This window comes from Nocardiopsis sp. JB363 (assembly GCF_900143625.1).
In the GTDB taxonomy this organism is placed as follows: domain Bacteria; phylum Actinomycetota; class Actinomycetes; order Streptosporangiales; family Streptosporangiaceae; genus Nocardiopsis.
The window spans coordinates 1-112,770 of sequence record NZ_FRFF01000201.1 but is presented as its reverse complement, the minus strand read 5'-3'; the positions used below and the strand labels follow the sequence as shown (position 1 = coordinate 112,770).

The 112,770-nt window shown below is 68.9% G+C and carries 104 protein-coding genes; 46 read left to right on the top strand and 58 right to left on the bottom strand.

All coding sequences use genetic code 11. The features are described from left to right. Positions 1 to 1,112 (bottom strand): AMP-binding protein (locus BQ8420_RS30835; RefSeq protein ID WP_235006584.1); only part of this gene is annotated, 1,112 nt, incomplete at its 3' end. A 605-nt stretch (positions 1,113 to 1,717) separates the two neighbouring features. Here BQ8420_RS30835 and BQ8420_RS30830 point away from each other — a divergent pair. From BQ8420_RS30830 to BQ8420_RS30805, 6 genes are all read left to right on the top strand, one after another. Next, positions 1,718 to 3,025: a sensor histidine kinase gene (locus BQ8420_RS30830; RefSeq protein ID WP_235006583.1), complete on the top strand. Its 1,308-nt coding sequence runs from the start codon at positions 1,718 to 1,720 to the stop codon at positions 3,023 to 3,025. Beyond that, positions 3,013 to 3,666, top strand: coding sequence for a response regulator transcription factor (locus tag BQ8420_RS30825; protein ID WP_087104005.1), 654 nt, complete (start codon positions 3,013 to 3,015; stop codon positions 3,664 to 3,666). The genes BQ8420_RS30830 and BQ8420_RS30825 overlap by 13 nt, the downstream gene beginning before the upstream one ends. 171 nt (positions 3,667 to 3,837) lie before the next feature. Further along, on the top strand, positions 3,838 to 4,074 hold the full coding sequence (locus tag BQ8420_RS30820; RefSeq protein ID WP_087104003.1) for a hypothetical protein: 237 nt from the start codon (positions 3,838 to 3,840) through the stop codon (positions 4,072 to 4,074). A 592-nt stretch (positions 4,075 to 4,666) separates the two neighbouring features. Beyond that, positions 4,667 to 6,025, top strand: coding sequence for a serine hydrolase (locus BQ8420_RS30815; RefSeq protein WP_235006582.1), 1,359 nt, complete (start codon positions 4,667 to 4,669; stop codon positions 6,023 to 6,025). 30 nt (positions 6,026 to 6,055) lie between these two features. Then, positions 6,056 to 13,864, top strand: a complete 7,809-nt coding sequence (locus tag BQ8420_RS30810) for a non-ribosomal peptide synthetase (RefSeq protein ID WP_087103999.1) — start codon at positions 6,056 to 6,058, stop codon at positions 13,862 to 13,864. A gap of 68 nt (positions 13,865 to 13,932) precedes the next feature. Further along, entirely contained in the window at positions 13,933 to 14,142 is a 210-nt protein-coding gene (locus BQ8420_RS30805; RefSeq protein WP_087103997.1) for an MbtH family protein, read from the top strand. An 84-nt stretch (positions 14,143 to 14,226) separates the two neighbouring features. Here the strand turns inward: BQ8420_RS30805 and BQ8420_RS30800 are convergent, their stop codons facing one another. The 5 genes from BQ8420_RS30800 to BQ8420_RS30780 form a co-directional block, all read right to left on the bottom strand. After that, positions 14,227 to 15,210: a helix-turn-helix transcriptional regulator gene (locus BQ8420_RS30800; protein WP_143847669.1), complete on the bottom strand. Its 984-nt coding sequence runs from the start codon at positions 15,208 to 15,210 to the stop codon at positions 14,227 to 14,229. 44 nt (positions 15,211 to 15,254) lie between these two features. Then, positions 15,255 to 16,082 carry an ABC transporter permease gene (locus tag BQ8420_RS30795; RefSeq protein ID WP_087103993.1) on the bottom strand — a complete coding sequence of 276 codons (828 nt, stop codon included), beginning with the start codon at positions 16,080 to 16,082 and terminating at the stop codon, positions 15,255 to 15,257. Then, positions 16,079 to 17,044, bottom strand: a complete 966-nt coding sequence (locus BQ8420_RS30790; protein ID WP_087103991.1) for an ATP-binding cassette domain-containing protein — start codon at positions 17,042 to 17,044, stop codon at positions 16,079 to 16,081. The genes BQ8420_RS30795 and BQ8420_RS30790 overlap by 4 nt, the downstream gene beginning before the upstream one ends. A gap of 152 nt (positions 17,045 to 17,196) precedes the next feature. Further along, entirely contained in the window at positions 17,197 to 19,743 is a 2,547-nt protein-coding gene (locus BQ8420_RS30785) for an FtsX-like permease family protein (protein ID WP_087103989.1), read from the bottom strand. Positions 19,744 to 19,745: 2 nt separating this feature from the next. Then, positions 19,746 to 20,456 carry an ABC transporter ATP-binding protein gene (locus BQ8420_RS30780; protein WP_200816157.1) on the bottom strand — a complete coding sequence of 237 codons (711 nt, stop codon included), beginning with the start codon at positions 20,454 to 20,456 and terminating at the stop codon, positions 19,746 to 19,748. Between the two features lie 548 nt (positions 20,457 to 21,004). Here BQ8420_RS30780 and BQ8420_RS30775 point away from each other — a divergent pair. Further along, the gene (locus BQ8420_RS30775) at positions 21,005 to 21,934 is read left to right on the top strand and encodes a histidine kinase (protein ID WP_087103985.1); all 930 of its coding nucleotides are present in this window, start codon (positions 21,005 to 21,007) and stop codon (positions 21,932 to 21,934) included. Beyond that, the gene (locus tag BQ8420_RS30770; RefSeq protein ID WP_087103983.1) at positions 21,922 to 22,566 is read left to right on the top strand and encodes a response regulator transcription factor; all 645 of its coding nucleotides are present in this window, start codon (positions 21,922 to 21,924) and stop codon (positions 22,564 to 22,566) included. The genes BQ8420_RS30775 and BQ8420_RS30770 overlap by 13 nt, the downstream gene beginning before the upstream one ends. Here the strand turns inward: BQ8420_RS30770 and BQ8420_RS30765 are convergent. The 3 genes from BQ8420_RS30765 to cysS form a co-directional block, all read right to left on the bottom strand. After that, positions 22,551 to 25,655: a BTAD domain-containing putative transcriptional regulator gene (locus tag BQ8420_RS30765; protein WP_087103981.1), complete on the bottom strand. Its 3,105-nt coding sequence runs from the start codon at positions 25,653 to 25,655 to the stop codon at positions 22,551 to 22,553. The genes BQ8420_RS30770 and BQ8420_RS30765 overlap by 16 nt on opposite strands. Before the next feature lie 111 nt (positions 25,656 to 25,766). Continuing rightward, on the bottom strand, positions 25,767 to 26,732 hold the full coding sequence (rlmB, locus tag BQ8420_RS30760; protein ID WP_087103979.1) for a 23S rRNA (guanosine(2251)-2'-O)-methyltransferase RlmB: 966 nt from the start codon (positions 26,730 to 26,732) through the stop codon (positions 25,767 to 25,769). 143 nt (positions 26,733 to 26,875) lie between these two features. After that, positions 26,876 to 28,276, bottom strand: a complete 1,401-nt coding sequence (cysS, locus tag BQ8420_RS30755; RefSeq protein ID WP_087103977.1) for a cysteine--tRNA ligase — start codon at positions 28,274 to 28,276, stop codon at positions 26,876 to 26,878. A 288-nt stretch (positions 28,277 to 28,564) separates the two neighbouring features. Between cysS and BQ8420_RS30750 the strand changes: the two genes are divergently transcribed. Next, positions 28,565 to 30,586 carry a DUF2637 domain-containing protein gene (locus BQ8420_RS30750; RefSeq protein ID WP_235006581.1) on the top strand — a complete coding sequence of 674 codons (2,022 nt, stop codon included), beginning with the start codon at positions 28,565 to 28,567 and terminating at the stop codon, positions 30,584 to 30,586. Between the two features lie 566 nt (positions 30,587 to 31,152). Here BQ8420_RS30750 and ispF read toward each other — a convergent pair. The 3 genes from ispF to phoU form a co-directional block, all read right to left on the bottom strand. Further along, a complete protein-coding gene (ispF, locus tag BQ8420_RS30745) occupies positions 31,153 to 31,623 on the bottom strand; it encodes a 2-C-methyl-D-erythritol 2,4-cyclodiphosphate synthase (protein WP_200816159.1) in 471 nt (156 codons plus the stop codon). Positions 31,624 to 31,654: 31 nt separating this feature from the next. Further along, positions 31,655 to 32,137, bottom strand: a complete 483-nt coding sequence (locus BQ8420_RS30740) for a CarD family transcriptional regulator (protein WP_087103973.1) — start codon at positions 32,135 to 32,137, stop codon at positions 31,655 to 31,657. Positions 32,138 to 32,543: 406 nt separating this feature from the next. Then, entirely contained in the window at positions 32,544 to 33,206 is a 663-nt protein-coding gene (gene phoU / locus BQ8420_RS30735) for a phosphate signaling complex protein PhoU (protein ID WP_087103971.1), read from the bottom strand. A 124-nt stretch (positions 33,207 to 33,330) separates the two neighbouring features. On the opposite strand from phoU, the gene BQ8420_RS30730 reads away from it, so the two are divergent. Beyond that, complete coding sequence (locus BQ8420_RS30730) at positions 33,331 to 34,521, top strand: cell wall metabolism sensor histidine kinase WalK (protein WP_087103969.1); 1,191 nt, start codon at positions 33,331 to 33,333, stop codon at positions 34,519 to 34,521. Then, the gene (locus BQ8420_RS30725; RefSeq protein WP_087103967.1) at positions 34,518 to 35,216 is read left to right on the top strand and encodes a response regulator transcription factor; all 699 of its coding nucleotides are present in this window, start codon (positions 34,518 to 34,520) and stop codon (positions 35,214 to 35,216) included. The genes BQ8420_RS30730 and BQ8420_RS30725 overlap by 4 nt, the downstream gene beginning before the upstream one ends. An 86-nt stretch (positions 35,217 to 35,302) precedes the next feature. On the opposite strand, the gene BQ8420_RS30720 is transcribed toward BQ8420_RS30725, so the two are convergent. Then, positions 35,303 to 36,715 (bottom strand): PLP-dependent aminotransferase family protein, encoded by a 1,413-nt coding sequence (locus tag BQ8420_RS30720; RefSeq protein ID WP_087103965.1) that lies wholly within the window; start codon positions 36,713 to 36,715, stop codon positions 35,303 to 35,305. 68 nt (positions 36,716 to 36,783) lie between these two features. Here BQ8420_RS30720 and BQ8420_RS30715 point away from each other — a divergent pair, with 68 nt between their 5' ends. Then, positions 36,784 to 37,482 carry a pyridoxamine 5'-phosphate oxidase family protein gene (locus BQ8420_RS30715; RefSeq protein ID WP_087103963.1) on the top strand — a complete coding sequence of 233 codons (699 nt, stop codon included), beginning with the start codon at positions 36,784 to 36,786 and terminating at the stop codon, positions 37,480 to 37,482. On the opposite strand, the gene dtd is transcribed toward BQ8420_RS30715, so the two are convergent. Both dtd and BQ8420_RS30705 read right to left on the bottom strand, forming a co-directional pair. Beyond that, entirely contained in the window at positions 37,460 to 37,885 is a 426-nt protein-coding gene (gene dtd, locus BQ8420_RS30710; RefSeq protein ID WP_087103961.1) for a D-aminoacyl-tRNA deacylase, read from the bottom strand. The two genes, BQ8420_RS30715 and dtd, sit on opposite strands and share 23 nt — an antisense overlap. A 52-nt stretch (positions 37,886 to 37,937) precedes the next feature. Then, entirely contained in the window at positions 37,938 to 39,785 is a 1,848-nt protein-coding gene (locus BQ8420_RS30705) for a DUF2207 family protein (protein WP_087103959.1), read from the bottom strand. A 141-nt stretch (positions 39,786 to 39,926) separates the two neighbouring features. Here BQ8420_RS30705 and BQ8420_RS30700 point away from each other — a divergent pair, with 141 nt between their 5' ends. The 3 genes from BQ8420_RS30700 to BQ8420_RS30690 all read left to right on the top strand — a co-directional run bounded on the left by BQ8420_RS30700 (position 39,927) and on the right by BQ8420_RS30690 (position 44,418). After that, complete coding sequence (locus tag BQ8420_RS30700) at positions 39,927 to 40,886, top strand: neutral zinc metallopeptidase (protein WP_087103957.1); 960 nt, start codon at positions 39,927 to 39,929, stop codon at positions 40,884 to 40,886. Continuing rightward, positions 40,883 to 41,899, top strand: a complete 1,017-nt coding sequence (locus tag BQ8420_RS30695) for a neutral zinc metallopeptidase (protein ID WP_369825565.1) — start codon at positions 40,883 to 40,885, stop codon at positions 41,897 to 41,899. The genes BQ8420_RS30700 and BQ8420_RS30695 overlap by 4 nt, the downstream gene beginning before the upstream one ends. 113 nt (positions 41,900 to 42,012) lie before the next feature. Next, positions 42,013 to 44,418, top strand: a complete 2,406-nt coding sequence (locus BQ8420_RS30690) for a hypothetical protein (RefSeq protein ID WP_087103954.1) — start codon at positions 42,013 to 42,015, stop codon at positions 44,416 to 44,418. Here the strand turns inward: BQ8420_RS30690 and BQ8420_RS30685 are convergent. From BQ8420_RS30685 to BQ8420_RS30675, 3 genes are all read right to left on the bottom strand, one after another. Next, complete coding sequence (locus tag BQ8420_RS30685; RefSeq protein ID WP_087103952.1) at positions 44,403 to 44,702, bottom strand: DUF2516 family protein; 300 nt, start codon at positions 44,700 to 44,702, stop codon at positions 44,403 to 44,405. The two genes, BQ8420_RS30690 and BQ8420_RS30685, sit on opposite strands and share 16 nt — an antisense overlap. A 134-nt stretch (positions 44,703 to 44,836) precedes the next feature. Further along, complete coding sequence (locus BQ8420_RS30680; RefSeq protein WP_087103951.1) at positions 44,837 to 45,781, bottom strand: M56 family metallopeptidase; 945 nt, start codon at positions 45,779 to 45,781, stop codon at positions 44,837 to 44,839. A 5-nt stretch (positions 45,782 to 45,786) separates the two neighbouring features. Further along, complete coding sequence (locus tag BQ8420_RS30675) at positions 45,787 to 46,149, bottom strand: BlaI/MecI/CopY family transcriptional regulator (RefSeq protein WP_087104024.1); 363 nt, start codon at positions 46,147 to 46,149, stop codon at positions 45,787 to 45,789. Positions 46,150 to 46,356: 207 nt separating this feature from the next. Here BQ8420_RS30675 and BQ8420_RS30670 point away from each other — a divergent pair, with 207 nt between their 5' ends. Genes BQ8420_RS30670 through BQ8420_RS33255 form a run of 3 tightly spaced genes read left to right on the top strand, consistent with a single transcriptional unit; the run spans position 46,357 to position 47,498 of the window. Then, positions 46,357 to 46,869 (top strand): O-acetyl-ADP-ribose deacetylase, encoded by a 513-nt coding sequence (locus tag BQ8420_RS30670; RefSeq protein WP_087104023.1) that lies wholly within the window; start codon positions 46,357 to 46,359, stop codon positions 46,867 to 46,869. 56 nt (positions 46,870 to 46,925) lie between these two features. After that, on the top strand, positions 46,926 to 47,357 hold the full coding sequence (locus tag BQ8420_RS30665; protein ID WP_087103948.1) for a hypothetical protein: 432 nt from the start codon (positions 46,926 to 46,928) through the stop codon (positions 47,355 to 47,357). Positions 47,358 to 47,390: 33 nt separating this feature from the next. After that, a complete protein-coding gene (locus tag BQ8420_RS33255) occupies positions 47,391 to 47,498 on the top strand; it encodes a zinc-ribbon domain-containing protein (RefSeq protein WP_358503562.1) in 108 nt (35 codons plus the stop codon). A 23-nt stretch (positions 47,499 to 47,521) separates the two neighbouring features. Here the strand turns inward: BQ8420_RS33255 and BQ8420_RS30660 are convergent, their stop codons facing one another. After that, positions 47,522 to 48,841, bottom strand: coding sequence for a deoxyribodipyrimidine photo-lyase (locus BQ8420_RS30660; protein ID WP_087103946.1), 1,320 nt, complete (start codon positions 48,839 to 48,841; stop codon positions 47,522 to 47,524). Positions 48,842 to 48,927: 86 nt separating this feature from the next. Here BQ8420_RS30660 and BQ8420_RS30655 point away from each other — a divergent pair, with 86 nt between their 5' ends. The 5 genes from BQ8420_RS30655 (at position 48,928) to BQ8420_RS30635 (ending at position 53,799) form a co-directional block, all read left to right on the top strand. Further along, positions 48,928 to 49,887, top strand: coding sequence for a DUF523 and DUF1722 domain-containing protein (locus tag BQ8420_RS30655; RefSeq protein ID WP_087103944.1), 960 nt, complete (start codon positions 48,928 to 48,930; stop codon positions 49,885 to 49,887). Positions 49,888 to 50,042: 155 nt separating this feature from the next. After that, positions 50,043 to 51,044, top strand: a complete 1,002-nt coding sequence (locus tag BQ8420_RS30650; RefSeq protein ID WP_087103942.1) for an esterase family protein — start codon at positions 50,043 to 50,045, stop codon at positions 51,042 to 51,044. Positions 51,045 to 51,147: 103 nt separating this feature from the next. Next, entirely contained in the window at positions 51,148 to 52,452 is a 1,305-nt protein-coding gene (gene mshA, locus BQ8420_RS30645; RefSeq protein ID WP_087103940.1) for a D-inositol-3-phosphate glycosyltransferase, read from the top strand. 32 nt (positions 52,453 to 52,484) lie between these two features. Further along, positions 52,485 to 53,021, top strand: coding sequence for a YbjN domain-containing protein (locus tag BQ8420_RS30640; protein WP_087103938.1), 537 nt, complete (start codon positions 52,485 to 52,487; stop codon positions 53,019 to 53,021). A gap of 31 nt (positions 53,022 to 53,052) precedes the next feature. Then, the gene (locus BQ8420_RS30635; protein WP_087103936.1) at positions 53,053 to 53,799 is read left to right on the top strand and encodes a phosphoglyceromutase; all 747 of its coding nucleotides are present in this window, start codon (positions 53,053 to 53,055) and stop codon (positions 53,797 to 53,799) included. A 74-nt stretch (positions 53,800 to 53,873) separates the two neighbouring features. Here the strand turns inward: BQ8420_RS30635 and BQ8420_RS30630 are convergent, their stop codons facing one another. Together BQ8420_RS30630 and BQ8420_RS30625 are read right to left on the bottom strand one after the other, a co-directional pair. Continuing rightward, on the bottom strand, positions 53,874 to 54,236 hold the full coding sequence (locus BQ8420_RS30630; protein ID WP_087103934.1) for a DsrE family protein: 363 nt from the start codon (positions 54,234 to 54,236) through the stop codon (positions 53,874 to 53,876). A gap of 5 nt (positions 54,237 to 54,241) precedes the next feature. Further along, positions 54,242 to 55,024 carry a GIDE domain-containing protein gene (locus tag BQ8420_RS30625; RefSeq protein ID WP_087103932.1) on the bottom strand — a complete coding sequence of 261 codons (783 nt, stop codon included), beginning with the start codon at positions 55,022 to 55,024 and terminating at the stop codon, positions 54,242 to 54,244. Positions 55,025 to 55,248: 224 nt separating this feature from the next. Here BQ8420_RS30625 and BQ8420_RS30620 point away from each other — a divergent pair, with 224 nt between their 5' ends. The 3 genes from BQ8420_RS30620 to BQ8420_RS30615 all read left to right on the top strand — a co-directional run bounded on the left by BQ8420_RS30620 (position 55,249) and on the right by BQ8420_RS30615 (position 57,163). Then, positions 55,249 to 55,812 carry an FABP family protein gene (locus BQ8420_RS30620; protein ID WP_087103930.1) on the top strand — a complete coding sequence of 188 codons (564 nt, stop codon included), beginning with the start codon at positions 55,249 to 55,251 and terminating at the stop codon, positions 55,810 to 55,812. 33 nt (positions 55,813 to 55,845) lie between these two features. Beyond that, positions 55,846 to 56,073: a hypothetical protein gene (locus tag BQ8420_RS31745; RefSeq protein ID WP_143847667.1), complete on the top strand. Its 228-nt coding sequence runs from the start codon at positions 55,846 to 55,848 to the stop codon at positions 56,071 to 56,073. Between the two features lie 73 nt (positions 56,074 to 56,146). After that, complete coding sequence (locus tag BQ8420_RS30615; RefSeq protein WP_087103929.1) at positions 56,147 to 57,163, top strand: folate-binding protein YgfZ; 1,017 nt, start codon at positions 56,147 to 56,149, stop codon at positions 57,161 to 57,163. Between the two features lie 17 nt (positions 57,164 to 57,180). Here BQ8420_RS30615 and BQ8420_RS30610 read toward each other — a convergent pair whose 3' ends face one another. The 4 genes from BQ8420_RS30610 to BQ8420_RS30595 form a co-directional block, all read right to left on the bottom strand. Beyond that, complete coding sequence (locus tag BQ8420_RS30610; RefSeq protein ID WP_235006580.1) at positions 57,181 to 57,705, bottom strand: DUF4352 domain-containing protein; 525 nt, start codon at positions 57,703 to 57,705, stop codon at positions 57,181 to 57,183. 343 nt (positions 57,706 to 58,048) lie between these two features. Further along, positions 58,049 to 58,762 (bottom strand): type 1 glutamine amidotransferase, encoded by a 714-nt coding sequence (locus tag BQ8420_RS30605; RefSeq protein ID WP_087103924.1) that lies wholly within the window; start codon positions 58,760 to 58,762, stop codon positions 58,049 to 58,051. A gap of 11 nt (positions 58,763 to 58,773) precedes the next feature. After that, positions 58,774 to 60,030: a MurT ligase domain-containing protein gene (locus tag BQ8420_RS30600; RefSeq protein WP_087103922.1), complete on the bottom strand. Its 1,257-nt coding sequence runs from the start codon at positions 60,028 to 60,030 to the stop codon at positions 58,774 to 58,776. An 85-nt stretch (positions 60,031 to 60,115) separates the two neighbouring features. Beyond that, on the bottom strand, positions 60,116 to 62,299 hold the full coding sequence (locus tag BQ8420_RS30595; protein WP_369825564.1) for a hypothetical protein: 2,184 nt from the start codon (positions 62,297 to 62,299) through the stop codon (positions 60,116 to 60,118). A 479-nt stretch (positions 62,300 to 62,778) separates the two neighbouring features. Between BQ8420_RS30595 and BQ8420_RS30590 the strand changes: the two genes are divergently transcribed. Continuing rightward, complete coding sequence (locus BQ8420_RS30590) at positions 62,779 to 63,249, top strand: hypothetical protein (RefSeq protein ID WP_087103920.1); 471 nt, start codon at positions 62,779 to 62,781, stop codon at positions 63,247 to 63,249. Positions 63,250 to 63,325: 76 nt separating this feature from the next. On the opposite strand, the gene BQ8420_RS30585 is transcribed toward BQ8420_RS30590, so the two are convergent. From BQ8420_RS30585 to BQ8420_RS30565, 7 genes are all read right to left on the bottom strand, one after another. After that, a complete protein-coding gene (locus tag BQ8420_RS30585; RefSeq protein ID WP_087103918.1) occupies positions 63,326 to 63,631 on the bottom strand; it encodes a DUF1416 domain-containing protein in 306 nt (101 codons plus the stop codon). After that, complete coding sequence (locus tag BQ8420_RS30580; RefSeq protein WP_087103915.1) at positions 63,628 to 64,473, bottom strand: sulfurtransferase; 846 nt, start codon at positions 64,471 to 64,473, stop codon at positions 63,628 to 63,630. The genes BQ8420_RS30585 and BQ8420_RS30580 overlap by 4 nt, the downstream gene beginning before the upstream one ends. A 131-nt stretch (positions 64,474 to 64,604) precedes the next feature. Then, the gene (locus tag BQ8420_RS32115) at positions 64,605 to 64,763 is read right to left on the bottom strand and encodes a hypothetical protein (protein WP_160049500.1); all 159 of its coding nucleotides are present in this window, start codon (positions 64,761 to 64,763) and stop codon (positions 64,605 to 64,607) included. A 77-nt stretch (positions 64,764 to 64,840) separates the two neighbouring features. Further along, positions 64,841 to 64,927, bottom strand: coding sequence for a putative leader peptide (locus BQ8420_RS33250; protein ID WP_355267795.1), 87 nt, complete (start codon positions 64,925 to 64,927; stop codon positions 64,841 to 64,843). Positions 64,928 to 65,092: 165 nt separating this feature from the next. Next, a complete protein-coding gene (locus BQ8420_RS30575; RefSeq protein ID WP_087103913.1) occupies positions 65,093 to 65,416 on the bottom strand; it encodes a thioredoxin family protein in 324 nt (107 codons plus the stop codon). Then, a complete protein-coding gene (locus BQ8420_RS30570; RefSeq protein ID WP_087103911.1) occupies positions 65,416 to 66,114 on the bottom strand; it encodes a DUF2993 domain-containing protein in 699 nt (232 codons plus the stop codon). The genes BQ8420_RS30575 and BQ8420_RS30570 overlap by 1 nt, the downstream gene beginning before the upstream one ends. A 322-nt stretch (positions 66,115 to 66,436) precedes the next feature. After that, positions 66,437 to 67,582, bottom strand: a complete 1,146-nt coding sequence (locus BQ8420_RS30565) for a putative quinol monooxygenase (protein WP_087104019.1) — start codon at positions 67,580 to 67,582, stop codon at positions 66,437 to 66,439. 246 nt (positions 67,583 to 67,828) lie between these two features. On the opposite strand from BQ8420_RS30565, the gene BQ8420_RS30560 reads away from it, so the two are divergent. Then, positions 67,829 to 68,635 carry an HAD family phosphatase gene (locus BQ8420_RS30560; RefSeq protein ID WP_087103909.1) on the top strand — a complete coding sequence of 269 codons (807 nt, stop codon included), beginning with the start codon at positions 67,829 to 67,831 and terminating at the stop codon, positions 68,633 to 68,635. 98 nt (positions 68,636 to 68,733) lie between these two features. Here the strand turns inward: BQ8420_RS30560 and BQ8420_RS30555 are convergent, their stop codons facing one another. Beyond that, the gene (locus BQ8420_RS30555; RefSeq protein WP_087103907.1) at positions 68,734 to 69,417 is read right to left on the bottom strand and encodes a hypothetical protein; all 684 of its coding nucleotides are present in this window, start codon (positions 69,415 to 69,417) and stop codon (positions 68,734 to 68,736) included. 122 nt (positions 69,418 to 69,539) lie between these two features. Here BQ8420_RS30555 and BQ8420_RS30550 point away from each other — a divergent pair, with 122 nt between their 5' ends. After that, positions 69,540 to 70,025: a MarR family winged helix-turn-helix transcriptional regulator gene (locus BQ8420_RS30550; RefSeq protein ID WP_235006579.1), complete on the top strand. Its 486-nt coding sequence runs from the start codon at positions 69,540 to 69,542 to the stop codon at positions 70,023 to 70,025. 48 nt (positions 70,026 to 70,073) lie between these two features. On the opposite strand, the gene BQ8420_RS30545 is transcribed toward BQ8420_RS30550, so the two are convergent. The 7 genes from BQ8420_RS30545 to BQ8420_RS30515 all read right to left on the bottom strand — a co-directional run bounded on the left by BQ8420_RS30545 (position 70,074) and on the right by BQ8420_RS30515 (position 76,461). After that, positions 70,074 to 71,033, bottom strand: a complete 960-nt coding sequence (locus BQ8420_RS30545; protein ID WP_087103903.1) for an NAD-dependent epimerase/dehydratase family protein — start codon at positions 71,031 to 71,033, stop codon at positions 70,074 to 70,076. A gap of 235 nt (positions 71,034 to 71,268) precedes the next feature. Continuing rightward, the gene (locus tag BQ8420_RS30540; protein WP_013155353.1) at positions 71,269 to 71,367 is read right to left on the bottom strand and encodes a 30S ribosomal protein bS22; all 99 of its coding nucleotides are present in this window, start codon (positions 71,365 to 71,367) and stop codon (positions 71,269 to 71,271) included. A 293-nt stretch (positions 71,368 to 71,660) separates the two neighbouring features. Further along, entirely contained in the window at positions 71,661 to 72,296 is a 636-nt protein-coding gene (locus BQ8420_RS30535) for a histidine phosphatase family protein (RefSeq protein WP_087103901.1), read from the bottom strand. Between the two features lie 31 nt (positions 72,297 to 72,327). Next, complete coding sequence (gene hemL / locus BQ8420_RS30530; protein ID WP_087103899.1) at positions 72,328 to 73,623, bottom strand: glutamate-1-semialdehyde 2,1-aminomutase; 1,296 nt, start codon at positions 73,621 to 73,623, stop codon at positions 72,328 to 72,330. A gap of 52 nt (positions 73,624 to 73,675) precedes the next feature. Then, positions 73,676 to 74,245, bottom strand: a complete 570-nt coding sequence (locus BQ8420_RS30525) for an RloB family protein (protein ID WP_087103897.1) — start codon at positions 74,243 to 74,245, stop codon at positions 73,676 to 73,678. Continuing rightward, a complete protein-coding gene (locus BQ8420_RS30520) occupies positions 74,242 to 75,633 on the bottom strand; it encodes an ATP/GTP-binding protein (protein ID WP_087103895.1) in 1,392 nt (463 codons plus the stop codon). Before BQ8420_RS30520 ends, BQ8420_RS30525 begins: the two co-directional genes overlap by 4 nt. Positions 75,634 to 75,798: 165 nt before the next feature. Next, on the bottom strand, positions 75,799 to 76,461 hold the full coding sequence (locus BQ8420_RS30515) for a phosphatase PAP2 family protein (protein ID WP_087103893.1): 663 nt from the start codon (positions 76,459 to 76,461) through the stop codon (positions 75,799 to 75,801). A gap of 277 nt (positions 76,462 to 76,738) precedes the next feature. On the opposite strand from BQ8420_RS30515, the gene rraA reads away from it, so the two are divergent. Further along, positions 76,739 to 77,221, top strand: coding sequence for a ribonuclease E activity regulator RraA (gene rraA / locus BQ8420_RS30510; protein ID WP_087103890.1), 483 nt, complete (start codon positions 76,739 to 76,741; stop codon positions 77,219 to 77,221). 63 nt (positions 77,222 to 77,284) lie between these two features. Here the strand turns inward: rraA and BQ8420_RS30505 are convergent, their stop codons facing one another. Both BQ8420_RS30505 and BQ8420_RS30500 read right to left on the bottom strand, forming a co-directional pair. After that, a complete protein-coding gene (locus BQ8420_RS30505; protein WP_087103888.1) occupies positions 77,285 to 78,052 on the bottom strand; it encodes an ABC transporter in 768 nt (255 codons plus the stop codon). Next, positions 78,049 to 78,948, bottom strand: a complete 900-nt coding sequence (locus BQ8420_RS30500) for an ABC transporter ATP-binding protein (RefSeq protein WP_235006578.1) — start codon at positions 78,946 to 78,948, stop codon at positions 78,049 to 78,051. Before BQ8420_RS30500 ends, BQ8420_RS30505 begins: the two co-directional genes overlap by 4 nt. 295 nt (positions 78,949 to 79,243) lie before the next feature. Between BQ8420_RS30500 and BQ8420_RS30495 the strand changes: the two genes are divergently transcribed. Both BQ8420_RS30495 and BQ8420_RS30490 read left to right on the top strand, forming a co-directional pair. Continuing rightward, positions 79,244 to 80,530 (top strand): sensor histidine kinase, encoded by a 1,287-nt coding sequence (locus BQ8420_RS30495; RefSeq protein ID WP_087103884.1) that lies wholly within the window; start codon positions 79,244 to 79,246, stop codon positions 80,528 to 80,530. Next, positions 80,527 to 81,174, top strand: a complete 648-nt coding sequence (locus BQ8420_RS30490) for a response regulator transcription factor (RefSeq protein WP_087103882.1) — start codon at positions 80,527 to 80,529, stop codon at positions 81,172 to 81,174. Before BQ8420_RS30495 ends, BQ8420_RS30490 begins: the two co-directional genes overlap by 4 nt. Before the next feature lie 6 nt (positions 81,175 to 81,180). Here BQ8420_RS30490 and BQ8420_RS30485 read toward each other — a convergent pair whose 3' ends face one another. The 8 genes from BQ8420_RS30485 to BQ8420_RS30450 all read right to left on the bottom strand — a co-directional run bounded on the left by BQ8420_RS30485 (position 81,181) and on the right by BQ8420_RS30450 (position 89,047). Then, a complete protein-coding gene (locus BQ8420_RS30485) occupies positions 81,181 to 81,834 on the bottom strand; it encodes a bifunctional DNA primase/polymerase (protein ID WP_235006577.1) in 654 nt (217 codons plus the stop codon). 92 nt (positions 81,835 to 81,926) lie between these two features. Beyond that, entirely contained in the window at positions 81,927 to 82,925 is a 999-nt protein-coding gene (hemB, locus tag BQ8420_RS30480) for a porphobilinogen synthase (protein ID WP_087103880.1), read from the bottom strand. Positions 82,926 to 82,976: 51 nt separating this feature from the next. After that, positions 82,977 to 84,668, bottom strand: coding sequence for a uroporphyrinogen-III synthase (locus tag BQ8420_RS30475; protein WP_087103878.1), 1,692 nt, complete (start codon positions 84,666 to 84,668; stop codon positions 82,977 to 82,979). Between the two features lie 161 nt (positions 84,669 to 84,829). Then, positions 84,830 to 85,786: a hydroxymethylbilane synthase gene (hemC, locus tag BQ8420_RS30470; protein ID WP_087103877.1), complete on the bottom strand. Its 957-nt coding sequence runs from the start codon at positions 85,784 to 85,786 to the stop codon at positions 84,830 to 84,832. Then, positions 85,783 to 87,294: a glutamyl-tRNA reductase gene (locus BQ8420_RS30465; RefSeq protein ID WP_087103875.1), complete on the bottom strand. Its 1,512-nt coding sequence runs from the start codon at positions 87,292 to 87,294 to the stop codon at positions 85,783 to 85,785. Before BQ8420_RS30465 ends, hemC begins: the two co-directional genes overlap by 4 nt. Positions 87,295 to 87,436: 142 nt before the next feature. Next, a complete protein-coding gene (locus BQ8420_RS30460; RefSeq protein WP_087103873.1) occupies positions 87,437 to 88,132 on the bottom strand; it encodes a redox-sensing transcriptional repressor Rex in 696 nt (231 codons plus the stop codon). Between the two features lie 355 nt (positions 88,133 to 88,487). Then, positions 88,488 to 88,754, bottom strand: coding sequence for a glutaredoxin family protein (locus tag BQ8420_RS30455; protein WP_087103871.1), 267 nt, complete (start codon positions 88,752 to 88,754; stop codon positions 88,488 to 88,490). A gap of 35 nt (positions 88,755 to 88,789) precedes the next feature. Then, positions 88,790 to 89,047, bottom strand: a complete 258-nt coding sequence (locus BQ8420_RS30450; protein WP_087103869.1) for a MoaD/ThiS family protein — start codon at positions 89,045 to 89,047, stop codon at positions 88,790 to 88,792. Between the two features lie 109 nt (positions 89,048 to 89,156). Between BQ8420_RS30450 and BQ8420_RS30445 the strand changes: the two genes are divergently transcribed. The 7 genes from BQ8420_RS30445 to BQ8420_RS30415 all read left to right on the top strand — a co-directional run bounded on the left by BQ8420_RS30445 (position 89,157) and on the right by BQ8420_RS30415 (position 96,566). After that, positions 89,157 to 89,939, top strand: a complete 783-nt coding sequence (locus BQ8420_RS30445; RefSeq protein ID WP_087104013.1) for a response regulator transcription factor — start codon at positions 89,157 to 89,159, stop codon at positions 89,937 to 89,939. A 324-nt stretch (positions 89,940 to 90,263) separates the two neighbouring features. After that, the gene (locus tag BQ8420_RS30440) at positions 90,264 to 91,241 is read left to right on the top strand and encodes a hypothetical protein (protein WP_087103867.1); all 978 of its coding nucleotides are present in this window, start codon (positions 90,264 to 90,266) and stop codon (positions 91,239 to 91,241) included. Between the two features lie 155 nt (positions 91,242 to 91,396). Next, positions 91,397 to 92,380 carry a mycothiol synthase gene (gene mshD / locus BQ8420_RS30435; RefSeq protein ID WP_087103865.1) on the top strand — a complete coding sequence of 328 codons (984 nt, stop codon included), beginning with the start codon at positions 91,397 to 91,399 and terminating at the stop codon, positions 92,378 to 92,380. A gap of 300 nt (positions 92,381 to 92,680) precedes the next feature. Next, positions 92,681 to 93,646, top strand: coding sequence for a phosphate ABC transporter permease subunit PstC (gene pstC / locus BQ8420_RS30430; protein WP_087103863.1), 966 nt, complete (start codon positions 92,681 to 92,683; stop codon positions 93,644 to 93,646). Then, a complete protein-coding gene (pstA, locus tag BQ8420_RS30425; RefSeq protein ID WP_087103861.1) occupies positions 93,643 to 94,731 on the top strand; it encodes a phosphate ABC transporter permease PstA in 1,089 nt (362 codons plus the stop codon). The genes pstC and pstA overlap by 4 nt, the downstream gene beginning before the upstream one ends. 15 nt (positions 94,732 to 94,746) lie before the next feature. Next, positions 94,747 to 95,526: a phosphate ABC transporter ATP-binding protein PstB gene (gene pstB / locus BQ8420_RS30420; protein WP_087103858.1), complete on the top strand. Its 780-nt coding sequence runs from the start codon at positions 94,747 to 94,749 to the stop codon at positions 95,524 to 95,526. Positions 95,527 to 95,600: 74 nt separating this feature from the next. Beyond that, entirely contained in the window at positions 95,601 to 96,566 is a 966-nt protein-coding gene (locus tag BQ8420_RS30415; RefSeq protein WP_087103856.1) for a nucleoside hydrolase, read from the top strand. 41 nt (positions 96,567 to 96,607) lie between these two features. On the opposite strand, the gene BQ8420_RS30410 is transcribed toward BQ8420_RS30415, so the two are convergent. From BQ8420_RS30410 to BQ8420_RS30400, 3 genes are all read right to left on the bottom strand, one after another. After that, a complete protein-coding gene (locus BQ8420_RS30410) occupies positions 96,608 to 97,021 on the bottom strand; it encodes a PaaI family thioesterase (protein ID WP_087103854.1) in 414 nt (137 codons plus the stop codon). Positions 97,022 to 97,258: 237 nt separating this feature from the next. After that, positions 97,259 to 97,708 carry a GreA/GreB family elongation factor gene (locus BQ8420_RS30405; RefSeq protein ID WP_087103852.1) on the bottom strand — a complete coding sequence of 150 codons (450 nt, stop codon included), beginning with the start codon at positions 97,706 to 97,708 and terminating at the stop codon, positions 97,259 to 97,261. A gap of 74 nt (positions 97,709 to 97,782) precedes the next feature. Then, complete coding sequence (locus tag BQ8420_RS30400; protein ID WP_087103850.1) at positions 97,783 to 99,051, bottom strand: FAD-binding oxidoreductase; 1,269 nt, start codon at positions 99,049 to 99,051, stop codon at positions 97,783 to 97,785. Between the two features lie 146 nt (positions 99,052 to 99,197). On the opposite strand from BQ8420_RS30400, the gene BQ8420_RS30395 reads away from it, so the two are divergent. After that, positions 99,198 to 100,763 carry a CdaR family transcriptional regulator gene (locus BQ8420_RS30395; protein ID WP_087103848.1) on the top strand — a complete coding sequence of 522 codons (1,566 nt, stop codon included), beginning with the start codon at positions 99,198 to 99,200 and terminating at the stop codon, positions 100,761 to 100,763. A gap of 45 nt (positions 100,764 to 100,808) precedes the next feature. Here the strand turns inward: BQ8420_RS30395 and BQ8420_RS30390 are convergent, their stop codons facing one another. Next, positions 100,809 to 101,426, bottom strand: coding sequence for a DUF47 domain-containing protein (locus tag BQ8420_RS30390; RefSeq protein ID WP_067600200.1), 618 nt, complete (start codon positions 101,424 to 101,426; stop codon positions 100,809 to 100,811). Positions 101,427 to 101,858: 432 nt separating this feature from the next. Between BQ8420_RS30390 and BQ8420_RS30385 the strand changes: the two genes are divergently transcribed. From BQ8420_RS30385 to purM, 3 genes are all read left to right on the top strand, one after another. After that, positions 101,859 to 102,302, top strand: coding sequence for a sterol carrier family protein (locus tag BQ8420_RS30385; protein WP_087103846.1), 444 nt, complete (start codon positions 101,859 to 101,861; stop codon positions 102,300 to 102,302). 54 nt (positions 102,303 to 102,356) lie between these two features. Then, on the top strand, positions 102,357 to 103,853 hold the full coding sequence (gene purF, locus BQ8420_RS30380) for an amidophosphoribosyltransferase (RefSeq protein ID WP_087104011.1): 1,497 nt from the start codon (positions 102,357 to 102,359) through the stop codon (positions 103,851 to 103,853). Between the two features lie 124 nt (positions 103,854 to 103,977). Continuing rightward, positions 103,978 to 105,042 carry a phosphoribosylformylglycinamidine cyclo-ligase gene (gene purM / locus BQ8420_RS30375; RefSeq protein WP_087103844.1) on the top strand — a complete coding sequence of 355 codons (1,065 nt, stop codon included), beginning with the start codon at positions 103,978 to 103,980 and terminating at the stop codon, positions 105,040 to 105,042. Positions 105,043 to 105,193: 151 nt separating this feature from the next. On the opposite strand, the gene BQ8420_RS30370 is transcribed toward purM, so the two are convergent. After that, positions 105,194 to 105,421: a DUF3073 domain-containing protein gene (locus BQ8420_RS30370; RefSeq protein WP_087103842.1), complete on the bottom strand. Its 228-nt coding sequence runs from the start codon at positions 105,419 to 105,421 to the stop codon at positions 105,194 to 105,196. 253 nt (positions 105,422 to 105,674) lie between these two features. Between BQ8420_RS30370 and BQ8420_RS30365 the strand changes: the two genes are divergently transcribed. After that, positions 105,675 to 106,508, top strand: coding sequence for a hypothetical protein (locus BQ8420_RS30365; RefSeq protein WP_087104009.1), 834 nt, complete (start codon positions 105,675 to 105,677; stop codon positions 106,506 to 106,508). Positions 106,509 to 107,214: 706 nt separating this feature from the next. Continuing rightward, positions 107,215 to 107,418 (top strand): developmental transcriptional regulator BldC, encoded by a 204-nt coding sequence (gene bldC, locus BQ8420_RS30360; protein ID WP_013155387.1) that lies wholly within the window; start codon positions 107,215 to 107,217, stop codon positions 107,416 to 107,418. Positions 107,419 to 107,706: 288 nt separating this feature from the next. Here bldC and BQ8420_RS30355 read toward each other — a convergent pair whose 3' ends face one another. Together BQ8420_RS30355 and BQ8420_RS30350 are read right to left on the bottom strand one after the other, a co-directional pair. After that, positions 107,707 to 108,933 carry a hypothetical protein gene (locus BQ8420_RS30355; protein WP_369825563.1) on the bottom strand — a complete coding sequence of 409 codons (1,227 nt, stop codon included), beginning with the start codon at positions 108,931 to 108,933 and terminating at the stop codon, positions 107,707 to 107,709. A 420-nt stretch (positions 108,934 to 109,353) separates the two neighbouring features. Next, positions 109,354 to 110,412, bottom strand: a complete 1,059-nt coding sequence (locus tag BQ8420_RS30350) for a hypothetical protein (protein ID WP_087103838.1) — start codon at positions 110,410 to 110,412, stop codon at positions 109,354 to 109,356. A gap of 555 nt (positions 110,413 to 110,967) precedes the next feature. Here BQ8420_RS30350 and BQ8420_RS30345 point away from each other — a divergent pair. Beyond that, positions 110,968 to 111,852, top strand: coding sequence for an N-acetylmuramoyl-L-alanine amidase (locus tag BQ8420_RS30345; protein ID WP_087104007.1), 885 nt, complete (start codon positions 110,968 to 110,970; stop codon positions 111,850 to 111,852). 206 nt (positions 111,853 to 112,058) lie between these two features. On the opposite strand, the gene BQ8420_RS30340 is transcribed toward BQ8420_RS30345, so the two are convergent. After that, positions 112,059 to 112,770: LPXTG cell wall anchor domain-containing protein (locus BQ8420_RS30340; protein ID WP_143847664.1), on the bottom strand; the 712-nt coding region annotated here is incomplete at its 5' end.

Below are 112,770 nucleotides of genomic sequence, written 5' to 3'. Positions count from 1 at the left end.
TACAACTCACCCACCACACCCACCGGCACCGAACGCAAGAACCCGTCCAACACCCAAGCGCTCATCCCATCCAACGGCCTACCGATCGGAACCGACCCCGAAGGCACATCCCCCGCATCCACCCGAAAATGAGCAGCGAAAGTCGTCGTCTCCGTCGGCCCATAACCATTGGCCACCACCGTGTCCGGGCACGCGGCCACCACCTTCGCCACCGCCGAAGGCGTAGCCGCCTCACCACCGGTGATCACCTCACGCAACGGCGCGAAACACGTCGGATCCTGCGCCGTGAACAAGTTGAACAACGCCGCCGTCACAAACGTCGACGTCACCCCATACTCCCGGGCCACCCGCCCGAAATCCTCCGCCGAAATCCGCCCCGCAGGCGCCACCACCACCGCACCACCCCGCAACAACGGGGTCCAGATCTCATAGGTCGCCGCATCGAAAGCATGCGAGGAATGGAACAGCACCCGCTCATCACGACCACCACCCCAACGACCATCCAAAGCCAAAGCGACCACGTCCCCATGCGTGACCGCCACACCCTTGGGCAACCCCGTCGAACCCGACGTGAACATCACATACGCGAGGGAATCAGGGCTCCTCCGCTCATCCCGCCAGGTGTCATCGACCCGTGAGAACCGTGTTTCCTCCGACCACGTTCCATCCGGGGCCATTTCGTCCAGGTCGATCACCCGGACATCCGCACCCAACCCCTCCGGCACCCGCCCACGAGAAACCGCGTCCGTCAACACGAAACGCGCACCCGTCTCCCGCACCAACCACGCCACACGCTCCGCCGGATCATCCACATGCACCGGCACATAAGCACCACCCGCACGCAACACACCCAACATCCCCGTCACCACATGCGGACCACGCTCCAACACCAGAACAACCGCACCCTCAACGACCAACCCCCCACCACACAACACCGAAGCCACACCCGCACTCCGCGCATCCAACTCCGCATACGAAACCTCACCAAAACCACCCACCACAGCAGGCGCACCCGGCACCCGCGCCACCCACTCCGCGAACACCTCCACAACCGAAGCAGACCTTGGAGTCCGGTCGACGTACTCGGGGTGGTGGCTTTCCTGAGAGGGCATCACGTGACAACTCCTGGATTCAGGTTCGACTGTGCCGTGAAAGGCATCGGAACGGTGGTTCGTCGTTCTCTTACGGAGTGGATCGCCGGGATCTGCGCATGACATAGGGCAGCCAGGTTCGACCAGAACCGATACTCACCTATACCTCTAAGTAGAGCAAGAGATACGGTCATTTCCTCATTTCGCAGGTCAGGCGCACTGGAGCCGCATACCCACCGCATACCGAGAAGAAATCGAGCAAACCCGGACACGAATAAAACGAAAAATACCCTCGACTTCCTCGGAACTCCCGAAGCGGCGGGTCGGGGCCGAATCCGGCCACCGCTCAGGCAACACGGAACCGGCCGCACTTACCCAAAAAATAGACTATTCGGCCACTCTCAATGATGTTTCCGGCGAGTAGGGTTACCTAACAGTGTTCGCTGACCAGGTCCGGCCAAAAAGGGCGCATAAATGGATCGGGAAAGCAAGTATTCTCCACTCGGGCACTTCGAACACGCAGGCCGGAGTACCCGCGCGGCCGAAAACGAGCGAAAGAGGTCACCACCATTCGCTCCGGCTTCCGCACCGGGAGCCCACCTCGACAGCAACACCAGCCTGGGGGAGTGACCGGTATCCGAGTGATCCCACCACCGGGCCAACGAACGTCCGGCGGAACGACCTCGCCTCTGCGTCGCCAGGCGGCCCAGGGCTTCAACAACGTGTTCGTCAGCCTGGAGTGGCTGGCAGGAGGGCTGATCACCGCGCTGGCCGCTCTCGTCACACTGATCGTGGTCTGTGTGGTCGGGTCGCTCTCGCTCATCGGGGTCGGGCTCCCCTTGGTCCCGTCCGTTCTGCGCATGGTCCGGTCGGTCGCCGACCGAGAACGCCAGCGACTCAACCGTTGGGGTGACCAGATGGTGCCGCCCTATGACAGGCCGGTCCCGTCCCACCCCGTGGTCGCCCTCCGCCGAGCGTTGGACGATGCCTCCACTCGACGCGACCTGGCCTGGCTGGTCTGCCACTCCACCCTGGGTCTGACCGTCGGTCTTCTGGGCGTCCTCCTACCTGTCATCGCCATACGCGATACCTTTTTCCCGCTGTGGTGGACGTTCCTCCCGGAGGGCATGGCCGGTGGATCCATCGGTATCCCCGTGAACGACTGGAACTCGGCCCTGTCCGTCTCCCTGATGGGCCTGGGATGGACCGCGCTCCTCTTCGGCCTGGGCACCTCCCTGGCCTGGATCCAGTCCTGGCCCGGAAGATCACTGCTCAACCCGAGCTGCCCCAACGAACTCTCCGAACGCGTGGCCGGCCTGATCACCTCCAGGGCCGCCATCCTGCGTGCCCACACCACCGAGTTGCGCAGGATCGAACGCTCCCTGCACGACGGCGCCCAGAGCCGGCTGGTCGGGGTCAGCATCCTGGTCGGCACGGCCCTTCGTGCTTTGGAGAACGACCCGGAGCGTGCCCGAACCCACCTCGAACAGGCACAGTCCGCGGCCGAGGTCGCGCTCACCGAACTGCGCGCGACCGCCCGTGGCATCCTTCCTCCGACCCTGCAACAGCATGGGCTCGCGGGCACACTCGCGACGATCGTGGCCGAGTGCTCCGTACCGTGCTCGCTGAACACGGAAGGGCTCGTCCCCTGCGCTTCGTCGGTCGAGGCCACCGCCTACTTCATCACCGCCGAACTATTGGCCAACGTCACCCGGCACAGTCACGCGCACAGGGCATCGGTCCGTGTCACCACGGAAGGAGGACTCGTGTTCATCGAGGTATGGGACGACGGCAGGGGAGGTGCCGACCCGGGTCGAGGGACCGGACTGACCGGCATTGGGCAGCGAACCGCCGCGCACAACGGCAACCTATCCGTGCGCAGCCCGCGAGGTGGCCCCACGACGATTCGGGTGGAGTTGCCGTGCGGATCGTGATCGCCGAGGACGACGCCCTGCTCCGTGAGGGCATCGCCTCCCTGTTGAGGGCCGAAGGCATGGACGTGGTGGCGGCGGTGGAGGATCCCGAGGAGTTCCTCGCTTCGGTGGTCGAGCACGCCCCGGATGTAGCCATCATCGACGTTCGTATGCCACCCACCTACACCGACGAGGGGATCCAGGCCGCGCTGCGGGCCCGACGCGTCCGTAAGGGGTTTCCGGTCCTGGTCCTGTCCGCCTACGTCGAGCAGTCCTTCGCCACGGAGCTGATGCGGGGCGGCTCCGAAGGCATCGGGTACCTGCTCAAGGAACGGGTCGGCCGGGTGGACGGCTTCATCGAAGCGCTACGCCGGGTCTCGGCAGGACACACCGCCATCGACCCCGAGGTAGTGGAACAGCTGTTCTCCCGACATCGTCAGGACGACGCTCTGCAACGGCTCAGCCCTCGGGAACGGGAGGTGCTGGCCCTGATGTCGGAAGGCCTGGGCAACGGAGCGATCGCCGAACGCCTGGTCGTCACCGAAGGCGCGGTGCACAAGCACATTCGGCGCATCTTCAGCAAGCTCGATCTGGCGCCCAGTGACGGGCTCGACCGCAGAGTGGAGGCCGTGCTCCGTTTCCTGAAGGCGGTGGGCCCTTGACCACCGACCGGTCGGCCGAGACGGGGCCGGTGGTACAGCCTGCACCACCCCGATCAGGGCAGTCTGCGGGATCGCCTGACCACCGCCACTCTCCTAGCCTGGAGTCGGAAGATGGGCAACGCGTGCGGAGACTCCCTCCCCCACTGAGCAACCTGATCGAGGAGCACGACCATGACCGACCCCTACCGCATCGATGACGCCGCCTCGGCGCGAGCGGTCCCGGACAAACGGCGTCCCCGGCCGGGTCGTCGCCTGCGCGCCACGCTGTGGGGGGTCATCGTCGTCGGCCTGGTGGGTAACGGTGTGACTTCGCTGAGTGGGTTCCATCCCGCGGTCAGCCTCTGCTTCGGCCTCGTGACCGTTTCGGGCATCATCGCCCTGATCGTGCACCACGTCCGGAGCCGCTGACACCGACGATTCGGAACGGCGGGGTCGTTACCGGCCCTGCCCGAACCAGATCAGCCCCTCCCCACTCCGCCATCCTCATGGCGGAGTTTTCGCATGCCCGGAAGCATTTTTATTTCGGCACTCCCATGCCTGCATTTAGCTGAATCGAGCCACAGTAGTTTCACATGCGACCGGAATCGGCCAACACTGTACCGAACGGCACGAATTAAGGTAATCGACAAATAACAGACAGCCACCAAGATCGCTTCAATAATTGCGATCCATGTCACACTCACGCATCCACTCGCCGCCTTTCGATCTCCGAGAAACCTGCGTTCACGCTGTTCAAAGGCGTTATAGCACCCTCTCGAGTGTCCAGGGTGCGCGATGAACCAAGCTTGTACCAAGCATGAACGTTAAGGCCTGAATCTCCTCATAAGTTCTTGTTACCGGCGAGTTCAAGCCACACCCGAATCCCTTGCCAGAGCGAATGGTATATGTGAGTATTCCTGACTGGTGCAGAAAACTGCCGTGACACCGCCGAACGCACCTTATATCTACCTTCAAAAGTTGAAGGTCTCCCTTCATCTCTCATCCCCTAGAAGGAGAAGCCGTGCGGCACGAAACCCTCTCGGGAATCCTCGGAGAAGCCGTCCGTAAGAACCATGTCCCGGGCGCCCAGCTGGCCCTCTACCACCACGGTGAGCTGCAACGGCTCTCCGTGGGAGTGGAGAGGACCGGCACCGGGAGAGCGGTCACCGATCACTCCAGGTTCCCCTTGGGCTCGGTGTCCAAGGTCATCACGGCCGCCCTGGTCATGCAGCTCATGGAGGACGGCGACATCGACCTCGACGCACCCGTCTCCCACCATCTCGGGGCCGGCACGGCTTCGCCAGGCCACCCCTTGGCCGACGTGACCACCCGCCAACTGCTCAGCCACACCGCGGGGCTCGTGTCCGACCGACCGCTCGACGCCCCGACCCATTCCCTGCGCCGCTACGTCGGCTCCCTCACCGGTGACGACCGTGTCAACGCGCCGTGCACCGCCTTCTCCTACTCCAACACCGGCTACGCCGTCGCGGGCCACCTCGTGGAGAACGTCACCGGCCAGGACTGGTGGGAGACCGTGGAATCCCACCTGTGCGACCCCACCGGCCTGGACCTGGCCTTCGTCACCGACCCGCGGCCCCACGCCGCCGGCCCCGGGCTGGTCGACGGCCACGCCGTCACACCGGACGGGACCGCCCACCCGGTGGACTTCCACATCGAGAACGCGCTCGCCCCGGCCGGCGGTGTCGCCGCGAGCGCGACCGCCCTGGTCGACTTCGCACGCGCGTTCCTGGAGCCCGAGGATTCCGGACTCGACGGGGACATTGCCGCACCGGCCGTCCTGCACGAGATGGGGCGGCCCGTCCCCGCGGCGGACCCCTTCGGGCTCGCCGACGGTTGGGGCGCCGGCTGGTCCCTGCACCTGGCGGGGGACCGCCTCTGGTACGGACACGACGGCACGCTCGACGGCGCCACCTGCCACCTGAGAGTCGACCCCCAGGGTGGTTCCGCCCTCGCCTTCACCACCAACGGGACCACCGGCATCCAGGCCTGGGAGGACCTTCTCGTGGGACTACGGAACGCGGGACTCGACGTCGGCCACTACCGACAGACCCACGAGGCGGGTTCGAGGGGAAACCCGACCGAACGCGCGGAGATCGCGGGGAGCTACAGCAACGGAGGCCTGATGGTGGTGGTCTCACCCTCAGGCGAGGCCTACCGGTTCGTCGTCGAAAACGGGTTCGAGGGCATCCTCAGCACCGGCCCCGGCTCCACCTTCACCGTCACCGCGGATCGATACGGAGGTGCCTCCTTCGGCGGCCGCTTCCTGACCGACCCCACCTCCCCCACACACGCGACGGCCCTTCAGTACAACGGGCGCACCCTCCGTCGCAGCGCCCAGCCCGTCCAGCCGAACGCCTGACCATCCCGCACCGGACGACAGGACGAACCCATGAGCGAAGCGCCCGTCAACGACACCACCGGTACCGGATCCGACGGTGACCGCGCACGCGCCCGCGAGGAGGTCCTGCGGCGCCTGCGTGCTCGCCGCGGACCGGACCAGGACCTGGCGAGGGTCTCTCGCGAGGAGCCCAACCCCCTCTCCTTCGCCCAGCGGCGGCTCTGGGTCCTGGACCAGATGATCCCGGGCCGAACCGACTACAACTCCGCCCTGGCTCTCGACCTGCGCGGGAACCTGGACGAGGACGCCCTACGGCGTGCCCTCACCGCGTTGGTACACCGACACGAGTCCCTGCGAACGACCCTCGTGGAGGTCGACGGTGAGGGCCACCAGGTCATCGGAGATCCCTTCGAGGTCGACTTCGTCAGGGTCCGGGTGCCCGACGCCGACGACGACCACTCGGCGCGGCTGATCGCGCGGGAGTACGCCCGCCCCTTCGACCTCACGACCGGCCCACTGCTGCGAGTGCTCCTACTGACCGCGAGCGCCGACCACAACGTCCTCGTGGTGTGTCTCCACCACGTCATCACCGACGGCTGGTCCCTCGGCATCTTCCAGGACGAACTGGATCACCTTTACCGAGCCGCCTGTGAGGCCCCCCATCAAGGCCCGGCACAACTGTCGTCCTCGCTCGGCGAACTGCCCGCACAGTACGTCGACTACGCCGCCTGGCAGCGGGAACGGCTCGACGGCACCGCTTTCGACCGCTCCGTCACCTACTGGCGCGAACGGCTGACGCAGGCACCGGTCCTGGACCTGCCCACCGACCGCCCTCGTCCCGCTACCCGCGGCACCCGAGGCGACAGCCTGCCGTTCACCCTGGACCCCGCGCTGGTGCGTCCCCTGGAACACCTGGCCGGAAGACACAACGCGAACCTCTTCATGGTGCTGATGACGGCGGTCCAGGTGACCCTGTCCCGATGGAGCCGTTCCGAGGACATCGTCCTCGGAACCGTCACCGCCGGACGCGATGACCAGCGCCTCCACCGGATCATGGGCTTCTTCGTCAACACCCTCGCCATCCGGCAGACCGTGGATGAGAGCCTCTCGTTCGGGGCCCTCTTGGAACGCACGCGCGCCGGCTTCCTCTCCGACCTCGACCACTCCGAGGTCCCCTTCGACACCGTCGTCGACGCCGTCCTCACCGAGCGCGACCCGGCGATCCCACCCCTGGTACAGGCCGCCGTGGTCTACCAGAACGCGGCCGGCGACACCCGGGACCGAGGCCGTTTGGGCGACCTGACCGCGACCCCGTTGCCCATCCGCCGTGAACAGTCGATCTTCGACCTGACCCTGGAGTTCCACCCCGGGCCGGACGGCGTCACCGGAACCGCGGAGTTCGACACCGACCTGTTCGACCGCGACACCGTCGGCCGCATCGTGGACGACCTGAGACGTGTCCTGGAATCCGCCACCGACCACCGCCCGTTGCGGGCACTGCCCCTGATCGGCCCCGACCCGCAGAAGCAGATCCAGACCGCCGGCCGCGGTCCCTCCGGCCCCGAGCCCCGTACCTTCCCGGAGATGCTCCTCGCACAGGCCGACCTGCGTCCCCACGCTCCCGCCCTCGTGGACGCCGAGCGCACGGTGACGTTCCGCGAACTCGGCGAGCGGGCCGCCCGCATCGCCGGACACCTGCGCTCGCAGGGGGTACGTCGCGGCGACCGGGTCGGTGTCTGCGTGGAGCGCGACACCCGTCAGGGCGAGGTCTTGCTCGGCATCATGTACGCGGGCGCCGTCTACCTGCCCTTGGACGCGGAGTACCCGGCCCAGAGGCTGGCCCACATGGTCCGGGACGCCGCACCGCGTGTGGTGGTGGTCGACCAGGCGACCCGCGAAGCGCCGCTGCCCGAGGGGACCCCTCTCCTCTCCCTCGCCGAGGACGTTCTCGACGTCGCGGAACCGTGGCTCGAACGGATCTCCCCCGCGGATCCCGCGTACATGATCTACACGTCCGGGTCGACCGGGCTCCCCAAGGGGGTAGTGGTCCCCCACCACGGACTGGCGGCGCTGGCCACGACCCAGGGCGAACGAATGGACGTCGGCCCGAACTCTCGGATGCTCCAGTTCGCCTCTCCGAGCTTCGACGCCGCCATAGCCGAGTTGGCCGTCGCCCTCCTCAACGGTGGCTCGTCGATCCTGCTCCCCCGCGAGTCCTTGAGGGGCGAAGGTCTGACCGACGCCCTGCACCGGTACGGGATCAGCCACGTGACCCTGCCTCCCGCCCTCTTGCCCGGCCTGGAGCCGGACGACCTCGGCCCGGTCGAGCACCTGCTCGTCGCGGGCGAGGCCTGCCCCGGAGAGCTGGTCGACCGGTTCTCCAGGAAACGCAGGATGTACAACGCCTACGGGCCGACCGAGTCCACGGTCTGCGCCACCATCAGCGCTCCTTTGTCCGGGGCCGGTACGCCACCTCTGGGCGGGACCGTCGCCGGCACCCGCCTGTACGTCCTCGACCGGTGGCTGCGACCGGTTCCGGACGGCGTCCCCGGCGAACTCCACATCGCGGGCGACGGCCTGGCACACGGTTACTGGAATCGTCCGGGGCTGACGTCAGGACGTTTCGTGGCCGACCCGTTCGCTGCCTCCGGCGGCCGTATGTACCGGTCCGGTGACGTGGTCCGACGCCACCGGGGAAGACTGGAGTTCCTGGGACGCACGGACGACCAGGTCAAGATCCGCGGCCATCGGATCGAGCTCGGCGAGATCGAAGGGGTCCTCAACTCGCTCCCGAGCGTGGAGCAGGCGGTCGTGGTGGTCGACGGGGCCGGCGGCGGACAGCGGCTGGTCGCCTACGTGGTCTCCGCACCCGGACACACCCCCACCGGCGACGACCTGGCGGACGGGGCCCGTGTCCTGCCCTCCTACATGGTCCCGGCGGCCTTCGTCGTCCTCGACCGGATCCCGCTCACCCCCAACGGCAAGACCGACCGGCGGGCGCTCCCGGCCGTCGACTGGGCAGGAGGTTCCACCGCCGAACACGTCGAACCCCGGAGCGAACAGGAACGGGCTCTCGCCGAAGCGTGGTGCGAGGTCTTGGGACTCGATCGGATCGGAGTGCACGACGACTTCTTCCGGGTCGGCGGAGACTCCGTCAGCGGCGTGCGCGTGCTCGCCAGGGCCGCGGTCCTGAGCGGCACACGCCTCCCGCTCAGGGCTCTGTTCGATCGGCCCACGGTGGCCGGACTCGCCGACCTCCTCAAGGACGGGAGCGGCGTGTCCGCCGACCCGTTGACCCGGGCCGCACACGAGGGTCCGATCCCGTTGTCCGCCGCCCAGCGACGCATGTGGTTCCTCGACCAGTACTCGCCCGAGGGGGCCGCCTACAACTCCGGTGGCGCGTTACGCCTGTCCGGCCGGCTGGACGTCCGCGCGCTGCGCACGGCACTGGACGCGCTGGTCCTGCGGCACGAGTCCCTGCGCACGGTCTTCCCCAGCGAGGACGGTCTACCTCGACAGGTCGTCCTGGAACAGGCGACCGCCCACGTCGAGGAGACCGCGTTGGACGATGTCGCGGTCCCCGAGCGCGAGGACCGTCTCGCCGAACTCGTCGCGGAGTTCGACTCCCGACCCTTCGACCTGGCCGCGGGACCACTGCTCAGGGTCCTGCTGGTGCGGGTCGGCGAGGACGACCACGTGCTGGCCATCGGCATGCACCACATCATCACGGACGCGTGGTCGATGTCCGTCATGATCCGTGAACTCGGTGCCCTCTACGGGACCTCCCGGAGCCACCCGCACACGCGGGCGGCGGACCTGCTCTCGGTCTCCGATCTCCCCGAGGTCGAGTTGACGTACACCGATTACGCGCTCTGGCAGGAGCGATTCCACCGCAGCGAAGGTTTCGAGGAACAGCTGGACTTCTGGCGCAGGACACTCGCCGGAGCGGAACCGCTGTCCCTGCCCACCGACCGGCCCCGGCCGGCGCAGCGACGCGGCCGGGGCGCCACACGGGCGTTCGAGGTCTCCGAGGACGTCCTCGCCCGCGTCCGCGTCCTCGAAGCGGAACACGGTCTCACCCTGTTCATGGTGCTCGCCGCGGCCACGGCCGTGACCCTGTCCCGGTTCACCGGGCAGCGGGACATCACCCTGGGAACGGTGACCTCCGGTCGGGGCCGCACCGAGCTGGAGGGCATCGTCGGGTTCTTCGTCAACACGATCGTCCTGCGCACCCGGGTCCGGCCCGAGGACACCGGTGTTCGTCTCCTCGCGGACGTGCGCGACACGGTCCTGTCCGCCTTCGAGCACGGTGACGTCCCCTTCGACACCGTCGTGGAGGCGACCGGGCAGGAGCGTGACCCGTCCCGCCCCACGTTGGTCCAGGCCCTGATGGTCCTACAGAACGTGCCCGGCGCCCCGTGGCGGGCCGACGGCCTGTCCGCGTCGGACTACACCCTCGCTCGGGAGCACACCCAGTTCGACCTCACGGTGGAGTTCGTCGAGGACGGCGCGCGACTACTCGGCGCGGTGGAGTACGACACCGACCTCTTCGACCCGGCCACCGCGGACCGGATCGCCCACCTGTTGGGCGCGGTCCTGGGCGCGTTGGCCGAACACGGCCGAAGCCCGGTCCACGCCCTGGAGGCGGCCCCGACCCCGACCGAGGCCGAGGCACTGGCCGACTGGAGCACCGGTCGGCCCGGTGAGGTGCTCACCTCGGTGCCGGAGCTGTTCGCCCGGCGGGTCGCCCGGTCACCACAGGCGAATGCCCTGGTGTGGGGCGATACCGAGATGACCTATGCCCGTCTGGACGAGTCGTCCTCGGCGTTGGCCGACCGGTTGCGCGAGCTGGGTGTTCGCGCGGAGACCCCCGTCCCGCTGCTGTTGGAACGCGGCCCCCATGTGGTGACCGCGATGCTCGCGGTCCTGCGGGCCGGCGGTGCCTACGTACCGATCCATCCCGACAACCCGCCCGAGCGGATCGGGCACCTCCTGAAGGAGACCTCCGCGCCCTGTGTGCTCACCGACTCGGTGATGGCCGTACGAGTACCGCGGACACAAGGCGTGACCGTTCTCGACCTGGACGCGGAACCGACGGACGCCCCCGCCCGACACCCCGATGCTCGGACACCCGAGCCGAGCACCGTCCACCCCGATCGGCTCGCCTACATCATGTACACGTCGGGTTCCACTGGAACCCCCAAGGGTGTGGCGGTCACCCACGGCGACGTGGTACGCCTGGCCACTGATCGGCGCTGGTCCGGGCGCCACGGACAGCGGATCCTGTTCCACTCCTCGCACGCCTTCGACGCGGCCACCTACGAGATCTGGGCTCCGCTGCTGACCGGTGGAACCGTGGTGGTCGCCCCACCCGAACGGCTCGACGCCGACGAGTTCGCCGACGTGGTCACCCGGTACGGAGTGACCGCCACGTTCGTCACCACCGCCCTGTTCAACCTGTACGCCGCGCAGGCCCCGGCCTGCTTCAGCGGCATGGTCCAGGTCATCACCGGAGGGGAGACGGCCGCCCCGCACGCGATGGAACTCGTACGCGCCGCGTGTCCCGACACCACGGTCGCCAACGCCTACGGTCCGACCGAGACGACCACCTTCGTCACCCACCATCCCCTCACGGAGGAGGACCGCACACCGGACCCGGTCCCCATCGGGCGACCTTTGGACGGCACCAGGCTCCACGTCCTGGACCAGTGTCTGCGTCCGGTCCCGGTCGGTGCCGTCGGTGAGCTCTACATCGCCGGTGTCGCCCGCGGGTACCATGGCCGGCCCGGTCTGACCGCCGAACGGTTCGTCGCCGACCCCTGGTCCTCGGGAGAGCGGCTCTACCGCTCCGGCGACCTCGTCCGCTGGAACAACGAAGGGAGGATGGAGTACGTGGGCCGGGCGGACGCGCAGGTCAAACTGCGTGGGTTCCGGATCGAGCCCGGGGAGATCGAGGCCACGCTCTCACGCCTGCCCGAGATCGCCCAGGCCACCGTCCAGGTCCACCACGGTGACTCGGGAGTTCGATCCCTGGTGGCCTACGCCGTCCCCGCTCCGGGGGCCCGAATCCACCCCGAGAGCGTCACCGACCGGCTCCGAGCCGACCTGCCCGACTACATGGTTCCGGCGGTGGTGATCCCGTTGGAGAGCATCCCGCTCAACGCCAACGGCAAGGTCGACCGCCGGGCCCTGCCCGAACCGACCACACCGGAGTCGGACATCGCGGTCCACACACCGCCTCGGGGCGCCACCGAGATCCGCCTGGCCCGGATCTGGGCCGAGTTGTTGGGCACCGACCGGGTCGGGCGCGACGACAACTTCTTCACCCTCGGCGGGGATTCGATCCTCAGTATCCAGATGGTCTCCCGTGTCCGACAGGCCGGCTGGGAGATCACCACCAAGGACACCTTCCTGCACCAGACCGTGTCGGACCTGGCCGCGACCCTGGACCTGCGCGCGAGGTCACAGGAGCATGCCGTGGCCGAGGCACCGGTCACCGGTCCGGTACCGCCGACCCCGGTGCAGCGATGGTTCTTCGAGACCCATCCGCGCCGCCCCGAGTACTTCGACATGTCGCTGCTGTTCGAAGCCGCGCCGAACACCGACCCGAAGCTGTGGGCCCACGCCGCCGAGGCGGTCCTCGCCCACCACGACATGCTTCGGCTTCGGGTCCGTACCGACGGGCCCGAGCCGCACCAGTACCTGGACGGTGCCCGAACCCCGGAACGGTCCGTTCGCGTGGTCGATGTCTCCCCCGCCGACCCCACCGCCCTGGAGCGCGCGGTGGAGAGGGAGGCCGGCCGGGAACGACCCCGGTCCAGGCTGACGGACGGCCCCCTGTTCGAGACCGTGGTGTTCGACGCCGGACCCGACCTCGCCCCACGGGTGCTCCTTTCCGCTCACCACCTGGTGGTGGACGGGGTCTCCTGGCGGATCATCCTGGAGGACCTGGTCACCGCCTACGGCAGGCTCGGCGAGGGGCTTCCGGTCGACCTGGGCGCCAAGACCACCCCGTTCCCGGTCTGGGCCGACAGACTCACCGAGTTCACCGCCCAGGGAGGGTTCGAAACCGAGGCCGCGCACTGGGCCGCCCTCGCCGAGCGCGGCGACGACGCCACGATCCCGGTGGACCTGAACACGGGACCCAACGACGTCGCTTCCCAGCGCGTGATCGTCTCGGAGCTGGAGTCGGAGGAGACCGACCTGCTCCTGCGCCGAGTCCCCGGAGCGTTGCGCGGTCGCATCGACGACGTGCTCCTGGCCGTTCTGGGCCGAACCCTCACCGCGTGGAGCGGAGTGCCGCGTCTGCTCGTCGCCAAGGAGGGCCACGGGCGCGAGGAGCTGTTCGACGACGTCGACCTGTCCCGCACGGTCGGCTGGTTCACCACCATCTACCCGGTGCTGTTGGAGCTGCCCGAGGAACAGGATCCGGCACGCGCCGTGACATCCGTCAAGAAGGCACTGCGCGCCGCTCCCGACGGGATCGGCTTCGGTGCTCTGCGCCATCTCGGGCCGGAACGGTCGTCCGCGCCACTGACGGCCCTGACCCGTATCCCCGTCACCTTCAACTACCTGGGCCGATTCGGAGACCACGGCGGTGGCGACCTCATCGACCGGTTCTTGGAGGTCCCCGCCGGTGACCACGCCCCGGAAGAGGAGCGCACCGGCCTGCTCGACGTGACCGGAAGCGTCACCGACGACCGCCTGGAGTTCTCCTGGACCTACTCCGAGCACCGACACCGGCCCGAGACCGTTCGCGCGCTGGCCGAGGCCTTCACGTCGGGGCTGCGCGAACTGGTCGACACGGTCGGCCGGCGGCCGCGCGGACGCGCCCGCCGAGAGCGATCCGACCGGGACTGAGCCGGCCGAACACGAGTCCACCCTCCCCCGCACCGGAGTCACACGCACGAACGGAAGGACACACCACCATGAGCAACCCCTTCGACGACAACGAAGCCCGTTTCCTCGTCCTGGTCAACGACGAGAACCAGCACTCCCTGTGGCCCGTCTTCGCCGAGGTCCCCGACGGCTGGGACATCGCTCTGGACGCCTCGCCCCGGGCCGAGGCCCTGGAGTACGTGGAGAGGAACTGGACGGACATGCGGCCCGCCAGTCTGGTGGCCACCCTGGCCGACTGATCCGGCCCCCGCGGGGGCTATGGACACGTGAGAGGGACGCCGTGGTTCTCACGGCGTCCCTCCACTGTTCCCCACGGGGCGGTGTCAGGCCGATTCGGCCAACCGCGCCCGCCTGCCTCTCGCGCGGGACGCGCGATGAGGGGCCGTCCTGGCCGCGTGGATACCGCGGCCCAGGAGGGCCAGTCCGAAGTCGGTGGCCAGGTGCCGGGTGCGGTTGCCCTCCCTGGCCGTGGTGATCAGACCCGCCTCCCGCAGGATCGCGGTGTGTTCGCTGATCACGGTCGGGGAGACGTAGAGGAGGGCGGCCAACTCCCCGGTGGAGAAGGGGGCCGCCAGCCGGGCCAGGATCACTGACCGGGTCTTTCCCAACAGACGTCCCAGGGAAGGTGTCCCCGAGGCGGTGTCCGAGAGCAGGGTGTCGAGATGTTCACCGGGTCCTCGCGCGGGAAACAACAGGACGGTGCGAACGGAATCGTCGTCGTCCGCGCGCGGCACCCTCCAGTGGACCAACCTCGGAGCGTCCTCAAGGAAGACCGAGGGCATCAGCACCAGGCCGTTCCCCTCCGGACTCACCTGGCGGTCCTCGCCGTCGTCCACCGAGAGGACGATTCCCTCCCCGCCGTGGACGCGGGCACCCAAGGATTCCAGTCCCGCGAGGACGCCCGAGAGGTTCATCGTGCGACCGAGCCGGCCTCCCGCGGTCGAGTGCTGACCGCGTAGCCCCGCCCCCACGGGAGCAAGGACCGTACGGTGCAGGCATCCGAGCACGGAGAGCGCCCACCGGACCTCCTCGGTGACCGGTCCCGGAACACCATCTCCCTCGGGGCCGGACGCTTCCAGCAGTGCGGGCAGAACGGCCGGTGCGAGGCGTTGCGTCCCCTCCAGGTCCGAGCGCACCACGGGCACGGCCGCCAGAGCGGTTCGCGCCCGGCGCACCCAGTTCTCCCCGCCCCGGCCGCCGTCGCCCCGTAGGGGGCCGACCGCCAGAACGGCCTCGACGAGCACCGGTGTCTCACAGTGCATCCGGGTCCGACCGACGTCCTCCATGGAGAGGTGAATCCTCGACAACGCTCCGTTCCTTTCTCTTCGACCGACCGGTTCGGTGACCGGGGTCAGCGCACGCGGCGCAGGTAGGCCCGTAGGGCCAACGGCATGAGCACGATCTGGATGCAGGCCACGGACGCCAGGCTGATGAGGATCGGCATGAGCGTGGGACCGCCGATCATCAACCCGCGCACGGCATCGACGAAGTAGCTGACCGGGTTGACCCCGACCCAGGCCGCCAACCAGCCGGGCATGGTCTCGGGGTCGGCGAAGATGTTGCTGCCGAAGGTCAGGACCAGGATGACCGCCATGGCGATACCGGGTACCGCCTGGGGCCCGGGGGCGACCATGCCGATGATCACCGACATCCAGCACAGGGTCAGACCGAAGACCACGACCAGCGCACAGGCGAGCAGGGCGGACAACGGGTCGGTCTGGACACGGAAGCCGAGGGCGAAGGCCAGGAGCAACAGGACGGTCAGCGCGACCACGTAGCGGATCACGTCCCCGAACACGGCTCCGACCAGTGGCGCGGAACGGGCGATCGGCAGGCTCCGGAAACGGTCGAAGACACCCTTGGATATGTCGGTGCTCAGGGCCATGCCCGTCCCGATGCTGGCGTACATGGTGATCTGCACCATCAGACCGGGGACGAGGGTCTGGAGGTAGGCCTGCCAGCCCCCCGATATCGCTCCGCCGAACAGGAAGACGAAGACCAGCAGGAAGAGGACGGGTTGGATGACGGTGTCGATCAGGGACGACGGCGTGCGAACCAGGTAGCGGATGTTGCGGCCGGCCAGGATCATGCCGTGTCTGGCCGCCGTGGCGGGCCCGATCCGGATCCGAGGGCTGCGCTCCACGGGTGGGTGCGACTCGACGGTGGCCGTGGCACTCATGCGCTGCTCTCCTTCTCCGCGGCGGCGGCCTTCTGGCCGGTAAGGGTGAGGAAGACGTCGTCGAGGCTGGGCAGGCCCATGCCCAGCTCGTCGGTGGCGATCGCGGCGTCGTCCAGTCTCCGCACCAACGCGGACAACAGGACCGGGTCCTCCACGGGCGCGCTGAGCCGGCCACGCTCACCATCGACACTGGGGCGCACCCCGCTGAGCAGTTCGGTGAGGATCTCCTCGGTGCGTCGCACGTCGGCCGGGTCCACCGGACGCACGTGCAGGGTCTGGGAGCCCACGCGCTGCTTGAGTTCCTTGGGTGCGCCCTCCGCGACCACGCGCCCTTGGTCGATGACCGTGACCCGATCGGCGAGCTGGTCCGCCTCTTCCAGGTACTGCGTGGTGAGCAGGATCGTGGTGCCCTCGTCGGAGAGACCGTGGACGATGCTCCACAGGCTGTTGCGGCTGTGCGGGTCCAGTCCCGTGGTCGGCTCGTCCAGGTAGAGCACGCGTGGACGACCGACCAGGCTCGCGGCGAGGTCGATACGGCGCCGCATGCCGCCGGAGTAGGTCTTGACGGGGCGGTCACCGGCGTCGACCAGGTCGAAGCGCGACACGAGTTCGCGGGCACGGACCCGGGCCTGCCGCGTGGAGAGGTCGAGCAGGCGCCCGACCAGTTCGAGGTTCTCCACCCCGGTGAGTTCCTCGTCGACGGAAGCGTACTGACCCGTCAGCCCGATGATCCCGCGTACGGAGACGGGGTCGCGCAGCGCGTCGTGGCCGTCGACGACGACGGTCCCCTCGTCCGGCCGCAACAGCGTCGCGAGGATGCGTACCGTGGTGGTCTTGCCCGCCCCGTTCGGCCCCAGCACGCCCTGGATGCTTCCTCGGGGGATGCTGAGCGATACCCCGTCCAGGGCCGTGTTCGCCCCATACCGCTTCACCAGACCCTCGGCCTGGATGCAGGTGTTCATTGGTGTTCCTCCTTCTATTCGGAGGAACTCTCACAGAGCGGGCGGTCAGTGACCGGTCAGCCCGCGGACACCTGTGACCGGCCGGTCCGGACAGTGACCGGTGTGGTGTCCGCGGACCGGCCGAAAACGCTCCGAACCGCGCCGACACACGGTCATTCGTCGACACCCACCGTCTGCGCGGGGTGCTGGCCCAGCATGACCGTCGTGGGGGCCAGGACCGCCACCGCACAGACGAGCGCGGTCGCACCCACCACCGCCGCGTACAACCCCTCCGGCCATGGCGGGAACGGTGATCCGAGGAAGGCGACGCTGAGCACGGACAAGGGGACCAGGGCCACGAGGGTGCCCAGCAGCACAGCCGCGGCGACCAGCACGGCGGTCTCCAGAAGGACCGTCCGCACCACCACCCGACGCTCCGTCCCGATCAATCTCAGCAAGGCGAACTCGCGAGATCGCCCCGCCGTGGCCACCACCAAGGAGTTCAGCACACCGATGGCGACGTAGGCGAGGATCACACCGAGCCCCGCGAAGTTGATCCAGGCCGCCACGCGCGACTCGGACCGGCCGTCCGCGGCGAGGTCACCGACGCTCTCCGCCTCCAGACCGGGCTGGTCGGCGACCACCGAGGCCAAGGCCTCCTCCAACCGCTGCCGACCGTACTCCTCGGCCGCGCCCACGAGGAGGCGCCGGGGAGGCCCACTGTGCGCCTCCAGGTCCTGCTCCGGGAACAGGGCCTGGCCGAATCCGAGCCCTCGCTCGTACTCGGCGACCAACCGGACGGTGGCCGGTGTCCCATCACCGAGTACGACCTCCAGCTCGTCACCGATCCCGACCCCGGCCAGGTCGGCGCTGGAGCTTTCCAACGCGACGGTCCCCGGACGCAGGTCGGACAGGTCCCCCGCGACGACGCCGGGGTCGAGGAGAGTCCCCGCGGTACCGGCCGACACCCCTTGGGCCCTCAGTTCCATCGGCTCCGAGTCACCGAACAGGTCGGCCCGCACGATGACGGAGGTCTCTCGCAGGACCGACTCCGCTCCCGTCTCCGGCAAGGCCGAGACCCGCGCCACCACCTGTGGCGGGACGCCGGAGGACCCCGTGGCGCGCAGTACCGCGTCCGCGCCGAGACCTTCGTCCACCTGTCGTTCGGCGGCCGCGCCCAGAACGGACTGGGTGGTGACCATGGTCAGGGTGAAACCGACCGCCAACACCAAGGGGGTGAGCAGGGTGGCGAAGCGTCGAGGGTCGGCGGCGGTGGCCGCGGCCGCGAGGAAGCCGCTGACCGGCAGCCTTCGCAACAGCCGTCCGGCCGCACCGAGGATCGGACCCGTCAGCGCCGGACCGAGCAGGGCGATGCCCAGCACCAGGACGAGAACGGCTCCGCCCGTACCGGCCGCGCCGGCCTCGGTCCGCATACCGAGCGGGGTCATCGCCGCGCTCACACCCAAGACCAGGCAGAGGAGACCCAGGCCCCGGCGCCACCCGGGAAGCTCGACCGGGCCCGGTGCGCGCGTCTCGCGCAGCGCCTCGACCGGTGAAGTACGCGCAGCGCTCGCGGCCACGCCCAGGGTGCCGACGACCGCGGTGACCACCACCAACAGCACGGCTACCAAGAACGGCAACGGCCCCAGGGTCGAGGGCAGGTCCGCCGGCACCGCACCCAGATGGGCGAAGTACGACCGCAGCGCCTCGGCGACCAGCACACCGGGAACACTCCCCGACACCCCGGCGACCAAGGACAACAACAGCGCCTCGACGCACACCAGGCGGGCGACCTGGCGGGGGGTCGCACCGATCGCCCTCAGCACGGCGAACTCCCGGAGCCTTCGATCCGTGACCAGGGCCAGGGTCGTGGTGGCCACGAACAAGGCGATGAGCAGGGCCAGTCCGCCGAAGGAGAGGGCGACCAACAACAGGAGCGAGCGCCCCTCCCCGACATCGATGAATTCGACGCGATCGACCGTTCCGTCTTCGTACACCACCGCATCGGGCACGGTGGCCGCCAGCTCGGCCGCGAGTCGGTCGGTGTCGGCCCCCTCCGCGGCCACCACCCCGACCGCTTGGAAGGAGTCCGGGGCAGGGGAGAGCCGTGCCGCTTCATCGGGGTGGAGGAAGAGCACCTGTTCCCGCGCCCGTGCGCCATCCCCGTGTCCGGCGACCCCGCTCACCTCGTAGGACCGTGTCCCCCCGTCCTCGACCAGTTCGACCCGGTCTCCGACGGCGACCTGGAGCGTCTCGGCGAGCGGCGCGTCCACGACCACCTCCCCGGTAGCACCGGGGGCCTCCCCGTCCACCAGTGTGAACGGGCCCAGTGGGGCGGTGTCCCACCCGTGCCCGGACACCGGTGTCACCTCCCCTCCCCCATCAGGGGAAACGACGTCGAGAGTGAGCCGGTGGTCGCCGACCGCCGTCCGCACTCCGGTGAGGCCGGCCACCTCCTGGACCGTCTCCTGAGGCAGACCGACGGGTTCGGACAGCACGGCGCCGGTCGTGCGATGCCGTCCGTCGAACTCCACGGCCGGGTCACCTCCGAGCACGGCTTCGGCCCCGGCGTAGCGGTAGGGCTCCACCGAGGCCCGCAACCCCGACTCGACCAGCACCCCCGATGCGGTGACGAGGCAGGAGGCGCACGCCAGGGCGAGGAAGGTCCCGGCGAAGGCGCCCTTTCGCGCACGCAGGGTCTTCACTGCGACGGAGAGCATAATCACCGCCTCCCCAGACGACTCATCCGCTCGGCCACGGTCGGGGCGGTCGGCCCGTCCAGTGAGTCGACGATCCTGCCGTCCGCGAGGAACAGGGCGGTGTCCGCGTAGGAGGCGGCGACAGGATCATGGGTGACCATGAGGACCGTCTGGTCGAGGTCGTCGACGCTGTCGCGTAGCAGCCCCAGGACGCGTCCGCCGGTGTCGGAGTCCAGCGCACCGGTGGGCTCGTCGGCCAGGATCAGGTCCGGGCGACCGATGAGCGCGCGGGCGATGGCCACGCGCTGCTGCTGACCTCCGGAGAGCTCCGCGGGCCGGTGCCCGAGCCGGTCCGCGATACCGACCCGTTCGAGGATTCGGTCCGCCCAGGCCCGGTCAAGCGGCGCACCGGCCAAGCGCAGCGGCAGGGTGACGTTGTCCTGCACGTCGAGTGTGGGGAGCAGGTTGTAGGCCTGGAAGACGAAACCGACCCGTTCACGGCGCAGCCGGGTGAGGTCGTTCTCTCCCATCCCCGACAGCGGCACGCCACCCAGCCAGATCTCACCGCTCGTGGGCCGGTCCACCCCGGAGGCACAGTGCAGGAACGTGCTCTTTCCCGAGCCCGAAGGGCCCATTAACACGACGAAACTCCCCCTGGCAACGGATAGGGAAATATCCGCAAGAGCATCGATCGACCCTCCTTCGGAGTCGTACCTTCGATACACTCGCTCCATTCTCAGAGGAATCTCATCGACCGTTTCCGAATGAATCTCCGAACCATCACCAGTCGCGAAAAAAGACTCACGGAACGACGACATTGAAACCCCCTGGTGGACTTTCCAGCATCGTACATCAAAGGATTCAGGAAAAACCTCTCTCCAGAGTTCCCCTCCATTCCGAGAGGCGACGGAGACGACAGGGAACGGTGCCGAGGAACAAGGGTCGAACCAACGATGCAGCCCACCCCGCGCCTGGTGTCAGGTTTGTGACCAGGACGCGGGGACTGCTTGAAACGTGCCGGGGGACGACGGACGACACACGGTACGTCGCCCACGCGTTTCGCTCCTCAACGCACGCCTGGTTTCTTCTCGTAATCCTTCTCATCGCACAGATCACCACCTCTTTCCTCATCGGATATCCTCTGCGCCGATGGGCCGGAACCCGGCTGATCCGGGCCGCGAACAAGGACAACGAATCCGCTGTTCGACACCTGACCCTGCGAGGCCACGAAAAATCGATCTCGCGTAGTGGAAGGGAAGGCGATCCGGCTTTCCTCACCGCCATGCGTTGGGCCCTGGAGAACTCGGTGGCCGGCTCCGTGATCGGCTGCGTAACGCTGGTCCTCGCCGTCGGGACCGTGGTCTCCTTCACCTGCCCGTTGTGGTGGTGGTTGCTCCCCGCCGAGTACGCGGTCAACCCGGGCCTGTACCGAGTCGACTCCTGGCCCGCGGCCGCGGTGACCCCACTCGTCGGCCTCGTCTACCTCTCCCTGTACCTGGCCCTGGTCCCCCGGTCGGCACTCTGGCACTCTCGGCTGGCGCACCGCACCCTGCTCCAGCGAGGGGACCACGGACTCCTCGCCCGAATCACGCAGATCACGGCTTCGCGCGACGACGCTCTGGAGGTCCACCGGACGGAACTACAGCGCATCGAGCGGGACCTGCACGACGGCACTCAGAACCGCTTGGTCGCCGTGCGCGTGCACCTGGGGCTCCTCGAACGGATACTGGCCGAGGACCCCGAACGCGCGTGGGGCCTGTTGGAGACCACCAAGGACGCCGCCGACGAGGCACTGCGCGAACTCCGCCACGTCGTCCGGAGCATCTACCCCCCACTGCTGGCCGACCGGGGTCTGGCCTCGGCCGTCTCCTCCCTGGCCGCCCGCTGCGCCCTGCCCTGCTCCGTCGAAGCGGACGGGTTGGGCCGTGCACCCGTCGCCGTCGAAACGGCCGCCTACTTCGTGGTGGCCGAGGCCCTCACCAATGTCCACAAGCACTCCAACGGCTCCCAGGCCTCGGTGATCCTCACCAAGACCGCGGGGTCGGTCCTCGTCCGTGTCACCGACGACGGCCACGGCGGGGCGGACGAGCACGCCGGAAGCGGGTTGGCCGGACTACGCCGACGGGTCGCCTCCGTGGAGGGGACGCTGAACATCTCCAGCCCGGCCGACGGACCCACCACAGTGGAAGCGAGATTCCCATGCGCGTACTGATCGCCGAGGACGACGTCCTTCTGCGTCAAGGCCTCTCCCTGCTGCTGGAGGTAGAGGGGTTCGAGATGGTGGGCGCCGCGCAGGACGCGGAAACCTTCCTCGAACTGTTCGACCGGCATCGGCCCGACACAGCCGTGATCGACGTACGTCTGCCACCGAACTTCTCCGACGAGGGCCTGCGCGCCGCCGCCGAGATCCGGCGTCGGGTGCCGAACATGCCGGTGCTGGTCCTGTCGGCGCATGTCGACCACGAGTACGCGGGAGAGCTCCTCGGCAGCGGGACCAACGGGGTCGGCTATCTGCTCAAGGACCGGGTGGGAGAGGTGAGCGACTTCGTGGAGGCGCTGACCCGAGTGGCCCGAGGCGGTGTCGCGTTGGACCCGGAGGTGGTCGACCAACTCATCGGCGGGCGTCCCGCCGGCGACCCCCTCGGCTCCCTCACCGACCGCGAGCACCAGGTACTGGACCTCATGGCGCAAGGGCACGACAACGCGGGGATCTGCTCCCTTCTGGGCCTGTCCACGCCCGCGGTCAGCAAACACATCGGAGCGATCTTCGGCAAGCTCGGCCTGTCCGGTCCGGGCAACGGCCACCGGCGGGTCCAGGCGGTGCTGACCTATCTCCGGAAGTAGTCCGCCCTCGCCATGAGGGCGTCGAGTTCCGCACGGCCCAGTTCCTTCTCCAAGCGCGTCAGGAGATCGCGCACCCGGGGGTTCCCCTCGTCCCTGCGACCCCGGGTGTGGGCGGCCGCCCCCAGGGCGCGCGCCGCGGCACGCGCGTCACCCCTCGCCGACTCCACCCCGGCCATGAGTTCGAGGGCCGAGGCGGAGTAGGAGTTCATGCCCGACTCCACCGCCAGCTCCAGCGCGGCGGTGGCCGCCTCCACGGCCCGCCCGAGATCGTGTTCCACCAAGGCGATCACCGCCTCGCGCTGTAACACCTCGGACCGCAGGTAGTCGGCGTCCAGGCGGGCGTCACCCAGCAGGGCGCGCGCCTCGGAGGTCAGGTTCCGGGCCTCTACCGTCAGCCCTCGGGCGAGAGCCAGGTCGCTCATCCGCGCCAGAGACTGGATGCGGTGCTCGACGAGTGGAGCCGGTTCGGCGGCGAGCACCCGGGCGAACGTGGTGTCGGCGTCGTCGAGGTGACCGGCACGAATCTGTTCCGTGCCCAGACTGATCAACACGGGCGCGGTCAGGCTCGCGCTCTCGCCCACCGCCCCGGTCAGTTCCAACGTCTCCCGGAGCCCGCGTACCGCGCGTTCGCCCTCCCCCCGAACCGACTGATACTCAGCCAGCGCCCTGAGCAGTTGGGCGGTCATCCACCGGTCCCCCACCACACGGAAGGCCTCGACGGCCTGCTCGGTGTCGGCCTCGGCCCCGGCCGCGTCCCCCTTGGCCTCCGCCCACAGCGCCCGGTAGGAAAGCCCTGCCGCGCGCACCCAGGGACGCGGGTGTTCCCGGGTGGCCTCGATGACCGATCCGACCAGGTCCCAGTCCCCGGCGACCAACGCGCACCTGAGGCCGATCACGGCCAGCGGCGGATAGGCGGAGAGCGCTTCGGCGTCGGTCGCGAGCCGTACGGCGTCGGCCTGCCCCGTGTCGTCCTGTCCCGGAAGCATGGCCCGCAGTGCCCGGAGCACGTCCCGGGTGTCGCCGGGAACCTCCTCGTCCCGGTCGACGATGTCCCCCACCCACCGGGAAGCGTCCTCGTACCGTCCCCGGAGTACCCAGTACCAGCTCAGAGCACGGGCCAGGCGGGCGGCCGCAGCTGTTTCCCCCCGCTCCGCCGCGTACCGGAGCACCTCCATGACGTTGTCGTACTCGTCGTCCAGAACGCGCAGTGCCTTGGTCTGTCCGCGGCCGAACAACTCCTGGGCGGCGCTCTCGACCAGGTCGGTGTGGTGGGCGACGGCGCCGGCCCACGCGGTCTCAGCCTCACCTGACTCCAGCAGCCGTTCGAGCGCGTACGCCCGGGTGGTCTCCAGAAAGCGGTAGCGGGTCAGACCCTCCGGTGAGTCGGTGGTGCGCAGCAGCGATCTATCGCTCAGGCCCGCCAACAGGAACGGCATGTCCTCCCGGGCGACACCGGCCCCGGAACAGACCTCGGCGGCTGCGGACGCCGTCACCCCGCCGGGAAGGACCGACGTTCGGGAGACGACGGCGCGTTCCTCGTCGGTCAACAGGTTCCAACTCCACTCCAGAACGGCGCGCAGGGTACGGTGTCGATTCGTGATCGGCCTGCGGGTGGTGGAGAGCAGGGCGAACCGTTCCTCCAGGTGCCGGGAGATCTCCTGGAGGGACATCGCACGGGTGCGCGCCGCGGCCAGCTCGATGGCCAGCGGAAGACCGTCGAGGCGTCGGCAGATCTCCGCCACCACCTCCATCGCTTCGTCGTCGAGGACCAGGCCCGGGTCGGCCAGGGAGGCCAGTTCGACGAACATGGCCACGGCGGTGGACTGCCACGGGTCACCCTCGGGGAGCCCGAGGGGGTCCAGGGAGATCAGTGCCTCCCCGTTGACAGCGAGGGGTTCTCGGCTGGTGGCGAGCACGCACAGCTGCGGGCAGTGCGCGAGCAGACGTACGAGCACAGCGGCGACGTCGTCCACCAGGTGCTCGCAGTTGTCCAGGACCAACAGGGTCCGGCTCCCGGAGAACGCGGAGAACACCTGGGACAGGCGGCTGGGACCGAGGTCCTGACCAACCGCGAGCGGACCGCCGCCGATACCGGCGGCGGCGGCCAGCGCGTCGATGATGCCGCTCTCCTCCCGGGCCACCGCCAGTTCCACGAAGTAGACCTGGCGGTCACCTCCCTCGTCGCGGGAGGCGAACTCGGCCGCGGTACGGGTCTTGCCCACCCCGCCGGGGCCGAAGAGGGTCACCAGGCGGGTGCGTTCCAGCAGGGCCCCGATCGATTCGAGTTCCTGTTCTCGGCCGAAGAAGCGGGTGAGATAGGGGTTGGACCAGCCGTGCCGGGGTGGTGCCACCGCACGCAGGATGTTCGTGTGGAGTTCACGGAGCCATGGAGAGGGCTCCGCCCCCAGTTCCTCGGCCAGGGTGGTGCGCAGACGCTCGTAGGCGGCCAGGGCCTCGCCGTCGCGGCCGCTCTGGCGCAGGGCCTGGAGCAGTAGACCGTGGCAGCGTTCCCGTAGCGGGTGGGCGTCGCACATGGCCCGCAGTGCCGGGACCGGGTCGTCCTTCCCCCCGGTCCGGACACCGCTCTCGATCAGATCCTCGGTGGCGCTCAGCCGTAGCTCCGCCAGGCGCCGACGCTCGGTCTCGGCGAAGCGCGCGCGAACGTCCACCAAGGGTTCGTCGCGCCACAGGTCCAAGGCGCGGCGAAGGGCATCGGCGGCCCTGTGGGGATCGTGGCCGCGCAGCAGGGCCCCACCCCGGGCGACCAGCTGCTCGAAGACGTGCGAGTCGACCTCTTCGGGGGAGACGTCGAGTACGTACCCGCCGGGCATCGCCACGGGACCGAGGTCGGTGACGTCCTGGGCTCGCAGTCGGGAACGGGCTCTGGAGGCCAGCCGCTGGACGGTGCTGTTACCGCCGTCCGGTGGAACACCGTCCCACAGGTCCTCCAGCAGAACCGCCGTGGGCACCACCTGCCCCGGAGACAGCGCCAACCGGGCCAGCAGGGAGACCACACGCCCACCGGGGACGGACGACAGCCGCCCCCGGCCGTCTCGAACCCCGAAGGACCCCAGCATCTCTACGCGCATGATTCGAATCTGCCAGAACGGTCCCGGCCTCACAAACGGTCCCCGGGTCCGCTACCGGCCCCGAGCACGGGTGGGACGACCGAAACCGATCCTTCAGGAGTTCGGGGAGGTCTACCCCGTTCGGGTGCCCCGGCGGCGTGCGACCTCGTAGAGGGACACGCCCGCGGCCACGGAGGCGTTCAGGGACTCCGCTCCGCTGATCGGGATGCTCGCGACCACGTCACAGGTCTCCCGAACGAGGCGGGACAGACCCTTTCCTTCGGCACCCACGACGATGACGAGGGGGCCGGTGGCCAGCTCCAGCTCGGGCAGCTGCGTGTCGCCATCGGCGTCGAGACCGGCGACGAACAGGCCCGCCTTCTTGTAGGCCTCCAGGGTCCGGGTCAGGTTGGTGGCCTGGGCGACCGGAAGCTTGGCCAGCGTGCCGGCGGAGGTCTTCCAGGAGGTCATGGTCACCCCGGCCGCCCGACGCTCGGGGATGAGCAGACCGTGCGCACCGAAGGCCGCGGCGGAACGAGCGATGGCGCCCAGGTTGTGCGGATCGGTCACCCCGTCCAGGGCCACGATCAGCGCCGGCGTGTCCGACTCCAGCGCCTTGTCCAACAACCCGTCGGCTGCCCAGTACTGGTAGGGCCGCACCTGCAACACGATGCCCTGGTGGGCCGCGTCGGGCAGACCGTTGCTCTCGCAACGACGGTCCAGTTCGGTCCGGTTCACCTCGACCACGTCCACGCCCTGCGCGCCGGCCATCTTGGCCGCCTCGTTGACGCGCGCGTCCGGGTCGAGGCTGTTGGACAGGAACAGGCGGATGGCGGGCATGCCCGCACGCAGAGCCTCGACGACCGGGTTACGGCCGATCAGCAGGTCGGAGTTGTCCGGACGGTTGGGCGAACGCTCGGCACCGGCACCACCCTGGCCGCCGGAACGCGAGGCACTGTTGTTCGCCTTGTGCCTCTGCTTGCCGTCGTACCAGTGCCGCTGCTCGGCGGGCAGGGTACCGCTCTTGGCTTCGAGGGACCGACGTCCCTTGCCGCCACTGCCCTTGGTCGGGCCCTTCTTGTTCTTCTTCGCCGGCATGATCGCCGCCTCCTGATACGTATCGCGAGCATGCCGGAAGAACACTTCCGGCCGATGGGGTCGCCGTCTCGCCCATGGGCGGCGGCAAACTCCCAGCCTAGTGGGGACGCGTGACCACACGCGTCGATTCGGGATCGGTCGATTCAGCCCCGGCGCAGATCCCAGCGGGGCCCCTGTGGGGTGTCCTCGACCACCACGCCGGCCTCGATGAGCTGGTCGCGGATGGCGTCGGCGGCGGCGTAGTCCTTACGCCCCCGAGCGGCCTGGCGCTGTTCGAGCGCGACCGCGACGAGCGCGTCCACGACCTCGCTCAGCCCCTGGTCACCGCTGGCCCACTGCGGGCTCAACGGGTCCAGACCGAGCACGTCCAGCATGGTGCGCAGTTCGGTCGCCAACTCCGCGGCCCGTTCCTTGGAACCGGAGGCCAGTGCGGTGTTGCCCTCGCGCACATACCCGTGGACGACCGCCAACGCCTGCGAGACCCCGAGGTCGTCGTTGAGCGCCTCGGCGAACTCCGCGGGGACGTCCAGGGCGTGCCCGACGGGGCCCGACACCTCGACGGCGCGGGTGAGGAAACCCTCGATGCGCTGGTAGGCCGAGGCTGCCTCCTGCAGCGCGGCGTCGGAGTAGTCGATGGTGGACCGGTAGTGCGCCTGCCCCAGGTAGTAGCGCAGCTCGACGGCCCGCACCTTCTCCAGCATCTGCGGGATGCGCAGCGAGTTGCCGACCGACTTGCTCATCTTCTCGCCGCCCACGGCCAGCATGCCGTTGTGCAGCCAGTACCTGGCGAACCCGTCACCGGCGGCCCGGGACTGCGCCTGCTCGTTCTCGTGGTGCGGGAAGACCAGGTCCAGGCCACCACCGTGGATGTCGAAGCTGGGACCCAGGTACTTGGTCGCCATGGCCGAGCACTCCAGGTGCCAGCCCGGGCGGCCACGGCCCCACGGGGTGTCCCAGGTGGGCTCACCCGGCTTGGCGCCCTTCCACAGGGCGAAGTCACGGGGGTCACGCTTGTCCCGGCCGGAGTCGGTGTCCGCGGCCTCGACCAACTGGTCCGGACGCTGGTTGGACAGCTCCCCGTAGGCCGAGTAGGAGCCCACGTTGAAGTAGACGTCACCGCAGCCGTCCTCGGACGGGTAGGCGTGACCCACGTCGATGAGACGCTGCATGAGCTCGATCATCTCCGGCACGTGGCCGGTGGCGCGCGGCTCGACCGTGGGCGGCAGGCAGCCCAGGGAGTCGTAGGCCCAGGTGAAGGCACGCTGGTTGCGCTCGCTCACCTGCCACCACGGAACGCCCTCGTCGGCGGCGACCTTGATGATCTTGTCGTCGATGTCGGTGACGTTGCGGCAGAAGGTGACCTCGTACCCGAGGTGGGTCAGCCAACGGCGCAGGATGTCGAAGTTGACGCCCGACCTGATGTGGCCGATGTGGGGAGGCGCCTGCACCGTGGCACCGCACAAGTACAGGGAGGCGCACCCTTCACGAATCGGGGTGAACTCTCGGACCTGTCGGGCACTGGTGTCATAGAAGCGCAGACTCACAGTGTCAAGCGTATCCGCTTTCCCCTCGCCCATGCGTCACAAACCTCTAAGCTTCACCACCCCTCTCCGCTCTCCGGACAGTCCTGAGCACTTATAAGTGGTGAACCGTATTCACCCGGCCCAGATGTGACTTGCCCCCTTCACAAGGGACGACTCGCCCGGGCCGCGACCGAACACGCTCCATCAATTCCCCCGGGAACAGACATAGTCACCGGCTCTCAGGTCGTCGGGAAGCAACCGGAATCGGCTGGAATCTCGTGTTAGCGCCACCGGCTGGACTACGCTTCCATGACGATGGCCCCTTACAACAACGCCCCCGAGACAGGGACACGTAACGGTCGTAGCGCGGATCGCGGCGCGGGAGCCGGTGCTCTCGTCTTCGGCGCGCTGTTCGTCGGCGTCATCGCCGTGTGCGCGCTCTTCATCGCCTACGAGGGCATCTACCGCCTCGCCGCGATCGTGCACGCCGACAGCGCCCTTCCGCTGGCCCACGTCTTCCCGGTGACCTTCACCCTGCTGGTCCTCATGGCCTTCTGGGTCAGCTACATGCTGCGCGCGGCGCCACCGAGCGAACGCCTGTGGATCGACATCGGGCTGATCCCGCTGCTGATCCTCAGCGCCGCGGTACCCATGGTCCTGACCAGGACCACCTGGTTCTCCGAACTGGGCGACACCCTCCCCCGCGGTCTCACCGTGGTGGTGGCGGTGGCGCCCCTGGCCGCACTACTGGTCGCCTTCCTGCTGTGGATCGCCGTACGGGCACACGTCCGGCGTCGGAACGCCCAGGCGCGGCCCCGACCCAAGCCCAGCGACGACCGCACCACGGTCCTGCGCGGTGCGCCCAAGCCTCGCCCCGAGCCCCGGGAAGAAGTGCCCGAGGCCCTCCAGACGCGACTGCTGCGTCTGGGCGGCGAGTCGGAGGTCGGCGACGCGCCGGAGGAGCCAAAGGAACCGGAAGAGCCGGCAGAGGTCGACCCGAGACGCGATGCGGCGGAGACGAGTGGGTCCGAAGCACCCACCGAACCCATCCCCCGCACGAAGGAAAGGGAGGAAGAGGAAGCGGAGGAGCCCGCAGAGGAGCTGACCGCGACCGCTTCGGCCGGCGTGGAGACACCCGAACCCGACCTGGCGGAGCCCGAGCCCTCCGTCCCCACCGTTCGGCTGCCGCGACGCACCCGCAGCGGCGACAACCCGATCAAGCGGGCCGCCACCGAAGCACCGGTCGTGCCGGGAGCGGCGGCCCCCGAGCCGGAACCGTGGGACGTCGACGACACCGAGGACTTCCACCCGGTGACGTGGGAGGCCTCCGCCGACGAACGGCACGAAGGGTTCATGCACGAACCCGACGTCGGCGACCCCAGCTCGGACGAGGCCGAGGCCCCGCGACTCACGCCGGTGGCCACCGATGCAGACGAGCAGAACGAGCCGGACGAACCGGACGAACCGGACGAGGAGTCGACGGGTACGGAGTCGACGGGCGAAGAAGCCGAGGCCGACGACCCGGCCCCCGCCACTACCGCGGAGCGTGTGAAGAAGCTGCCCGGGGTTCGCCTGTTCTTCCCCGAACGCACCGACGAAGCCCCGGAGGCAGAAGCCCCCCAGTCGGCGAAGCCGGCCGCGATCCCCGAGCCCGAGGCGACGACCGAACCGGCCCCGGAGCCCCCCATCGACCCGGTACCGGCGGAAGCCGAACCGGTGCCCGAAGCCGAACCGGTGCCCGAAGACGAGCCGGTATCCGGAGAAGAGCAGGAACCGGCCGCCCGAGACGAGCCCTCGGATGAGGACACCCCCTTGTGGGAGCCCCCGACCGATGACTCCGCGCCCTCCTCCCTGGACGACTACGTGCCACCGGTGTGGACACCGCCCGAGGACGAGACCTCGACGGAGCAGGACCCCCTGCCATCACTCGACGCGGTCGCCAAGCGCACCGGATCGGCAGCGGGCCTCGCCCTGGACCACGACACCGGACCGGAGGTGCGTGCCGCTTTCCGGTTGGGGTCCATGCCGCCGGGTGCCGCACGCCCCGAACCGGCCCCCGAGCCCGAACCCGAGCCCGATCTTGAGTCGGTGGAGGAACCGACCGCCGAGGAGATCGACCGGGCACCGGAGCCCGCCCCCGAGGCAGAGCCGCCGGCCGAGCAGGAGAGGCGTGAGAAGCCGGAGAGGCCCACTCCGCGGTCCCGTCGCGAGGAAGCGATGCGCAAACGTCCGATGGTCCTCAAGCCCCCGAGGCCGCCGATGCCGGACTTCGCGTCGGGCCCACCTTCACGAAGGGTGCGCAGCGAGCCGCTACCGCCCGAAGAGTACTGACACGACCGGCCCCGGAGCCCCGAAGGCTTCCGGGGCCGACGTGTGTCCAGACCCAAGCGTCTGCCTCCCCCCGGCTCCGAACCGATGGCATCGTGCGTGTCGGGTGGTCGGCCACTGCTCGGGATATAGGAAGAGCAGTCGAACAGGCAGGGGGCTTCCTGAGAACTGCGTCCACAGCCTGTGGATACAACCTGGTGGTCGTGCGGCTGTCAGGTCTGTGCTGTGAGCGTCCGAGGACTCTCTGTCTCAGGCCCGTGGACGACCCCCTGATCGGACCTCACCGTCAGGAGGGTCCGGCCCCGCACCTGTTCAGGAGGGGTTTCGGACCCAGGGCCATCGTTCGAGTCACGGGCCGGATACAGGTTCTTACGCCGGCCGGCCCATCGTCCTCACGGGCCGCGCCGCCTCTCACCCCCGCGAGCCTCTACCGCTTCCCTCGCAGCCTTCACCACCGCGCCACTTCAGAGCTTCCCCCGCGCCCCGTTCAGCCCGTACCGGCTCACCGTGCGAACACGTGCGGCCTCCGCGCCCGGCCGGGTGCGAAGGCCACAGGTGGTGCGTCCGGTTCAGTCCACGGGTGCGCAGAGAGCGGTCGCGACGGCCGCGATGCCCTCGCCTCGGCCCGTGAGGCCCAGGCCGTCGGTGGTGGTCGCCGAGATGCTCACAGGCGCGCCCACGACCTCGGAGAAGGTCTTCTCCGCTTCGTCACGCCGGGGCGCGAACTTGGGCCGGTTGCTGATGATCTGGACGGCCACGTTGCCGATCTCGAAACCGGCGGCGTGCACGCGCGTGACGGTCTCGGTGAGCAAGGCGACACCCGAGGCGCCTTTCCACCGGGGATCGGAGGTCCCGAAGTTGGATCCGAGGTCTCCGAGTCCGCAGGCGGACAACAACGCGTCGCAGGCGGCGTGAGCGGCGACATCACCATCGGAATGGCCGCTCACACCATCTTCCCCCGGCCATTCCAAACCGGCGAGATAAAGTGTTCTTCCAGGAGAAAACGGGTGGACGTCGGTACCGACGCCCACCCGAGGCATTTTCGTCATGAATTACGTGATTCCGCGACTATCAGCTCGTCAGAACGTCATCGAGGATGGCCTCGGCCTTGTCCTCGTTGGTCTTTTCCGCGAGCGCGAGTTCGCTGACGAGAATCTGCCGCGCCTTGGCGAGCATCCGCTTCTCACCGGCGGACAGGCCACGTTCCTTGTCCCGTCGCCACAGATCACGCACGACCTCGGCGACCTTGTTGACGTCGCCCGACGCCAACTTCTCCAGGTTCGCCTTGTAGCGCCGCGACCAGTTGGTGGGCTCTTCGGTGTGCGGTGCCCGCAGCACCTCGAAGACCTTGTCCAGGCCTTCCTGCCCCACCACGTCACGAACGCCGACATCCTCGGCGTTCGCGGCCGGCACTCGCACCGTCAGATCGCCCTTGTCAACCCTCAGAACGAGGTAGGTTCTGTCCTCGCCCTTAATAGTGCGAGTCTCGATCGCTTCAATACGAGCAGCCCCATGATGGGGGTAGACAACAGTGTCGCCGACCTTGAAAGCCATGTGACAGGTACCCCTTCCGCTACACCAAGGATACCATGAATCCGTGACTTAACGTACCTATTGGCTTTGCGAACACGCAGGTCAAGCCACACTTTTTAGGGCTTGACAAAGTGTACCCGAGAGGCCTTCGACGCCTGGTCGGAACGGCCCGGAGAGGCCTCGAACCCCCGCTGGCCAGCCGAAGTGTGACGCCGAGGCTCTGTACGTGGGGTAGGGTTCGCCCTCGCACGGGCACTCTCCGCGAGGGTCTATAGCGATTTAGATCACTATTTCGGACGGGGTTGGCCCGACGTTGACGCGTCCGGATCTCGACAACCCCGGTTCCAGGCTCTTCCCGCGCCCTCCCGCCAACGCGAAGGGCCCCGGAACACGGAAGTCCCAGGGCCCGATGACGACTTTCGCGGGATCAGTCCTCGGGTTCGTAATCCTCGCGCTTCTCTCCGGTCACCATGTAGATCAGGTTGTCGGCGACGTGCACCGCGTGGTCACCGTAACGTTCGTAGAAACGCCCGACCAAGGTCACGTCCATGGTCGCCTCGACCCCGTACTCCCATCCCGGGGCGAGGATGCGCTGCAGCAGCTTGCGCCGCAGACGGTCCATCTTGTCGTCGTCCTTGTCCAGCTCCAGAGCGGTGTCGGGGTCCTTCGCCGAGATCACCTCTCCGGCCTTGGTGACCAGTAGCTCCGCCTCGTGGCCCATCTCCAGGACGATCGAGCGGACCGGCTTGGGGATCGCCGAGTCGGGGTGCCGGCGGCGGGCGATCTTGGCGAGGTGGACGGCGTGGTCACCCATCCGTTCCAGGTCACCTCGCATGTACAGGGAGGTGATGATGGTCCGCAGGTCGGTGGCGACCGGCTGCTGCCGCGCCATCAGGCTGAAGGCGGTGTCCTCGATCTCCTGGTCGAGTCGGTTGATCGCCTCGTCACCGGAGATCACCTCTTGGGCGGCGGTAAGGTCGCTGTCCAGCAGTGCGGTGGTGGCACGCGCGACGGCGTGCCTGGCGAGCCTGGTCATCTCGACGAGGCGTTCGCTCAGGCTGTCAAGGTCCTCGTGGTACGTATCGCGCATAAGGTCAATGCTCCCAGTGTGAGTTTGAAGAACCGGCCAAGAGTCGGTGAACTATGGAAGAACCTCGGTTGTGTCGCATGCCCTTGCCGAGTAAACCCCTAGTCGGCACGTTTACGATCGAATCGTGCAAGGGGAACTTCTCGCCGCTGTAACCGGCATCATCGGGCTCGTGCTGGGCGTCGTCATAGGCGTTATCGCCGCCGGTCGTTTCTTCCGGTCGCGAGCGGAACAACTGGAGCCGCCACCACGCCAGGAAGGAAACGCCCTCCCATCAGGGATCGCGGAGGTTCTCACAGCGCTGCCCTCCTCCGCCGTCGTGTTGGACTCCGGGGACAGGGTGCTGCGCGCTTCCTCCGCCGCCCGGGCCTTCGGGCTCGTCCGTGGCGAGGAACTGGTCATAGGCGAACTCCTCTCGATGGCCCGCAAGGTCCGTCGGGACGGAGTCATCCGCGAGACCTCGCTCGAAGTGGCCGTCCGCAAGTTCGGCCCCGACGCCACGTCCTTCGCCGTGCGGGTGGCGCCGCTCGGCGGCACCGGATTGGTACTGGTCCTGGCCGAGGACCAGACCGAACACCGTCGTGTGGAGGCGGTCCGCCGTGACTTCGTAGCCAATATCTCGCATGAACTGAAGACCCCGGTGGGCGCCCTCTCCCTTTTGGCGGAGACCGTACAGGACGCCAGTGACGACCCGGAGGCGGTCCGTCGATTCACCGAGCGCATGCAGATCGAGGCCTCCCGACTGACCGCCGTCATCCAGGACCTCATCACTCTCTCTCGTATCCAGGGCGCCGAGCCGATCGCCGAACCGGCCCCGGTGAACCTGGAATCCATCGTGGAGGAGTCGATCGACGCGGTGCGCATGCCCGCCGACGCCAAGGGGATCGAGCTGGTCGGCAGCGGAGCCGAGGGGCTGATCGTGCTGGGTGACGACGCCATGCTCGGCACCGCCTTGCGTAACCTGATCATCAACGCCGTCGCCTACAGCCCGAAGAACACCCGGGTGGCGGTCTCCGTGGGGATCGCCCGGTCGAGCGTCGACATCAGCGTCGCCGACCAGGGCATCGGGATCCCCCAACAGGATCTGGAGAGAATCTTCGAGCGGTTCTACCGTGTGGACGCCGCTCGAAGCCGAGCCACCGGAGGTACCGGTCTCGGCCTGGCGATCGTCAAACACATCATGACCCACCACCGTGGAGAAGTGACCGTGTGGAGCAAGGAGGGGTCCGGGTCGACGTTCACTCTGCGTCTGCCCAGACCGGAGAGCCGGGAGTTCGACACGTCCCGGAACGACAATCACCAGGAGACGGCACAGTGACGCGTGTACTCGTAGTAGAGGACGAGGAGTCCTACAGCGACGCCCTGTCGTACATGCTGCGTAAGGAGGGTTTCGAGGTCGCGGTGGCCCCTACCGGCACCGTGGCTCTGGAGACCTTCGACCGGACCGGGGCCGATCTGGTTCTGCTGGACCTCATGCTGCCGGGGCTTTCCGGCACCGAGGTCTGCCGCACCCTGCGCCAGAAGTCCAACGTCCCCGTCATCATGCTCACCGCCAAGGACTCCGAGATCGACAAGGTCGTCGGTCTGGAATTGGGCGCCGACGACTACGTGACCAAGCCGTTCTCCTCCCGCGAGCTCGTGGCGCGGATCCGCGCGGTGCTGCGTCGCCGGGGCGAGGTCGAGGCACCGACCAGCGTCATCTTGGAGGCCGGTCCCGTCCGCATGGACGTGGAGCGGCACGTGGTGACGGTGCGCGGCGACAACGTGCAGTTGCCCCTGAAGGAGTTCGAGCTGCTGGAGGTGCTCCTGCTCAACGCCGGGCGCGTGCTCACGCGGATGCAGCTCATCGACCGGGTGTGGGGCGCCGACTACGTCGGTGACACCAAGACCCTGGACGTGCACGTGAAGCGGCTGCGGGCCAAGATCGAGGAGGACCCGAGCAGTCCTCGGTACATCGTGACGGTGCGCGGGCTCGGCTACAAGTTCGAGCCGGTGACCGTCGAGGTGGAGTAGCTCCGGACACGGGTGGTCCCGTTACGGGTTCCCCGCGCCGGTACTTCGCCGAGCTTCGACCCCCCGTGTCCCGGGCGGCTGCTTCGTCACCGCCCGGGACTTTCGGTATGCCTTCGCACTGCGAGGGCGAGGACCTCGCAGGCGCGCCGCAGGTCCGGCCTCGGGGTGGCTCCGTAGCCGATGACGAGCCCGTGGACACGAGGTTCCGCGTGGCTGGTCCGGCTGGTGTCCTCGACCAGGATCCCTTCGGCCGTGGCGGCCTCGATCACCGGTGCCACCGCCTTCTCCGGCAAAGGGAGCAGGACGTGCAGTCCGGCGGTGTCCCCGGTCAGGTGGGCCCCCAGATGTTCCACGAGCAGTGCGCGGCGGCGGGCGTACTCGCGGCGCATCCGACGCAGGTGTCGGTCGAGGTCGCCGCGTTCCAGGAGCAGCTCGGTGGCGGCCTGGACGGGTCCGCTGGTGCGGTCGGACAGGTCTGCGCGCACGGTGGCCAGGCGGTCGACGAGGTCGGGGTCGGCGACGATCCAGCCGATTCCCAGGTCGGGGTCGAGGGTCTTGGAGAGCGTGCCGAGCAGGACGACCCGTGCCTGGTCCAGTCCGTACAGGGCGGGCAGGGGCGCCACGTCGTAGCGGAACTCGGCGTCGTAGTCGTCCTCCACCACCAGGGCACCGGTACGCGCCGCCCAGGTCAGAAGCCGTTCGCGGCGGGGTACGGGGAGTCGTCCGCCGAGCGGGTACTGGTGGGCGGGGGTGGTGTAGACGAGGCCGAGGTCGTCGGGCAGCTCGTCGGTACGGAGTCCGTCGCGGTCGACGGGGCAGGGCACGATGTGGGCGCCGCGGGCGGCCAGGATGGACCGGGCCCTCCCGTAGCCGGGGTCCTCCACGCCGGCGCGGGTACCGGGTCCGAGCAGGGCCGCGACCAGGTCGAGCCCGTTGCCGGTGCCCCGGGTGACGATGAGGTTCTCCGAGCCGACACGGATGCCGCGGGCGCGGCGCAGGTGTTCGGCGAGGAGTTCGCGGAGCCGGGGCCGTCCACGCGGGTCGGGGACGCTGTCGGGCACGTGCTCGGCGGCGTGCCGCCACGCGCGGCGCAGGGCGGCCCGGTCGTGGTCGTGCACCCAGGGCGCGCCGGGGCGCAGGTCGACACGGCCCTTCCCGCGCACCTGCTCCCGGGTGGGGTGGTCCTCGGGCGACGGCGGGCCGTTGCGGGGGACCGGCGTCGTGCGCGGGGCGAGGGGTTCGTGCGCGGCGACGAACGTGCCCGAACCGTGCCTGCCCTCCAACCATCCCTCGGCGTAGAGCTGTTGGTAGGCGTCGGTGACGACGGTGCGACTCACCCCGAGTTGAGCGGCCAGGGAGCGGCTGGAGGGGAGCCGTTCGGAGGGACGGAGCACCCCGGTGGTCATGGCCGTACGCAGTTCCGACGCCAGCTGGGTGGTGAGCGGGGTGGGGTCGGACCGGTCCAGGCGGATCGCGGGATCGGCGAGGCGACGAGGCAAAGTGGTCCTCCGTTATCGGCGGAAAGTGGCCATGGTCGAGGTATCCACTTTCTTTCTACGGTGAACGCATGCTCTCCAGCGAATCCGAACCCGAACCCGCGTCCGCGTCCGAACGCACGCTCTCCCCCACCGAACGCACCCGGCTCAAGCGGGCGAAGCACAAGGCCCGCAGCGACCGTTCCGAGCTCTACGACCTCCTCGACGAGGGGCTGGTCTGCCACGTGGGCGTGGTGGTGGACGGCGCTCCCCGTGTGCTGCCGACCGGCTACGCACGGATCGGCGACACCCTCTACCTGCATGGATCCACCGGCGCCCGATTCCTCCGCGAAATCGGTGAGGTGTGCGTGACGGTCACCCTGTTGGACGGGATCGTGATGGCGCGGTCGGCCTTCCACCACTCGATGAACCACCGGTCGGCGATGGTCTTCGGAACGCCTCGGGTGGTCACCGACCCGAACGAACACGAGGCGGCGCTACGGGCCACCACCGAGCATTCGGCACCGGGCCGGTGGGGCGCGGTGCGTCGGCCGAGCGTGAAGGAGGCGGCGGCGACCCGGGTGCTGGCGCTGTCACTGGCGGAGGCGTCGGTGAAGGTGCGTACGGGGCCACCGTCCGACGATCCGGAGGACCATGACACCCCGGTCTGGGCGGGTGTGCTGCCGATGCGCACGGTGTTCGACCCCCCGGTCACCACCCCGGACCTGCGCCACGACCTGCCCGCCCCGCCTCACGTGACCGCCCGGGTCACACCTCCAGGACGACGGTGAACGGGCCCTCGTTGGTCATCCCCACGGACATCTGCGCGCCGAACACCCCGGTGGCGACCTCGGCTCCCTGTTCGCGCAGTTCCTTGACGACGGCGTCCACGAGGGGTTCGGCGACCGGGCCCGGGGCCGCCGCCTGCCACGTGGGGCGGCGTCCCTTGCGGGCGTCTCCGTAGAGGGTGAACTGGCTGACCACCAACAGCGGGGCCTCGATGTCGGAACAGGACTTCTCGTCCTCCAGGATCCGCAGCGTCCAGAGCTTGCGGGCGATCTTGGCGGCCTCGGCCTCCGTGTCGGTGTGGGTGACACCCACGAGCGCCATGAGTCCGGGGCGGGTGATCTCCCCGACCACCTCGTCGTCCACCGTCACCGAAGCGTGTGACACCCGCTGCACGACCGCGCGCATGGGTTCCCCCTCTTGTCCTCGTCGGCTCTCCTCGCCCCGGCCCGGAGCGTGTCTACTTCGATCGTTGCAGCTGGTTGAGCAGCCCGGTGCGACGGGTGTTGGTGATGACACCGGTGAGGGTGAACACGAACGTGGTGATGGAGTCCGTGAAGTCCTCGATCCGCCACTCGCGCGGTCCCGTGTACCAGTGCAGGCCGTCTCCGTCGAGCTCCTCCGGTTCGAGGTCGGCGATGGCGGCGCCGGCCAGGATGTTGGCCCAACGCTCCACGTCGTCGAAGATCACCGCGTAGGGCAGGTAGCGCGAGTACAGCTCCACCCGTTGCCCCGGCGGCACGGTCTGGGCGCGTGGGCTCAGCAGGTAGTCGCGAAAACCCATGGTGTGCGCGTACACGGAGCTGCCCAGTCCGGTCTTCGCGGGCATGTACTGGGCGCCCGCGGTGATGGCGGCGCCCGCGATGACGACGGCCAGTCCGGTGAAGGCGGCGTGGGTGAACACCGCGAGGAGGACGGTCGATAGGACGCCGACCGCGGTGGTGACCATTCCGACGGTGGTCCAGACACCGCGGACCCGGCTGGGTGAGCGGGAGAACCACTTCAGCCGCACCATGTCCTGGTACAGCTCGTCCCGGACCCGGTCGATCCGAGCGGGGAAGTCGGTGGAATGCCGAGGCGAGGCGAGTTGGGACATGCGCACCGTGCGCTCGTCCCCGAAGAGGGCGTCCAGCAGCAACCACTCGGAGGCGAGCAGCTTCTCCTCGATCGGGCCGTCCAGTCGGACCAGTCGCCAGTCCACCGAGGTGAAGTGCTCGTGCGGAAGTTCCTCGACCCGGATGTAACCGCGTACGGCCAGGTCCAGGACTCCGGCGGTGAGGTCGGCGATGTCGACGCGTTCGTCGACCAGCGTGCCGATCTGGCCGGGGTGGACACCGTCGGGGGCGTGGAAGCGCAGCCGACCGTGTTCGCCGGGCTCGATCGGTGCGTGGTCTCCCTGGGAGGCCTCACTGCGCAGGGCGCGTTCGTCACGGCCACGGATGCGGATGAGAGCGATCAGGCCGCCCACCAGGACCAGCAGCAACAGACCGAAGACGCTTCCGGTCGCCGGGGTGACCGCGAAGGCCGACGCGAGGGACCAGCGTCGGGTGAGGATGGGTTCGCCCTCGGCTGTGCCGGGCGGGTAGTTCACGACGATGTCGAGCCGATCGTCCGGGCCCATGTCGGCCTGGAGGAAGTGCGCGACGACCGCTTCGCCGCCCATGTCGGAGGCGGTGCAGTACATGGAGCTGCGAGGTTCGCCCGCCAGGCAGGACAGGGCCTCCGGTGGCAGGGGCGCGTTGACGGTGACCTCGGTGGTGCGGACCGGGTGGCTGTAGGCGCCCACCGCGCGCCACTCCAGTTGGACCCCCTGGGCGACCTCGCTGACCGTGCCGCCCACCCGGTAGGACAGGCGCACGCCTCGTGCGTCCTCGGTGGGGATGCGCACCAGCAGGGCGCCGCCGGCGTCCTCGGTCTCCACCTCGACGGTCGCGCCGTCGGCGTCGACCGCGGTGACACCGTCGATCTCGAACCGACGGTCGTGATCGGTGTCGTAGATCATGGTGGAGGTCAGCGCCCGGGTGAAGGTCTCGGGGGCCTCTCCCTCGAAACGGATGGCCTCCTCACCGCTGAGTACGCCATGCCGGTCCAGTTCGAGGGTGATCTCGTTGGTGATGGAACCCTCGGCGGCCGCATGGGGCACGGTCCCCGCCGAGGCGTGCCCCGGTACTGTGGTGAACGGTGCGGCCGCCGCCGCGTGCGCCTCCTCTCTCGGCCACGCCACGGTGACCGCTGTGACCAGCGAGGAGAACACGAGCAGGGCCGTCGCCCAAGCGACGGCCGCACGCCAGGAGCCGACCCACCACATGACGCGAGAGCCTATCCGGTCCTCCCCCGGGCCGTGTCCGCAGGGCGCCCCCCGCGGCGTCGTGAATCGGTGTCCCCGAACAGCCGCCGCCCGCCCTCCGGCGAGGTCCGACAGGGCCCTGGGTCGGACGGACGTGGGCACGTGGTGAGGAGGGCTCGCCCGGCCCCGGACCTCGACCCCTGGGCGGAACCTCGTGGCTTCCTACAGCGCATGGGGCTGGGCGTGTCCCTGTCCCTCGGTACGGGACTGGCCGCGGTCGGGTTCACCGGATTCCTGGCGATCTCGGCGATGCTGCCGGGCGCCGAGCCGGCCTGGGGCGACCCGGTCGGCACCGATCCCACGGAGCTGATGTCCGCGGACGCGGAGGGCCGGCCGGTCGACCACCCGGACGCGCGGATCGACGACCCTCTCGGCCAGAACCCGCTGTACGCGACGGGTGAGCTGGGTGAGGTGACGTGCTCCCCACCGACGTTGGACCAGGAAGACCCTCGTTCGGTCGAGGTGTTCGTGCACGCGATCGCCGACTGTCTCGACACGGCCTGGGCGGCCTACTTCGACGAGGCCGGGCTACCGTTCAGCTCCCCCAACCGGATCTACTGGCACGACGAGGGGCACAGCCCCTGTGGTCCTTTTCCCAGTGGAGGCACCGCTGCGTTCTACTGCCAGGCCAATCAGGGCCTGTATCTGGGGGTGAAGGACATCGTGGCGGCTTCGGCGAGCAGTGAGGAACCCGAGGCCTACACGTTCCTGCTCAGCCACGAGTACGGCCACCACGTGCAGGGCCAGTCCCGGATGCTCGCCGAATTCCACGCCCTGCGGGCCAACGCCGACGACGAGACCGCCGACGAGTTGACCCGTCGCAACGAACTCCAGGCCAACTGTCTGGGCGGGGTGTTCGTCGGTTCCGCCGAGGAGTCCTTGGGTTACCAGGAGCGCGAGCGGGAGAACATCCTCGACGACGTCGTGCGCCGCTCCGACCACGCGGGCACCGGCACACACGGTTCGACGGAGAACGGCCGACTGTGGACCGCGCACGGGTTGGATCGGATGGATCCGGCCGCCTGTAACACGTGGGAGGCCCGCGAGGAGCTGGTGCGGTGAACGCGGCCTTGAACCACGGTGGTCCCGACGAGTCCTCCCGGCTGGCGCGTGCGCGCCGGATGCACCGGAACAACCGTCGGGTGTTCAGCGTGGTCTGCGGTCTCCTGGTGACCGTGTTGGCGTTGTCGTTGCTGTCGTGGTCCACCGTTCAAAGGGGTGCGGGGTCGGAGGCCGGCACCGTGGTGGAGCGCGCCGAGAGCGGGGAGGACAAACCCGGGCAGGGCGGCTCGCTCTCGGCTTCCCCTACCGGGCAGTTGCAGTTGCCGGGCCAGGCGGTGCCGGACCGACCCACCGGAGAGGTGGCGCTGCTCGCCAATCCGCTGTACGAGACGGGGAGGCTGAGTCCCCTGCCGTGCCCGGTACCGGACGTGGACGTGGACGATCCCACCTCGTTGGAGGTGTTCCTGCACCAGGTCGCCGACTGTCTGGACGATGTCTGGCAGACCCAGTTCGAACGGGCGGGGATCGCCTTCAGCCCACCGGACCGGGTGTTCTGGACCGAGCCGGGCATGAGCCCGTGCCGCGCCTATCCCTCCGCGGCGGGCGCCTTCTACTGCCGTGCCAGTAGTGCCGTCTACATCGGTACCGAGGACGTGGTCGAGAAGTGGAACGGGGCCGAGGACAGCGTGGTGTACGCGTCCCTGCTGGCCCACGAGTACGCCCACCACGTGCAGGGCGAGTCCGGGCTGTTGGAGTACTACCACGAACAACGCCAGCTGGAGGAGGACGACGCCGGCCGCAACACCTGGACGCGCCGCAGCGAGCTTCAGGCCAACTGCCTGGCGGGGGCGTTCCTGGGTTCGGTGCGGGTGAGTTATCCGTTGTCCGGCGACGACCTCCAGGTGCTGTTGGACGACGCGTCCGCGACCGCGGACCGAGAGGGCGAGCCGGACGAGGCGCGCACGCACGGCGCCCCGGAGAACAGCGTCGGATGGACCCGCTCCGGGTGGGAGGAGCAGTCACCGGGGTCCTGCAACACCTGGGACGTGGAGGACGAGTCGCTGGTGGAGTGAACCGGCCTCTCGCCGCCCGCGGCCCCTCCCCCGGCCGATTCCGATCCCACGAGTTGTCCACAGGCTCGGAGATCACGCTGTCTCATGGCGACTCTGCGTGGCAGGATGCTGACATGCCGGACACAGCGGAACCCCTCCACGAACACTCCACCCGCGCACCCGCCCCTCGTACCCCTTCCACGTCCGACGGAGAGACCTCGCGCGCCCGCGACTGTGTGGAGTTGCGCGTCCACGGAGTGAGCGGTGGGCAGGCGGAGGAACTCCTGGACGTGGAGCCCGCCATGCGTGTGGGCGGCGACCGGTTGGCCGGGTTCTTCCGGTGGCGGCGGAAACCGGACACCGAGACCCTGCCGGGGATGCGTCGGGAGATCTTCGCCTGGGGCAACCTCACCTCGGGCGCCTCGTCACGAGCCTTCTGGCTCCTGTTGATGCCGTTCATGATGCTCAACGTGGCCTACTGGATGCGGCCGGGACGGATGGACGACGGCCAGACCGGGACCCGCAGGGTGGCCAACATCGCCTACGGGGCCGGGGTGCGGCTGTTGGCGCTCTCCCTGACCATGCTCATCGTCCTGGCCGCCGCCGGGGTGGGGATGGACCTGGTCGCCTGGCAGTGCGGTGGTCTGGGCGAGGAATGCGTGCGGGCACGGCCGTGGTTGGCCTTCCTCGCGTCGGCCTCCTCCCCGCTGTCCGCCCCGGGATGGTCGTTGCTGGTGGGCGCGGTGCTGCCGGCGGCGGTCGTGGTGGTGCTGTGGCGGTTGTCCCGGCGGACCGCGGCCGACTACGAGGTGGTGACCGGGCCGGTGCCGCCCCGGCACTCCGAGGACGCCCCGCTCAGCCACCCCGACTTCTGGCGCAACAGCGAGATCATGGCCCGGCTGCGGTCGGCGCACATCGCGATCGCCGTGAGCACCGTGGCGGCGCTGCTGCTCCTGCCACCCCTGCTGCACGACCTGGGCGGTCGAGGAGCCCCGCTTCCGGGCTCTCCAGGGTTGTGGACGGCCGGAGCGGTCCTTGCGGGGCTGTTGGCGCTCGTGGCGCTGCTGAGCACGGTGAGCGTGCTGGTCCCCGGCAAGGACGCCCGGTGGAACGCACGCGCCGACCGGCTGTGCCGCGTGTTGCGCGACACCATCCTGGGGTTGACCGCCGTCATCGCGGTGTACACGGTCTGGCCACGGCCGGGTTGGGTGGTCGAGGGGCGGCTCCCCGGCAGCGGCACCATGCTCAACAGCCTCTTCGCCGTGCAGGGCACCTTGGTGGTGATCCTGCTGGTGGCGGCGCTGGTGCTGTTCGCGGTGGACCGGCCGCACCGGCACACCGCCATGCGGGGGTTGGCCGGCCCGTCCACCGCCGCGTTGGGCACCCTGCTGGGCGGTGCCTTCTCCGCGGCCCTGGTCTACCAGGGGTCGCTGTGGTTGAGCGGCTGCGGCTCGATGGACGCCCCGGAGGCCGACTGTCTGGCGCTGTCCCCGCCCACCGCCTACTCCTGGCTCCAGTTGGCCTTCGCCTTCCAGGCGATCATCGTGCTGATCGTGGTGGTGGTCCTGGCCCTGTGGCTGCGCGGAGCGGTACGGGCCCAACTGCCGAAGGTCACCGCGCTCTACTCGCGCAGTGTCCGGGACCGGCGGACGTGGGACATCGCGCGTTCCCGAGCCATGGGCCGGATGACCGAAGCGCTACCGAAGATCCTGGGCGCCCTGCTGCTGCCGGTGGTGCCGTTGGTGGGGCTGGCCCTGTACTCGATCGTCACCGGAAGACTGGTGGCCGGACCCATGGACGCCCCCATGGCGGTCGCGGGCGGGTTCCAGGGCGTGGCCCAAGACGCCCTGGACGCGATGGTGGCGATGGGTTCACTGCTGGGCGGCGCCGCTCTGGTGGCGCTGGTGTGGATCGGCCGCAGTGCCTACCGAGACCGGCCGACCCGTCAGGCCGTGGGCGCGGTGTGGGACGTGGGCACCTTCTGGCCACGGGCGGCCCATCCGCTGGCTCCGCCGTCCTACGCCGAACGCGCCGTCCCCCAGCTCACCGCGAGGGTGCGCCGGATGGCCGGGGAGAACACCGGTGTGGTGCTGTCCGGTCACTCACAGGGTTCGGTGCTGGCGGCGGCCACGGTGTGGCAGCTGCCCGAGGAGTGCGCGGACCGGGTCTCACTGATCACCCACGGCTCCCCGTTGGACCGCTTGTACTCCCGCTACTTCCCCGCCTACTTCGGTCCGGTGGCCTTCACCGACCTGAACGGGAGGGTGGCGTCCTGGCGCAATCTGTGGCGGGTCACCGACGCCATCGCGGGGCCGGTACGTCGCTCCGGTCCCGACGGGGAGGAGGTGGTCGTGCCGACGGTCGAACCACTGCCGGACCCACGCTCCTACGACGCCCCACCCGGTGAGGCTCGCCGCCCGGAGATCCTCGGCCACTCCGACTACACCGGTGACCCCGCCTACGCGGAGGCCATGTGGCAGGTCATGCCCGCCGGACGACCATCGGGGGCCCCTGTTCCGGAGACCTACCAGGGCCCGTAGGGACCGTTGTTCTGGTTACCGCCCATGCCCTTGACCGCGGGACGTACATCCAACAGGAAGATGAGCGTGGCCACCAGACCGAGGATGACGAACATGCCCGTGCCGCTCAGGACCGCGAGCAGGGACAGACCCGACGCCACGGCGGTCAGGATCACCCAGAGCTTCTTGGTCTGCTTGTCCATGACCTCGAAGGCCTGCGCCGGTGTCCGGATCGCCTCGATCAACGCGTAGAGGCTGGCCACGAAGGTCACCAGGTAGACGAGCTGCCAGATCCAGTAAAACAAGACTCACTCCAGAGCTGCACATGATCGAACGGGGGTCCGCCCGCTCTCCACGGTAAACGGATCGGCGCCGATAATCGTGCCCGGAGGAGGCCCGGATCCGTTCGAGTCTCTCGGCCCGGTGGGAGGGACCCGGGTCAGACCGGGATGTTCCAGAGGCAGGTGACCGTGGCCAGGAGGAACGCGGAGGCGCCCATGATGATCGCGCCCGCGTGGTACGGGAGTTCGTCGTCGGGGTGCAGCAGGCGGTTGACCCGCCGCATCACCGTGGATTCGGCCGGATGTACGGCCGCCATCGCGCCGGCCGGGACCGGGACGGGCCCCGCCGCCCCGAAACGCAGTAGCGCCATGGCCAGCTCACGCGAGGAGCTCTTGCGCAGGGCCTGGTCGTCGGCGCACATCTCGATGAGCAGAGCGACGCTCTCGTAGTAGGTGCGCACCAGGTGCACTCGGGGGAAGGCCCGTTTGAGGGAGGAGAAGGGCAGCAGCACGAGGTCGTGACGCTGGCGCAGGTGGGCGTGCTCATGGGCGAGGACCGCGGCGAGTTCCCGATTGTCGAGGACTTCGAGGGCTCCGGCGCTGATGACCACCTGAGAGCGCAGGACGCCCGGCAGACAGTACGCGGCGGCCCCCGGATGGTCGACCACGCGGGCGCCGGGGACGTCGGGGTGGTCGCTGGCGACGAGTGCGAGGAGGTCGTGATGGCGTCTGCGGACCCGGAGCACCTGAACGAAGGAGGCGACCAGCCCGCAGAAGAGGACCAGGGTGAGGATCACGGCCAACGCGACGGCGGCCAGGTGACTGACGCCCTCCATCCCCTGGGAGAACTCCGCGAGGAGGAACTCGCCGCTGACCAGGTCGGACAGCATGGCCATGCTGCCGCCGGCGGCACCGAGTTCGTACGAGGACAGGCCGTATGCCAGCAGCGCGCCGATGGTGGACACACCCCACGCCAGGCCCAAGGCCTGCCAGGTGATGACCGCCGTGTAGGGGCCGCGGGAGGGCCACTTCGCCCGGTGGAGAGCTTCCATGGCGACGAGGCAGCTGACCGCGACGAGAGTGAGGAGTGCGGCACTGACCATACGGACTAGTTCCTTGGCTGCTCGATTTCCGCGAGTGCGCGCCGTAGCGCTTCAGCCTCCTGGCCGTCCATGGATTGGACGAAGGCGGCCAAGGCCGCGTCACGATCGACCGTCTGTCCGAGTGCGTCGAACATCATCTCGGACACGTAGTTCTCGCGGCTGGCTGCCGGACGGTACCGCCACGCACGGCCCTCACGTGCCCGGGTGACGACCTTCTTCTTGGCGAGTCGGTCGAGCACGGTCATGACGGTCGTGTGTGCCAGGTCCCGCTCAGCCAGAGCTTTGCCGACTTCGCGAACCGTCATTGGTTCGTTGCGTGCCCACAGTACATCCATCACCGCGCGTTCAAGTTCGCCAAGCCGATTCATGTACACGAGTCTACGACGGGTAGTACTACTGCCTGTGGCACCCCCACGTTAATTCAAGATGGCCTGTGGGCAAGGGTATTGAGTCCCTGGCGTCAGGGTCCGAAGGGTGCTTGCGCCCCGGACCCCTGTCGAATCGGAGTGATCCTCGTTCCCGACGTCGAGCGACGTCCGGGGCCTTGTGAAGGGAGTGGACCCGTGTCCGAACGCATGCGAGTGAACCTGTCGCGAGGCGACATCACCGAACAACGCGTGGACGCCGTCGTCAATGCCGCCAACAGCTCGCTACTGGGTGGCGGCGGGGTGGACGGGGCGATCCACCGCAAGGGTGGGAAGGCGATCCTGGAGGAGTGCCGGGCACTGCGCGACTCGCACTACGGCGGCGGACTGCCGGCCGGGCAGGCTGTGGCAACGACCGCGGGGAACCTGCCGGCCCGCTGGGTGATCCACACCGTGGGCCCGGTGTACAGCACCACCGAGGACCGCTCGGAGGTACTGGCCTCCTGCTTCACCGAGTCGCTACGGGTCGCCGAGGAACTGGGCGCCGAGTCGATCGCCTTCCCCGCCATCTCCACAGGGGTCTATCGGTGGCCGTTGGACTCCGCGGCCCGGATCGCCGCGCGGGCGCTGAGCACCGCGCGGGCCCGGGTGCCCAGGGTGGAGATCGTGTTGTTCGACGAGGACGCGCTGGCGGCTTTCCAGCGGGCCTTCGACGCACGCTGAGATCCGCCATGGTTCCCGGCTACCGCGACCCCGCGGGGCGTCGTACGCTCCCGTGTATGGGACACCGGCATCCGAGCAAGCTCAAGAACCCAGAGGTGAGTCACGCGCGTGCCCGTTGGCTTCTGCGCGCGGAGCTCGCCGGGTGTGACGCCTGCCGTGCCGAGGGCGACAAGGACGCGCTGGCCGACCTGGCGTCGGACGGCATCTTCGACTCCCTGATCACCGGATTCGTACTCGCCCGTGTCCAGCAATGGCACTCACCCAGCAGACCGTCCCAGTACCCCGCGACGGTGTACCGCGTCGCCCCCATCGACGAACGGGACTTCTGGTGGGCCCCCACCCAGCACTGCATGCGTGTGTGCACGGTGACGGGGCCCGAAGGTGTCGACACCGTTCCCGCGCTCCGGGAACTGCGGTTGATGTCGGGCTCGGACCGGTCACTGGTTCTGGACGACATCATCGACGGGCTGGCCGAGACGGAAGGATGACTCTTGAGGCCCGTTCACCAGGGGGCACCGCACATGTCCCCCAAACACGACAAGCCCATCGTGGGCCTGTGCGAAAGATGCGGTGAGTACCTCAACCCCGGGGTGCGCACCTGTCCCAACTGCGGCCACTACAACTCTTAGCCGCCCGCCGACCCCGGTCTCCCTCACAGACGACCGGGGTCGGCGATCGGGGGCGGATACCCCTCGCTTCCTTCGTCGACCTCCTCCAGCCACGGGCTGTGGACTCGGGCTCCGGGCAGGCCGGCGAGTTCGGGCACGTACCTGCGCACGTAGACGCCTTCGGGGTCGAACCTCTTGGCCTGTCGGGAGGGGTTGAACGCCCTGTTGGGCCGAGTGTCGTTACCGGTTCCGGCCACCCACTGCCAGTTGCCGTAGTCGTCGGCCACGTCGCCATCGGTCAGGTGGGCGTCGAAGTGCGCGGCGCCCTCCTTCCAGTGGACTCGCAGGGTCCTGGTGAGGAAGGCCGCGGTGATCATCCGGGCGCGGTTGTGCATGAACCCTTCGCGAAGCAGCTGGCGCATTCCGGCGTCCACGATCGGCACCCCGGTACGTCCCTCCTTCCAGGCGGCGAGGGCGCCGGGGTCCTCGCGCCACCCCCGACCACGAGGCCGGTAGTCGCGGACGGTGATGTCGGGGAAGGCCGCGGTGACCTGGTGGTGGAAGTCGCGCCAGGCGAGTTGGCGAACATACTCGGAACCTTCTGGAAGGTCGCGTGCGGCGCGAGCGACCTCCAGTGGGGACAGGCAACCGAAGCGCAGGTCCGCGGACAGGTGGGAGGTGGCCGCTCCCGCCAGGTCATCGTGCCGGTCACCGTAGTCGGCGATCCCCGACCGGAGCCAGACGCGGAGCCGGTCACGCGCCCGGGTCCATCCACCCGCCTGTCGTTCCGGGGAGAGGGCGCCCACTCCTTCGCGTGCGAGGTCTTCGCCTACGGGCAGATGCCCGGGATCGATCCCTTCGGGTAATGCGACCCGTGCCGGTGCGGGTCGGGTCTCCCGCCAACGGATGGCCTCCCAGGACCTCCAGTAGGGGGTGAAGACCTTGTAGTGGTCACCGGCGGTCGGGGTGATGTCTCCCGGTGGCACCACGGTGAGCCCGGGGTGGGTGTGCACGTCCAGCCCGGCCTCACGGAGTCGGACGAGCCGCCGGTCGGCCGTGCGGCTCACGCCCGCGCTCAGGTGGACCGTGCGAGCGCCGGCCTCCCGGGCGAGGGCGAGTGTCTCCATGACCGTGTCGCCGCGGCGGATCACGAGGTCACCACCCACGGCGCGCAGCCCCGAACGCAGGTCGGCGAGGGCCTCGGCGAGGTGGGCGAGGCGATTGCGGGCGGCACGTCGCAGCAGGGCGTGATCGAGGACGAAGAGTGGGAGCACCGGACCGGCGGCTCCCAGAGCCGTGGTCAGCGCGGGATGGTCGTCCAGGCGGAGATCCTGCGTGAAGAGCACGAGCACGGGAGCGACCAAGGAGACTCCTTCACTATACGGAGTCACTACACTACGCACGGAAATCGACGGTGGTTACGACCGGCTTCGCCGGGTAGGGCCCCGGCATGGACACGCTCGTTCGCCCCGTCGTTGGAGTGTCGAGTTGCCTGCTCGGCGCCCCGGTGCGCTACAACGGCGGCCACTCACGACACCGTTTCCTCACCGACGAACTGGACCGGCACGTGGATTGGCTCCCGGTGTGCCCGGAGGCGGAGATCGGGTTGGGGGTCCCGCGCCCGACCTTGCGCCTGGAGGACTCCGAGGGGGCGACTCGGGTGATCTCCAGCGCGGACGGCACCGACCACTCCGATGAACTCGCGAACGTCGCGGACCGACACCTCGCACGGTTGTGCAGGGCAGACGGCTACGTGCTCAAGAACAAGTCGCCCAGCTGTGGCCTGTTCTCCCTCCCCGTCTTCGACGGGAGCGGCAACCGTCTGCGCGGCACCGGTCGCGGCGCCTTCGCCGACCGACTCACCACGCTGTTGCCGGCACTGCCGGTGGAGGAACAGGGACGCCTGTCCGACGCCGTCCTGCGTGAGCACTTCGTGGAGCGGGTGTTCGCGCACGCACGGCTACGCACTCTCCTGGAGAGTGAATGGGCCGCGCGCGACCTGGTGGCGTTCCACGCTCGGCACAAGCTGCAGCTGATGGCGCACTCCCCGGACGGATACCGGGAGACCGGGAGGATCGTGGCGAGGGTCGGAACGCAGGACCACGAGGAGACCGCCGTGGCCTACACCGAAGCGTTCCATCGGGTGTTGTCCGTCAAGACGAGTCGAGGCAAGCACGCCAACGCGCTCCAGCATGTCTTCGGGATGATCAGCCCCTTGCTGGACGACACGCGCAGGCACGACCTGCTGGACGGGATCGAGGACTACCGTCGGGGCGATGCGCCACTGAGTCTGCCCGTGGCGCTGCTGCGGCACCACTGCACGGCGGAGGGCGTCACGTGGGCCTGCGAACAGACCTACCTTCGCCCCTACCCGGAGACGCTTCGCCTGCGCCACCCGGTGGCGGTCTGAACACCTCGACACGAGAGGGGCCGGCGCACGGGGCTCCGGCTCTCCGCACCGACGCGACGGGAACCACACAGAGAGCACGCTCGACTACACTGAGTAACACCCCCTGGCCGCTTCGTGTGCGGTCACCGGTTGCTCCCGACCCCTGAGGTTGCGACGTGTTCGTCTCCTTCTCCCGACGCGCCACCGTACTCCTCGCCTCCTGTGCCGTGGCGCTGGTCGCCGCGTCCCTGGCCACCGCCCCTCCGGAGCGGCTGGTCGAGCGCATCGGCCACCACCTGTCCAACGCCGGACCCGAACTCGCCGCCGGTCGAGTGGGCGTCCCGCCCGACGCCGACTCCACACCGACGGCGCTGCCTCGTCCCGGCAACGTCGCGGTCTGCGACCAACCCGGGCGCGACGAGGTGGTCACCCTTCCCGACACGGCCGCCACCGATGACGGCGAACGTTCCCTGTGGATCCGGCGACCGCCCGGGCCGGACAGCGCCGACCTGCCCGTGCTGTACCTGCTGCACGGTTCCTCCTCCAGTCACCGGACCCTGATGGAAGCGGGCCTGGGCGACCTGATGGACCGCCAGATGTGCCGCAGCGGGGTCGAGTTCGTGATCGCCGCCCCGCACGGACAGGTCGAGGACGGATCCACCACAGAGTGGGCCGACGCCCACGACGGGAGCTTCGCCTTGGAGAGCTTCGTCACCGGCCCGGCCGTGGCCGCGGTGGAGGGAGAGCACCCGCGTCCGCGGTCCCTACGGGCGATCGGTGGTTTCTCCATGGGCGGTTACGGTGCGGCCACCCTGGCCCTGCGCAACCCCGACCTGTACTCGCAGGTGGTGAGCTGGGCCGGGTATTTCCGAGTCGACGACCCGCACGGCGTCCTCGGCTCGGACACCGACCCGCACTCCCCCGACCTCCTCCTGGAACCCCGGGACGTGCGCGATCTGCGTTTCATGCTGGTCGAAGGACGCGAGGACCACACACCGCTCCAAGAGGGCCGGATCCAGGGAGAGGCCGAACGCTTCTCCGGCCTGCTCACCGAGCACGGCATGACCGTCATCACCCTGCGGCCGCGCGGCGGCCACGATCTGCACGTCTGGAAGCGCACGTTCCCCGATGTCGCGGACTTCCTCGTCACCGGCTGGGCGTCTACACCCGGACCATGATCCGGGTCAACCCCGCCCCCTGGGACAGGCCGGTCGGGAACAGTGTGTACCTTCGTCGCTGTTGACGACTACTGCCCGCACACGCGACCTGGAGGGACCACCGGTGTCCGGACCCGTTCCGTTGGGAGATCAGGCGGCGGTTCCTTCGAGGATCGCGACGGTGAGCCTGCACACCTCCCCACTCGACCAACCCGGCACAGGTGACGCCGGTGGACTCAACGTCTACGTGGTCGAGGTGGCGCGTCGGATGGCCGAACGCGGCGTGGCCGTGGACGTGTTCACCCGGGCCACCGGACCCTCGCTGCCGCCCGTGGTCGAGCTCGCCCCCGGGGTGAACGTGCGACACGTGCCCGCCGGCCCCTACGGGCGCCTGGACAAGAACACCCTCGCCGAGCATCTGTGCCCGTTCATCTTCGGGATGCTGCGGGCCGAAGCGCAGGCCGAGCCGGGCTACTACGACCTCGTGCACGGCCATTACTGGCTGTCCGGCAAGGCCGGGGTCGTGGCCGCGCGCCGGTGGGGTGTGCCGATGGTGCAGTCGATGCACACGATGGCCAGGGTGAAGAACGCCGCCCTGGCCGAGGGCGACTCCCCCGAACCCGAGGAGCGGGTGCGCGGTGAGGACCAGCTGGTCCGCCAGGCCGACCGGCTCATCGCCAACACCGATGACGAGGCCCGCCAACTCACCGACTTCTACGGCGCCCGGTCCGACCAGCTCCACACGATCCCGCCCGGCGTGGACCTGGAGACCTTCTCTCCCGGACCGCGCGCCGAGGCCTTGGAACGGATCGGGCTGCCTCGGGACGCCCACTTGCTGCTCTTCGTCGGCCGGGTACAGCGGTTGAAGGCCCCGGACGTGCTCATCCGCGCGGCCGCCGAGCTCCTGAAACAGGACCCGTCACTGCGCGATCGCCTCGTGGTGGGCGTGGTCGGCGGCCTTTCCGGGGGCGGGATGCACGAGCCCGGCCTGTTCACCGACCTGGCCCGGTCGCTCGGAGTGGCCGACGTGGTGCGGATGGAACCGCCACAGGACCGCCGACGCCTGGCCGACTTCTACCGGGCCGCGACCGTGACGGTGGTGCCCTCCTACTCGGAGTCGTTCGGCTTGGTGGCCGTGGAGTCACAGGCCTGTGGAACTCCGGTCGTGGCGTCCCGGGTCGGTGGACTGACCACGGCCGTCTCGGATCGTGTGTCAGGTGTCCTGGTGGACGGGCACGATCCGTATCACTACGCCGCCGAACTACAGCGGTTGATCCGCGAACCCGCCTGGCATGCCAAGCTGGCGGAGGCCGCACCCGAGCACGCGGCCACACTGAGCTGGTCCCGGACCGTGGACGATCTGTTGGACGCGTACCGGTCCGCCCTCACCCCGCGCGAACTCCCGCTGGCCGCGGCGGCGTGCCGGTGACGAGGCCGACTTTGAAGGAGAGGAGAACTCCCGTGGCGGACACGACAGTGCGCGAGAACGCGATCAAGGCGATCGACGAGGCGGTGGCCGAGGCCGGGCTGGAGGTCGAGCGCCCCCGCGAGAGTTCCTTCCTGGTCACCATCCCGGGCACGGCCAAGCTCAAGACCCTGGTGTGGTTGGAGGCCGGCCCGCACAGCCTCACCCTGACGTCGTTCTTCTGCCGGCGGCCGGACGAGAACCAAGCCGGGTTCTACCAGTGGCTGACCCGACGCGGCTCCGACATGTACGGGATGGCGTTCACCTCCGACGAGGTCGGCGACGTGTACATCCGTGGTCGACTTCCCCTGGCCGGGATCACCGTCGACGAGGTCGACCGGCTGCTGGGGTGCGTGCTCACCTATTCCGACGAGAACTTCAACACGGCGCTGGAGCTGGGGTTCGCCTCGGCGATCCGCAAGGAATGGAAGTGGCGCCTCGACCGCGGCCACGACACCCGCAACCTACGCGCTTTCGCTCACCTGACCGAGCCCGCCGACGAACCGGCCGAGGAGACCGTCGACGAGGCCTGAGCCAGGGTTGCGAGTGACTAGGCTTGTCCCCATGGGAACTCTGGTATTGCTGCGACACGGTGAGAGTGTCTGGAACGCGAAGGGCCTGTTCACCGGTTGGGTGGACGTGGACCTGTCCGCACAAGGCGAGGACGAGGCCCGCCGTGGGGGCGAGCTGCTCAAGTCCGCCGGGGTGATCCCGGACGTCCTGCACACTTCGCTGCTCAAGCGCGCCATCCGTACCGCGAACCTCGCGCTGGAGACCGCCGACCTGCAATGGCTGCCGGTCGAGCGCTCCTGGCGCCTCAACGAGCGCCACTACGGCGCCCTCCAGGGCAAGGACAAGGCTCAGACCCGTGACGAATACGGCGAAGAGCAGTTCATGATCTGGCGCCGTTCCTACGACACCCCTCCGCCGACCATCGCCGACGACGACCCCTACTCGCAGGCCGGTGACGCCCGCTACGAGCTCCTGCCGCCGGAGCTGCTGCCGCGCACCGAGTGCCTCAAGGACGTGCTCGACCGCGCCCTGCCGTACTGGTACGACAACATCGTCCCGGAGCTGGCCGCCGGCAAGACCGTCCTGGTGGCCGCACACGGCAACTCGCTGCGTGCCCTGGTCAAGCACCTGGACGGGGTCAGCGACGCCGACATCGCGGGGCTGAACATCCCCACCGGCATCCCGCTCGTCTACGAGCTGGACGGGGACCTCAAGCCCACGAACCCGGGTGGCACCTACCTCGACCCGGACGCCGCCAAGGCCGCCATCGAGGCCGTCGCCAACCAGGGCAAGAAGTAACGCCCCACGACACCATCCGTGCCCGTACCACCGTCGGTGGTGCGGGCACGTTCGTGTTCGCGAGGCCGGGACCGTCAGTACACCAGGGCTTGGGCCCCGTCTTGGAGGGTCTCCTCGACGAAGGTCGGCGCCCCCGCGATGCGCACACCGTCGATCAGGTCGTCCTGGGTGAGGTCGCGCCGGGCCGCGCACTGGGTGCACACCGTCACCCGGCCGGCGGCCAGGACCGCGGCCAGCAGGTCCCGCAACGGGGCGGCGTGCGCGAGCTCGAAGGTCTCGGCACGCCCCGGGACCGCGAACCACGCGGACTCCCCGGTCAGCCAGAGGGAGACTTCCACGCCGGCGGTCACCGCGGCGGTCGCGACCGTGAACGCCTGGTTGCACCGCTCTGGAGCATCCGCACCGGCCGTGACCTTGATCACCAAAGAACGAGACATGCCCGTCAGCCTACCGAGAAGGCGACCAGCGTGAGCGCCGTTCCCGCGAGGGCGCAGAGCACGCACGCGGCGGTCAGCCCCAGAGCCTCGGTGCGACGCGGGGAGACCCGCGTGGCGCGCTCGACCACACCGTGTTCGACGGTGAGAGGGTCCTCGTCCGAACCGGCCAGCACCACCTGGCCGTCACGGGTGTGGACACGGCCGGTGACGCGCACCTGGGCGCCCTGGCGAATGATCCACTCGCGGTACTCGAACTCGATGGTCTCGCCCCGGAAGACACCGGAGATGCGTCCCCGTACCCGGGGCAGGAGGTCGTCCGCGGCGGCGGCCACCCCGGGCTGGGGGCGACCGACCTTGCGTTTGAGGCAGAGTTCGGCTTCCTGGGGCTCGGTGCCTCCGGGGTCGACGAAGACGCGCTGCGCGTCCCCCGGGCGTCCCTCACCCACCAGACCGAACAGTTCGTCCGAGCCGTAGTCGGCGATGGAGTCACAAGTGCGTTCGCCGACCTGCCCGGTGGCCTGGCCTCGGGCCAACGATCGGTAGTGGCGCAGGACCTCGTGACCGTGCCAGACGCACTCGACACCGGCCAGCCCGGACTCGATGGCGCCGGCGGGCCCCGGCGCGGCCACACCGGTCAGGGTCACGCGCCTGCCTTCGTGATCGGCGACCGCGGCGGGGAGGAGCAGTGCCAGGCCACGCTGACGCCGCCAGCGGCGCACAGCGATGACGGCCAGTGGCAGGAGGACCACCGCGATGGCGAGCAGCGCCGAACCGATCACCAGTAACACAGGCAGCCCCTTTGGAAATCGTGTTTGGAAATCGTGTCGGAGGTCGGGACAACGGTGTGCGTCCGAGCCCCGAGGTCGCACCGTGTCCGTCAACCATCTTTACCAGTTCTCCGGGAAAGCGGGGCCAATTGGGCATGTCCGGTGTACGGCCCGAGGGTGGCGATGGCGGGTGCCTACGCGCGTGCGGTCACCGGCGTCCTCGTCGCGCGCTACTCTCGGGGGTTATGGACGCTGCGGTACACCCTGATCTGGCGAAACTGTCCTTCCTGTTCGGACGTTGGGAAGGCGTCGGTGTCGCCGGTTACACGGAAGAGGAGAAGTTCCAGTTCGGCCAGGAGGTCGAGTTCGTCCCGCGCGCGGGCCTGCCCTATCTGGCCTACAGTGCCAAGGCCTGGCGGATGAACTCGGACGGCACCACCGGCGAACTGGTCACCGAGGAGTCGGGGTACTGGCGTGCCCTCTCGAAGGAGGACACCGCTCAGTACGCGGAGGACGACGAGAACAACATCGTCCACCTCGAAGTGATGGTCGCCCACAACGAGGGCTATCTGGAGTCCTACCAGGGCAACGTGTTCGCCAACCGGGTGGAGATGCGAAGCGCCGGGATCGTGCGCACCATCACCGGCCTGGAGGTGCAGGGGTCGCACCGCCTGTACGGGCTGTTCAACGACGGAAGCGGGAACCTGGGTTACGCGTGGGACCTGGCGGCCCGCGATCTGGGACTCCAGTCGTACATGTCCGCCCAGCTCAAGCGGGTGGCCGAGATCAAGCCGAACGACGGCAAGTAGGCCCGTTCGGGGTCCGGACTTCGGGGTCCGGACATGGACGAACCCCGGGCCGTCTCCTACGAGAGGGTCGGATCGGACAAGGTCCGACAGCCCGGGGTTCGGGTGTCCGTCTGGGATTCGCCTACGACGTACGTCGAGCGAATGCTCGGCGTCGTCCTAGCGGACGGCCACCTCGCCGGTCCTAGGGTCAATCATCTTCTGGACCACCTCCTTTCCTGCGTGCCGCCAAACTACGTCTCGTGGGCGGGCGCCGGCAAGTGATTTTCTGTGATCTGTATCCCCAGGTCAACGACGCCTCTGCGATCCTTTGGACGGGGCGGATACCCTCGGCGGTATGACTTCGCCGTTGCTGACCACACCCGGTGCCGTGAGCGCCGAGACCCCCGACACCGACGTCGCCGCGCACTATGGCGACCCCTCCCACGAGGGTCGCGCGATCGAACGTTCCAGCGCCTGGGTCGACCGGAGCAACCGGGGTGTGGTGCGGGTGAGCGGACCCGACCGTCTCGGCTGGCTCAACGACCTCACCAGCCAGCTCACCCGGGACCTGGTCCCGGGTGCGGGCACCGAGGCACTGATCATGGACGCGCGCGGCCGGCTGAAGCACCATCTGTCGATGGTGGACGACGGTGAGTCCACGTGGATCCACACCGAACCGGGTGACGCCGCCGAGACGGCTCGCTTCCTGGACTCGATGGTGTTCATGCTGCGGGTCGAGGTGGCGGACCTCTCCGAATCGCTCTCGGTCCTGACGCTGCTCGGCCCGGACCGGGACAAGGCCCTGGCCGCGGTGGAGGGTCCGGTCACCCGGACCACCAAGGACGAGATCGACCTGTTCGTGCCCGCTGAGGACCTCGTGACGACCGCGAAGAAACTGACCGAGGCGGGGACCCGCCCGGCCGGTATGTGGGCCTTCGAGGCGCACAGGATCGCCTCGCACCGGGCCCGGGCCGGGCTGGACTCCGACGACCGTGCCATCCCGCACGAGATGGACTGGATCGGCTCCGCCGTGCACCTGGAGAAGGGGTGCTACCCGGGGCAGGAGACGGTGGCCCGGGTGCACAACCTCGGTCGCCCCCCGCGCCGCCTGGTGCTGCTGCACCTGGACGGCACCAGGGAGCGGTTGCCCAAGGTGGGTGCCGACATCGAATTGGAGGGGCGCCGGATCGGCCGCGTGGGGAGCTCCGCCCGCCACCACGAGTTGGGGCCGATCGCACTGGGACTGGTCAAGAGGACGGCGCCGACCGACGCCGATCTGACCGTGGACGGCATCGCCGCGGGCCAGGAGGTCATCGTGGACCCGGACACCGGGGCCAACGCCCAGATCGACCTGCGTCGTCGACCGCGATAGTCGACCGCGGTGGGGGTTCAGGAGGGCCGTAGGTCGCTCTGCCCGGAGACCAGGACGTGGTCGAACTCGGTGCCCTCGGGCGCCAGGAACATCAGGTGAGTGGTGACCGTGACGCCGGGGTTGATCTCGTCCCAGAAGTAGTCCCAGGCCACGGTCACCTCGGCCTCGACGTCGTTGGCGTAGGTCTCCCCGTCCGTGGTGTGGCCCCGGGTCCCGTTGCTGTCGAAGATCACCGGTGAGGAACCCTCGTTGGTGACGTTGAGCCGGTAGATGTAATAAGTCATGCCCGACGGGGCGGTGGCGTGCGTGCCCATCCCGTCGGTGACGGTGGCGTCGGTGTAGGCGACCTCGACCACCACACGGAACGTTCCGACCGACGTCGAGGATCCGTTGAAGGACGACAGCGGCACGGATTCGGAGGCGGCCGAGACCGGTTCCCCGAGCGCCGACCGAACATCGGGGGCCGGCGGCCCGCCCAGGGTGACCACGGCCGCCGTGCACGCACCGGCCGCCACGAGCGCGGCGGCGGGGATCGCGAGCACACGGGCGGACCGTCCGAAACGGTCGGCGGAAGCCGGGAGCGGATCTCTGGCACTCATACTTATGTGACGTACAACACAAGTGCGCCATTCCGGAATTGTGCCCCGTTTGCCGACCCTCGCCCGAAATTCGACCTTCGCCGGCCCGATGGGATCCTCTCCCACCGGGCCGGTCGAGTGTCCAGTGCCGCGTCAGTCGGGGTTTGCCCGTTAAGGAGCGGCGTTCAGGATGGTGCATCGCAAGGCAGCGGGAAGCCCTCATAGTGGTTCCTATGTGGGTTTTTCGCCAACGCGGCGAGGTGCCGTGCTGAACGTCGCGACGGGGTGAACCTCGGCTGACGCGGCACTAGCGCAGCGCGGCGGCCAGACGTTCGTCGTGCAGACGCTCGCCCCAGGCCGGGGGCAGCGGGTTCAGCTGCCCCACACGCCAACGCAGCAGCAGGTCGGCCAGCTGCGGGTTGCGCGGCAGCGCCGGCCCGTGCAGGTAGGTGCCGAGTACCTGTCCCTGGTAGGCACCCTCGGTCTGGTCATCGTTGCCGATGCCCTTCACCGTGGTGGACAGCGGACGGGCCTGCGGACCGATGGCCGTCCGGCCCTGATGGTTCTCGAAACCGGTGATCCGACCCACGCCCAAGGCGGGATCGACGTCGGCGACGATCTCGCCCACGGCGCGGCTCTGACCGCGGCCGCTGCGGATATCGATGATCCCCACCCCGGGGAGCGGGCTGCCATCGGTGCCGGCGTAGCTCTCACCGACGATCTGGTAACCGGCACAGACCGCGAAGACACAGGCACCGCGTGCGGCGGCCCGGGCGAGACCCCCGTCGGCGCGAAGTCGTTCGGCGGCCAGGATCTGTGGCCGGTCCTCGCCACCACCGAGCAGGTAGACGTCACCCTGTTCGGGCACGGAGTCACTGGAGTTGACCTCCACGACCTCGGTGGGGATACCGCGCAACTCGGCACGGCGCTTGAGGATGAGGACGTTGCCCTGGTCCCCGTAGGTACTGAGCAGGTCGGGGTAGATCCACACGATCCGCAGGGCGCTGCTGGTGTTCGACATGGGTGGGTCTCCTACTGGACGCGGCCGTACGCCGTGCGGATCTGCTGGAAGGCGGTGTAGTTGGCGATGACGTCGACCTTGGTGATGTCGGGGCGATCGGCCTTGAGCTTGGCCAGCACCTCGTCGACACGCCCGGCGACCTCGAAGGGGACCTCGTCGGTCTCCAGTCTCAGGGCGAGGTCGGTACGGCGCTCACCCATGACGAAGACCCGCCGGTCGCGCAGGACCCTGTAGTCCACGTCCCACAGCCAGGAGGTGTCCTTACCGTCGGAGACCTGGGCGTTGACCGCCAGGATGACGGGAACACGCGGCGGGTCGAGGACGGCGAAGGACTCCAGCCACCCCGCCGGGTTCTTGGCGAGCAGAAGACGGACCTCCACCCCCATGGTGACCACGGAGGTGTAACGGCCGGCCACCGAGGTGATGTCGCGCAGGCGTTCGACGGTGCGTTCGGGGTGGATGCCGTAGGCGGCGGCGGTGGCCGCGGCGATCACGGCGTTGGAGCGGTTGGCGTCACCCGGCAGGTTGAGGCGGAGCTTGATCTGCTGCCCCTCGGGGGTGACGATGCTGTCGGAGTCGTTATCCACGGCCCAGGCGGTCCGGGGCCGGGCCAGGCCGCACTCGGGGCACTCCCAGTGCGGGTCGACCTCACGCTTGAGGTGAGCACCGCACTCGGGGCAGCACCAGGAGTCCTCCTTCCAGCGCTGACCGGCCGACACCCAGGTGGCGTTCGCCGAGCCCAGGCCCGCCCAGGCCACGAGCGGGTCGTCGGCGTTGGCGATCACGTGGGTGTTGGTCTCCGCCAGGGTGGTGCGCCACTTCTTCGCGAGGAGGTTGATCTCCGAGGCACGGTCCATCTGGTCCCGGCTGAGGTTCATCAACACGACGAAGGTGGGGTTGGTGGCCTTGATGACCTGCGGGAGGTACTTCTCGTCCACCTCCAGCACACCGTTGACCGCGGACTTGTTGGCGGCCAGCGCGGTGATGTGCCCGGTGGGCATGTTCGCGCCGTGTTCGTTGGTGGCCACGTCGCCGAACTCGCGCAAGGCCTGCGAGATGAGACGGGTCGTGGTGGTCTTGCCGTTGGTGGCACTGACCAGGGCCAAGCGGCGGCCCCGGGCGAGCTTGGTCAGCAGGTCGGGTTCGACCTTGAGGGCGACGCGTCCGCCGATGACGGAGCCGTCTCCGCGTCCGGTGGCCCTGGACAGGCTCGCCGCACTCCTGCCCAGTACAGAGGCCAATTGGGCGCGCAAGGGAAGCTCGCTCATCAAATCTCCACGATCGCTGGATCACCCGCGTGCACACGCTCCGGCCGCGGGCGATGTGTCGGCCAAGACTATTGTCCACCTGTGTTCAGACTCGCCAGTCCAACCGCTCGGGTGGCGGCCCGAGATTGGGCGGGACCCTGGTCGGATCGGGCCTGTCGTCGGTCATCGGTTCGATTGTCTCCGGTGTGTCCCCGGTCCCGAGCGCGTCTTCCGGTCCGTCGATCCGCGCGCTGTCACCCGGCGGTTCGGTCCGCGATCCGCGGCCCGAGGGGCGCCGAGTCACTTCGGTCTTCGGGCCCGGTTCCTCGGGAATCCTGGCCTGGCCGACGCCCCTACCGGCACCGGGGTTCCGATGGTCCTCGGCGGTGGCGAGGGTGGCTGTGGACAGGGTGAGGATACCCGGGTTGGTGTCGGTCAGGACCGGGCCGCCTGAGGTCAGGACGAGGGCTGCGGTGGGTGGCAGTTCCCGGAGCGACTCCGCGTCCAGGCCGCCGATCCGCGCCGTGGTCTCCTCTTCCTTCGTCGTCGCCATGGGGGTGTCGATCGCCGCCGCCTGCGCGGTGGCCCGCCCCCAGGCCGTGTCGGATCTCACATGTCTGACCAGGTCCAGTGGGGAGATCGCGGCCGCCGCGTTGCGAATGAGCGCTCCGGACTCGGTGTGCGGGGACGGGAAGAGGAGTTCCCCGTCGGGCCCGCTCTCGTCGTCGCAGTCGGGTTCGGTGACGGAGTCGCCGACGGCCGCACCGATCACCTCGGTGAGTGGATGGATCTCCAGGTCCCGCCGGTCGTCCACGGAGCCACCGCCCACTTCGGCGACCACCCGTGCGACCCTCGCGTCCCGGTCGGGCTGTCGCATCACCACTGGTAGGCAGGCCGGGTCGGACAGGTGGCGGAGCGCGGCGGGCACCGCCTCGCGGAACATCAGGATCACCTCGACACCGCCGTCCTCGGCCGCGGTCAGGACCTGCTCCACCTCTTCCTCCGGGAGGATGTCCGCGCCGCAGACCACCACGGTGCGGATCCGGTCGGGGCGTACCCGAGGGGCTCTGCCGCCGGGGATGGCCGGACCCGGCTCTCGTGTCTCCAGGAGCTCGCTGAGCGCCGCCACCGCGTAGGTGCCGTACACTCGGGCGGCCGGCACCCCGGACGCCCGGTCGGTGGAGATGATCTTGACCTGGGCATAGGCGGCGTCGTCGGCGCGGGTGCCGACCGCCTCGAACGGGCTGAGCCGCTGTTCCAGGACCCAGGCCCGTTCACGGATCTCGGGGTCGTCCGCGCAGCGTTCCCGCACTCTCGTTCGTTCGCCCGAGGTGAGCAGGGCCAGGGCCGGGTCGTCCTGGGCCTCGTCGTCGGCCGGGGTCAGCAGGGCGCGCAGCCCCCCGATGAGGCGGGCGATGTCCACGTCCTGTCCGAGCACCTCCAACAGGCGCAGTAGCAGCGTCTCGTCGGCGTCGACGTCCTCGGCCCGTCCCGTGGCGGCGGCCACGGCGGAGAGGACGCGGGCGCGCTGACCGGCGTCCAGGTTGGTTCCCAGGGTCATCCGCGGCAGGTCGGCGGGGAGCACCCATCTGCGTGGCTCCACGGCGCAGCGACGGGCGAGCCGGACGAGTTCATGGGCGACCCCGCGCCCGGTGAGGTCGACGACTGTGAGGTCGCCGCCTTCCCGAAGCCGGGAGACGCCGACGGTGGTGAGCAGTGCGGACCACCCGGTGTCGGCCCCGCCGACCACGACCACCGCGGAGGTGCCGGCCGGCACGGTCATGCCGTACCAGCGTGGTTGGGCCTCATAGGCGCGGGAGGCCGCTTGCCACTCGGTGTACCGGGTGGCGTGTTCGCGTTGTTGTTCACGCAGGATCCGTTCCCGCTCGGCGCGTTCGGCCGACAGCCGTTCCTCCGCCCGCTCCAGGCGTTCGGCGATGACCTGGCGGCTCTGCATCAGAGCGAAGGCGACCGGGGCCGCGATGGCCGCGCAGGCGAACACGCCGGCCAGGGCCAGGCTGCCGGGGAGCACGCGCATCAGCCACAGCGCCAGGCAGAGGAAGGCCAACAGGACGAGCCCGGCCAGCGCGAAGTAGAGCGGACGGTTGGTCTGCGCCTCGCTGTCGCGCTGACCGGCGATCCACTCCTCGGAGACCGTCTGCGCGTCCGAGGGCGCGGGGCGGCGTGGAGCGGGGCCGGGTGGTGGCAGGAGGATCCTGTGCCGCCATCCGAGATAGGTGCGTCCCGCCTCGCCTCGGGTCACGTTCGCCGACGACCGTGCTTTGGGCACCGTCGGAACACCTCCTCACCGGCGGTAGAGAGGGACCGCCGGGGAATCGTTCATATGGGGGGCTTCGGCCACAGGGCGGTCGAAGCTCGGGCACCGGCGCACCGACACCCTCGTGCTTGCCACGGCCGGCCACGCCCTACGGTCGAACACGGAGCGCGCACTGACCTAGAGCGGTGTGGCCGTGATCATCAGTGAAGCAGGGCCGCCCCCCGCTTTCCAGTACCGATCCCTCGGCTGTGGACAACCCGCGCGTCGCTCCGCCCTCCAGAGTGCCCGCAGCGGCGGCGGTGGCGATCTCGCGCCCGATCGGTGTGATCCTCGAAAACGACGAAGCGCCGGCCGGGCGCCGAAGGTGTGCTTTCGACCGTGCGGCCGACGAAACCGACATAATCACCGTGTAGGTCACACGCCCCTCTGATGCCCGGGAGTCCCCCATCTCCGGTCCTACGCTCACGCTGTCCCTGTTCTCACTTCTGCTCATGGTCGCCGCCCTGGTCTGCATGACACGAGGCCATGTCTGGAATCGCCGAAGGGGACGCGCCGACTGGAGCGAACGCGCCCTCGCCCACAAGACACCGATCGGCGCGGAACGGCGCAGGGTTCGTCCGTACCTGCGCCATGGCACACCAGCGCCCGACCCCGAGACGGCTCATCTGACCGTCAGGGTGGCCACCGAACTGAATCACCGGTGGGAGAACCCTTGGTACTTCTCGGGCGTGATCCTGTTCCTCCTCGGCAACTCCCTGATCCTGCTCGCCAGGTCGATGATTCAGGATGGGTTCTCCGTCTTCCTGTGGCTCGGGATCTCCGCGTTCTCCTTCGCCGTCTGCTTCCCCTTCTACCGTCAGGCGATGCTCGACCGGGCGAGGCTGGCGCTGGCGACCAACCAGGATCTCGCCAGTTGGCACCAGGAGCCGGATGCGGAGCCGCCACACCCTCGGGAGCGTTGAGCCCCGGAAACGACGAAGCGCCGGTGCCGGACGGATCGCTCCGTCGGCACCGGCGCACCGGTGGTTCGATCGTCGGTCAGGCCTGGACCTGGACGTCCACGACCTTGCCGACCTCCGCTTGGACGGGGAACTCGCCGGTGAAGCCCTTCGAGGCCAACACCCGCACCTTCCAAGCGCCATCGGTGGCGAAGAACCGGAAGGTTCCCTCGTCACCGGTGGCCACCTCTCCGACGAAGTCGTCGGACTCGTTCAACAGACGGGCGTAGGCCCCGCGCAGCGGCTGCCCGTCACGTGTCACCGTGCCCTGGATGACCGCCTGGCTTCCCGCGTCGACGTCGGCCAGGGCGACACCGCCCTCAGGGGCTCCGCAGCTGTCGCTCACTTGGCCTCGGCCTCCCCCACCTCGACGGGAACGCCGACCAGGGAGCCGTACTCGCTCCAGGAACCGTCGTAGTTCTTGACGTTCGGGATGCCGACGATCTCGCGGAGCGCGAACCAGCTGTGCGAGGAGCGCTCGCCGATACGGCAGTAGGCGATGATGTCCTTGTCCAGGTCCACACCGGCCTCGGTGTAGAGCTCGCGCAGTTCCTCGGCGGTCTTGAAGGTGCCGTCCTCGTTGGCCGTCTTGGCCCACGGGATGTTGCGCGCGGTGGGGATGTGCCCACCGATCTGGGCCGCCTCCTGCGGGAGGTGTGCCGGGGCGAGCAGCTTGCCGGTGAACTCGTCGGGCGAGCGGACGTCGACCAGTGCCTTGGTGCCGATGGCCTCGACGACCTCGTCACGGAAGGCGCGGATCGAGGTGTCCTGCTCCTTGGCCTCGTACTGGGTGGTGGCCCGCTCGGGGACGTCCTTGACCAGCTCGCGGGAGTCGAGCTCCCACTTCTTGCGGCCACCGTCCAACAGGCGGATGTTCTCGTGGCCGTAGAGCTTGAAGTACCAGTACGCGTAGGCGGCGAACCAGTTGTTGTTACCGCCGTACAGGATGACCTGGTCGTCGTTGCCGATGCCCTTGGCGGACAGCAGGTTCTCGAAGCCGGTCTTGTCCACGAAGTCGTGGCGGACCGGGTCCTGGAGGTCCGTCTTCCAGTCGATCTTGACAGCGCCTCGGATGTGGCCCTTGTCGTAGGCGGACGTGTCCTCGTCCACCTCGACGAGAACGACGTCGGCGTCGTCCAGGTGAGCCTCCACCCAGTCGGCGTCCACGAGGACGTCGGAGCGGCTCATGGGGAACCTCCTGTGTTTCTGTGCGATGTCGCGTGTGAGTCGGATGCGTCGTGCTTCCGGGCCCTGCTGCCGGAAGCCGGGGTGTCGTCGTGGCCTTCCCCCTGGCGGGGGGACGTGTTCTGGGTATCCCGCTACGCCCGGCGAGGGGCCGGGTGGAAGGCGGGAAGGGCACTACGCGGAATGGGGGCGAACGTGGTCGCGGCCTGCCGCTCCGAGCTCACGAGGGTGCGGTCGTCGATGTGGCGCTCTGTGCCGGGGGCGTACGGACGCCCGTCGAACTCGACTCGCATGAAACTTCATCCCTGTGTGCGTGGAGATCCGAGGAAGCCGATCGCACGAAGTGGGGAGGGCCGAGGGCCCGTCCGCCCTAGGGACATGGACAGAGCGCGGCGGCGACGCGGCAGAAATCAACTGCCCGTCGCTTCGTCAGATACGCGCTCGTCAAGGAAGTCACGTCTTAGACGCTACAGGCAGCACCACTGATTGTCACTGGTGGCCTGGATCACAAGGGAAGCCGTATTGCCCGCTCCGTCGGGCCGGACGGGCTTTCAGGGTGTTCCGGAATATGAGAACGGCGTCTCGGAGAGCATTCATGGAAGAGAACCACTCGGGCTCGGCGCTAAGAGATGACCTGTCCGAGCGCGGCGATCACGTCAGCCTTGCGGGGCTGCCCCTGGGCCCGCCGCACGATCCGGCCGGAGGCGTCCAGGACGAAGACGGTGGGCGTTCCCCGCACCTCCAGCCGACGCACCAGGTCCAGGTGCGACTCGGCGTCGACCTCGATGTCGGCGACGCCCTCCACCAAGGTCGCCACGTCCGCCAGGATGCGGCGGGTGGCGCGGCAGGGCTGGCAGAAGGCACTGGAGATCTGCACGAGGGTGGCCCTCGTGCCCAACTCGGCGCCGATCTCCTCGGCGCTGAGCGACTTCACCGCGGAGGCCATCAGGCGACCTCGGAGCCCATCAGCGGAACGTCCGAGCCGTTACCGGTGATCAGCAGACCGCTGGAGGTGGCCTCCACGTCGGTGACGGTCAGACCGAGCGGAAGCTCGGGAACCTGCGCGCTGAAGGTGAGCATGCCGGCGACCTGGTCGTCGACGTCGATCGGCAGGTCGCCGACCTCGATGTTCTCGGGGGTGACGGAGAGGACGTCGCCGTCGACCGTGAACTCGCCGGCACTGGAGACCGAAGTGCTCAGACCCAGCTCCGGCAGGGCGAGCTCGCCACTGATGCGGGGCACGTCGCCCTCGGTGCTGATGGTCATGCCCTCGGGCAGATACGGATTGAAGTAGGAGTAGGGCACCACGAAGGAGCCGTCGACCTGGCCGGCGACCACGGTGGGCTGGTCCATGAGGTCGCTCAGCGGCGCCTCGACGTTCGAGGCGGTGGCCTCGACCTGCTCGACCGTCACATCGCTCATCGTGGCGCTGTCGGCGTTGATGTTGACCTCGGTGTAGTCACCGCTCAGCACCTGCGGCAGGAACGCCCAGCCCTCGATGGCCACGTCCGGCTCCTCGGACATCTCCATCTGCTCGGCCAGACGTTCGGAGAGGGTGTTCTGCGCGAAGGATCGCGCCCCGATGTCGGCTACCACCACGAGCGCCGCGAGAAGGATCAGGAAGACGACAAGGAACTTACGCATCGGAAACCCCAGCACACTTTCTTTCGATCCGGCGCGCCTCTCGGCTGGGTCGTCCGGCCGGTCGTGGTCACACGCCATCGGCACCCGAAGGGCACCGGTCATGAAAAACCTGTAGGGAAGGGTACTTCACCCCGCATATGACGCAGGGGGACCCGGGTTGGTTGCGGTCCTGAGGCATCGATATGCGGTCGAGAGGTCCAGCGGGCGGCGACGGGCACGTTCGGGACGCGTCCGGGGAGTGTCGAGCGGGGCGCCCCTGACCGTTTCGGCGAAGGGCGCCGGCGACGAAACCGCTGTTACGCCGAGGGTTCACGCGGGTCGGTCAGCGAGGCATCAACATGGCGGCGAGGCCCTCGTTGGCGGCCGCGTCGGAGAGGGAGAGCTCGATCACGTTGGTGGCGACCACGTGCGCGGGTAGGCGGCGGGCGAACTCCAGCATGTGCGGCTGCTGCTCGTGTTCCTCCTGCGCGAGCTCGTCCCGGTAGATCGCGTAGACGATGCGCTGCAACGGCGCGCTGGGCACCGTGTGCGAGGCGAACAGCATGGTGTCGGGTTCGCGGGCGGAGACCTCGCCGACGACGGCGTTGGCGAGCCGGTCGAAGCCATCGCCCTGCCCCTCGGCGAGCGTGTAGATCGTGATGACACCGCGCAGTTTGCTGCTGGGCGATGCGGCGGCCGGGGCCCCTCCGTAGAGGTCGTCGTAGGGGTCGGCGTTGCGGCGCTTCCGGCGCACGGGCTCCTCCTGCGGTTCGTCGAATTCGTCGTCCACGTCGTCGTACTCGTCGTCGTAGTAGTCGTCATCGTCGTAGACGTCGCGGCGGGGCTTGGCCGCCAACGCCGCGGCGCCCCAGAGGGAGGAGACGGCTCCGAGCATCAGCAGCGGACCCACGGCTTCCAGACCCGTGCGGCCGACGATCGCGGAAAGGAGCGTGGCCAGGACGAGCAGCCCGAGGACGACCAGATCGGTCCTCCCGGGGCCGTGGAGGCCGCGCCGCGCGACAACGACCAGCGCGGTGACGAGGAGGACGACGGCGAAGACCTGCGCACCGTTCACGAGCGCGCGTGGGATCAGGTCGTAGTGTTCGGCCAGCGGTGGGAAAGAGGAGCCGAGACGACCGCTGATGCGGTCGATGGACAGCACCGCCAGGGGGACGATGGTGAAGACGCTGAGGAACAGGCGTGAGGTGAAACGGGCGTTCGGCGCGCGGACCGCGTACTCGAAGGCCCCCCACGCCATGTAGACGGGGCCGATGAGGCTGACACCCAGGTGGAAGAGCCTGAAGGTGGGCCCGCCGAAGTCGAACAGCACCCCGATCACCGCGGCACTGAGTCCGACCGTGATACCCAGCGCGGCGATCAACCATGCGATCGCGGCGATCCCGGGGCGGCGTTGGGCATAGGCGGTCAGCGCGGCGGTGGCGCTCCAGCCCACCAACGCGCTTATGAATGTCAGTCCTACCGTGACCATCTCGACAATGATGATGCACGCCGGCGGGTGGATGTGCACAACGTGCACTTTTGAAGGGATGCCCTGGGGAGAGATCTCGCAGAGTGAGGGCCAGAACCACCTTTTACACTGTGAGCTTCATCACCAGGATTCGCATGGCGGTGCAGCGACCCCACAGGGACGCCGAGTGGCTCTAGGCTCACAGTACGCGGGGCCTCACCCCGGCTGCCGGAGGGCGACCTCCCCCACCTGATCCAGGAGAGAACCGTGCCATCGGACGCGACGTTCCCGAACCCGATCGGTCCCGGCGCCGCCTTCTTCGACGTGGACAACACCCTGATGCGCGGCGCGTCGATCTACCACTTCGCTCGCGGGCTCGCCTCCCGCGACCTGTTCACCACCCGCGATCTGGCGCGGTTCGCGTGGGGGCAGACGGTGTTCAGGGTGACCGGCAGCGAACAGCCGGAGCACATCAACGCCGCACGCGAGGCCGCTCTGGCGTTCGTCGCCGGGCACGACGTGCAGGACCTGGTCACCCTCTGCGAGGAGATCTACGACGACACCATGGCCGATCGCATCTGGGAGGGCGCCCAACGACTCGTCCAGGGCCACCTGGACGCCGGGCGTCCGGTCTGGTTGGTCACCGCGACCCCGGTGGAGCTGGCGGAGATCATCCGACGCCGACTGGGACTGACCGGGGCACTGGGCACCGAGGCCGAGAGCATCGACGGGGTCTACACCGGGCGGCTCAACGGCGACCTGCTGCACGGGCCGGCCAAGGCCGTGGCGGTTCGGGAGCTGGCCCACAAGGAGGGGTGGGACCTGACGAGCTGTTCGGCCTACAGCGACTCCTCGAACGACCTGCCGCTGTTGTCGTTGGTGGGGGATCCCCACGCGGTCAACCCGGATGGAGACCTGCGCCGGTACGCCCGGACGCACCAGTGGCCGGTCCACGACTTCCGCAGACACCGCAGAGCCCTCAAGGTGGCGGTCCCGGCGGCGGTCGCGGGCGCGGTGGCCGGCGCGATGGCGGTACGAGCGCTCCGGCACCGTAGGTCCTTCACCGCACGCTGAGGAACTCCCCCGAGAAGCGCTGAGCGGCGCACAGAGCGACGCTCGCCCTTGGACCCGGGCTCTCCCCCGGAACCCGAATCCGGCCGGCCGACGCGCGTTCAGGCGCGCCGGTAGAACACGGGCAGGGCCCTCATCCCCGCCGATCGCAGCCCACCGCGCACCCGCCGGAAGAAACTCGGCCGAACGAACTGCGCGAGCAGGAAACGCACCGCCCCTCCCGGCAACCGCACCTGGTTCACCATGGCGAAGGTCGCGTCGTCCGCGCGTGGCCGCAAGAGGGTGCTGTTGTCCACCCCGATCGCGGTGACGTACCAGTGGGCCAGGTCCTCCCAGACCACGACGGCACGATCGGCATCGGGCGCGGTGAAGTGGTTGAGCAGGAAGGTGTCCCCGGGACCGTCCGCGGTCTCACCGATCCGACGGGCGTTGCGGGCGACCATCACGAGCTCCCCGCCCAGCGCCCGGTAGGCCCGCGAGGCCATGAGGTCGTCGGCGGCCGTGGGCGAGACGGTCGTGATGAGGACGACGACGTCGTACCGGGGAGCGCCCGACAGCGGTGGCATGAACACGGCCTCGTAGAGGACCGTGGCGACGACCTCGGGCCGGGCCTCGACCTCGGGGAGAAGCGCGCCGATCTCCGCCAGGACTTCCTTCCGCTCCCGGTCGCTTCGCACGATGGGCCCGCGTCCCGGCGGGGACACGCTCACACCGACGTACACGTAGCCGTACGGGTGCGGTGGGTCGAACACCGGGTCGGGGCGCCCGGGCCTGGTGGCTGCCATGACTCGCTCCTCACTCGGCGCCGCGCGGGACGCCGGCGGACATCGTGGTCTGGCTCCCAGACTAGAAGCATCACTTCGTATTCACAAACAGTTCGGGCATCCAAATCTTTATGATCGTGAGCATGGCACAGGACCGCGCTTCAGAACCCTCCGAACACCCCGATCCGAAACTGGTGGCGGAGCTCGGGGTGATACCGCGGCTGGAGGTCTACTTCCGACGTATCCGCACGGACATGCCCGAGGACGTCGCCGCGGTCTTCGCCGAACACGGGCTGACCGCGCGCCATGGCGGTGTCCTCGCACAACTGGCGGTGGTCCGCTCCATCGCCGTCGGCGACCTGGCCGAACGCATGGCCGTCTCCATGCCGACCGCCAGCGAACTGGCGGGAGACCTCAGGAGGGCGGGGTTGGTCGTGGCCGAGGAGGATCCGGACAACCGTCGACGCACCCTGCTGAGCCTGGCCACGGACTACCGACCGTCGGTGGAGGCACTGGTCGCGGCGCGTGCGGCGCCCTTGCGGCGCGCGATGGAACGGCTGACCGAACGCGACCGCGCGGGCTTCGCGGCGGGTCTGCGGGCATGGGCGGAAGAGCTGAGGGATCGATGAGGATCCCCGGTCGCCACCGGGGGCGAGAACGAACGGCGGGGTTCGGGGTCAGCGGCCCAGGGTCGCTCGGGCCAGGGCGATGACGTGCACCGGACGCAGTCCGGCGCCGCGACCGCCTCGGGGGGCGCCATCACGGCCGACGCCGCCGCGGCTGTGCGCGTACGACTCGAAGGCCTCGATGGAGCTGTAGGCGGGCGACCAGTCCAGGGCCGTGCACAGCGAGGTCGGGTCCAGACGGGCCGCGTGCAGGCCGGTGTTGACGGTGCGGGCGGCGCTGGCGCTCGCGTAGCCGATCCTGCCGTGCTTGGCCATACCGCGCAGCACCTTCAGGCCGCGGGCCGGCACGGGGACACGCTGGCCGCCGATCCGGCGCAGGCAGTGTGAGAGGGGGACGGTGTCCGCCCCCGAAACGTCGAAGAAACCGGTCTGGCCGCTCAGTGCCATGAGCGTGAGCGCTTCGACGCCGTCGTCCTCGTGCAGGAACTGCACGCGCGGGTCTCGGCCCATGACGGTGGGCACGACCCGGTAGTCCATGTAGCGGGTGAGGGGGGTGTCGACGGAGGGGCCGATGAGGTTCGCGAACTTCAACACGGCCACGGACAGGTCCGGACGCCGGCGTTGAAGGGAACGGGTGTCCCGCTCGACCACGGCCGCGTCGTCGGCCTCCAACGTGGCGCTGGAGCGCACCACGAGGCGGCGGACGGAATCGGAACGCTGGGCCGCGCCCAGGACCCGCATGGTGCCGAGGAGGTCGTCCTCGCGATTCGCGCCCTTCACCGTGTCCAGGCCCAGGTGCAGGACCAGGTCGGCGCCCGAGTCGGTGACGATCCGGTCCAGGCTGCCGTCGTGCAGGTCGACGTGCCGATACTCGATCCCCGGCAGACCGCCCGGAGGTGGTGCGGAGTCCGCTCCGATCACCCGGCGAATACCGGGCTTCTCACTCAGGGCCTGAGCGACCCTGGCGGCGAGGGGGCTGGAGACCCCGGTGACGAGTACGACACGAGCCATAGCGACACGTTCCTTGGAAGGAGACGGTGGTGCGAGAGGCCCGCGGACCGTTCACCCGCCAAGGGTGAGCGGCGACCGCGACCCGTGAAGCACAACAGTGCTTCACCCAGAAAATTCCATTGCCGTGGCCAATGCCACGCAAAGGGGGAAAGTGTCTCCGCGTCCGGGGCGAACCCTGGGGCACGCCCAAGCCCGCGGAGAGACGTTCGCCGCTGGAAGATCCTACTGAGAGGTCCTACTTCTTGTTGCGACGCGCCACACGCGTGCGCTTGAGCAGCTTGCGGTGCTTCTTCTTCGCCATCCGCTTACGACGCTTCTTGATGACGGAACCCATGGGATCACCTTCTCGCTGACGAGTGAGTACGGACATGCCGAGCCACTGGTGACGAACACCTGGCGGCTCGGATGCGGTTACCGGGCTCGCGTTGGCCCACACGCGCTTGCGTGTGCGGCCGGTACGACCGGGGCGAGCCCCGGGGAGGGCGGCGCTGAGCACGCAGATCTACCGCACCCGTGGCCCCAGCTTACCGGTCGGGCGTGTTCAACGGACACAACCCGTACGACAAGCGGGCCCGGGGCGGCCGGTATCGACCGCCCCGTCGGGATTACCACTCCCCGAACGACCGGTCAGGCACCGGGAACGGATGGTCCGTCCACGTAGAGCCCGGCCGCCGGTTCCGCGTAGCTGACGCTGGCCAGGCGCTGGTCGGCGAAGGTCAGCGACGTCACGCTGGCGAGATTGCACTCACGCCGGTCCGGTCGATGCCACAGTCGCTTGCCCTCCGACGCCCGACGGGCCATCCAGATCGGCAGCTGGTGGCTGACGCACACCGCCTCACGCCCCCAGGCGGACCGACGGACGGCCTTGATCACGTCGACCATCCGATCGACGACCTGTCGGTAAGGCTCGCCCCAGGACGGCTGGAACGGGTTGTAGAGCCGCTTCAGCACCTGTGGGTCACGGGCCGAGGCCGCGGAGAGCGACATCCCCTCGAACTTGTTGGCCGCCTCGATGAGCCGATCGTCCAAGGTCACCGGCAGGTCGAACGCCTTCTGCAACGGGATCGCGGTCTCCTGGGTGCGATCCAGCGGCGAGGAGTACAGGGCCGCGATGTCATGCCCCTCGAACCAATCGGCGGCGACCTCCGCCATCCGCTGCCCCCGGTCGCTCAGGTGGTAGTCGGGCAAGCGTCCGTAGAGGACCTTGTCGGGGTTGTACACCTCACCGTGGCGAAGCAGGTGGACGACGGTGGTCGTGGTCATCGTGGGTGTCTTTCTGTCCGGGGACCGGGGGCTAGCTCTGGGCCTTGGCTGCGGCTTGAGCGGCCTTCGGCAGAGCGGAGACCACCTGGTCGATGGCGGCCTCGTCGTGCGCGGCCGAGAAGAACCATGCCTCGAACGCGGCCGGAGGCAGGTACACGCCCTGTTCGAGCATGGCGTGGAAGAACGCCGCGAACACCTTGGTGTCGGTGGCCCGAGCGGTGTCGAAGTCGCTGACGTCCTGGTCGGTGAAGAAGACCGTGAACAGGTTGCCGCCGTTCTGGACCCGGTGGGTGACCCCGGCGGCGCCGAGCGCCTTGGAGACCTCCGACCGGACCTGGGCAGAGACCCGGTTGATGTGTTCGTAGACCGCCGGGGTCGCGCCGCGCAGGGTGGCGAGGCCGGCCGCGGTGGCCAGCGGGTTCCCGGACAGAGTGCCCGCCTGGTAGACGGGACCGTTCGGGGCCAGCCGGTCCATGATGTCGGCGCGTCCACCGAAGGCCGCGGCGGGCAGTCCACCGCCCATGACCTTGCCGAACGTCACCAGGTCGCCGGCGACCTCCTCCAGGCCGTACCAACCGGAGGCGCTGGCCCGGAAGCCGGTGAGGACCTCGTCGAGGATCAGCAGGGCGCCGTTGGCGTGCGCGATCTCCTTGAGACGGGCGTTGAACCCGTCCCGGGGCGGGACCACGCCCATGTTCGCCGGGCAGGCCTCGGCGATCACGCAGGCGATCTCGTCGCCGTGCTCGGCGAAGGCGCGTTCGACGGCTTCGACGTCGTTGTAGGGCAACACGATGGTGTCCGCGGCGCTGGCGCCGGTGACACCCGGGGAGTCGGGGAGCGAGAAGGTGGCCAGACCGGAACCGGCGGCGGCCAGGAGGGCGTCGACGTGGCCGTGGTAGTTACCGGCGAACTTGACGACCTTGCCGCGTCCGGTGAAACCGCGGGCGAGGCGGATCGCGGACATGGTCGCCTCGGTCCCGGAGTTGACCAGGCGGACCTTCTCGACGGTGGTGCGTTCGACGATGAGCTCGGCGAGCTCGACCTCGCCGGGTGTCGGGGCACCGTAGGAGGTGCCGGCCGACACCTGTCCGTGAAGGGCCTCCACCACGGAGGGGGCGGCGTGGCCGAGGATGAGCGGCCCCCAGGAGCAGACGAGGTCGACGTATCGGCGACCGTCGGAGTCCGTGAGGTAGGGGCCCTCGCCCTTGACGAAGAACGGCGGGGTGCCGCCGACGGCGCCGAAAGCGCGGACGGGCGAGTTCACACCGCCGGGGACGACGGCGGTCGCCCGCTGGAAGAGCTCTGCGGAAGTCTGTTGAGTACCCACCTCACCAGTGTGTCAGCTGTCCCCTCCAGCGTGACCGTGACCCACCCCGCACTCACTCCCGCAGGAGAGCCCGTACGAGTCGATGGACGTCGGTGCTGGGATCCGAGCCTGCGGGCAGACGCTCGGCGCGTTCCAGGGCATCCTGGATTCCGGGTGCGAAATCGTCGAACCTGGTGCGCCCCTTACCCCAGCCGGGAAGCAGAGATTTGAGTGCTTTCTCGGCTTTGGCCCCGGTCATGAGCACGGCGCGCTGATCGGTGACGTGAAGGAGGAGCCAGGTCTCAAATGTGGGAGTGGAGGGTGCGGTCCGGATACCGTCGCGTCGCGCTTGGTCGCAGAGGACGGTGACATCGGTGCCGTCGGTGTCGAATACCGCCCAGACCTCGGTGTAGTCGTCACGTTCGGCCTCCCTGGCGGCGCGGAGCACTCGCTCCTTCTGAGGGTGCTTGGCCTGACGGACGTGCATGGTGTGGACCCGGACACCAGGGTGCCCGCGCATGGAGTCGAAGTAGCGCTTCTCCGTCTCTCCCTCACAGACAACGAGGTAGACACTCCGTTCCTCACGACGCGAGCCACGGCGTTCGAGAGCGCTCTCCCGCTCTCGCTTGGCACGTTTACTCACTCGCGATCGACCTCGGCTTCGAAGCTCTCCTCCTTTTGCGCCCTACGGTGGAGGGCCATCAGGAAGAGTTCGTCATCGACATCGGGAACGGCTCCATAACGACCGGTGAGGTAACGACGGGCCCGGTTGTCGTCGCCTCGGGGTTTGAAGTCACTCAGCGGGTAGAGAGTGGTCCGGCCTTGGGCGTCCTTCTCGACGAACCAGATGTGGTCACGCCTGAGAACCTCCTCACCACGGATCCGGCCGAGCAGTGTCGCGTCGTGGCTGGTGAAGATCAGCTGTGCACCGTGGGGGTTCTGCTCCTCGTCCTGGAAGAGGGAGATCACTCGTGCCGATAGGTACGGGTGCAGACTCGCGTCGATCTCGTCCACCACGAGGACACCGCCGGTTTCGAGGACGCGCTGAGCCTCGTAGCCGAGTGCGGTGAGAGTCCGAGTTCCCTTGGATTCTTCATCCCAGGAAAGAGGTCGTGCGGAATCTCCCTCGCCATGATGGAAGCAGAGTTCCGATGACGTGGATCGCTTGTTCCTTCTCAGCCGCTCGGTGGTCGCCAGCCAAGCATGGGTCTTCCCTGATCCCGTTGGGGAATACATGACCACACTCTCGGGATGGCCGCTCGTGGTCTCTATGTCAAGAAATTTCACCAGTTCTCCGAGTCCAGACTCACTGACCACGAAGGAAGCCGAGCCATCCTTCAACTCAACAGAACGGACCCCTGTACCTGCTGACCGCAGCAACTCACCCAGACCGGCCATCTGTTCTTCGGACACTTGCTGGTTCCTCAGCCAACCAGGGGGTCCGGAGCTCCGTTCCTCAGCGAAGACCAGATGTTCAGAGAACCACTGGTAGATCTGCTCCACGTCTTCATTGGCGGCTCGTGCCGCAACGGTGAGGAACAGCACGTTGGGTCCGGTGATGTCCTTGACCTGACGGAGTCTGGCCGGAGCACTGTCGCCGAACACGAACTCCTCGCCCTCACGCTCGAACAGGACTCGTTTGCGACGCCTCGGATAGGCGTACAACCACTCCTCGACCACGCGCTCGTCGTCGATGGCGAATCCGTAGGTGTGACGGACCCCGGAGAGCATCAAATCGACAACGAAGGCGGAGGGTTCGGCCCTCGATACGGCGTCGAGCGCGAAGGGCTCGCGTGCGATACCGCTTCCGGGTTCTGAACGGCTCATCGACCAGCGGACAGTGTCCCGCATGAAGTCGAGAGCGTGCAGCAGATTGGACTTCCCCGAGGCGTTGGCCCCGAAAATACCCGCGACGGTGGCAGCCTCCCAGTCGGCATTCTCCGGCACCCCGTCCTCGTAAGTAGGGGTAAGAAGCAGCTGTTGTTCGTCAAGGATGGACTTGTGGTTCTCCACGCGGAAACTCAGCAACATGGAGCTTCACTCCCCTCATAACGGGCGATCTCACCGCAGATTTCGCGGATAAACCACGCACCCCTGAGTGTGCCATAGGGCCATGGCCATGAACCGGAGTCCACAGGGTGTGGACAGACGTGTGCCCTGCTCCGAGGGGACGGGGCAGGGCACACGGGTCGGGGGCTACGACTTGGCGTGCGAGTCCGACTGGATGGCCTCGTGTTCGGGGCCGGGGGACGGGGCCTTGGCGCGTAGGAGGGGGCGCAGCGCTTCGGTCTCGACGAGCCTGTCGACGACGAAGGTCATCGGGCGGGCCGCCAGGAGGGAGACCAGGGTGGCGACGATGGCGCCGACCAGCAGGCCGACCGTGACGTCGTGCGGGTAGTGGGCGCCGACGAAGACCCGGGAGAAGGCCTCCAGGACGGCGAACAGGACGGCGGCGACGGCGAAGCGACGCCAGGCGACGATGATCGCGGCCGCGGCGGCGCCGGCGATGGCGGCGTGGTTGCTGGGGAACGACCAATCGCCGATGGGGTCACAGGTGGCGATGACGCTGAGGTCGGTCATGGCCTGGCAGGGCCGAAGCTGTTGGAAGAACGACTTGATCGTCACGCTGGCGCAGTAGGCGATGACGGTCGCGACCGGGGCGAAGAGCGCCAGGCCCACCCGGCGCGAGTCCACGGACCGGGCTTTCCACCAGGCCATGAGGAACAGGAGCGCGAAGACACCGAGGAACAGGTCGGTGCCCATCTCGGCCGCGGACTGCATCCAGGGGTCGAGTCCGGCGGCGAACTCGATCACGGATCGCGACCAGGCAGCGCTGATGGCGAAGATCTCGGAGACCATCTCTCTCCATTGGGGTCGTACGGGGGAGAAGAGTCGCTCGTGCAGCAGGGGGAGGCTGGGCGACGTTCCGGTGACGGAACTCCCACGGTCGAATGACGGGAAGCCCTCATCCTGTCATCAACCGGAAGTCCGCAGAGCCGTCCTGTGCGGAAAACCGACGAATGCGCACGCTCAGGCCCTTCGCCGAAGGAGACACGCGGCCCCGCCGAAGGAACCGGGCACTACCGATGAGTAATTTGGACGGGCCCATCCGTCTCTCCCACCCACCGGAGCTGTCATGGCCACGAACTTCACCACGGCGGACCTGATCGACGACCACGGCGACACGCTGCGCAGCTGCGCCACGCAGTTCCGTCGCTACGGCGGCCACGACGTGTTCTCCGGGCCGATCCGCACCGTGCGCTGCCACGAGGACAACGGTCTGGTCAAGCAGGTCCTCAACTCCCCGGGCGAGGGCGCCGTCCTGGTCGTCGACGGGAACGGCTCACTGCGCAGCGCCCTGATGGGCGACATGATCGCGGAGTCCGCCGTGCGCAACGGCTGGGCCGGGGTGGTCATCAACGGCGTCGTCCGCGACACCGTCGCCCTCGGGAAGCTGGAGTTGGGCGTGAAGGCGCTGGGCTCCAACCCGCGCAAGTCCCTGAAGGACGCGGCCGGGCGGCTGGACGTCCCGGTGACCTTCGGCGACGTCACGTTCGTCCCCGGCGAGTGGCTCTACAGCGACCACGACGGCATCGTCGTCAACGAGACACAGATCTGAGACGAATCAGACATGAACGACGGGGGCCCATAAAGACCCCCGTCGTTCACTTGTCCACCCGAATCAGACCTCTCGGGCACCGGTCCGGTTCAAAGCCAGGAAGAGTGCCCCCGCGGTGAGCACGACGGTGGTCGCGACCGCGGGGAAGAGGTCGGTGAGCGGCGCGCCCGCCGCGGGGAGCACCACCCCTTGGAGCAGGGCGCCGGGTGCCCACTCGGCGAGGAACGGCAGGCTCCCGACCCCCGCGCACACCACCAGCACCAGGACGGCGATGCCGACCACGGCGAGCGCGTTGCGGGTGAGGGACGACGCCAGCGCCACCACGGCGACCACGAAGACCATGTACACCCCGCCCATGAGAGCACCGAGCATGACCGCCGACAGCGGCGGTCCATCGAAGAGCAGCGCGGTGAACGCCCAGGCCACGAGCGCCCCCACCAGGTGCGCGAGGACGGCCGCGAGTGCGGGCAGGGCGACCCGGGGCGTGATCAGGCGCGCCGTCCCGGGCACCCGTGACCGGTAGAAGAGGGAGCGGCCCGGGCTGGAGTCCATCGTCAAGGCCATGGCCGCCACCAGCACCACGAGCAGCACCCCCAAGGGCGCGACCAGTTCGATGTGGGATCCCAGGGCGTCGCCGGCCGTCATCGCCGGGATCTCCAGATCCATCGCCGCCAACTCGCCCTCGGGGTCGGCCAGCCGGAGCAGGTCCTCCATGGAGTAGGCGAGCAGGGGACCGACCGCACCGAAGGCGGTGAAGGCCAGGAGCAGCAGGAGCAGGGTGTGCGTGCGCAGCAGCCGGGTGGCTTCGAGGCGGTAGAGGGCGCCGTTCATCGATCCGTCCTGTTCGTGAGGGAGAGGAACACCGACTCCAGGTCCTCCTGGTGTCCGTGGAGGGCCACCAGCGGTACGTCGTGCTCGACGAGGGCTCGGGGGATCCCCGACTCGCCCGCGGCGGCGTCGACGGCTTCCAAGAGCACGCAGTCCTCCTCGACCGCGCTCGCCCGGGTGACCCAGTCCTCGGCGGCGAGGAGCTCGGCGAGACGGTCGGCCCGCCCACGGATCCGCAGGTACCAGGCGTTGGGGCGTCCCTGGTCGGCGATGTCGGCCACCGGCCCTTGGTGGACCACACGTCCCCCCACGAGCACCGCGACGTCGTCGCACACCCGCTGGACGTCCCCGAGCAGATGACTGGCCAGGATGATCGTGCATTCTCGCCGCAGGTCGGTGATGAGGTCGAGGACGTCGACCCGACCCCGGGGGTCGAGTCCGGAGGCGGGTTCGTCGAGGATGAGCACGTCGGGTCGGCAGACCAACCCGGCAGCCAACCCCAGTCGTTGACGCATACCCCGGGAGAACCTCCCGTTGCGGCGGTCGGCGGCTTCCGCCAGCCCCACCCGTTCCAGGGCCCCGGCGACCTCGGCCGGTCCGGCGGGCGCCCCGACCATGCGAGCGCTGAGCTCGACCACCTCGGCGGCGGTCAGCCAGGGTTCGAAGTCGGGTACGTCGGGGCAGAACAGGACCCGTTGCGCGCGAGAACGCACCCTCCCGCTCGCCGGGGCACGTGTCCCGGCGAGAATCGACAGCAACGTGGTCTTTCCGGCGCCGTTCGGGCCGACCACCCCGAAGACCCGACCGCGGCGAACGGAGAGGTCGACGTCGAAGATCCCGGTATTCTCCCCGTATGACCGAGTGAGTTCCTCGACACCGATCATTTCGTCAGTACTCACGAGCCACTCCTCGCATCGTTCTGCCGGATTCCCCGCCGACCCGGACCTCGAAAAACAGGGCCCACCTGCCTTTCCCTGGTTTCTGATTCCATCTTTCGCAAACCTTTCCAGGATCTTGTATTCGTGTACCGGGAAAAGGTATAAGGGCAGACGTGAATCCCGCATCGACCCACGGACATGGGGTGGTCACGTGTTCTCCCGACTTCGGGACGTGCCGGAGGTCATGGTGGCGGACATGCCGAGTTCATGACCTTCCCAGCGCTCCCGCCGACCATTCCCCGGTTATCCTCGGAAAATGACGAATTCCGACGCGCTGCCCGACCTCTCCGCGTGGGTGGCCCTCCGCGGAAACCGTCCTCCGCGAGCGTTGAATCTGCTCTTCTGGATGGCGGTCCTCACCACCATGTTCATGTTCGGGGTCGGCTTCCTCACCGGTGGCGTGGCGGAGCTTCGGGAGACGGACCCCCTGATCATCGGCTACGTGGTCGCCAGCGCGGTGGGCCTGGTCCTGTCCTGTGCCCTATGGCCGTTCCTGCCCTGGAGCCCGCGGACCTCGTGGGCGGGCCGGACCGCCACCGTGTTCTTCCTCCTGTTGAGCCTGGGCACGATGTTCATCAGCAACCACACGACCTTCCTTCTGGTGTGCGTGGCGGCGATGAACGCCGTGGCCGTCTTCGGCCTCGCCGGACTGCTCGGTTACGCGGTACTCCTCATCGTGTTCTCGATGACGGCCATCGTTCTCCCCGGAATGCCCCTGCTGGTCGGGGTGGCCTTGGCGACCGGCCTGACCATGCTCGCCCTGCTGTCCGGGTCGGTGTACGTGGCGCTCTCGGTCGCCGCACGGCGGGCCGAACACACCCGGGAACTCCTCGACGAATTGGAGCGGGCCCACGAGGAACTGCGCGGTCACGCCGACCGCGTACGGGAGCTGACCGTGGCCGAGGAACGGGCCCGCATGTCCAGGGAGATGCACGACAGCACCGGGCACTATCTCACCGCCCTGGCCATGTCGCTGTCCAACGCACTACGTTTCCGTACCGCCCGCCCCGAGGACGCCTGGACCGAAGTGGAGCAGGCCCGTGAACTGGCTCGTGAGGCGCTCACCGACACCCGACGTTGGGTGCGCGCCCTGCGCCCGCTCCGGTTGGAGGGGCGCGCCGGAACGGCCGCCATGCGCGCGATGACGGAGTCCTTCTCCGGGGGCGGGGTGCGCATCGACTTCACCGAGACCGGCGACTGGCCCCACCTGCCCGAAGAGGCCGAGCTGGTCTGTTACCGCACGCTCCAGGAGGGGCTGACCAACGCGATGCGCCACTCGGGCGCGGACCGGATCGAGGTGGAGGTCACGGCCGCCCCCGAGGGTGTGTCGGTGACGGTGACCGACAACGGCGCCGGGGCCGGCGACGACGCCCTGCGTTCCGGCTTCGGGCTACGAGGACTGTGTGAGCGGGTGTCGGCGGCGGCGGGCTCGGTGACCATCGACAGCCCGACCGACGGTGGTTTCCGGCTCCGGGTGGAGGTGCCCTCCGAACCCGGGGCGGCCGGCCGCCCCGCTACTGTGGCCGCCGGGGGTGGCGTGTGAACACGGTGTCCGTGCTGGTCGTGGACGACCAGATCCTGTTGCGGCAGGGGCTGCGCAAGCTGTTGGAGATCGAGGAGGGCATCGAGGTCGTCGGGGAGGCCTCCGACGGGATCGAGACCCTGGAGTTCCTGGCCACCTCGCCACCGCCGAAGGTGGCCCTGGTGGACGCCAGGATGCCGCGCATGGACGGCATGGAACTGATCACCAGGATGCGCGCGGAACATCCCGGGGTGCCCGCGCTCGTGCTCACCACCTTCGACGACGACGAACTCGTGCTGGGCTGCCTGCGCGCCGGCGCCCGCGGTTACCTGCTCAAGGACGTACCGCCCGAGGAGCTGGTGGCGGCCATCCACCGTGTGGCCGCCGGAGAGACCGTCCTGGGCGGACCGGCCGCCGAACGTCTGGTCTCCGCGCTGAACTCGTCCACTCCCCCGGAACCCGAACGGGACGTTCCCACGACGCTGTCCGAACGGGAGTGGGACGTGGCGCGGCTGGTGGGCGAGGGCGACACCAACCGGGAAATCGCCCGCGCCCTGTTCATCACCGAGGGCACGGCCAAGAACCACGTCACCAGCATCCTGCGCAAGTTGGAGTTGCGCGACCGTACGGCTCTGGCCCTCTGGGTCGGCCGCGGCGAGGGATGACGCGGGTCAGGCCCCGGAGAACTCCTCGCTGGCGTCGGCCAGGATGTCCAGTACGGCGATGGGGTCGGGAAGGACCACGGAGCCCTCGGCGTCACGCGGGGTGCGGATCCAGGTGACGCGACCACCCGAGGTGAGCACGGAGGGGGCGCCGAGCACGAAGCTGTCCCGACAGTGCCAGCGCAGGCCCGGCATCTCCTCCACGGCCTCGGGGACACAGTCCAGGTGGCACGACCACCACTCGTCCTCGTCCATCGGGGAGCGGGTGGCCACGAAGAACAGGTAGCGCGAGTCCAGGGCGGCGACCGGACCGGCGGGCACACCCCGGCGTCCCATCCTCGCCAGGGCCATCACACCGGCCTCGCGGGGCACGTCCAGCACGTCGAAGACCCGACCGGTCGGCAGCACCACGTTCGCGTTCGGGTCGGCGGTCCACCAGCGGCGGATCGTGTCGCAGTCGGTGGTGGCCTCCACACCCCAGGCCGCGTTGGTCGGATGCGCGGCCGGGTCGGGACAGCCCATGCGATCACAGGTACAGGCCCGCTCCTGCCCCGGAGCGGCGCCCCGGACCACGGGCCAGCCCAGTTCGGCGTAGCGCAACGCCGACTCCAGCATGCTGTCCGTGGCGTGGCGACGCTTCCGGCGGTACAACACATCGGCCATCTGAGCTCCCCGGTCGACTTCGGTGCGGGCGCGGCCGGTTCGATGTGGCCCGGTCCCCGGCGGCCGCGACCGGGGCGAGGGCCTTGTGCGTGTCAGCGCAGTAGGTGTGCCGCCTCGGTGGCCCAGTACGTGAGGATCTGCTCGGCCCCCGCACGCCGGTAGGAGGTCAGGGTCTCCAGGATCGCCCGTTCCCGGTCGATCCAGCCCTTCTCCGCCGCTGCCTCGATCATGGCGTACTCGCCACTGACCTGGTAGGCCGACACGGGTACCGGCGCGGACTCCGCGACTTTGGCCACCACGTCGAGGTAGGCCAGCCCCGGTTTGACCATCACCATGTCGGCGCCCTCGGCGACGTCCAGGGCGACTTCCCGCAACGCCTCTCGGACGTTTCCAGGGTCCTGCTGGTAGCCGGAGCGGTCTCCGAACTGCGGGGCCCCCTCGGCGGCCTCCCGGAAGGGCCCGTAGAACACCGACGCGTACTTGGCGGCGTAGGCCAGGATCGGTACGCGCGCGTGGCCCGCCCGGTCCAGGCCGTCCCGGATCGCCGCGACCTGGCCGTCCATCATGCCGCTGGGAGCGACCACGGCGGCGCCCGCCTCCGCCTGGGCGACGGCGATGGACGCGTACCGCTCCAGGGTGAGGTCGTTGTTCACGTGCCCGTCGGTCTCCAGCGAGCCGCAGTGGCCGTGGTCGGTGTACTCGCACAGGCACAGGTCGGCCATGACGACGATGTCGTCACCGACCTCGGCGGCCAGGTCGCGCAGGGCCACCTGCACCACACCGTCCGGGTCGTCGGCCTGCGAACCGACGGAGTCCTTGTGTTCGGGGATGCCGAACAGCATCAACCCACCGACCCCGGCCTCCACGGCCTCGTGCGCGGCCTTGCGCAGGCTGTCCTTGGTGTGCTGCACCTGCCCGGGCATCGAGGAGATCGCCACCGGTTCGGTGAGCCCCTCCTTGACGAACATGGGCAGGATGAGGTTCTCCGGCAGCACCCGGGTCTCCGAGACCAGGCGACGCAGCGCCTGCCCTCGGCGCAGGCGGCGTGGCCGGGCGACGGGGAACGCGGCGTCGTGGTCACCGAAGGACATGGGGAACTCCCGGGTCGTGGGACGGAAGAGGTGTCGTGGGTCTACGCGGGCTCAGAGCTTGCGACGGCGGCCGCGACGCTTCTGGCTCGGCTTGAGGACGGGCTTGCCGGCGTCGATCGCCTCTTGGCGCTTGGCCGCACCGTACTCCGAAAGTGCCTCCACCAGGGCCGAAACCGAGGCCTTCGGGGCCACGACGTCGACACGCAGGCCGAACTCGATGGCGGTCTGCTCGGTCTCGCGGCCGATCACCGCGATGGCGGTGGTGTTGTGCGGCTTGCCGGCGATACCCACCAGGTTGCGGACCGTGGAGGAGGACGTGAAGAGCACGGCGTCGAAGCCACCGCCCTTGATGGCCTCACGGATCGGCTGGGGCGGGGGCGCGGCGCGCACGGTGCGGTAGGCCGTGACGTCGTCGACCTCCCAGCCGAGGTCGGTGAGACCGGCGAAGAGGACCTCGGTCGCGATGTCGGCGCGCGGCAGCAGGACCCGCTCGATGGGGTCGATCTCGGCGTCGTAGGGCGGCCACACCGACACCAGGCCCTTGCTGGACTGGACGTCCTCCGGCGGTGCCAGGTCGGGCTCGATGCCGAAGTCGCGAACGGCCTGCGCGGTGGCGTCGCCGACCACGGCGACCTTGACCCCGGCGAAGGCGCGAGCGTCCAAGCCGTAGGACTCCAGCCGCTCGCGAATGGCCTTGACCGCGTTGACGGACGTGAAGGCGACCCACTGGTAGCGGCCGGTGACCAGGCCGCGCACGGCCCGCTCCATCTGTTGCGGGGTGCGGGGCGGCTCCACCGAGATGGTGGGTACCTCCTCCGGCACGGCGCCGTGGTTGTGGAGCTGCTCGGACAGGGACGCGGCCTGTTCCTTGGTGCGGGGCACCAGGACGCGCCATCCGAACAGCGGCCGGGTCTCGTACCAGGACAGTTCGGCCTGGCGGGCGACCGGGGAACCGACGATCATCAGCGCGGGCGCGGTGACGTGGTGGTTCTTGGCGTCGGTGGACTTGAGTTCGGCGACCAGCCGGGCCAGCGTGGAGGTCACAGTGGTCTGTCTGGTGGTCCCGCCGGCACGGACGACGGCGACGGGGGTGGTGGCCGGACGGCCACCGGCGATGAGGGTCTTGCACAGCACGTCGAACCCGGGACCCTGGTGTTCGGGCGCCTCGCCCAGGGGAGCGTCGGCGCCGAGGATCACCAGCGGCGCGTCACCGGCCGCCGCGTCCTGCCAGTCGACCTCCTTGCCGCCGTGCGGGCGGGCGTGCAGGATGCGGACCTCGGGAACGCCCTCCCCCATCAGCGAGATTCCGCCGAAGGTGGGCACGGAGGTGATCGAGGAGACGCCGGGTACGACCTCGACCTCGATGTCGGCCTCCTTGCAGGCGACGACGAGCTCGGCTCCTCGGCAACCGAAGAACGGGTCGCCCGAGTACAGGCGCACGACCCGCTGTCCCTCACGGGCGCGGGTCAGCACCAGGGTGTCGATGTCGCCGCCGCACTCGGCGGCCTCCACCACGGACACGTCCTCACGGCAGTGGACGAGCAGGTTCCGCCGGAAGACGTCCAGCTCCTCCCCCGCTGTCTCACGCGGGGGGATGACCACGTCGGCACGGCCCAGCAGCTCGGCGCCGCGCAGCGTCAGCAGCTCGGCCCCTCCCGGGCCGGAGCCGACCAGGGATACATGACCCGGCTCGCGCGTGCTGCGACGCGGTTCCTCCGGTCGGGGGTTGGCGTTGGCGTTCACGTACTCGCTCCTCATGTGTGGGTCGCCCGCCTCCCGGGGTGCGGTCTCCGGGGCGATTGCGGGAGAGGCGACCCGCGCGGGTCTTCTCCGACAGCGGCCGGCGCTGCCCGGGTGGTCTTCAGTGCCGCGTCAGCCGAGGTCCACCCCGTCGCGACGCGGCACTAGGAGTTGTCCCTCTCTGCGAAGGCCTCCGCGACGATGCGGTCGGCGCCCTCGGCGATCATCTGTCGGGCCAGGTCGCGGCCGAGCGCGACCGCGGTGTCGAGGTCCTCCGGGGAGGAGATGTCCACGGTGCGCTCTCGGTGGACGGCGGTGGCGCCGTTGGTGGCGACCACGGCCGCTCGCAACCGCAGGCGGCCCTCGGTGTACTCGGCGAAGGCGCCGACCGGGGCCGCGCATCCGGCTTCCAGTTCGGACAACACGATGCGTTCGGCGACGACCTCGGCGCGGGTGGGCGCGTGGTCGACGGCGGACAGGTAGGAGAGGTCGCCTTCGGCGCGTTCTGTGGAGCACTCCACGGCCAGGGCGCCCTGGCCCGGCGCCGGCAGCATCTGCTCGGGTTCGAAGACGTCGGTGACGGCCTCACGTCGGCCCACGCGTCCCAGTCCGGCGTAGGCCAGGATCACGGCGTCGAGTTCACCGGAGGAGACCTTGCCCAGACGGGTCTCGGCGTTGCCCCGGATGGGCACGTAGACCAGGTCGGGGCGCAGCGCGGCCAGCATGGCGACGCGGCGCGGCGAACCGGTGCCGATCTTGGACCCGGCCGGCAGCTCCTCGAACTTCAGCCCGTCGCGGGCGCACAGGGCGTCGCGCGGGTCGTCGCGTTCGGGGATGGCCGCGAGCACGAGCCCGTCGGCGGGGGTCGTGGGCAGGTCCTTGAGCGAGTGCACCGCGAAGTCGATGCTGCCCGCGACCAGTTCGTCGCGCAGCGCGTTGACGAACACCCCGGTGCCGCCGAGCTGGGTCAAGTGGGCCTTGGTGACGTCACCGAAGCTGGTGATGAGTTCCAACTCGATTGCCTGGCCGGTCCGCTCGGTGATCGTGTCGGCGACGATCCGGGACTGGCTCGTGGCCATGGTGCTGCGACGGGTCCCGAGCTTGGCGGGTGTGGCGTTCATGCCTTCTCCTGTGCGGTCCGCGCGGTGTCGGGCCGTCCGGTGTCGGCCGTCGTCCGCGGGGCGCGCGGTGTCTGTGCGGTCTGTGTGTCGAGGTCGAACAGCCGGCGCAGCGCGGTCTCGTAGGACTCCCCGTCAGGGGACGCGGCCAGTTCCTTGACCCTCACGGTGGGGCGGTGGAGCAGTTTGTCGGCGACACGGCGCATGGCGCGGCCGATCTCCTCGCGGGTGCGGTCGTCGAGGTCGTCGGGCAGCCGTCCGTTCAGACGGGAGAGCTCGGCCTCGACGACGTCACGTGCCTGGGAGCGCAGGGCGACGACGGTGGGTGCGACCTGGTCGGCGCGGCGCACCGCCCGGAACTGGTCGACCTCCTCGTCGACGATCCCGCGCACGAGCTCCAGGGCGCTGGAGCGGCCGGGGTCGTCGTCGGTGTCGTCGGTGGAGGCCGCCTGGCGCAGGTCTTCGATGTCGATGAGACGGATGTCGTCCTGCACGCGCACGGCGGGGTCGATGTCGCGGGGCAGCGCCAGGTCGAGGAAGACCAGGGGCCGGACGCGACCCTCCGTGGCGGCGGCCACCTCGTCGGCGGTGAGGACGAATCCCTGGGCGCCGGTGCAGGAGATGACGAGGTCGACGTCGGCGAGGGCGTCGACGGCGTCCGCGAACGGAACGGTGCGCGCGTCGACGGTGTCGTAGGCCTCGTTGAGGCACTCGGCGAGGCGGGCGGCGCGCTCGTGGGTGCGGTTGGCGACGATGACCGTCCGGGCGCCCTGACGGGCGACGGTGTTGGCGGACAGCGCGCTCATGGAACCCGCGCCCAGGACCAGCACGCTGGTGCCGGTGAGCGGGCCGGAGGGCAGCACGGCGCTGAGGGTGCGCGGCGCCTCCTCGCTCGTGTCGGAGGTGCCCTGTCCGGACATGGGGCAGCCCGCGGGCGGGGTGACGGCGGAGACAGGCACGTCGGGTCTGGGGGTCACCGCGAGGTCGCGGGTGGCGACGCTGAGTCCGAACGCGACCATGTCGGCGCCTGCGTGGTCGAGGTGGGTCTCGGTGTGGGCGCGCTTGCCCACGCGCAGGGCGCGCTGCCCGAGGTCGTTGAGGACCCGGCCGACGGTTCCGGTTTCCTGTCCGTCCTTGAGGGCGTTACGGACCTGGCCGAGGATCTGCCCCTCGCCGACGACCATGGAGTCGAGGCCGCAGGTGACGGAGAACAAGTGCTGGACGGCGCGGTCGTCGTAGTGCACGTACATGTGCTCGGAGAGTTCGCCCAGGCTCACGCCGGTGTGCCAGGACAGCAGTTCGGTGATGGCCGCGACCCCACCGTGGTAGCCCTCGACGTCGGCGTAGATCTCCGTGCGATTGCAGGTGGAGACGACCATGGCCTCGTTGATCGCGTCGGAAACGACCATCTCCCCGACCGCCTTGCTTCGCGTCTGTCCGTTCAACGCGACACGTTCGAGTAGCGCCACCGGCGAACTCCGGTGGCTCAACCCCACGGCCAGGACACTCATCCGCACTCCTATGCAGGCACCAACGCAGGCTTTATGCCTCTCCATGTTCGGGTAGGACCGAAGACCCCCGCCATCAGCCCCCCGAAACGCGGCGTACGCTCGCTCTTCGCCACCGCCAGTACGGGTCCGAAAGACCCTGTGTCTATGTCACTTCCAGCCCTGCCCGTTCCGCGCCACGGCCGTCGCCGTCGGCCCTTCGCTGCGCGTGGAAGGCGAGGATCTGGAGTTCGATGGACAAGTCGACCTTACGCACATCGACCCCGTCCGGCACATTCAGCACGACGGGAGCGAAGTTGAGGATGCTGCTCACTCCCGCTTCAACGAAGCGGCCGGCCACACCCTGTGCGGAACCGGCCGGGGTGGCGATGACTCCGATCGACACACCCTTGTCCCGAACAACATCCTCCAGGTTGTCAATATGCCTCACGTCCAGGGAAGCGACCGTCCGTCCGACCACTTCCGGGTCCGCGTCGAGCAGTGCCGCGATCCGGAACCCGCGGGTGCCGAACCCCCCATAGTTGGCCAGTGCGCGCCCCAGGTTGCCTATTCCGACGATGGCCACGGACCAGTCCTGGGTGAGACCAAGTTCACGCGAGATCTGGTACACGAGGTACTCGACTTCGTACCCGACCCCGCGCGTTCCATAAGACCCGAGGTGCGACAGATCCTTGCGGAGCTTCGCCGAGTTCACGCCCGCGGCTCCGGCCAAGTCCTCGGAGGACACGGTGGCGGTACCGCGGTCCTGGAGTGCCTGCAGAGCTCGCAGGTAGACCGGGAGTCGGGCGACGGTGGCGTCCGGGATGCCCCTCTCCCGGGGGCGAGGCGGGCGACTGATCACAGGCGGGCGCTCCTGGGGGAGGTCGGTTCGGGCGGGGTTGCGGGTCGCGCCCGTCCCTGGCCGTCGGCCACCGGATCCGTGCGCTTCCCCCGACCTACGTGATGTTCTGGGTCCCCAGATTACGCGCTTGTGAAAGCACGCACAAAGTGGGGTGGCGTGTGACGCCCGTCGAAGGAGTTCACACAAATCAACCGCCTCGCGAACGTCTCGAAAACGGAGATCACGACCTCCGCATTCCGGGCGGACGAAAATGTGCATCGCCCCCATTCGGGACATCCGAGGGGCGATGGGGACGAACGACACCGGTGCGCGAAAGAGCGCGGGAGGAGATTCATGGACCGCGGGTGGAAGCGGTTCAGCCGGAGAGCGCCGAACGCAACCGTCCCTCCGAGACCCGCCAGAAGTCATGCCGACGACCGTCCACGAAGGTCACCGGGATCTTGTCCCAGTACTCCTCCCGATCGGCCGCCGACACCGCGTCCAAGGACTCCTCCGCCCGATCCACCCCGAGCTCGTCCGTCACACCGGTGATCACCGACCACGCGTCCTCGCACAGGTGGCATCCCTGCCTACCCAGCATCACCACGCGCGCCTTCCCCGCCCAGTCCGGGGTTTCCGTCATGTTCCGCTCCACTCCCTCGCGCACTTTCCGACCCCTCACCCACCGGCGAAGGGCGGTAGGACCTCGATCACAGTCCCGTCCGTGACCGACACCTCACCATGCGCCCTCTTGCCCACCGGACGTTCGTCCACCAGGAGCGACGAAGACCCGAGCACGCGCTGGAAGCGATCGTCCGGGTGCAACCGACGCGCCGCGTCGAGGGCGGTTTCCAGCGTGTCCGCATCGAGCGTGTCCTCGGCCGTTCCGGCCGCGTCCTTCGCCGACGCCCAGTACCTGATAGTGCACTTCGCCATCTGTTGATTATCCTTGGTGTTGCTCGGAGGCGACGTATTGAACAAATCTCCACCGGGGGCAATGGCGCCTTCGATCGCCCGCCACGCGCGGGCCGACGAGAAGAGACGCATGAGCCATCTGCTGTTACTGACGAACTCGAACGAACCGTCCGACCACGTCCTGCCCGCTCTCGGGCTCCTTCTGCACTCGGTGCGGGTGGCACCCGCCGAAGCCGGCGCCCTTCTCGCCTCGGGTGCGACCGGCGGATCGAGTGCCCCCGTCGACGCCATTCTCGTCGACGCCCGCACCGACCTCGCGGCGGCCCGCAACTTCTGTCGGCTGCTCGACACCACCAGGCTGGACTCTCCGCTACTGGTCGTGCTCACCGAAGGGGGTGTCGCCGCGCTCACCCCGGACTGGCAGGTCGACGACTTCGTCCTGGCCGGCGCGGGACCCGCCGAGGTGGAGGCCCGCCTGCGCCTGGCCGTCGGCGCCGCCGAGGCCGCGAGCGATGACCCGGACGAGATCCGCCGCGGTGACCTGGTCATCGACGAGGCCACCTACATCGCTCGACTCCGCGGCCGCATCCTCGACCTCACCTTCAAGGAGTTCGAGCTGCTCAAGTTCCTAGCGCAGCACCCCGGCCGGGTGTTCACCAGGGCCCAGCTGCTCCAAGAGGTGTGGGGCTACGACTACTTCGGCGGCACCCGCACCATCGACGTCCACGTGCGTCGACTGCGCGCCAAGCTCGGCTCGGAGTACGAGTCGCTGATCGGCACCGTCCGCAACGTCGGCTACCGGTTCGTTCCGGACACCGCGAACCGGTCGGTCGCGGCACCGGCCGCCCCGGACACCCCCGCGGAGGCCGCCGAGCTGCCCGCGGCCCGCTCGGCGGAGGCCGGGGCCGGGTAGGGGCCGACGGCTTCGTCCCGGGGCGTCCGCGTTGATCCGTAGGCGTCCCGGAGCGGTGTCCGGAGCCGTGTCCGGAGCCGTTGACCTCGACGGACGGAACACGTTCGAGGCCGGCGGTGAATCAGGTGTCGTGGGGGGCTCGAACTCAACGGGCACAGAACATAGGATCTATGCGCACCCGGCGGGTCACGACTGGCGCGGCGGAACCCCTGGGCGCGGACCGAGTCGCACTGGCGCGCCACCGCAAGGAGTGAGATCGCACCGATGCCCGTCCCCGCCGCGACAGCCCCCGCATGCCCTTCCTTCCTTCGAAGAACCCCCGCGATGTTCGGCGCCGTCTTCATCGGCTCCACGCTGGTCCTCACCGCGGCCCCCGCCGTAGCGGCGCCGGCCGATGTGGTGCTCACCTTCAACAACCCGTCGGTCCCGGTCGAACTCGGGGAACCCCTCACCCCCAACACACTCGCGGTGACCAACAACGGTGATCTCAAAGCGTGCTTGCTCGGGTTGGATATCGACGAGCCCGCAAAGCCCGCCTTCAAGCTGGAGGGTTTCGAGGCGTCCGACCTGCTCAGAGATACGAGCCTTCCCGCCATCGGTGTCGTCACCGGGGTTCCGCGTGAAAGCACCGATGTCACCGCGACCCTGACCTACGCGCTCGCCGATGAGGAAGGTCTCTGCGCCCCGGACGCTCCGACCGAGACCACCTCCGCCACCTGGTCGATCGAGGTCACCGAGCCCGAGCCGAGTCCCACGCCCACGCCGACTCCCACCCCCACCGAGGAGCCCTCGGAGACCCCGACCGGGGAACCGACGGAGACCCCCACCAACTCCCCGACTCCGAGACCCACTCCCACCTCCACTCCGACCCAGAGCGAGACCCCCACCGGCGCCCCCACCCAGGACGACGACGAGGACTCCGCTTCCTCTCCCCCCGCCCGGTCCACGTCCCCGCAGACGACCTCGCCGAACACCCCCGACCGCACGCCGCCACGGAGCGACGTGCCGACGAGCGGGGCGGACATCCCCGATCTGCCACGCGGTGAGGCCGATCTTCCCGAGCTTCCGCCGGGGTCGGCCGAGGACCTGGCGGAACTCCCGTTGGTCACCCCGTCGTCCGATGACGAGGACACCGAGACCGAGATCGCCGCGGACCACAGCGACATGGGGCCGTCCGTCACTCCGGCGATCCTGCTCGCCGCCTTCCTGTTGGCCCTTCTGCTGGCCGCCCCGCTGGCGCCCACCCGCAGGGTCCGACTGGCCGTCAGCGGCGGCTACCAGGGCAAGCGCCGTAGGAACTGAGGGATGGTCACGACACACCGACCGCCCCCATCCCGTACCGACCCGCTCAGAGCCGCTCCGGTCCTCACCGAGGTGAGGGAATCGGGGCGGCCGAACCGGCCCACGCCAGGGGTGTCGCACGCCCACTCGGCGAACAGGATCTAGGATTGCGGCTCATGAACACCCCGCTAGTCACCGACGATCTCGCCTCCGGGCTGACCGAACCCGTTCTGGCCTTGGCCGAAGCGGCCCGCGCCGTGGACGGCGTCGCGCCCCTGTCCGAGCAGACCGTGCTCCGGGTCAGGCACGGGGCACCCGCCGGCAGCAGCCGTTTCCACGTACTCCACGATCCCGCCTCCACCGGGCGGATCGTCGGTTTCGCCTTCATCGAACGCGTCGAGAACGAACCCGACTCCGGTGAGGTCGTCGTCCATCCCGACCACCGCGGCCAAGGGCTCGGTTCCGCGCTGCTGCGCTCGGTCAGCGAGGACGCCGGCCGGCGCGGGGTGCGGGTGTGGGCTCACGGGCGCACCCCGGGAGCGGTCTCGGTGGCGGAGGCGGCCGGTTGGGAACCGGTCCGTGAACTCCACAAGATGCGCATGCCACTGCGGGACCTGGGCGTTGAGGTGCCCGGCGGCCCCTGGAAGGCGCCCGAACTTCCCGAACCCGAACTGCGCCCAGAGGTCGCCGAGAAGGTACGGATCCGCCCCTTCGTGGTCGGGCAGGACGAGCAGGCCTGGCTGGACGCGAACGCGCGTGCCTTCGCCGACCACCCCGAACAGGGTTCCCTGACCCTGGACGACCTGCTGCAACGCGAGATCGAGGACTGGTTCGACCCGCGGGGATTCTTCGTGGCCGCCACCACCAGCGGCGGCATCGCCGCCTACCACTGGACCAAGACCCACACCGATGGGGCGGGGCTCAGCGACGACGAGACCGTCGGCGAGGTGTACGTCGTGGGTGTGGACCCCGCCTGGCAGGGCACCGGCCTGGGCCGCGCCCTGACCCTGGCCGGGCTACGGCACCTGCGCGACGCCGGCCTGCCGTGGGTCCACCTGTACGTGGACGGTGACAACGAGGCCGCCGTGCGTCTGTACGAGACCCTCGGTTTCTCCATGTGGGACACCGACGTCATGTACGCGCCGGCGCGACAGGGCTGATCTCGACCCGAAAACCCCGCCGGAAAACGGATTCCGGCAAGTGGGACGCGTCACATTAACCGATCCAACCCCTTACCGCCACAGGGGTGCGACGCGGCGTTCATTTTCCGTTCACCTTCCCTGGGACAACTGGTCACCTCTGGGGCTTACCTTCGCATTCGGTGCGGTAATCGACCACGTCCAGGCGACGTCGACCGTGGGGGCCACGGACGGGGGTCCCCACGTGGTCCACGCCCGCGCCGGCGTGACCGAGGAACCCGAGAGACCGGCCCGACTCACCATTTCCGAACCGGAGATTCCATGACGACCACGGACTCGCCCAAGGCGGCACCACCGCCTCAGGGCAGACGCCGGATCGGCGATGCGGCCTTCGCCGGGCTCGCCCGAGGGTCGGGTCTGCTGATCCTCGTGATCCTCGCCGGTGTGGCGGCCTTCCTGGTGATCCAGGCCTGGCCGTCGTTGTTGGCCAACACCTCGAACTTCCTGACCGACCAGTCGTGGGACGCCAACACCAGGGAGAACCCCTCCTTCGGTGTGGCCGCGCTGGCGTTCGGCACCGTTCTGGCCGCCGGCATCGCGCTGTTGTTGGCCACCCCGGTCGCCATCGGTATCGCCCTGTTCATCGTCTACTACGCGCCGCGGAAGCTCGCCGCCACACTCGGCTACCTCGTCGACCTGCTCGCCGCGATCCCCAGCGTGGTCTACGGCCTCTGGGGCATGATGGTGCTCGCCCCCCAGCTGGTCCCCGTCTACGAGGGCATGACCCGCTACCTGGGCTGGATCCCGCTGTTCGCCGGCCCCTCCTCCACCTCCGGTCGCACCCTGCTCACCGCGAGCATCGTCCTCGCCGTCATGATCCTGCCGATCATCACGGCGATGTCGCGCGACGTGTTCCACCAGGTCCCGCAGGGCCACCGTGAGGCCGCGCTCGCCATGGGGGCCACCCGGTGGGAGATGATCCGCCTGGCCGTGCTGCCCTTCGGCAAGTCCGGCATCGTCGGTGGCGCCATGCTCGGCCTCGGTCGCGCGCTGGGCGAGACCATGGCCGTCGCCATGATCCTCTCCCCGGCCCTGGCGGTCTCCTTCAACCTGCTCCAGAGCGGTAACCAGACCATCGCCGCGCACATCGCGCTCCAGTACCCCGAGGCCACCGGCTACGGGGTCTCCGCGCTGATCGCCGCGGGTCTGGTGCTGTTCGCCATCACCCTCGCAGTCAACATGGGCGCCCGCTACGTCGTGGCACGGGGCAACAAGGAGTCCGCATGAGCACCACGACCACGCAGCCTCCCGCTCCCGGCCCCGGCCCCAAGGCCGGCACCAAGCTCGACCTCCGCTCGGGCACCCTGCCCCGTCGCTTCCCCCTCGGCCTGTTGATCGGCTGCGGAGTGGTGGTCGCCGGTGTCCTGGCCGCGTTCTCCTCCTTCGGGCTGGTCACCTGGGCCCTGCTCACCGCGGTGGCCTACGCGGTGATCATCGTGACCGCCTCCAACCGGGTGGAGGGCGGCCGCAAGGCCAAGGACCGCATGGTCACCGCCATCGTCTACGGCTGTTTCCTGCTGGCCATGACGCCGCTGGTCTCGCTGCTGTACACGGTGGCCGGGTACGGCATGGACCGCTTCAGCCCGTACTTCCTGTCCGTGTCGATGAACGGCGTCCTGCCGAGCATGGACGCGGGCGGTGTCTACCACGCCATCGTCGGCACCCTGGCCATCACCGGCATGGCCACCCTGCTGTCCGTACCGATCGGCGTGCTCACCGCCGTCTACCTGGTCGAGTACGCCCAGGGGCGGATCAAGAAGGTCATCACGTTCTTCGTGGACGTCATGACCGGTATCCCCTCGATCGTCGCCGGTCTGTTCGTGGTGGCGCTGTGGATGATGCTCTTCGGCCCGGGTCACACCAACGGCGCGGCGGGCGCGCTCTCGCTGACCGTGCTGATGATCCCGGTCGTGGTCCGCTCCAGCGAGGAGATGCTCCGGCTGGTCTCGCGGGACCTGCGTGAGGCCTCCTACGCCTTGGGCGTGCCCAAGTGGCGCACGATCACCAAGATCGTGCTCCCCACCTCGGCCGCCGGACTGACCACCGGAATCATGCTGGCCATCGCGCGCGTTATCGGTGAGACGGCACCCTTGGTCCTCACCGCGGGATCGTCGGCGGTCTCCATCAACTGGAACCTGTTCGACGGCCAGATGATGAACCTCCCGGTGTTCATCTACTCCCAGTTCCGCATGGGTGGGGCCGTCAACTACGAGAGGGCCTGGGCCGCGGCGCTCACACTGGTCCTGACGGTCATGCTGCTGTTCATCCTGGCCCGCGTGATCGGCCGCCTCTTCGCACCCAAGACCCGCTAACCCGAGGAACATCCTGTGGCGAAACGAATCGACGTCTCCGGACTGCACGTCTACTACAGCGACTTCCTCGCGGTCGAGGACGTGTCCATGACCATCGAACCGCGTTCGGTGACAGCGTTCATCGGCTCCTCCGGCTGCGGCAAGTCGACCTTCCTGCGTACTCTCAACCGCATGCACGAAGTCACCCCCGGCGCACGCGCCGAGGGCAAGGTGCTCCTGGACGACCTGGACATCTACGGGCCCGGCGTGGACCCGGTCCTGGTCCGCAGCGAGATCGGGATGGTCTTCCAGAAGGCCAACCCCTTCCCCACCATGTCGATCTACGACAACGTGATCGCCGGGGCCCGCCTGAACAACAAGCGGATGTCCAAGTCCGAGGCGGACGACCTGGTGGAGGAGTCGCTGCGCGGCGCCAACCTCTGGAAGGAGGTCAAGGACCGGCTGGACAAGCCCGGTGCGGGCCTCTCCGGGGGTCAGCAGCAGCGGCTGTGCATCGCGCGCGCCACGGCGGTCAAGCCGTCCGTGCTGCTGATGGACGAGCCGTGCTCGGCCCTGGACCCGATCTCGACGCTGGCGATCGAGGACCTCATTCACAACATGAAGGAGGACTACACGATCGTGATCGTCACCCACAACATGCAGCAGGCCGCGCGCGTGTCCGACCGGACCGCCTTCTTCAACCTCTCGGCGCCCGGCAAGCCCGGCAGACTGATCGAGATGGGCGAGACCAACCAGATCTTCACTCGTCCCGAGCAGAAGGACACCGAAAACTACATCACCGGCCGTTTCGGGTAATTCGACAAAACAACAGAAAATCCTCGTAGGCCGGTGATGGTTATGGCCGCTTCTGGTAGATAGGACGGTCACCCATGGCCACTCCGCTGATCATCGACACCGACACCGCGCAGGACGACTGTGTGGCGTTGTTGGTCGCGCTGCTCGACCCCGAGGCGGACCTGCGGGCGATCACCATGGTCGCCGGGAACGTCGGGTTCGATCAGCAGGTGCGCAACGCGTTCATGACGTTGGACGTGGCCGGGCGGCTCGGGGAGGTGCCCGTGTACCTGGGGTGCCGTGGGCCGCTGGTACGCGAGTGGGTGAGCGCGGAGAACGTGCACGGTGACGGGTCCGGCGGGTTGGACATGGATCTTTCCGGTCTGGCCACCGAGTCCGAGCACGCCGTGGACACCCTCGTCCGGATGGCGGCGGAGAACCCCGGCGAGCTGTCGATCGTGGCGATCGGCCCGCTCACCAACATCGCCATGGCGCTGGCGAAGGACCCCTCCTTCGTCGACAACGTGAAGTCGTTGTACGTCATGGGCGGTTCCAACAACGGTCGGGGCAACATCACGGCCGCCGCCGAGTTCAACTTCTACGTCGACCCCGAGGCGGCCAAGGCCGTTTTCGCCGCCGGGTTCGACGTCACCGTGGTGCCCTGGGACCCGTTGACGCTGCGGCGGGCGGTGTTCGACCAGGGGCGGCTGGAGCGGATCGCCGCGCTGGGCACCCCGCTCGCGACCTTCTTCACCCGGGTGTGCGCGGCCACCCTGGAGTTCGATCGCAAGGTGGGCATCGACGGCACCACCCATCCCGACTCGCTGACCGCGGCGCTGCTGCTCCGTCCCGAGCTGGTCCGGAAGGTGACGCCCTACCACGTGGACGTGGAGACCGCCGGGGAGCTGACCCGCGGGTACTCGGCGATGTCCTGGGGCGTGCACGGGCTGGAACCCAACGCCCGGGTCGTGGAGGAGATCGACGCCGAGGGTTTCTACGAGTACCTGGTCACGATGCTCTCCCGCCCCACCGAGCCGAACCGCCCGATCCGGGGCCTGTGAGCCACGGGCCCCGGGTGGCGGTACTCGCTACTCCGGAAGGCTCATCCCAACAGCGTGATCGTGCCTTGGGCGGCGGCCACGACCTTCTCTCCATCGTCGTCGACCATGACCAGCTCGCAGCGGCACAGGGCGCGGCGACGGGTGGACTCCACGACGTGCGCGCGGGCCGACAGGACACGGCCGATCGCCGGGCGCAGGTACTCGATGGCGAACCCTCCGGTGAGCACGTTGGCGCCCAGGATCGAGCCGCCCGCGAAGGTGAGCGAGTTGTCCGCCGCGTAGGAGAGCACCCCGCCGTGCAGGTAGCCGTTCTGTTGAAGGAGGTCCTCGCGGGCCTCGATCTCCAGGACCGCTCGCCCGTGCTCGAATTCGGTGATCCTCGCTCCGAGCAGCTTGCTGAAGGGTTGGGCGTCCAGGACCAGAGCGGCGAGTTCGGGGGTGATCTCGTCGGACATACGGGTTCCTCCAGTGTCGGGAACCATCACTGTAGAAGCCGATTCGGTTGCTGGGCCGGCGAGGACGACCCGACACTCCAGTGGACCCTGGAGTTCATCGACGAACAGGGTCGGAGTCTCTACCCTCCCCTGATCTTCGAGGGTCGGGTGGGCTGAGGAAGCGCACGGACCGTCCCGGGCTACGGGATGGAAGGCTTCGTCGCCGTAGGGCCGCCCTTGACGGGCGGCCCTACCGGGTCAGGCACTGTAAGGAACGGCTTCCACCAGGGTGACGCTCACGGTCTTGCCACTGGGGACCTTGTAGGAGCGCTGCTCCCCGCGGGCGGCGCCCAGCAGGGCCTGGCCCAGGGGCGAGCTCGGCGAGTAGACGCTCAGCTCCTCCCCCGCCACGCCCTCGCGAGCACCGAGCAGGAAGGTATCCGTGTCGGGGTCGTCCGCGTAGCGCACGGTCAGGACCATGCCGGGCTCGGCGACACCATCGTCCGGCGGGGCCTGACCGATGACCGCGTCCCGGAGGAGCTCCTCGATCTTGTGCATGCGCGACTCACGGGCGTCGGGGCCCTCGACGAGGTGGATCCCCATGTTCTCGGCCTCGGCGGGTTCCGCCGTGCCCTGGAGGACCGCCAGCTCCACGGTGAGCCGACGGTGGGCGCCCGGGGTGATCCAGACGCGACTGTCGTTGGACATCGTGTTTCTCCCTTGGAAGAGGAAGGGCGCCCGGCCGACGATTCGGCGGGGCGCCCGGTGGACGTTGTCGTCGTTCACCGGAGTGGGTCGAAGGGGCGTAGTGCCTCGGGCGGGTTTCCCGTCGCGACCGTTCGGGCGAGCATGCGCCCGGTGGCCGGTCCCTGGGTGAAGCCCCACATGCCGTGTCCACCGGCCACGTACAGGCCGGGGATGCGCGTCTCACCGACGATCGGGAGACCGTCCGCGGTGACCGGGCGCGAACCCACCCATTCGTCGGTGCGAGCGTCCAGGTCGACCCCGGTCAGATAGGGCTTCGCGGAGGAGGCGATCGCCGAGATCCGCCTTTCCTCCATCGGGGCCTCGATGTCACGGAACTCCATGGTTCCCGCGACTCTCAGCCCCTCGGCCAGCGGCGTACAGGCGACCCTGGCCTCTGGCAGGTAGAGCGGCCCGGGGACCGGTGTGTCGGTCGGTACGGTGAAGCTGTATCCGCGACCGGCCCGCAGTGGGACGGTGACGCCCCAGGGTCGGCCCTGCCGGCCGAGCCAGGCGCCGGTGGCGACCACCACGGCGTCCGCCGACTCGGTCTCACCGTGCGCGGAGCGAAGACGGAAGCCGTCCCCACGCGCCTCCACCCCGGTCACCCGGAACCCCTCGACGATGCTGCCCCCACGGGAGCGCACTGCGTCGGCGAGCGAGTGGGTGAACAGTCCCGGGTGGACGTGGCGTTGGTTGTCGATCCGAACGCCTGCTCGAACGGTGTTCGAGACGAACGGGCTCTGTGCCCGCACGTCGTCCTGGTCCAGCGCCGCGTAGCCCAAGGGAAGCCCCGAGGCCCGCATCTGGTCCAGCTCCATCAGGAGGTGGGCGGCTTGCTTCTCGCTGTTGAACAGCGCGGTGACCGGCGCGTCCTCGATCTTGGGCCCGTCCTGCAGGCCGACGCCCGCCTCGACGAGTTCGGTGAAGGCGTCCAGGCTCACGGAGCTGAGCGGCGCGTTGCCGGCCAGCGCACGCTCCCAGGTGGAGCGGCGGCTGTTGAACGCGAAGGCGGCGAGGAAGCCGAGCAGCCCGGTGTCGGTGGTCGGCGGAATGGACAGCGGGGACTTCGGGTCCAGGATCGCGCGCACGCCGTGGCCGAAGACCGACGGCTCGTTCAGCGGGATGGTCAGCCCGGGCGCGATCCAGCCGGCGTTACCCCAGGAGGACCCGGAAGAGACCGTATCTCGTTCGACCACCGTGACCCCGACCCCGTACCGCTGCAAGAACCAAGCGGTCGACAGGCCCACGATTCCGGCGCCGACAACGATCACGGTACGCGGAACTCCCGCGCCCTTCCCGGCCATGGCCACTACTCCCTGTGCACGACGACAAGAGGGCGTGGTCTGCCCTCTGTTATCAGAGTGTGCCCTGGAACCTTGGGCCGCCCTTTGTCCGACACGCACAATCTCGCCCTACGCTGAAGTCAGTTCGGAACAATAAGGGGGACGCCGTGGTCCTTTTGGACCGTTTGGTCACCATCCTCGGTACCTACGGGACCAGGTTGGTCGGGCCGCGCCCTGCTCCGGGCACGGTGCTGCGCGGGGTGGCCCTGCACGATCCCGGCACCTCCGGCCAGGAGGAAGGGGACATTCTCCTGGCGGTGGGTGTGGAGGATTCCTCGCTCGCGGTGGAGTTGGCCGAGCGGGCCGGCGCCGTGGCGGTGGTGGTGCGACCGGCGGAGCCCGTCGAGGGTCACGAAGGCGCCGAACCGCACGCCGAGGCCGCGGCGAACGCCGGTGAGCGGGGTGTGGCCCTGTTGGTCGTGGACTCGTCGGTGGCCTGGGGTCAGGTGGCCGGGGTGGTCTACGGGCTGGTGTTGGAGGGCGGCGAGACCGAGGCGGGGCGCGGCCCGGCGGACCTGCCCGCCCTGGCGGACACCATCTCCGACCGGGTGGACGGGCCGGTGACCATCGAGGACACGCGTTACCGTCTCCTGGCCTATTCGCAGCGGCAGACGGACGCGGACCGGGCCCGGTTGGACACCATCCTGGGGCGAAGGGTGCCGGACGAACTCCAACGTCACTTGGAACGCACGGGGGTGACAGCGCACCTGGTGTCCTCCGCCGAGCCGCTCCACCTGCCACCGGAACCGGCCCTGGGTCTGGGTGGGCGCACCACGGTGGCCGTTCGGGTGGGTCGCGAGTTCCTGGGGTCGGTGTGGGTCGTGTGCGATCGACCGCTGGGCGAGGATCGTTCCGCCCTGCTGGCCGAGGGCGCCCGGACCGTGGCCCTGCACATGCTGCGCACCAGGGTGAGCGCGGATCTGGAACGGCAGGTGGAGTCCGACCTGGTGAGTCGGTTGTTGGAGGGCGCCATGGACCCCACCGAGGCGGCGGGGAGGCTGGGGTTGGCCGCGACCGCGCACCGGGTGGTGGCGTTGCAGGCGCACACCCCCGACGAACGCCACTCCGCCACCCTGATCACGTTCGAGCGGGCCACCACCGGGTTCGGGTGGTCGCGCCCCGGCCGCAGCACGGTGTTCGGCAGCACCGTGTACACGGTGCTGCCGTGCGGACCCGACCCCGCGACGGCCCGTGAGTGGCTGACCACGATCACCCGGGGGCTGCCGGCGCACGTGACGGTGAACGCCGGTATCGGCGGTCCGGCGGATCTGGCGAGGCTCCCCTCCAGCCGCCGTGAGGCCGACGAGAGCCTCACGCTGCACGCTTCCCGGCCCGGGGACACGGATCGCCCGGTACCGGCCTATGACGAGTCCTGGGACGAGGTGCTGGTGCACCGGCTGCGCATGGCGTCACTGTCGGGGCGCCGTCCCGCGGACGGCCCGGTCGCCGACTTGGTCGCGCACGACACCGAGCACGGCACCCGGTACGCGGAGACGTTGCGCGCCTGGTTGGGCGCCCAAGGCGACCCGAACGAGGCCGCCCGGGAGCTCGGAGTGCACCCGAACACGATCCGGCACCGGATGCGCAGGATGGCGGGGGTCACCTCACTGGCCTTGGACAGCTCCCGCGCCCGGTTGGCGCTGGCGATCACCCTTGAGGCGTACACGGAGTGAGGGCGCCACGGGCGAGGGCACGTCGGAGGGGTGGAGCAAGCAGATTCAGCCGTTCTTGACGACGATGGTCTCCACGGTGTTCGCGACGTGTTCGAAGGCGTCGGCGGCGGTCTCCAACTCTTCGATCACGTCCTTGAGCTTGAGCACGGTAAGGGCGTCGTACTCACCGCTGAAGAGTTTGGCGAGGAGCTTGCGGTAGATCCGGTCCGCTTGGTTCTCCAGCTGGTTGATCTCGATCCAGTAGCGGGTCAGGTCCTTCATCGTCCGCAGCCGCGGCATCGCCTCGGCGGTGAGTTCGGCGGCACGTTCGAGCACCTCGATCTGGTCGATGATGCCTTTGGGGAGGCGTTCGAGGCCGTACAACCCGATGAGGTCGACGGCGGCCTCCATCGAGTCCATGACGTCATCGAGGTTGGAGGCGAGTCGGTAGATGTCCTCCCGGTGGAGCGGAGGTGCCGAACTCTTGTTGAGCCGTCGCATGATGGCGTGGGTGGCGTCGTCACCGGCGTGCTCGCAAGCACGCATCTTCTCGGTGATGGCTTCCCGGTCGGCCCCGTCGCTCATCAGTTCCACCAGCAGGCGGGCCCCGATGACCAGGTTGTTCGCCGAGTCGGTGAACATCTCGTAGTAACTGTCATCACGCGGGCGCAAGCGCAGGCGCACGTCGTTCTCCCGATGGTGCGGTGGTCTTCCTTGGTGGATGTTAAGGGCGCTGATCAGCTACTTCAGCGCGACAGCGTGGGACTCGTCCGGGCTGGACCCTATATGGGGGAGGCGGGTCCGGTCCGGGTCACCCCTCGTTCATCTGCCTGTGTCGGTGCGAGGAACGCCACGGGGCGTGGGTTCCTTCGCAATTCTCCCCATCTCCACCACACCGGGACGCATCGGGACGCTACCGCGTCCGGGCTCCTTCCGGCCACCGGTGCGTTGAGACAGGAATCACCCGGGAATGCGGAGATGAGTCCACATCCCTCCCCCTTGCCTTCGATGTCCACCTTGGGTCCAACCCCTCGACATGACAAGTACCCCATGGTTCATCGACGCGGTGCTCGGCCCCGGCCCGGACGCCGGTCCTCACCCCCGTAGGCTTCCCGCATGCCTTCCGCGCTCACCCCGAGTTCCGTGCGGCGCCTGCGCTCCGCCTTGGACGAACAGCTCGCCACCCTGGGCGAACCCGCCTTCCCCGGTTCGGACGAGGAAGCCGTGGCCGCGTGCACGTTTTTGGCCCTACGCCTGGAGGACCCGCCGCGGGCCCTGCTCAAGGCCGCCGTGCGGTGCGGTCTCGCCGTGTTGGCCGACAGGGCCCCGGGGCACAGCCTGGAGGTACGGGTACCGCCGTACGGGGCGGTGCAGGTGATCGAGGGCCCCAAGCACACTCGGGGCACCCCGCCCGGCGTGGTCGAGACCGATCCCCTCACCTGGCTGCGGTTGGCCGTGGGCCGGGCCGACTGGAAGAAAGCGGTCGACGGAAACGACGTGCGCGCCAGCGGCGTACGTTCCGACCTGTCCGAACACCTGCCCCTGTGGCCGGACGAATAGGGACGTTCGACCCCGGTTGATCGGCCACGGTCGACCAGCCGTTAAGCTGTGCGTGTGTCGTACTCCGACGGCCGGCTCTCCATGGACCTCGATCCGCTTGAACGCGGCCCGCAGGACGCCTGCGGCGTTTTCGGGGTCTGGGCACCCGGCGAAGAAGTCAGCAAGCTCACCTACTTCGGTCTTTACGCGCTCCAGCACCGCGGCCAGGAATCCGCGGGCATCGCCACCAGCGATGGAGAGCGGATCGTCGTCTACAAGGACATGGGGCTGGTCTCCCAAGTCTTCAACGAGGCGACGCTCGACTCTCTGAGAGGCCACCTCGCGATCGGCCATTGCCGCTACTCCACCACCGGGTCACCGGTGTGGGAGAACGCGCAGCCGACGTTCTACACGGCGCGCGAGGGGGGTCTGGCCCTCGGCCACAACGGCAACCTGATCAACACACCGGAACTGGCGGCGATGCTGCCGGAGCAGCGTCGTGGTGCCACCACGGACACCGAGATCCTCACCAACCTGCTGGCCGCCCGGGCCAAGGACGGCCAGGCGCTGGACGAGGCGGCCATGGAGCTGCTCCCTCAGGTCAAAGGTGCCTACTCCCTGGTGTTCATGGACGAGAACACCTTGTACGCCGCGCGCGATCCCCAGGGCATCCGCCCGTTCGTGCTGGGTCGCCTCGGCGAGACCTCCGGTGCGGGCGGCTGGGTCGTGGCCAGTGAGACCGCGGCGCTGGACATCGTCGGCGCCGAGGTCGTCAGGGAGATCGACCCCGGTGAACTCCTGATCATCGACGGCGACGGGGTCCGTTCCCGCCGATTCGCCCCGGTCCAGCGCAAGGGCTGCCTGTTCGAGTACGTCTACCTGGCCCGCCCCGACACCACCATCGCCGGGCGCAACGTCAACTCCACCCGGGTGGAGGTCGGTCGCAGGTTGGCCAAGGAACACCCGGTCGACGCCGACCTGGTGATCCCGGTCCCCGAGTCCGGAACCCCCGCGGCGGTGGGTTACGCCGAGGCCAGCGGAATCCCCTTCGCCCAGGGTCTGGTGAAGAACTCCTACGTGGGGCGCACCTTCATCCAGCCCAGCCAGACCCTGCGTCAGCTGGGCATCCGACTGAAGCTCAACCCACTGCGCGAGGTCATCGAGGGCCGCCGTCTGGTGGTCGTGGACGACTCGATCGTGCGCGGCAACACCCAGCGCGCCCTGGTGCGCATGCTGCGCGACGCGGGAGCCGCGGAGGTGCACGTGCGCATCTCCAGTCCGCCCGTCCTGTGGCCGTGCTACTACGGCATCGACTTCGCCACCCGCGCCGAACTCATCGCCGCGAACCTGTCGGTGGAGGAGATCGCCGAGTCCGTCCAAGCGGACTCGTTGGCCTACGTGCACTTGGACGAGCTCATCGCCGCGTCCGAGCAGCCCAAGGACCAGCTGTGCCGCGCGTGCTTCGACGGGGTGTACCCGCTCCAGGTCGACGCCGACTCCCAGGGCAAGTACCTGTTGGAGAAGGCCTGCGGCACCCCCGAGGATTCCACTCTGGCGTCGAGCCGGAAGTAATCACGTGCGGCGGGCCCCAGCGCCCGCCGCACGCTCATCCGTCCGTCCGGACTCTTCGGCGTGCCCTGGGCAGGGGCGGCGGAACGAACCGAGCGGATCATCCGAATACACGAGGAGAACTCGCGTGGCAGCCGACAACACAGGGACGACGGGCGCGTACGCGGCCGCGGGCGTCGACATCGCCGCCGGTGAGCGTGCCGTCGACCTGATGAAGCGTCACGTCGCGCGTACGCGCCGACCCGAGCAGGTCACCGACTCCAGCGGTTTCGCGGGCCTGTTCCGCCTGGACACGGCCAAGTACAAGGACCCGGTCCTGGCCACGTCCACCGACGGCGTGGGCACCAAGGTCATGCTCGCTCAGCAGATGGACAAGCACGACACCATCGGGATCGATCTGGTCGCGATGGTCGTCGACGACCTGGTGGTCAGCGGGGCCGAGCCGCTCTTCATGACCGACTACATCGCCACCGGCGCGGTGGTGCCGGAGCGTATCGCGGAGATCGTCGGCGGTATCGCGGAGGGTTGCCACCAGGCGGGCTGTGCGCTGATCGGCGGGGAGACCGCCGAGCACCCCGGCGCGATGGAGGCCGACGAGTACGACCTGGCCGGTGCGGGCACCGGTGTGGTCGAGGGCGACGCCATCCTGGGCCCGGACCGGGTACGCGAAGGCGACGTCGTGATCGCGATGGGTGCCTCCGGCCCGCACGCCAACGGCTACTCGCTGGTACGTCACATCGTGGACTCCGCCGGACTGGACCTGCACGCCGAGGTACCGGAGCTGGGTGGTGTGCTGGGCGAGATCCTGCTCACCCCGACCCGGGTCTACGCCAAGGACTGTGTGGCGTTGACCGAGGCGGTGGAGGTGCACGCCTACTCGCACATCACCGGCGGCGGCCTGGCGGCCAACCTGACCCGATCCCTGCCCGAGGGCGTGGAGGCCGAGCTGGACCGTTCCACCTGGGCCCCGCTCCCGGTATTCGATTACCTGGCGGACAAGGGCGGCGTCTCCCGAGGAGACATGGAGGCCACGTTCAACATGGGCGTGGGCATGGTGGCGATCGTGGCGGCGTCGGACGCCGAACGCGCGCTCCAGGTGCTCGCCGAACGGGAGGTCCCGGCCTGGCTTCTGGGCACGGTGAAAAACGGTGCGGGCCTCGCCACATTGAAGGGTGAGTACCGGCACGCGTGAGAAAAACGGACGCGAAGATAGCCGGTGCGAACCACCAGAATGGTTCGCACCGGCTATATCCACCTGTCCGCGACGGCTTCCGGTCGGAAGCCGTAGCCGCTACAGGTCAGCGGTTGATTCCGAGCGACCTGAAAGTCTCGGCGACGTATGACTACTTGTCGGAGTCCGAGTACTTGTCGGCGAGATCCGCGTAACGGTCCACCAGGTCGTCCTGAGGTTCAGTATCGGGATCGTCCGGACCCGATGGTCCGGAGGGAGACCCCTCATCCTCAGCGACACCCAGCTCCGACCGCAGCCGATCAAGGTCGGTACCACCGGTGCTGTACTTGAGCTTCCGGGCGACCTTCTGCTGCTTGGCCTTGGCTCGGCCGCGCCCCATTGGCTCGACCCCCTCAACGATTGGGTTCCGACGAACCCCAGATCACTTACTAACCCGCAGTACCAGGCTGATGGCCGTCAAACGCGACTGACGGCCTGCGCCAGCTTACGTACACACACAACCGTACCTGGTCGGACCGCACCGTGCCTACGCCACCCGGGTGTGACGGGTGTGGCGTGCGCACGGAAGCACTCCCTGCCAGGCGTTTCTCACGGTGAGTGCCACGGGCAACGATCTGTGCCACGATGCGATCGTGCTGCCCTACACCGCCTATCTCCGCGTCTACCAGCCGATCACGACCTTCTCTCCACGTGACCGACGGCACTGGGAGGAGTACGCCTCATCCGAGGATCGTCCGAAACGGATCAACGCGCTGGCCGCCGAACAGGCGGAGAACCTGGGTCGGACCATCAGTACACCCCCGATCGTCGCCCCCGCCGGAGAAAGCGAGGACGCCTACCTGCGCCGGGTGGACGAACGGTTGTACGTGTGCCCCTGGCAGACCCGCCTGCGTTGCTGGCGCTCCTTCGACGAGTTCACCACGGACACGCCGAAGGCCTTGATCGAGGCCTTCGTGCCTCGACAGGAGGCGTCGCGGGCGGAGGCCGGTTACCGGCAGTGGCGTGACACGGGGGCGGAGGCCAGGCCGCTCATCCTGTCGAGCACGTGGACGATACCGGTGCCGTGGTTCGTGCCCTTCGAGCACCAAGAGCGCTGTCTGGTCCTGTCCGCCGACACGACCAGGACGTTGTTGTACCTGACCCACACGTCCCAGGCCCGTCGCCGGTTGGAGCACACGGTGACGGTGCTGCGGGACAACATCGGGGAGCACGCGGTCTCGGGGTCGACCGAACGCCTCGTGGACTGGCTGGGGTCGGTCGCCCACCCCGATTCCCTGCTGGAGCTGGACTACGGAGGGCTGCCGCACCTGCTCAGCGACGACCACCTCGGCTCGGACCATTCGGTGGCGGAGATGTCCGACGCGATCGAGGCACTGTCCAAGGGCGACGGCGGTCGCGTGGTGGAGATGCGCCAACGCATCACCCGACGGTGGAAGTCCGTACGCGCCCTGGAGCACGCCAACTGAGGGTCATGGCTCCCTCAGACTTTCGTGGACAACCACGGCGGTGTTGTCGTCACCCCGGGCCGGAAACGGTGGAACGCCACGCCGGTGCACAACCTGGTACACCAGGTTTCTCGCCCCACCCCGGGCCTCTTTCCGCACGTGAAGGCGGTGTGGAACCCGGTTCCATCGGCCCACGACATCAAGCGTTGTGAAACTGGGCATAACGCCCGATAGGGATCGACGTAGACTGTAGTGAGTCGGTTACCGAGCGCACTCTGAGTAATCGCGAAACCCTTGCCACGCCGCGAATCCGCGTGGCCCGACCCACTGGCCGAAGCGGACGAGCGCCGAAGGCGCGAAACCGCCCATCTCCCTCCAGACGGCGACCGACCAAGGGCTCCGCCCCTCTCCCCCAAGCTCGGCATCCGGGTTTCGGTCAGGTCCGCCCTAGCACTTCGGGCACTCCGGATCGAGAAAAACGAGGCCTGAGAACGAAGTTTTGACCGAATACGCCACATGCCACTAAACGTGTCGCTAGAATCACTTAGCGTGACGCGATCACGGGCGGCTTTCGAAGGCCTCCCACGTGCAAAGTTGCTTGGAGTGGTCGCGCAATCACCTCGGGTGATGCCAGTATGGACTTAGACGACATACTGGACATCCGGGCCAAGTGCCAGGAAAAAGGCTCAAGGATCGGCACACAGATCCAGGAGGAGAGGCCGTACAAATGTCAACTCGCACGCCCGAGGCGGAACCCCTGTTGACCCCCGCCGAGGTTGCCACCATGTTCCGCGTGGACCCCAAGACCGTGACACGCTGGGCCAAGGCGGGCAAGCTGACCTCGATCCGCACCCTGGGCGGCCACCGCCGCTACCGCGAAACCGAGGTCCGCGCTCTGTTGGCCGGTATCCCGAGCCAGCGTACGGAGTGATCTCCCTGGTCTGTGCCGATTCCGGGGGGAGCGGCCGGACGGGCTCCGGCCACTGAAGACAAGAAGTGTAGGGGCGGGTCACCCGGACGGGCTGATCCGCCCACTCATGTGCCCTCGAAAGGCGAGGGGGACCGTGGACGGCCGGCGCCTTCACCCTCGCCCGCACTGTCCGGAACGGGTGTACCGAGTTCGACCGGAACATCGGCCCCACGATGCACCAGGACAGCCGTCACCGACCGGAGCCGAAGGGCTCTGGCGCGGACGGAGCCGAATCGTCGACCGTCCGGTTCAGTCCTCGATCCGATCGTCCATGGCCGTGGTGCGCTTGCGGGCCAGGAAGGTCGCGCTCGCGCCACCGCCCACCGCGACCACCGCGGCGGTGATCAACGCGGCGATCGAACTTCCGGTCGTCGCGAGCCGGCCGCTGGGCGCCGCCGCCTCGTCCTCGGGTTTCTCCCCGCGCTCGCCACGCTCAACACGCTCGTCTTCCCCGTCATCACCACCGGTCTCGGTCCCGTGAACGGAACCGATCGCCCACGCGTCCGCGAAGTCGACCGCGAACCCGTTCTGGTCCTCGGGGTCGCCCACCTGGACCCACACGGTCAGGGCGGAACGGACGCCTTCGCCCTTCCAACCCTCTTGGTCGTCCTCGAAGCGACTCTCGTGCTCGATGAAGCGGATGCTGACGGGGACTTCCTCGGCCGTCTCGCCCTCGGCGTCGAGGACCTCCAATGTGTCCTCGGCCGTGTACTCGCCCTCGAAGTCGGGGACCGGAGCTCCGAAAGCGGTCAGCTCTCCGTACTCCAGGCTCGCCTCGGTCCGCTCGTCGTAGCCGGCGTCGGCGGTGGATCGTACGTCCTGGAGGGTGAACTCGATCGAGTTGCCATCGGTGGAGACGTTCTCGGAATCGCCCTCACCGAGAATCACCACGTCCTCCTCGGACGGTGACTCGCCGGGTGTGGGCGAAGGCTCCTCGAAGGGGGTGTCCGGGGTGGGTTCATCGGCTTGCTGCCGGTCCCGCTCCGGCGGAGTCTCCTCGGCGCCGTCCCCGCTCTCCTCCGGGTCGTCCTCCTCCGGCGCGTCGCCGGACCTGTCGTCCAGGCCGTCCGAGGGGCTCGCTGAGGGGGCCTCCACACCTTCCGGCAGGTCGATCATGCCGAGATCGAGCAGATCCTCCACCCCGAGCCGGACCCGTGCCTCATCGACCCGAACCTGGGAACTCGCCCCGGTCTCGTCCACCACCGCGGTCCGGCTCTCACCCTGGACCCGCGCGTACTCGGCCAACGGGCCGAAGAGGGGGACCGCGTCGGACTCGTCCTGGCGTTCACCACCGAAACTGATGGCGGTGGAGTAACCGGCGACCAGGTCGCCATCGGCGACCCAGCCCTGTGCGCTGGCCCAGACCAGCGGGCTGGCGGCGGCGGGGGCCGCGGAGGCGACACCGAGCGTACCCAGAGCCACGAACAGGGTTCCACCGGCGAGGAACCGGCGGGCGGACGGTACGGCGGGAGTCACCACAACACTCCAGTTGTATCTGGGGGATGCCCGACCCGAGGGTCGGTGCTGCCCCGGTGTCGGTGCACCGGAACCGGGGGCACGACCCGACCTGGTGGCCGGGCGCTGTGATTCGGGGAAGTTCGAGGAGGGTCTCGAACCGGTCTGGGCGGGAGATCGGGTGGGACGGAGCGGGTGGAACACCTGTGCGCATTGCGATCCACATTGCGAGCCTAGTCCCTAGATCACGAAACGGAAACCGTTCTGTAGGCCACGTGGCGGTGACCATGGGGTGACCGGTATCGGGGCATGGGGCGATCACGGGTCGGGGGTGGCGGGCGCTCGGGAAAGGGAGGACCCCGGGGACCATGCGGTCCCCGGGGTCCGGTCGCGGCCGTCCCACCATCATGCGGTGGGACCGGCCGGGTCGACGGGCCTCACTCAGCCTTCGTCGGTCTCCTCTGCCTCGGCCTTGTTCTTCTTCCGCCGGCGAGCCAGGTAAGCGGCGGCGCCACCACCGGTGGCAAGGGCGACACCGGCGCCGATCAGGGCCGCGATGGGCGAACCGGTGCGAGCCAGGTCTTCGTCCTCACCCTGCTTGTCGTCGCCCTTGTCACCGTCCCCGGGGTGTTCCTTGCCGTCGTCCTTCTCGTCGTCCTTGCCGTCCTCGCCGCCGCCGGTGTCCCCGTTGTCGTCGTCCTCTTCCTCGTTGTCCTCGTCGTTGTCGTTGTCCTCGTCGTTGTCCTCGTCGTCGTTGTCGTCATCGTCCTCACCGAGGTCGCCGTCGGTGGTGGCCGCGACGGCCTCCGCGAGGTAGAAGTCGATTCCGCCCAGACCCCCGGCGTCGAACTCCGCGTAGAGGACGTTGAACGCGCCGTCCCAGACGACGTCCTCCATGTACCGGTCGTCGAACTCACCCTCGCCCTCCTCGTTGAGGACGGTGATGGCGATGCCCAGCTCGTTGACGTTCTCCTGGACGGTGCCCTCGACGAATTCGGTGGTGTAGGTGCCGTCCCAGGCCTTGGTGACGGAGATGACGGCGTCGTTGAACTCGACGTCGATGAGGAGGTCCTGTTCGTCGAACGTCTCGACGGTCCCGTCCTCGGAGAAGGTGGCCACGTCACCCTCGGAGGCCAGCAGCTCGGTGTCCGCTTCCGCCATGATGCCCAGGATGTCCTCCAGCGTCAGCTGGGCGTGGGCACTGTTGACCGCGACGGTGGTGTGCGTACCGGCGGCGTCCACACGGACCTCGGTGTCGGCGTCGATCGTCAGGAAGCTCTCGGGCTGGAAGGAGTGGTTGTCCGCGGCCGAACCTTCCTCTCCCTGCGGAGTGCCTTCCAGGTAGGTCTCCTGGCCATAGACCGAGGCGGTACCGGAACCGTACAGAACGGTGTCGGCCTGAGCCGGCATGGCGGCGGCCAGACCCAGGGCACCGAAACCGACGAAGGCGACACTTCCCTGAAGGACACGACGCGCGGTGATGCTGCGAGTTCTACGCAAGACAATCCTCATTCGGATTCGTCCGACCCTGGACGGGTCGGCCTGGTCACGCGAATCGCCGCCGAAAAGCAGACGGGAAAATCTCGGAACACGGAGTCGCGAGCCAGGATCGGTCGGGGGAAGGCGAGGGCGTTCAGAAGCTCTCTACCTGGGAGAACCGGGCTGCTTCGACCTGGAGCCACGGAGGGACGGGTGGCCGGTGAACCTGCATGTTACTTCCCGGTTCTCTTCGTGGAGACTACTCACAGACAAAGATCAAATCACCGAAACACAGATCACAAACAGATCACGATGACCCGAACATTGCCCTACGTGACCCGGCCCAAGGGATGGGTGAAGTTTTTTCCGGACTGTAAACCTTCCCATGACAAGCGCGTCAGAGGCCTTTCAATAAGGAAAGAAATAGGCCCGGGAAGGGTCGGGCGACCACGAAATCCAGCACCTTTTCGCATAGCGATATCCTGGCCTCTGTCCGATTACGGACTTCCAACATGGAACGTTCCCCCCTCTTTACGGGAGTACGGCTGAGGCATGTCGACCGGCTAGATTGTGGGCATGTTCGACTCCGCACCAACAGAGCGCCCGGGCCGCGGACGCACCTTGGCCCTGCTCTCATTCGCGGTGTTGTGGACCGCGGCCTGCTCAGCGCCCGCCGACGGTGCCCCGGAGGGCGATCCCACGGCCGCACCGCCACTGCCCGGCCCCGAGGACTCGAACGGGGAGAACGACGACGGTGGCGCCGACGACGGCCAGGAAGGCCCCGCGAACGGCGACGGTCCGCTGGGCGACCGGGTCGTGGTGATCGATCCCGGCCACAACGGCGGCAACGCCGAGGCCGCGAGCGAGATCAACAGCCTGGTGGAAGTCGGCAACGGTGAGAAGGCCTGCGACACGGTGGGGTCGGAGACCGTGGACGGTCACTCCGAACACGAGTTCAACTGGGACCTGTCGCTTCTCGTCAAGGAACGCCTTGAGGCCGACGGGGTCAAGGTGGTCCTCACCCGAGAGGACAACGAGAGCGTCGGCCCCTGTATCGACGAACGCGCCGAGATCGGCAACACCGAGGAGGCCGACGCCGCCCTGTCCATCCACGCGGACGGCGGTCCGGAGTCCGGCCGCGGGTTCCACGTCATCACCCCTGGTGAAGTGCCCGGGTTGACCGAGGACATCGTGGAGCCCTCCGCGTTGCTCGCCGAGGACATCCGGCGCGAGTACCTGGAGGGTGGCGACATCCCCTACGCGGACTACCTCGCCGACGAGGGGCTGGACGAACGCACCGACCTGGGCGGACTGAACCTTTCCACCGTGCCGAAGGTCTTCCTGGAAGCCGGGAACATGCGCAACCCGGAGGACGCGGAGCTTCTCACCGACCCCGATTGGCAGGCGGACGCCGCCGACGCCATCGCCAGGGGCCTGGCCTCCTACCTCATGCGCGACTAGCACCGCCTCGGTCGGGGCGAACCTCGACTGACGCGGCAGCAGGTTGTTCCTGTGACTCTGAGAGGGCCGCGCGCGGGAGAGGCCGCCCCCCTGGGTGCACCGACACCGGAAGTCGCCGCTGAAACGATGAGGAGGCCCCTGGGAGCCATGCTCCTCGGGGCCTCCTCGCGGTCCATGAGAACCGGTCGGCACGGACCGGCGCGGGATCAGCTCTCGCTGTTCGCGGCCTCGTCGACCTCGTTGCCGTTCTTCTTGCGACGAGCCAGGTAGGCGGCGGCGCCACCACCGGCGGCGATCGCGGCACCCGCGGCGATCAGGCCGATGACCGGGGAACCGGTCGTGGCCAGCGGCTCGGCGTCCTTGGCGTCCTCGACGTCCGTCTTGGGAAGCGTGTCCTCGTCGCGCTCCTTCGGCGGGGTCTTGTCGTCGCCCTCCTCGCCACCACCGGTGTCACCGCCACCGTCGGCCGCACCGGTGGTGATACCCGCGGCGCTCTCGGCGATCGTGTAACCGTTCACGATCTCACCGTCGACCGAGAAGGCCAGGTAGAGGTTGGTGTACGCGTCGTTCCAGAGGAACCCGGCGTCCTCGGTCTGGACGACACCCTGGTCGACGACCGGAAGAACCTCGACCGTGACCTCCTCACCGTTGGAGAGGGCGCTGACCTCATCCGGCAGGGACACGGTGCCCTCGAAGGCATCGTGGGAGACATCGCCGCCCCAGCTCTGAGAGGTGCTCACCGTGGCACCGGAGACGGTGGCCTCGATGACGACGGTGTCACCACCGTCGACGAGTTCGGAGTTCTCCTCGTTCAGCTCGATGACGTCGTCGGACGCGTTGTCGACGTTCTCGTCGGCCGTGTTCGCCGCGCCATCGGCGTCGGTTTCGGGGGCCTCGGAAGGCTCGGGGGTCGGGGAG

What these genes read in the sequence shown, in the direction of transcription:
- BQ8420_RS30820 (WP_087104003.1), top strand. Translation starts at nt 3,838, where the DNA reads ATGACCGACCCCTACCGCATCGATGACGCCGCCTCGGCGCGAGCGGTC.
- BQ8420_RS30810 (WP_087103999.1), top strand. Translation starts at nt 6,056, where the DNA reads ATGAGCGAAGCGCCCGTCAACGACACCACCGGTACCGGATCCGACGGT.
- BQ8420_RS30805 (WP_087103997.1), top strand. Translation starts at nt 13,933, where the DNA reads ATGAGCAACCCCTTCGACGACAACGAAGCCCGTTTCCTCGTCCTGGTC.
- BQ8420_RS30795 (WP_087103993.1), bottom strand. Translation starts at nt 16,082, where the DNA reads ATGAGTGCCACGGCCACCGTCGAGTCGCACCCACCCGTGGAGCGCAGC.
- BQ8420_RS30790 (WP_087103991.1), bottom strand. Translation starts at nt 17,044, where the DNA reads ATGAACACCTGCATCCAGGCCGAGGGTCTGGTGAAGCGGTATGGGGCG.
- BQ8420_RS30785 (WP_087103989.1), bottom strand. Translation starts at nt 19,743, where the DNA reads ATGCTCTCCGTCGCAGTGAAGACCCTGCGTGCGCGAAAGGGCGCCTTC.
- BQ8420_RS30780 (WP_200816157.1), bottom strand. Translation starts at nt 20,456, where the DNA reads ATGGAGCGAGTGTATCGAAGGTACGACTCCGAAGGAGGGTCGATCGAT.
- BQ8420_RS30775 (WP_087103985.1), top strand. Translation starts at nt 21,005, where the DNA reads ATGCGTTGGGCCCTGGAGAACTCGGTGGCCGGCTCCGTGATCGGCTGC.
- BQ8420_RS30770 (WP_087103983.1), top strand. Translation starts at nt 21,922, where the DNA reads ATGCGCGTACTGATCGCCGAGGACGACGTCCTTCTGCGTCAAGGCCTC.
- BQ8420_RS30765 (WP_087103981.1), bottom strand. Translation starts at nt 25,655, where the DNA reads ATGCGCGTAGAGATGCTGGGGTCCTTCGGGGTTCGAGACGGCCGGGGG.
- rlmB (WP_087103979.1), bottom strand. Translation starts at nt 26,732, where the DNA reads ATGCCGGCGAAGAAGAACAAGAAGGGCCCGACCAAGGGCAGTGGCGGC.
- BQ8420_RS30750 (WP_235006581.1), top strand. Translation starts at nt 28,565, where the DNA reads ATGACGATGGCCCCTTACAACAACGCCCCCGAGACAGGGACACGTAAC.
- ispF (WP_200816159.1), bottom strand. Translation starts at nt 31,623, where the DNA reads ATGCCTCGGGTGGGCGTCGGTACCGACGTCCACCCGTTTTCTCCTGGA.
- BQ8420_RS30740 (WP_087103973.1), bottom strand. Translation starts at nt 32,137, where the DNA reads ATGGCTTTCAAGGTCGGCGACACTGTTGTCTACCCCCATCATGGGGCT.
- phoU (WP_087103971.1), bottom strand. Translation starts at nt 33,206, where the DNA reads ATGCGCGATACGTACCACGAGGACCTTGACAGCCTGAGCGAACGCCTC.
- BQ8420_RS30715 (WP_087103963.1), top strand. Translation starts at nt 36,784, where the DNA reads ATGCTCTCCAGCGAATCCGAACCCGAACCCGCGTCCGCGTCCGAACGC.
- dtd (WP_087103961.1), bottom strand. Translation starts at nt 37,885, where the DNA reads ATGCGCGCGGTCGTGCAGCGGGTGTCACACGCTTCGGTGACGGTGGAC.
- BQ8420_RS30705 (WP_087103959.1), bottom strand. Translation starts at nt 39,785, where the DNA reads ATGTGGTGGGTCGGCTCCTGGCGTGCGGCCGTCGCTTGGGCGACGGCC.
- BQ8420_RS30690 (WP_087103954.1), top strand. Translation starts at nt 42,013, where the DNA reads ATGCCGGACACAGCGGAACCCCTCCACGAACACTCCACCCGCGCACCC.
- BQ8420_RS30680 (WP_087103951.1), bottom strand. Translation starts at nt 45,781, where the DNA reads ATGGTCAGTGCCGCACTCCTCACTCTCGTCGCGGTCAGCTGCCTCGTC.
- BQ8420_RS30675 (WP_087104024.1), bottom strand. Translation starts at nt 46,149, where the DNA reads ATGAATCGGCTTGGCGAACTTGAACGCGCGGTGATGGATGTACTGTGG.
- BQ8420_RS30670 (WP_087104023.1), top strand. Translation starts at nt 46,357, where the DNA reads ATGCGAGTGAACCTGTCGCGAGGCGACATCACCGAACAACGCGTGGAC.
- BQ8420_RS30665 (WP_087103948.1), top strand. Translation starts at nt 46,926, where the DNA reads ATGGGACACCGGCATCCGAGCAAGCTCAAGAACCCAGAGGTGAGTCAC.
- BQ8420_RS33255 (WP_358503562.1), top strand. Translation starts at nt 47,391, where the DNA reads ATGTCCCCCAAACACGACAAGCCCATCGTGGGCCTGTGCGAAAGATGC.
- BQ8420_RS30655 (WP_087103944.1), top strand. Translation starts at nt 48,928, where the DNA reads ATGGACACGCTCGTTCGCCCCGTCGTTGGAGTGTCGAGTTGCCTGCTC.
- BQ8420_RS30635 (WP_087103936.1), top strand. Translation starts at nt 53,053, where the DNA reads ATGGGAACTCTGGTATTGCTGCGACACGGTGAGAGTGTCTGGAACGCG.
- BQ8420_RS30630 (WP_087103934.1), bottom strand. Translation starts at nt 54,236, where the DNA reads ATGTCTCGTTCTTTGGTGATCAAGGTCACGGCCGGTGCGGATGCTCCA.
- BQ8420_RS30620 (WP_087103930.1), top strand. Translation starts at nt 55,249, where the DNA reads ATGGACGCTGCGGTACACCCTGATCTGGCGAAACTGTCCTTCCTGTTC.
- BQ8420_RS31745 (WP_143847667.1), top strand. Translation starts at nt 55,846, where the DNA reads ATGGACGAACCCCGGGCCGTCTCCTACGAGAGGGTCGGATCGGACAAG.
- BQ8420_RS30615 (WP_087103929.1), top strand. Translation starts at nt 56,147, where the DNA reads ATGACTTCGCCGTTGCTGACCACACCCGGTGCCGTGAGCGCCGAGACC.
- BQ8420_RS30605 (WP_087103924.1), bottom strand. Translation starts at nt 58,762, where the DNA reads ATGTCGAACACCAGCAGCGCCCTGCGGATCGTGTGGATCTACCCCGAC.
- BQ8420_RS30600 (WP_087103922.1), bottom strand. Translation starts at nt 60,030, where the DNA reads ATGAGCGAGCTTCCCTTGCGCGCCCAATTGGCCTCTGTACTGGGCAGG.
- BQ8420_RS30590 (WP_087103920.1), top strand. Translation starts at nt 62,779, where the DNA reads ATGGTCGCCGCCCTGGTCTGCATGACACGAGGCCATGTCTGGAATCGC.
- BQ8420_RS30580 (WP_087103915.1), bottom strand. Translation starts at nt 64,473, where the DNA reads ATGAGCCGCTCCGACGTCCTCGTGGACGCCGACTGGGTGGAGGCTCAC.
- BQ8420_RS32115 (WP_160049500.1), bottom strand. Translation starts at nt 64,763, where the DNA reads ATGCGAGTCGAGTTCGACGGGCGTCCGTACGCCCCCGGCACAGAGCGC.
- BQ8420_RS30575 (WP_087103913.1), bottom strand. Translation starts at nt 65,416, where the DNA reads ATGGCCTCCGCGGTGAAGTCGCTCAGCGCCGAGGAGATCGGCGCCGAG.
- BQ8420_RS30570 (WP_087103911.1), bottom strand. Translation starts at nt 66,114, where the DNA reads ATGCGTAAGTTCCTTGTCGTCTTCCTGATCCTTCTCGCGGCGCTCGTG.
- BQ8420_RS30565 (WP_087104019.1), bottom strand. Translation starts at nt 67,582, where the DNA reads ATGGTCACGGTAGGACTGACATTCATAAGCGCGTTGGTGGGCTGGAGC.
- BQ8420_RS30555 (WP_087103907.1), bottom strand. Translation starts at nt 69,417, where the DNA reads ATGGCAGCCACCAGGCCCGGGCGCCCCGACCCGGTGTTCGACCCACCG.
- BQ8420_RS30550 (WP_235006579.1), top strand. Translation starts at nt 69,540, where the DNA reads ATGGCACAGGACCGCGCTTCAGAACCCTCCGAACACCCCGATCCGAAA.
- BQ8420_RS30545 (WP_087103903.1), bottom strand. Translation starts at nt 71,033, where the DNA reads ATGGCTCGTGTCGTACTCGTCACCGGGGTCTCCAGCCCCCTCGCCGCC.
- BQ8420_RS30540 (WP_013155353.1), bottom strand. Translation starts at nt 71,367, where the DNA reads ATGGGTTCCGTCATCAAGAAGCGTCGTAAGCGGATGGCGAAGAAGAAG.
- BQ8420_RS30535 (WP_087103901.1), bottom strand. Translation starts at nt 72,296, where the DNA reads ATGACCACGACCACCGTCGTCCACCTGCTTCGCCACGGTGAGGTGTAC.
- BQ8420_RS30520 (WP_087103895.1), bottom strand. Translation starts at nt 75,633, where the DNA reads ATGTTGCTGAGTTTCCGCGTGGAGAACCACAAGTCCATCCTTGACGAA.
- BQ8420_RS30515 (WP_087103893.1), bottom strand. Translation starts at nt 76,461, where the DNA reads ATGGTCTCCGAGATCTTCGCCATCAGCGCTGCCTGGTCGCGATCCGTG.
- rraA (WP_087103890.1), top strand. Translation starts at nt 76,739, where the DNA reads ATGGCCACGAACTTCACCACGGCGGACCTGATCGACGACCACGGCGAC.
- BQ8420_RS30505 (WP_087103888.1), bottom strand. Translation starts at nt 78,052, where the DNA reads ATGAACGGCGCCCTCTACCGCCTCGAAGCCACCCGGCTGCTGCGCACG.
- BQ8420_RS30495 (WP_087103884.1), top strand. Translation starts at nt 79,244, where the DNA reads ATGACGAATTCCGACGCGCTGCCCGACCTCTCCGCGTGGGTGGCCCTC.
- BQ8420_RS30485 (WP_235006577.1), bottom strand. Translation starts at nt 81,834, where the DNA reads ATGGCCGATGTGTTGTACCGCCGGAAGCGTCGCCACGCCACGGACAGC.
- hemB (WP_087103880.1), bottom strand. Translation starts at nt 82,925, where the DNA reads ATGTCCTTCGGTGACCACGACGCCGCGTTCCCCGTCGCCCGGCCACGC.
- hemC (WP_087103877.1), bottom strand. Translation starts at nt 85,786, where the DNA reads ATGAACGCCACACCCGCCAAGCTCGGGACCCGTCGCAGCACCATGGCC.
- BQ8420_RS30465 (WP_087103875.1), bottom strand. Translation starts at nt 87,294, where the DNA reads ATGAGTGTCCTGGCCGTGGGGTTGAGCCACCGGAGTTCGCCGGTGGCG.
- BQ8420_RS30455 (WP_087103871.1), bottom strand. Translation starts at nt 88,754, where the DNA reads ATGACGGAAACCCCGGACTGGGCGGGGAAGGCGCGCGTGGTGATGCTG.
- BQ8420_RS30450 (WP_087103869.1), bottom strand. Translation starts at nt 89,047, where the DNA reads ATGGCGAAGTGCACTATCAGGTACTGGGCGTCGGCGAAGGACGCGGCC.
- BQ8420_RS30445 (WP_087104013.1), top strand. Translation starts at nt 89,157, where the DNA reads ATGAGCCATCTGCTGTTACTGACGAACTCGAACGAACCGTCCGACCAC.
- BQ8420_RS30440 (WP_087103867.1), top strand. Translation starts at nt 90,264, where the DNA reads ATGTTCGGCGCCGTCTTCATCGGCTCCACGCTGGTCCTCACCGCGGCC.
- mshD (WP_087103865.1), top strand. Translation starts at nt 91,397, where the DNA reads ATGAACACCCCGCTAGTCACCGACGATCTCGCCTCCGGGCTGACCGAA.
- pstC (WP_087103863.1), top strand. Translation starts at nt 92,681, where the DNA reads ATGACGACCACGGACTCGCCCAAGGCGGCACCACCGCCTCAGGGCAGA.
- pstA (WP_087103861.1), top strand. Translation starts at nt 93,643, where the DNA reads ATGAGCACCACGACCACGCAGCCTCCCGCTCCCGGCCCCGGCCCCAAG.
- BQ8420_RS30415 (WP_087103856.1), top strand. Translation starts at nt 95,601, where the DNA reads ATGGCCACTCCGCTGATCATCGACACCGACACCGCGCAGGACGACTGT.
- BQ8420_RS30410 (WP_087103854.1), bottom strand. Translation starts at nt 97,021, where the DNA reads ATGTCCGACGAGATCACCCCCGAACTCGCCGCTCTGGTCCTGGACGCC.
- BQ8420_RS30405 (WP_087103852.1), bottom strand. Translation starts at nt 97,708, where the DNA reads ATGTCCAACGACAGTCGCGTCTGGATCACCCCGGGCGCCCACCGTCGG.
- BQ8420_RS30400 (WP_087103850.1), bottom strand. Translation starts at nt 99,051, where the DNA reads ATGGCCGGGAAGGGCGCGGGAGTTCCGCGTACCGTGATCGTTGTCGGC.
- BQ8420_RS30385 (WP_087103846.1), top strand. Translation starts at nt 101,859, where the DNA reads ATGCCTTCCGCGCTCACCCCGAGTTCCGTGCGGCGCCTGCGCTCCGCC.
- BQ8420_RS30370 (WP_087103842.1), bottom strand. Translation starts at nt 105,421, where the DNA reads ATGGGGCGCGGCCGAGCCAAGGCCAAGCAGCAGAAGGTCGCCCGGAAG.
- bldC (WP_013155387.1), top strand. Translation starts at nt 107,215, where the DNA reads ATGTCAACTCGCACGCCCGAGGCGGAACCCCTGTTGACCCCCGCCGAG.
- BQ8420_RS30345 (WP_087104007.1), top strand. Translation starts at nt 110,968, where the DNA reads ATGTTCGACTCCGCACCAACAGAGCGCCCGGGCCGCGGACGCACCTTG.